This is a genomic window from Streptomyces sp. NPDC048361, assembly GCF_040651795.1.
GTDB lineage: Bacteria > Actinomycetota > Actinomycetes > Streptomycetales > Streptomycetaceae > Streptomyces.
Genome location: NZ_JBEZKW010000026.1, coordinates 1 through 97166 on the forward strand (window position 1 = coordinate 1; position 97166 = coordinate 97166).

Annotated in this window: 78 protein-coding genes; 26 read left to right on the forward strand and 52 right to left on the reverse strand. The window is 71.2% G+C overall.

Annotation, left to right across the window (positions count from 1 at the left end; genetic code table 11):
- Positions 1-295: 295 nt before the first annotated feature.
- The 3 genes from AB0D31_RS16925 to thyX form a co-directional block, all read right to left on the reverse strand.
- On the reverse strand, positions 296-1981 hold the full coding sequence (locus AB0D31_RS16925) for a ribonuclease J (RefSeq protein ID WP_362723081.1): 1686 nt from the start codon (positions 1979-1981) through the stop codon (positions 296-298).
- A gap of 126 nt (positions 1982-2107) precedes the next feature.
- Entirely contained in the window at positions 2108-3007 is a 900-nt protein-coding gene (gene dapA, locus AB0D31_RS16930) for a 4-hydroxy-tetrahydrodipicolinate synthase (RefSeq protein WP_362723084.1), read from the reverse strand.
- Positions 3008-3229: 222 nt separating this feature from the next.
- Positions 3230-3970 carry an FAD-dependent thymidylate synthase gene (gene thyX / locus AB0D31_RS16935; protein ID WP_362723087.1) on the reverse strand — a complete coding sequence of 247 codons (741 nt, stop codon included), beginning with the start codon at positions 3968-3970 and terminating at the stop codon, positions 3230-3232.
- 199 nt (positions 3971-4169) lie between these two features.
- Between thyX and AB0D31_RS16940 the strand changes: the two genes are divergently transcribed.
- Together AB0D31_RS16940 and AB0D31_RS16945 are read left to right on the forward strand one after the other, a co-directional pair.
- Positions 4170-4409 carry a hypothetical protein gene (locus tag AB0D31_RS16940; RefSeq protein ID WP_362723090.1) on the forward strand — a complete coding sequence of 80 codons (240 nt, stop codon included), beginning with the start codon at positions 4170-4172 and terminating at the stop codon, positions 4407-4409.
- A 136-nt stretch (positions 4410-4545) separates the two neighbouring features.
- A complete protein-coding gene (locus AB0D31_RS16945) occupies positions 4546-5106 on the forward strand; it encodes a hypothetical protein (RefSeq protein ID WP_362723093.1) in 561 nt (186 codons plus the stop codon).
- 94 nt (positions 5107-5200) lie between these two features.
- Here AB0D31_RS16945 and AB0D31_RS16950 read toward each other — a convergent pair whose 3' ends face one another.
- The 6 genes from AB0D31_RS16950 to eccD all read right to left on the reverse strand — a co-directional run bounded on the left by AB0D31_RS16950 (position 5201) and on the right by eccD (position 12387).
- Positions 5201-5653, reverse strand: a complete 453-nt coding sequence (locus tag AB0D31_RS16950; protein WP_362723096.1) for a hypothetical protein — start codon at positions 5651-5653, stop codon at positions 5201-5203.
- Positions 5654-5670: 17 nt separating this feature from the next.
- Positions 5671-6423, reverse strand: coding sequence for a 4-hydroxy-tetrahydrodipicolinate reductase (dapB, locus tag AB0D31_RS16955; RefSeq protein WP_362723098.1), 753 nt, complete (start codon positions 6421-6423; stop codon positions 5671-5673).
- Between the two features lie 47 nt (positions 6424-6470).
- Positions 6471-7850 carry a pitrilysin family protein gene (locus AB0D31_RS16960; protein ID WP_362723101.1) on the reverse strand — a complete coding sequence of 460 codons (1380 nt, stop codon included), beginning with the start codon at positions 7848-7850 and terminating at the stop codon, positions 6471-6473.
- A complete protein-coding gene (locus AB0D31_RS16965) occupies positions 7847-10066 on the reverse strand; it encodes a polyribonucleotide nucleotidyltransferase (protein ID WP_362723276.1) in 2220 nt (739 codons plus the stop codon). Before AB0D31_RS16965 ends, AB0D31_RS16960 begins: the two co-directional genes overlap by 4 nt.
- A gap of 324 nt (positions 10067-10390) precedes the next feature.
- The gene (gene rpsO, locus AB0D31_RS16970) at positions 10391-10681 is read right to left on the reverse strand and encodes a 30S ribosomal protein S15 (RefSeq protein WP_267056737.1); all 291 of its coding nucleotides are present in this window, start codon (positions 10679-10681) and stop codon (positions 10391-10393) included.
- A gap of 206 nt (positions 10682-10887) precedes the next feature.
- Positions 10888-12387 carry a type VII secretion integral membrane protein EccD gene (gene eccD, locus AB0D31_RS16975; protein WP_362723104.1) on the reverse strand — a complete coding sequence of 500 codons (1500 nt, stop codon included), beginning with the start codon at positions 12385-12387 and terminating at the stop codon, positions 10888-10890.
- 239 nt (positions 12388-12626) lie between these two features.
- Here eccD and eccCa point away from each other — a divergent pair, with 239 nt between their 5' ends.
- The 5 genes from eccCa to AB0D31_RS17000 all read left to right on the forward strand — a co-directional run bounded on the left by eccCa (position 12627) and on the right by AB0D31_RS17000 (position 20709).
- Positions 12627-16601 carry a type VII secretion protein EccCa gene (gene eccCa / locus AB0D31_RS16980; protein WP_362723107.1) on the forward strand — a complete coding sequence of 1325 codons (3975 nt, stop codon included), beginning with the start codon at positions 12627-12629 and terminating at the stop codon, positions 16599-16601.
- 200 nt (positions 16602-16801) lie between these two features.
- Positions 16802-17248: a hypothetical protein gene (locus AB0D31_RS16985; RefSeq protein ID WP_362723110.1), complete on the forward strand. Its 447-nt coding sequence runs from the start codon at positions 16802-16804 to the stop codon at positions 17246-17248.
- A complete protein-coding gene (locus AB0D31_RS16990; RefSeq protein ID WP_362723113.1) occupies positions 17248-19545 on the forward strand; it encodes a DUF6571 family protein in 2298 nt (765 codons plus the stop codon). Before AB0D31_RS16985 ends, AB0D31_RS16990 begins: the two co-directional genes overlap by 1 nt.
- Before the next feature lie 359 nt (positions 19546-19904).
- On the forward strand, positions 19905-20264 hold the full coding sequence (locus tag AB0D31_RS16995) for a hypothetical protein (RefSeq protein WP_362723116.1): 360 nt from the start codon (positions 19905-19907) through the stop codon (positions 20262-20264).
- Positions 20265-20406: 142 nt separating this feature from the next.
- Entirely contained in the window at positions 20407-20709 is a 303-nt protein-coding gene (locus AB0D31_RS17000; protein ID WP_362723118.1) for a DUF397 domain-containing protein, read from the forward strand.
- Positions 20710-20800: 91 nt separating this feature from the next.
- On the opposite strand, the gene AB0D31_RS17005 is transcribed toward AB0D31_RS17000, so the two are convergent.
- The 7 genes from AB0D31_RS17005 to eccB all read right to left on the reverse strand — a co-directional run bounded on the left by AB0D31_RS17005 (position 20801) and on the right by eccB (position 28171).
- The gene (locus tag AB0D31_RS17005; protein ID WP_362723121.1) at positions 20801-21103 is read right to left on the reverse strand and encodes a WXG100 family type VII secretion target; all 303 of its coding nucleotides are present in this window, start codon (positions 21101-21103) and stop codon (positions 20801-20803) included.
- Between the two features lie 89 nt (positions 21104-21192).
- The gene (locus tag AB0D31_RS17010; RefSeq protein ID WP_362723124.1) at positions 21193-21558 is read right to left on the reverse strand and encodes a WXG100 family type VII secretion target; all 366 of its coding nucleotides are present in this window, start codon (positions 21556-21558) and stop codon (positions 21193-21195) included.
- 96 nt (positions 21559-21654) lie between these two features.
- Positions 21655-22740, reverse strand: coding sequence for a S8 family serine peptidase (locus AB0D31_RS17015; RefSeq protein ID WP_362723127.1), 1086 nt, complete (start codon positions 22738-22740; stop codon positions 21655-21657).
- A gap of 198 nt (positions 22741-22938) precedes the next feature.
- Positions 22939-24648: a hypothetical protein gene (locus AB0D31_RS17020; protein WP_362723128.1), complete on the reverse strand. Its 1710-nt coding sequence runs from the start codon at positions 24646-24648 to the stop codon at positions 22939-22941.
- Between the two features lie 2 nt (positions 24649-24650).
- Entirely contained in the window at positions 24651-25079 is a 429-nt protein-coding gene (locus AB0D31_RS17025) for a hypothetical protein (protein ID WP_362723131.1), read from the reverse strand.
- A gap of 309 nt (positions 25080-25388) precedes the next feature.
- On the reverse strand, positions 25389-26630 hold the full coding sequence (gene mycP / locus AB0D31_RS17030; protein WP_362723134.1) for a type VII secretion-associated serine protease mycosin: 1242 nt from the start codon (positions 26628-26630) through the stop codon (positions 25389-25391).
- 14 nt (positions 26631-26644) lie between these two features.
- The gene (eccB, locus tag AB0D31_RS17035; RefSeq protein WP_362723136.1) at positions 26645-28171 is read right to left on the reverse strand and encodes a type VII secretion protein EccB; all 1527 of its coding nucleotides are present in this window, start codon (positions 28169-28171) and stop codon (positions 26645-26647) included.
- A 181-nt stretch (positions 28172-28352) separates the two neighbouring features.
- Between eccB and eccE the strand changes: the two genes are divergently transcribed.
- The 8 genes from eccE (at position 28353) to AB0D31_RS17075 (ending at position 40783) form a co-directional block, all read left to right on the forward strand.
- Complete coding sequence (gene eccE / locus AB0D31_RS17040; RefSeq protein ID WP_362723139.1) at positions 28353-29714, forward strand: type VII secretion protein EccE; 1362 nt, start codon at positions 28353-28355, stop codon at positions 29712-29714.
- A complete protein-coding gene (locus AB0D31_RS17045; protein WP_362723141.1) occupies positions 29714-30448 on the forward strand; it encodes a hypothetical protein in 735 nt (244 codons plus the stop codon). Before eccE ends, AB0D31_RS17045 begins: the two co-directional genes overlap by 1 nt.
- 394 nt (positions 30449-30842) lie before the next feature.
- Complete coding sequence (locus AB0D31_RS17050) at positions 30843-34571, forward strand: SCO5717 family growth-regulating ATPase (protein ID WP_362723144.1); 3729 nt, start codon at positions 30843-30845, stop codon at positions 34569-34571.
- A 189-nt stretch (positions 34572-34760) separates the two neighbouring features.
- Entirely contained in the window at positions 34761-36602 is a 1842-nt protein-coding gene (locus tag AB0D31_RS17055) for an ABC transporter substrate-binding protein (RefSeq protein WP_362723146.1), read from the forward strand.
- Between the two features lie 3 nt (positions 36603-36605).
- Entirely contained in the window at positions 36606-37673 is a 1068-nt protein-coding gene (locus AB0D31_RS17060) for an ABC transporter permease (RefSeq protein ID WP_362723148.1), read from the forward strand.
- Between the two features lie 144 nt (positions 37674-37817).
- Positions 37818-38726 carry an ABC transporter permease gene (locus AB0D31_RS17065; RefSeq protein ID WP_362723278.1) on the forward strand — a complete coding sequence of 303 codons (909 nt, stop codon included), beginning with the start codon at positions 37818-37820 and terminating at the stop codon, positions 38724-38726.
- On the forward strand, positions 38723-39691 hold the full coding sequence (locus tag AB0D31_RS17070) for an ABC transporter ATP-binding protein (RefSeq protein ID WP_362723151.1): 969 nt from the start codon (positions 38723-38725) through the stop codon (positions 39689-39691). The genes AB0D31_RS17065 and AB0D31_RS17070 overlap by 4 nt, the downstream gene beginning before the upstream one ends.
- A 99-nt stretch (positions 39692-39790) precedes the next feature.
- On the forward strand, positions 39791-40783 hold the full coding sequence (locus AB0D31_RS17075) for an ABC transporter ATP-binding protein (RefSeq protein WP_362723153.1): 993 nt from the start codon (positions 39791-39793) through the stop codon (positions 40781-40783).
- Here AB0D31_RS17075 and AB0D31_RS17080 read toward each other — a convergent pair.
- The 14 genes from AB0D31_RS17080 to rimP all read right to left on the reverse strand — a co-directional run bounded on the left by AB0D31_RS17080 (position 40770) and on the right by rimP (position 56022).
- Entirely contained in the window at positions 40770-41285 is a 516-nt protein-coding gene (locus AB0D31_RS17080; protein ID WP_362723156.1) for a hypothetical protein, read from the reverse strand. The two genes, AB0D31_RS17075 and AB0D31_RS17080, sit on opposite strands and share 14 nt — an antisense overlap.
- A complete protein-coding gene (locus tag AB0D31_RS17085) occupies positions 41263-42570 on the reverse strand; it encodes a WXG100 family type VII secretion target (protein WP_362723158.1) in 1308 nt (435 codons plus the stop codon). The genes AB0D31_RS17080 and AB0D31_RS17085 overlap by 23 nt, the downstream gene beginning before the upstream one ends.
- Positions 42567-42869, reverse strand: a complete 303-nt coding sequence (locus tag AB0D31_RS17090; RefSeq protein WP_362723161.1) for a DUF6317 family protein — start codon at positions 42867-42869, stop codon at positions 42567-42569. Before AB0D31_RS17090 ends, AB0D31_RS17085 begins: the two co-directional genes overlap by 4 nt.
- Entirely contained in the window at positions 42866-43261 is a 396-nt protein-coding gene (locus AB0D31_RS17095) for an SAV_915 family protein (protein WP_362723164.1), read from the reverse strand. Before AB0D31_RS17095 ends, AB0D31_RS17090 begins: the two co-directional genes overlap by 4 nt.
- 221 nt (positions 43262-43482) lie before the next feature.
- Positions 43483-43980, reverse strand: coding sequence for a GNAT family N-acetyltransferase (locus tag AB0D31_RS17100; protein WP_362723167.1), 498 nt, complete (start codon positions 43978-43980; stop codon positions 43483-43485).
- 58 nt (positions 43981-44038) lie between these two features.
- A complete protein-coding gene (locus AB0D31_RS17105) occupies positions 44039-45001 on the reverse strand; it encodes a bifunctional riboflavin kinase/FAD synthetase (protein WP_362723170.1) in 963 nt (320 codons plus the stop codon).
- Positions 45002-45045: 44 nt separating this feature from the next.
- Positions 45046-48630 (reverse strand): serine protease, encoded by a 3585-nt coding sequence (locus AB0D31_RS17110; RefSeq protein ID WP_362723172.1) that lies wholly within the window; start codon positions 48628-48630, stop codon positions 45046-45048.
- Positions 48631-48919: 289 nt separating this feature from the next.
- A complete protein-coding gene (gene truB / locus AB0D31_RS17115) occupies positions 48920-49825 on the reverse strand; it encodes a tRNA pseudouridine(55) synthase TruB (protein ID WP_362723175.1) in 906 nt (301 codons plus the stop codon).
- Positions 49822-50265, reverse strand: coding sequence for a 30S ribosome-binding factor RbfA (gene rbfA, locus AB0D31_RS17120; protein WP_362723178.1), 444 nt, complete (start codon positions 50263-50265; stop codon positions 49822-49824). Before rbfA ends, truB begins: the two co-directional genes overlap by 4 nt.
- A gap of 33 nt (positions 50266-50298) precedes the next feature.
- Positions 50299-50592, reverse strand: coding sequence for a DUF503 domain-containing protein (locus AB0D31_RS17125; protein ID WP_362723181.1), 294 nt, complete (start codon positions 50590-50592; stop codon positions 50299-50301).
- A 154-nt stretch (positions 50593-50746) separates the two neighbouring features.
- Positions 50747-53905 (reverse strand): translation initiation factor IF-2, encoded by a 3159-nt coding sequence (infB, locus tag AB0D31_RS17130; RefSeq protein WP_362723183.1) that lies wholly within the window; start codon positions 53903-53905, stop codon positions 50747-50749.
- A gap of 148 nt (positions 53906-54053) precedes the next feature.
- Positions 54054-54332 carry a YlxR family protein gene (locus AB0D31_RS17135; RefSeq protein WP_362723186.1) on the reverse strand — a complete coding sequence of 93 codons (279 nt, stop codon included), beginning with the start codon at positions 54330-54332 and terminating at the stop codon, positions 54054-54056.
- A gap of 125 nt (positions 54333-54457) precedes the next feature.
- Positions 54458-55447, reverse strand: coding sequence for a transcription termination factor NusA (gene nusA, locus AB0D31_RS17140; RefSeq protein ID WP_362723189.1), 990 nt, complete (start codon positions 55445-55447; stop codon positions 54458-54460).
- Positions 55448-55449: 2 nt separating this feature from the next.
- Positions 55450-56022, reverse strand: a complete 573-nt coding sequence (rimP, locus tag AB0D31_RS17145) for a ribosome maturation factor RimP (protein WP_362723192.1) — start codon at positions 56020-56022, stop codon at positions 55450-55452.
- A 196-nt stretch (positions 56023-56218) separates the two neighbouring features.
- On the opposite strand from rimP, the gene AB0D31_RS17150 reads away from it, so the two are divergent.
- From AB0D31_RS17150 to AB0D31_RS17160, 3 genes are read left to right on the forward strand one after another with little or no spacing between them, the layout of a single operon-like run.
- Complete coding sequence (locus AB0D31_RS17150) at positions 56219-56740, forward strand: hypothetical protein (protein WP_362723195.1); 522 nt, start codon at positions 56219-56221, stop codon at positions 56738-56740.
- Positions 56740-57186 carry a ferritin-like domain-containing protein gene (locus tag AB0D31_RS17155; protein WP_362723198.1) on the forward strand — a complete coding sequence of 149 codons (447 nt, stop codon included), beginning with the start codon at positions 56740-56742 and terminating at the stop codon, positions 57184-57186. The genes AB0D31_RS17150 and AB0D31_RS17155 overlap by 1 nt, the downstream gene beginning before the upstream one ends.
- Positions 57187-57246: 60 nt before the next feature.
- The gene (locus tag AB0D31_RS17160) at positions 57247-58149 is read left to right on the forward strand and encodes an aminoglycoside phosphotransferase family protein (RefSeq protein ID WP_362723201.1); all 903 of its coding nucleotides are present in this window, start codon (positions 57247-57249) and stop codon (positions 58147-58149) included.
- A gap of 355 nt (positions 58150-58504) precedes the next feature.
- Here AB0D31_RS17160 and AB0D31_RS17165 read toward each other — a convergent pair whose 3' ends face one another.
- The 10 genes from AB0D31_RS17165 to AB0D31_RS17210 form a co-directional block, all read right to left on the reverse strand.
- On the reverse strand, positions 58505-60205 hold the full coding sequence (locus AB0D31_RS17165) for a proline--tRNA ligase (protein WP_362723204.1): 1701 nt from the start codon (positions 60203-60205) through the stop codon (positions 58505-58507).
- 73 nt (positions 60206-60278) lie between these two features.
- Positions 60279-60836 (reverse strand): GNAT family N-acetyltransferase, encoded by a 558-nt coding sequence (locus AB0D31_RS17170; protein WP_362723206.1) that lies wholly within the window; start codon positions 60834-60836, stop codon positions 60279-60281.
- A 29-nt stretch (positions 60837-60865) separates the two neighbouring features.
- The gene (locus tag AB0D31_RS17175) at positions 60866-61711 is read right to left on the reverse strand and encodes a GNAT family N-acetyltransferase (protein ID WP_362723209.1); all 846 of its coding nucleotides are present in this window, start codon (positions 61709-61711) and stop codon (positions 60866-60868) included.
- A 469-nt stretch (positions 61712-62180) separates the two neighbouring features.
- Positions 62181-63338 (reverse strand): flavodoxin-dependent (E)-4-hydroxy-3-methylbut-2-enyl-diphosphate synthase, encoded by a 1158-nt coding sequence (gene ispG / locus AB0D31_RS17180; RefSeq protein WP_328308959.1) that lies wholly within the window; start codon positions 63336-63338, stop codon positions 62181-62183.
- A gap of 163 nt (positions 63339-63501) precedes the next feature.
- The gene (locus AB0D31_RS17185) at positions 63502-64803 is read right to left on the reverse strand and encodes a site-2 protease family protein (RefSeq protein ID WP_362723213.1); all 1302 of its coding nucleotides are present in this window, start codon (positions 64801-64803) and stop codon (positions 63502-63504) included.
- A complete protein-coding gene (dxr, locus tag AB0D31_RS17190) occupies positions 64800-66050 on the reverse strand; it encodes a 1-deoxy-D-xylulose-5-phosphate reductoisomerase (protein WP_362723216.1) in 1251 nt (416 codons plus the stop codon). The genes AB0D31_RS17185 and dxr overlap by 4 nt, the downstream gene beginning before the upstream one ends.
- Before the next feature lie 224 nt (positions 66051-66274).
- Positions 66275-68200, reverse strand: coding sequence for an acyl-CoA dehydrogenase family protein (locus AB0D31_RS17195; protein WP_362723219.1), 1926 nt, complete (start codon positions 68198-68200; stop codon positions 66275-66277).
- A 182-nt stretch (positions 68201-68382) separates the two neighbouring features.
- A complete protein-coding gene (locus tag AB0D31_RS17200; protein WP_362723221.1) occupies positions 68383-69831 on the reverse strand; it encodes an aldehyde dehydrogenase family protein in 1449 nt (482 codons plus the stop codon).
- 377 nt (positions 69832-70208) lie between these two features.
- The gene (locus AB0D31_RS17205) at positions 70209-71759 is read right to left on the reverse strand and encodes a PucR family transcriptional regulator (protein ID WP_362723223.1); all 1551 of its coding nucleotides are present in this window, start codon (positions 71757-71759) and stop codon (positions 70209-70211) included.
- A gap of 128 nt (positions 71760-71887) precedes the next feature.
- Positions 71888-74236, reverse strand: coding sequence for an ATP/GTP-binding protein (locus tag AB0D31_RS17210; protein ID WP_362723225.1), 2349 nt, complete (start codon positions 74234-74236; stop codon positions 71888-71890).
- Between the two features lie 278 nt (positions 74237-74514).
- On the opposite strand from AB0D31_RS17210, the gene gabT reads away from it, so the two are divergent.
- Together gabT and AB0D31_RS17220 are read left to right on the forward strand one after the other, a co-directional pair.
- Positions 74515-75849: a 4-aminobutyrate--2-oxoglutarate transaminase gene (gene gabT, locus AB0D31_RS17215; RefSeq protein ID WP_362723228.1), complete on the forward strand. Its 1335-nt coding sequence runs from the start codon at positions 74515-74517 to the stop codon at positions 75847-75849.
- A 113-nt stretch (positions 75850-75962) separates the two neighbouring features.
- Entirely contained in the window at positions 75963-76760 is a 798-nt protein-coding gene (locus tag AB0D31_RS17220) for a phosphatase PAP2 family protein (protein WP_362723231.1), read from the forward strand.
- Here the strand turns inward: AB0D31_RS17220 and AB0D31_RS17225 are convergent.
- The 8 genes from AB0D31_RS17225 to AB0D31_RS17260 form a co-directional block, all read right to left on the reverse strand.
- Positions 76711-78531, reverse strand: a complete 1821-nt coding sequence (locus tag AB0D31_RS17225) for a glycoside hydrolase family 18 protein (RefSeq protein ID WP_362723234.1) — start codon at positions 78529-78531, stop codon at positions 76711-76713. The genes AB0D31_RS17220 and AB0D31_RS17225 overlap by 50 nt on opposite strands.
- Positions 78532-78640: 109 nt before the next feature.
- The gene (locus AB0D31_RS17230; protein WP_362723236.1) at positions 78641-79219 is read right to left on the reverse strand and encodes a hypothetical protein; all 579 of its coding nucleotides are present in this window, start codon (positions 79217-79219) and stop codon (positions 78641-78643) included.
- Between the two features lie 180 nt (positions 79220-79399).
- Positions 79400-80821, reverse strand: coding sequence for an FAD-dependent oxidoreductase (locus tag AB0D31_RS17235; RefSeq protein WP_362723239.1), 1422 nt, complete (start codon positions 80819-80821; stop codon positions 79400-79402).
- Between the two features lie 31 nt (positions 80822-80852).
- Entirely contained in the window at positions 80853-81656 is an 804-nt protein-coding gene (locus AB0D31_RS17240) for an ABC transporter permease (RefSeq protein WP_362723281.1), read from the reverse strand.
- An 8-nt stretch (positions 81657-81664) separates the two neighbouring features.
- The gene (locus tag AB0D31_RS17245) at positions 81665-82591 is read right to left on the reverse strand and encodes an ABC transporter permease (RefSeq protein ID WP_362723242.1); all 927 of its coding nucleotides are present in this window, start codon (positions 82589-82591) and stop codon (positions 81665-81667) included.
- Complete coding sequence (locus tag AB0D31_RS17250; RefSeq protein WP_362723244.1) at positions 82588-83739, reverse strand: ABC transporter ATP-binding protein; 1152 nt, start codon at positions 83737-83739, stop codon at positions 82588-82590. Before AB0D31_RS17250 ends, AB0D31_RS17245 begins: the two co-directional genes overlap by 4 nt.
- Positions 83740-83942: 203 nt before the next feature.
- Positions 83943-85232, reverse strand: a complete 1290-nt coding sequence (locus AB0D31_RS17255) for a spermidine/putrescine ABC transporter substrate-binding protein (RefSeq protein WP_362723247.1) — start codon at positions 85230-85232, stop codon at positions 83943-83945.
- A gap of 49 nt (positions 85233-85281) precedes the next feature.
- On the reverse strand, positions 85282-86805 hold the full coding sequence (locus tag AB0D31_RS17260; RefSeq protein ID WP_362723249.1) for a gamma-aminobutyraldehyde dehydrogenase: 1524 nt from the start codon (positions 86803-86805) through the stop codon (positions 85282-85284).
- A gap of 181 nt (positions 86806-86986) precedes the next feature.
- Here AB0D31_RS17260 and AB0D31_RS17265 point away from each other — a divergent pair, with 181 nt between their 5' ends.
- A complete protein-coding gene (locus AB0D31_RS17265; protein WP_362723251.1) occupies positions 86987-87580 on the forward strand; it encodes an NADAR family protein in 594 nt (197 codons plus the stop codon).
- 441 nt (positions 87581-88021) lie between these two features.
- On the opposite strand, the gene AB0D31_RS17270 is transcribed toward AB0D31_RS17265, so the two are convergent.
- Entirely contained in the window at positions 88022-88792 is a 771-nt protein-coding gene (locus AB0D31_RS17270) for a DUF4190 domain-containing protein (protein ID WP_362723254.1), read from the reverse strand.
- A 140-nt stretch (positions 88793-88932) separates the two neighbouring features.
- On the opposite strand from AB0D31_RS17270, the gene AB0D31_RS17275 reads away from it, so the two are divergent.
- Together AB0D31_RS17275 and AB0D31_RS17280 are read left to right on the forward strand one after the other, a co-directional pair.
- Complete coding sequence (locus AB0D31_RS17275) at positions 88933-89964, forward strand: adenosine deaminase (protein WP_362723256.1); 1032 nt, start codon at positions 88933-88935, stop codon at positions 89962-89964.
- A 67-nt stretch (positions 89965-90031) separates the two neighbouring features.
- A complete protein-coding gene (locus AB0D31_RS17280) occupies positions 90032-90718 on the forward strand; it encodes a glycerophosphodiester phosphodiesterase (RefSeq protein WP_362723284.1) in 687 nt (228 codons plus the stop codon).
- A 10-nt stretch (positions 90719-90728) separates the two neighbouring features.
- On the opposite strand, the gene AB0D31_RS17285 is transcribed toward AB0D31_RS17280, so the two are convergent.
- A complete protein-coding gene (locus tag AB0D31_RS17285) occupies positions 90729-91289 on the reverse strand; it encodes a hypothetical protein (protein ID WP_362723259.1) in 561 nt (186 codons plus the stop codon).
- 114 nt (positions 91290-91403) lie between these two features.
- Here AB0D31_RS17285 and AB0D31_RS17290 point away from each other — a divergent pair, with 114 nt between their 5' ends.
- Entirely contained in the window at positions 91404-92087 is a 684-nt protein-coding gene (locus AB0D31_RS17290) for a 2-phosphosulfolactate phosphatase (protein WP_362723262.1), read from the forward strand.
- Between the two features lie 47 nt (positions 92088-92134).
- On the opposite strand, the gene AB0D31_RS17295 is transcribed toward AB0D31_RS17290, so the two are convergent.
- Together AB0D31_RS17295 and AB0D31_RS17300 are read right to left on the reverse strand one after the other, a co-directional pair.
- Positions 92135-93331, reverse strand: a complete 1197-nt coding sequence (locus AB0D31_RS17295) for a spermidine/putrescine ABC transporter substrate-binding protein (protein WP_362723264.1) — start codon at positions 93329-93331, stop codon at positions 92135-92137.
- 216 nt (positions 93332-93547) lie between these two features.
- Positions 93548-94987 (reverse strand): gamma-aminobutyraldehyde dehydrogenase, encoded by a 1440-nt coding sequence (locus AB0D31_RS17300; RefSeq protein ID WP_362723267.1) that lies wholly within the window; start codon positions 94985-94987, stop codon positions 93548-93550.
- Between the two features lie 180 nt (positions 94988-95167).
- Here AB0D31_RS17300 and AB0D31_RS17305 point away from each other — a divergent pair, with 180 nt between their 5' ends.
- Entirely contained in the window at positions 95168-95713 is a 546-nt protein-coding gene (locus tag AB0D31_RS17305) for an Lrp/AsnC family transcriptional regulator (protein ID WP_362723270.1), read from the forward strand.
- Positions 95698-97077 (forward strand): aspartate aminotransferase family protein, encoded by a 1380-nt coding sequence (locus AB0D31_RS17310; RefSeq protein WP_362723273.1) that lies wholly within the window; start codon positions 95698-95700, stop codon positions 97075-97077. Before AB0D31_RS17305 ends, AB0D31_RS17310 begins: the two co-directional genes overlap by 16 nt.
- The last annotated feature ends 89 nt before the right edge of the window (positions 97078-97166 follow it).

Here is a 97166-nt window from a genome sequence, read left to right on the forward strand (position 1 = left end):
GGGCTTTCCTCCGGGCGCTTCCCTTCGGTATTTCGTGTTTCCGACTCTATCAGACTCTTTCGTGTCCGATTCCCCGTCGAATTGGGGTTCGCCTTGAGTTCTTCGCTTTCGCGTTTTCCCTTTCGGCGGGCCCGACTTTATCAGAGATTCTGAAGCCGGATTTCCGTCCCCGTCGTGAAGTCCTCTGCGGTGCTTGACCGTAGCGGGTTCCCCGTGGGCGGAGACATAAACCTACTGGAGCGGGGCGCCCCGATGCAAATCGAGGTGCCCCGCTCCGGACCTGCTGTCGCGACGGTCAGACCTCGACGACCACGGGGAGGATCATCGGACGCCTGCGGTAGGTGTCCGAGACCCACTTGCCGACCGAGCGGCGGATCAGCTGCTGGAGCTGGTGGGGCTCGACGACGCCGTCCTGGGCGGACCGGTTGAACGCTTCCTCGATCTTCGAGACCACCGGTCCGAACGCCGAGTCCTCGATGCCGGAACCGCGGGCCTGGATGTGCGGACCACTGGTGATCTTGCCGCTGGTGGAGTCCACCACCACGTACACCGAGATGATGCCCTCGTCGCCGAGGATGCGGCGGTCCTTGAGCGAGGACTCGGTGACGTCGCCGACCGAGAGGCCGTCGACGTAGACGTAGCCGGCCTGGACCTTGCCGACGATCCGCGCGGTGCCGTCGACCAGGTCGACGACCACGCCGTCCTCGGCGATGACGATGTGGTTCTTCGGAACGCCGGTGAGGGCTCCGAGCTCCGCGTTCGCCCGCAGGTGACGCCATTCGCCGTGGACCGGCATCAGGTTCTTCGGCTTGCAGATGTTGTAGAAGTACAGCAGCTCGCCGGCCGAGGCGTGGCCCGAGACGTGCACCTTGGCGTTGCCCTTGTGGACGACGTTGGCGCCCCAGCGGGTCAGGCCGTTGATGACGCGGTAGACCGCGTTCTCGTTGCCGGGGATGAGCGACGACGCCAGGATCACGGTGTCGCCCTGGACGATCCGGATCTGGTGGTCGCGGTTGGCCATGCGGGACAGTGCGGCCATCGGCTCGCCCTGCGAACCCGTGCAGACCAGGACGACCTCGTCGTCCGGCAGGTCGTCGAGGGTCTTGACGTCGACGACGAGGCCGGCCGGCACCTTCAGGTAACCGAGGTCGCGTGCGATGCCCATGTTGCGGACCATCGAGCGGCCGACGAAGGCGACTCTGCGGCCGTACTCGTGGGCGGCGTCCAGGATCTGCTGGATGCGGTGGACGTGGCTGGCGAAGCTCGCCACGATGATCCGCTTGTCGGCGTTGGCGAAGACGGTGCGCAGGACGTTGGAGATGTCCCGCTCCGGCGGCACGAAGCCGGGAACCTCGGCGTTCGTCGAGTCCGAGAGGAGGAGGTCGATGCCCTCCTCGCTCAGTCGCGCGAACGCGTGGAGGTCGGTGAGCCGGCCGTCCAGCGGCAGCTGGTCCATCTTGAAGTCGCCAGTGGCGACGGCCATGCCCGCGGGGGTGCGGATGGCGACCGCAAGGGCGTCCGGGATGGAGTGGTTGACCGCGATGAACTCGCAGTCGAAGGGGCCCAGGCGCTCTCGGTCGCCTTCGACGACCTCCAGCGTGTAGGGGCGGATGCGGTGCTCCTGGAGCTTGGCCTCGATCAGCGCGAGGGTCAGCTTGGAGCCGATCAGCGGGATGTCCGGCTTCTCGCGAAGCAGGTAGGGCACGCCGCCGATGTGGTCTTCGTGGCCGTGCGTCAGGACGATGCCCTCGATGTCGTCGAGGCGGTCCCTGATCGAGCTGAAGTCCGGAAGGATCAGATCGATGCCGGGCTGCTCCTCTTCGGGGAAGAGGACGCCGCAGTCGACGATGAGCAGGCGGCCGTTGAACTCGAAGACCGTCATGTTCCGGCCGATTTCGCCGAGACCGCCGAGCGGTGTGACGCGCAGGCCGTTCTTGGGAAGCTTCGGCGGGGTGCCGAGTTCGGGATGCGGATGACTCAAAAGACTCTCCTCACCACACGCGCCACGTACCTGAGGGCACGTGGCGCGTATGTCATTCGTGCACTTGCTGTTGTGTAGGGTTTTTCGCGCTTTTGTGCGGCGCGTATTCAGTTGTGAAGTCTGTGGTTAGAGCTGTACCCCGCCGGCTGCGAGATCGAGCGCCAGCTGGCTTGATTCTTCCGGCGTGAGCTCGACCATGGGAAGCCGGAGCGGTCCGGCGGGCAGCCCCTTGAGGGCCAGGGCCGCCTTGGTGGTCATGACGCCCTGGGTGCGGAACATGCCCGTGTAGACGGGGAGCAGCCGCTGGTGGATCTCGGTGGCCTTGGCGACGTCGCCGGCCAGGTACGCCTGGAGCAGTGCGCGCAGCTCGGGGGTGACCAGGTGCCCGACGACGGAGACGAAGCCGCAGGCGCCGACCGAGAGCAGGGGCAGGTTGAGCATGTCGTCGCCGGAGTACCAGGCGAGGCCGGAGCGGGCGATGGCCCAGCTGGCGCGGCCGAGGTCGCCCTTGGCGTCCTTGTTGGCGACGATCCTGGGGTGCTCGGCGAGCCGGACGAGGGTCTCGGTGTCGATGGGGACGCCGCTGCGGCCGGGGATGTCGTAGAGCATCACAGGGAGCTCGGTGGCGTCGGCGATGGCCGAGAAGTGCCGGAGCAGGCCCTCTTGGGAGGGCTTGTTGTAGTACGGGGTCACCGCGAGCAGGCCGTGTGCGCCGGAGCGTTCGGCCGTACGGGCGAGGTCGAGGGTGTGGCGGGTGTCGTTGGTTCCGATTCCGGCCACGACGTGGGCCCGGTCGCCGACGGCTTCCAGTACGGCCCGTACGAGCTGGTCTTTCTCCGCGTCGCTGGTGGTCGGGGACTCGCCGGTGGTGCCGTTGACGATGAGTCCGTCGTTGCCTGCGTCGACCAGGTGGGCGGCCAGTCGCTGGGCGCCGTCGAGGTCGAGTGCGCCGTCCGCCGTGAAGGGCGTGATCATGGCGGTGAGGACCCGCCCGAAGGGGGTCTGCGGAGTGGAGATCGGAGCCATGGGTAACACGCTACTCGTTGCTCAGGGCGGGGTCCCCCCTCGGGGGCAGGTGGCTGAGGGAGCCCGGCACTGCCTGCTCGGGGGTTCAAGCAGTGCCGGGTCCGTTTGATCAGCCTAGATGAACTTCACGAAACGCCGCAATACGGACACTTTGCGCGGCGTATCCGCACATCTGTGCCGGTATGGGTCCTCGCTCGTCGTGGCCTGTCGTGGGCGGGGTGGTTACGGGGCCACCCGGCCGTTGGCGTTGAAGGCCGCGTGGGTGAGCGGCATCAGCCGGGCCCACTCCCGCTCCATCTTCTCGCCGACCATCTCGATCTCCCGCTGCGGGAAGGACGGCACCTTCGCCAGCTCGTGCTGGGTGCGCAGGCCGAGGAAGTGCATCAGCGAGCGCGCGTTGCACGTCGCGTACATCGAGGAGAAGAGGCCGACCGGGAGCGTGGCGCGGGCGACTTCGCGGGCGACGCCGGCCGCCAGCATCTCCTGGTACGCCTCGTAGGAGCGCCGGTAGGAGTCCTCCATGACGCGGGCGGTCAGCTCCTGCTGCTCCGCCGAGCCGTCGACGAACTCGTACTTGCCGGGGCGGCCCTGCTGGACCAGCTTGCGGTCGGTGCCCGGGATGTAGAAGACCGGCTGGAGCTCCCTGTACCGGCCCGATTCCTCGTTGTAGGACCAGCCGACGCGGTGGCGCATGAACTCGCGGAAGACGAAGATCGGGGCGCTGATGAAGAACGTCATCGAGTTGTGCTCGAAGGGGCTGCCGTGCCGGTCCCGCATCAGGTAGTTGATGAGGCCCTTGGAGCGCTCGGGGTCCTTCTGGAGCTCTTCGAGGGACTGCTCGCCGGCCGTCGAGACCCGGGCCGCCCACAGCACGTCCGAGTCGGACGCCGCGTGCTTCACCAGATCTACGGTGACATCGCTGCGGAAGCTGGGCTTGAGGTCAGGGGCGGGGGTGTCGGTCACCGGCGGGTCCTTCCAATTGCGTCGCTCGGGCGGCGCCCACTCTACGGGCCGGCACTGACAACTCCGTCCCTGACGGTTCGTCATCACATTCTTCGGCCAATTCGGGGAATTCGGGCACCAATCGGCACTGCCGTGCGTCTGTACCAGTAGGCAGCAACCAGTTCGACAGCCCCTCGAGTTTCCCAGGAGATGTGCCCCCATGTTCCGCCGGCGTGAGCCCGTTCCGTTCGCATTCGTCGCCGAGGCCGACCGCTACCGCAGCAACGTCGAGCCGCCGCCGCGCCAGCGCGCGAGCGCAGGTCAGCTCCTTGGCAGGACCCTCGTCGGCCTGACCGTCATAGCCGGGCTCACCGGTGGGCTGCTCTTCGGGCTGCCGGCGATGGAGAGCCCTCAGTCCCCCGGGCACAGTCAGCAGTCGGAGGCCTCGCAGGGGCGCTGACCGGCGCCCGACCGGCGCTGACCGGGCTCAACGCGCCGACGCGCGCCCGGACCCCCGGAGGTGGCCGCACGGAGACCTGCTGGGTAGCCTCACCCCGCACAGCCCAATCGAGCGTGCTTGTGAGTGAGGATCAGTCGTGCCCCTGCCCTTCCTGACGGCCGACCGCGCAGTCGACGCACCCGGTGAGTACTCCGACGAGGTCGCGCTGCCCTTCGACGACCGCGATCGCTGGCGGCGGCCCTACCGGCCGGGCCCGTGGCGGGTCGCCGCCGGAGCCATGCTGCTGCTGCTCGCCTCGTTCGTGCTGTTCGCCGCCGTGATCATCGCCGCCGCCAGGGAACCGGCGGGGGCGCTCGCCGTTCTCGGCGTCGCCGTTCTCGTGATCGCGTCGTCGCTGCGGCTGCTGCGGGTCGGGGTGTGGGTCAGCGAGGCCGGGCTGCGCCGGGTCGCCTTCTTCTCCACCACTACGGTGGCGTGGCCGCGGATCGGCGCCGTGCACACCGTTCAGCAGCCGGTGCGCTGGCTTGGTCTTCCGCGGACCGTCCAGGGCCAGGCCCTGATCGCCGAGCGGCCCGGCGCCGAGCCGCTCGCGCCTCTGCTCACCGACCACAACGCGGACTTCCTGGGACGCGGCGAGGCCTTCGACCGGGCCGCGGACCTGGTGGAGGCATGGGCCGACGAGTACCGGCGCGGCTGACCGCGGGCCGCTGAACCCCAGCCGGGCCCGGCCCCTGGGGCCTCTCGGGTGGACCGGGCCGGGCTCGCGGGGTCTGGCCCGACCAGAAGAAAACCTAGACCTCGGCCGGTTTCCTGTCGTGCAGCGCGATCGCGCGCTGCATCGCCTTGCGGGCCCGGGGGGTGTCGCGGGCGTCCTGGTAGGCGACGGCGAGGCGGAACCAGCAGCGCCAGTCGTCGGGCGCGTCCTCCGTCTCGGCCTTGCGCCGGGCGAAGACGGCGTCGGCGGAGTCCCGGTCGATGCGGCCGCCCGACGTGCGGACCAACTCGTCGACGGGCAGGCCGCCTTCGGCTTCGAGGACGACGGCCAGCTTGTTGGCCTTGGTCACGAAGCGGGTGTTGGCCCACAGGAACCAGATGCCGACGAGCGGCAGGATCAGTACGGCCACGCCCAGCGTGACGGTGATCCAGGTGCCCTCTTCGAGGAGCCACACGCCACGGCTGCCGGCCAGGACGAAGTAGAAGACCAGGACGGCGGCCGTGATGACATAGGTGATTTTCGCGCGCATGAGGCCGACGGTGCCGCTCAGTTGAGGTCGAGGAAGTGTTCCAGGCCGAAGGTGAGGCCCGGGGTGGTCACCACGCGGCGGGCGCCGAGCAGGATGCCCGGCATGAAGCTGCTGTGGTGGAGGGAGTCGTGGCGCACGGTGAGGGTCTCGCCCTCCGCGCCGAGCAGTACTTCCTGGTGGGCCAGAAGGCCGCGCAGGCGTACCGCGTGCACGGGGACGCCGTCCACGTCGGCGCCGCGGGCGCCGTCGAGCGCCGTGGTGGTGGCGTCCGGCGCGGGGCCGACCCCGGCTTCGGCGCGGGCCGCCGCGATGAGCTGGGCGGTGCGCGTGGCGGTGCCGGAGGGGGCGTCGACCTTGTTGGGGTGGTGCAGCTCGATGACCTCGACCGACTCGAAGTAGGGCGCCGCGAGCTGGGCGAACTTCATGGTCAGGACGGCGCCGATGGAGAAGTTCGGCGCGATGAGCACACCGGTGGACGGGGAACCGTCCAGCCAGGTGTTCAGCCGCGCGAGGCGGTCCTCGGTCCAGCCCGTGGTGCCGACGACGGCGTGGATTCCGTGGCGTACACAGAACTCCAGGTTGTCCATCACCGAGGCGGGGGTGGTCAGTTCGACGGCGACCTGGGCGCCGCTCCCCGCGAGCGTCTCCAGGTCGTCGCCGCGGCCGAGGGCCGCGACCAGTTCCATGTCCTCGGCGGCCTGAACGGCCCGTACCGCTTCGGAGCCGATCCGGCCCTTGGCACCGAGGACCGCCACGCGCAGCTTGCTCATTCGCTTGCTTCCTTCAGGGGTGCGCGACCGGGGTCACGCGACAGGGGTTAGGCGACCGCTTCGTGGAGGCGGTCGGCCTGCTTGTCCTTCAGCGGGCCGATGACGGACAGCGAGGGACGCTGACCCAGGACATCACGGGCCACCGCGCGGATGTCGTCCGGGGTGACTTCGGCTATCCGGGCCAGCATGTCGTCGACCGACATCTGCTCGCCCCAGCACAGTTCGCTCTTGCCGATGCGGTTCATCAGCGCCCCGGTGTCTTCGAGGCCGAGGACGGTGGAGCCGGAGAGCTGGCCGACAGCGCGGGCGATCTCGTCGTCCGGGAGTCCTTCGTTCGCGACGCGGTCGAGTTCGTCGCGGCAGATCTTCAGGACGTCGTGGACCTGGCTCGGGCGGCAGCCCGCGTACACGCCGAACAGTCCGCAGTCGGCGAAGCCCGAGGTGTAGGAGTACACGCTGTAGGCCAGGCCGCGCTTCTCGCGGACTTCCTGGAAGAGCCGGGACGACATGCCGCCGCCGAGCGCCGTGTTGAGGACGCCGAGCGCCCAGCGGCGCTCGTCGGTGCGGGCGAGGCCCGGCATGCCGAGGACGACGTGGGCCTGTTCCGTGCGGCGGTTCAGGTGCTCCAGGCGGCCGGCGGCCTTCAGGGTGCGGGAGCCGCTGCGCGGGGCGAGGGGGACGGCGTCCGTACGGGACAGCGCGCCGGCCTTCTCGAAGGCCTTGCGGACCTGGCGTACGACGGTGGCGTGGTCGACGTTTCCGGCGGCCGCCACGACCAGGTGGCGCGGATCGTAGTGCTTCTTGTAGAAGCGCGAGATCTGCGCCTGGGTGAGCGCGTTGATGGTGTCGACGGTGCCGAGGACGGGGCGGCCGAGGGGGGTGTCACCGAGCATGGTGTGCGCGAACAGGTCGTGCACGCAGTCGCCCGGGTCGTCCTCGGTCATCGCGATCTCTTCGAGGATGACGCCGCGTTCGGCGTCGATGTCCTCGGCGAGGATCAGCGAGTCGGTGAGCATGTCGCACACGACGTCGATCGCCAGCGGCAGATCGGTGTCGAGGACCCGCGCGTAGTAGCAGGTGTACTCCTTCGCCGTGAAGGCGTTCATCTCGCCGCCGACCGCGTCCAGGGCGGAGGAGATGTCGAGGGCGCTGCGCTTGCGGGTGCCCTTGAAGAGGAGGTGTTCGAGGTAGTGGGTGGCCCCGTTCAACGTCGGCGTCTCGTCACGCGAACCCACCTGGACCCAGATGCCGAAGGTCGCCGACCGTACGGAGGGGAGGGTTTCGGTGACGACCCGCAGGCCGCCGGGGAGGGTCGTACGGCGGACGGTGCCGATGCCGCCCTGACCCTTCAGAAGCGTTTGGGTACGGGCGACGGCCCGCCCCTCCGAAGAGGGGCGGGCCGTCGTCGCGGAACTACGGGACGTCACTTGGCCGCGTCGTCCTTGTCAGCCTCGTCGGCCGTCTCGCCCTCGATCACGGGGACCAGGGAAAGCTTGCCGCGGGAGTCGATCTCGGCGATCTCGACCTGGACCTTGGCGCCCACGCCGAGCACGTCCTCGACGTTCTCGACGCGCTTGCCGCCGGCGAGCTTACGGATCTGCGAGATGTGCAGCAGACCGTCCTTGCCGGGCATCAGGGACACGAACGCACCGAAGGTGGTGGTCTTGACGACCGTACCCAGGTAGCGCTCGCCGACCTCGGGCATCGTCGGGTTGGCGATCGAGTTGATCGTGGCGCGGGCGGCCTCGGCCTGCGAGCCGACCTGGGCACCGATGTAGATGGTGCCGTCGTCCTCGATCGTGATCTCGGCGCCGGTGTCCTCCTGGATCTGGTTGATCATCTTGCCCTTGGGGCCGATGACCTCGCCGATCTTGTCCACGGGGATCTTGACGGTGATGATCCGCGGGGCGTTGGGGGACATCTCGTCCGGCGTGTCGATCGCTTCCATCATCACGTCGAGGATGTGGAGGCGGGCGTCGCGGGCCTGCTTGAGGGCGGCAGCCAGGACGGAGGCCGGGATGCCGTCGAGCTTGGTGTCGAGCTGGAGCGCGGTGACGAACTCCTTGGTGCCGGCGACCTTGAAGTCCATGTCACCGAACGCGTCCTCGGCACCGAGGATGTCGGTGAGGGCGACGTAGTGCGTCTTGCCGTCGATCTCCTGCGAGATCAGGCCCATGGCGATACCGGCGACGGGGGCCTTGAGCGGCACACCGGCGTTCAGGAGCGACATGGTGGAGGCGCAGACCGAGCCCATGGACGTCGAGCCGTTGGAGCCGAGGGCCTCGGACACCTGACGGATCGCGTAGGGGAACTCCTCGCGCGTCGGAAGGACCGGCACGATGGCGCGCTCGGCGAGCGCGCCGTGGCCGATCTCGCGGCGCTTGGGCGAGCCCACGCGGCCGGTCTCGCCGACCGAGTACGGCGGGAAGTTGTAGTTGTGCATGTAGCGCTTGCGGGTCACCGGGGAGAGGGTGTCCAGCTGCTGCTCCATGCGGAGCATGTTGAGGGTGGTGACGCCCAGGATCTGGGTCTCGCCACGCTCGAACAGCGCCGAGCCGTGCACGCGCGGGATGGCCTCGACCTCGGCGGCGAGCGTACGGATGTCCGTGATGCCGCGGCCGTCGATGCGGACCTTGTCCTTGATGACGCGCTCGCGGACCAGCTTCTTGGTCAGCGCGCGGTACGCGGCGGAGATCTCCTTCTCGCGGCCTTCGAACTGCGGGAGCAGCTTGTCGGCGGCGATCTCCTTGACGCGGTCCAGCTCGGCCTCGCGGTCCTGCTTGCCGGCGATGGTGAGCGCCTGCGCGAGCTCGCCCTTGACCGCGGCGGTGAGCGCCTCCAGGACGTCGTCCTGGTAGTCGAGGAAGACGGGGAACTCACCGGTCGGCTTCGCGGCCTTGGCGGCGAGGTCGGCCTGGGCCTTGCAGAGGACCTTGATGAAGGGCTTCGCGGCGTCCAGACCGGAGGCGACGACCTCTTCGGTGGGCGCCTCGGCGCCGCCCTTGACGAGCTGGATGGTCTTCTCGGTGGCCTCGGCCTCGACCATCATGATCGCGACGTCGCCGTCCTCGAGGGCGCGACCGGCGACGACCATGTCGAAGACGGCGTCCTCGAGCTCGGTGTGCGTCGGGAAGGCGACCCACTGGCCGTTGATCAGTGCGACGCGGACGCCGCCGATCGGGCCGGAGAAGGGCAGGCCGGCCAGCTGGGTGGACGCGGACGCGGCGTTGATCGCGACGACGTCGTACAGGTGGTCGGGGTTGAGCGCCATGATCGTCGCGACGACCTGGATCTCGTTGCGCAGGCCCTTCTTGAAGGACGGACGCAGCGGGCGGTCGATGAGGCGGCAGGTGAGGATCGCGTCCTCGGAGGGCCGGCCCTCGCGGCGGAAGAAGGAGCCGGGGATCTTGCCGGCCGCGTACTGCCGCTCCTCGACGTCCACCGTGAGGGGGAAGAAGTCGAGCTGGTCCTTGGGCTTCTTGGACGCGGTGGTCGCCGAGAGGACCATGGTGTCGTCGTCCAGGTACGCCACGGCGGAGCCGGCGGCCTGCTTGGCGAGGCGGCCCGTCTCGAAGCGGATGGTGCGGGTGCCGAAGGAACCGTTGTCGATGACGGCCTCGGCGTAGTGGGTCTCGTTCTCCACTAGTGTCTTCTCCATTTGCTTGGCTGCATTGTCGTCTTTTCGTCCCCCTGCCCGTGTGGCTCGGGGACGGTGGTCGACGGCGGAGAAGCGCTCCTGGGGGCGGGCCGGTCTTCGATCGAAGCGCCCGGGGTGCCTTGCGGTCCGGGGGCCACTACCGAGGACCGGCGGCGGAGGAGGGCTTCTGCTCGCTCGTCGCGGTGAAGCGTCTTCGGTGCTGCTTGTTCTGTTGTGCGTACCCAGACTACTGAGCGTTCGGCACGTCGCGCATGTACAGCAAAGGGAGCGGCCCCCTAATAGGTGGGAACCGCTCCCTCGACAGCATGCTTACTTGGCGCCACCGGCCGCACCGCGGCGGATGCCCAGGCGGTCGACCAGCGCACGGAAGCGCTGGATGTCCTTCTTGGCCAGGTACTGCAGAAGGCGACGGCGCTGGCCGACGAGGATCAGCAGGCCACGACGGGAGTGGTGGTCGTGCTTGTGCGTCTTGAGGTGCTCCGTCAGGTCGGAGATGCGGCGCGAGAGCATGGCGACCTGGACCTCGGGGGAGCCGGTGTCGCCCTCCTTCTGGCCGAACTCGGACATGATCTGCTTCTTCGTAGCGGCGTCGAGCGGCACGCTTACTCCTCAGTATGGTTCGATGCGCCCACGAGTGCCCCAGGTCTTGATCTCTGGGGAGCTTCCGTGACTCGCGGGCGAGGGTCCGATGAGCGCAGCTTCCAGATGCTCCGGAAACGCGTACACAAACGGCCGTCACACAGCGTACCAGCACCCCGGGTGGTGGTTGACCCGAGGCCGGTGCGGGGTGGGGGCGGCGGCGCCGGTCAGCTGGTCAGGGCGCGGGCCCGGGCGTACACGTCGAAGACGGCCAGGGTCAGCGGCAGCAGGGTGAGCAGGACGAAGCCTTCGGCGATCTCCAGGAAGCGGCCCCAGAACGGGGTGACGCCGCGGTTCGGCACGATCAGCGCGATGGCGGTGACCAGCGCCGCGGCGGCGGCGATCGCGGCGACCAGCCACAGCGTGTGGATGTCGAGGCCCGCGGTGTCGCCCTTGAGCGCGTCCTGCATGAGGTCGCGCGGCGCGTTGACGCACAGGCCGAGGCCGAGCAGGACCAGGGCGCCGAGGCCGGCGGCGAGGGTGGCGGCGACCTGCGCGGTGTAGCGGAAGAGGTGGGCGCGCATCAGCAGGGCGATGCCGGTGGCCAGGGCGAGCAGCCGGCCCCAGGTGTCGTCGCTGAAGCCGAGGACCGCGGCGCCCGTGACGGCGAGGACGGCACAGCCGCCGACGAGGCCGACGAGCAGTTCGTGGCCGCGCCGGGCCTGGGCCGCGATGCGCTCGGCGTCGACGGGCTGCGCTGCGGCGTCGTCGTCGGCGTCGCGCTGGGAGCCGTGGGGTGCGTCGAAGCCGATGGGCAGCCGGGCGAAGCGCATGGAGAGCCCGGGCAGGAAGGCGAGCGCGCCGACGGCGAGCTGGGCGGCGACCGCGGCGGTCTCGGTGGGCGTCATGTCGGTGAGGATCGCCGCGAACACGACGAGCGCGCCGACCGCGGAGGCGAGGACGAACGCGACGAAGGGCCCGTCGCCGCGGGGCGAGAGCAGGGTGAGGACGAGCGACGCGATGAGGACGGCGGCACAGGCGAGCAGCATCTGGAGCCGGCCGATGCCGTGGTGCGCGGTGAGCGGCAGGAGCCCGGAGCCGGCCACGGCGATGTTGGGCAGCGAGCCGAGGCCGAGGGCGACGGCGGAGAGCTGGTCGTCGTAGATGCGGGCGCGGACGGCGGCGAGCGTGAGCAGGAGCACGCCGGCGACGGCGGCGAGGATGCCGGGCAACCCGTGCATGTCGTGGAGCGGGTCGCCGCTCCAGGCCGCGAAGGCGAGCAGCGCGGGCAGGACCCCGCCGGCGATGAGTCCGGCGGCGCGGGTCAGGTCGCTGTTCCACAGGGTGCGGTCCCGGGTGACCGCTGAGGCGACCGCCTCGGAGACGTCGTCGAAGACCGCGGGGGGCAGCGATTGGGAGAACGGGCGCAGGGTGAGCAGTTCGCCGTCGAGGATCGACTGGGCGGCGAACGAGCGGGCGCTGTCGAGGACGGTGCCGTCGCGGCGTACGAGGGAGTAGCCGACGGGAGCGCCTTCGGCGGGGCTCTGCTGGGCGAGCCGCAGGATCTCCGGGTAGATGTCGGCGACGGGGATGTCGTCGGGCAGGGCCACGTCGATGCGGCCGTCCGGCGCGACGATCGTGACCCGGCAGAAGCCGAGTCCCGTCCCGGTCGCCTGGGCCGGCCGGTTCGGCTCGGCGGCCGTCGTCGCGGTGGTCGTCGTGCTCACCCTCGGCTCCCCCTGCTGTCGTGTGCGCTTGCGTTTGCGATGCGTACGCTCCCCCGACCCCGGGCCCCCGGTGTCAATTGCCCGGTTTGGCCGCTCGGTTCGCGGGTGCTGTCGCCCCGGACGGCACCCTATCGCCAGCCGGTCACATCGGATGTCAGTAGGATCCCGGAGCGGTCGGCGTTCGCCGGACACGGGGCGGCGAGCTGAACTTCTACGACTGCCAAGGGAATTGGTGCGTTGTGAGTCACATCATCGTCAAGCGGCCGCCACGGGCGCTGCCTTCCGAGGTGCCGACGGAGGAGGTCGTCCTCCAGTCTCCGCCGGAGCTGCCACGCGGACAGCAGGAGGGTGCGCTGATGCAACTCCTGCCCATGCTGGGCATGGGGGGCTCCGTGGTGTTCTTCTTCATGCCGAACAGCCAGCCGTTCATGAAGATCATGGGCGTGGTGATGGTGGCCTCGACGGTGGCGATGTCGGTGGCGATGATCATCCGCTACCGCAAGGGTTCGCAGGGACAGCTGGCGGACATGCGCCGCGACTATCTGCGCTATCTCGGCCAGACGCGGCGTGCGGCGGCGCAGGCCGCGCACAAGCAGCGGGACGCGCAGTACTACCTGCATCCCTCGCCGGAGCAGCTGTGGGCGCTGGTCGCCGAGGGCAGCCGGGTGTGGGAGCGCCGGGCGGGCGACGAGGACTTCGGGCAGGTCCGCGTGGGGCTGGGGCCGCAGACGCTGGCGACCGCGCTCGTACCGCCGCAGACCGCGCCGGTCGACCAGTTGGAGCCGCTGACGGCGGGCGCCATGCAGCGGTTCCTGGCCACGCATCAGACGGTCGAGGACCTGCCGATGGCGGTGTCGCTGCGCGCCTTCTACCACATGACGGTCAGTGGGGAGGCGCAGACGGTACGCGCCTCGGCCCGCGCCCTGACCGCCTCGCTCGCCGCGCTGCACTCCCCCGAGGATCTGGTGATCGCGGTCGCCGCTTCGGCGTCGGCGTCGGCGCACTGGGAGTGGACGAAGTGGCTTCCGCACACCCAGGCGCCGGCTCTGACCGACGGTGCGGGCAGCAGGCGGCTGATCAGCCGCAGCGCCGCCGAACTCGAAGAACTCCTCGCGGCCCGCCTCACCGGCCGGCCCCGCTTCCACCCGGAGGGCGCGCCGCTGCCGGAGCAGCCGCACATCGTCGTCGTCCTCGACGGGGTGTCGCCTCCTCCGATGTCGGTGCTCGCCTCGGCGGAGGGCCTGCAGGGCGTCACCGTCGTCGAGGTCGTCCCCGGTGAGCTCACCGGCGCCCGTGGCGATCTGGCCGTCGTCGTGCACCCGCGCACCCTGCGTCTGGAGTCAGGCCACGGCCTCGTATACGAAGGAACCCCCGACCTGCTGTCGTACGAGTCGGCCGACGCGCTGGCCCGTCAGCTGGCCCCGCTGCGCATGGCGTCCGGTGGCGACGACGACGAACCGCTCCTCGCCAACCTGGAGTTCACCGATCTGCTGAACCTGGGCGACGCGGACTCGGTGGACACCGCTCGCACCTGGCGGCCGCGCTCGGCGTCGGAGCGGCTGCGGGTGCCCATCGGTGTGGGTGAGGACGGGCGGCCTGTCATGCTCGACCTGAAGGAGGCCGCGCAGGACGGCATGGGCCCGCACGGTCTGTGCGTCGGCGCGACCGGTTCCGGCAAGTCGGAGCTGCTGCGCACGCTGGTTCTCGGCCTCGCGGTGACGCACTCCTCGGAGACCCTCAACTTCGTCCTCGCCGACTTCAAGGGCGGTGCGACCTTCGCCGGCATGGCGCAGATGCCGCATGTCGCGGCGGTCATCACCAACCTCGCCGACGACCTCACTCTCGTCGACCGCATGGGCGACTCCATCCGCGGCGAGCTCAACCGCCGCCAGGAGATGCTGCGCGACGCCGGCAACTACGCCAACATCCACGACTACGAGCGGGCCCGGGTCGCCGGCGCCCCGCTCCAGCCGGTGCCGTCGCTGGTCCTCGTCATCGACGAGTTCAGTGAACTGCTCACCGCCAAGCCCGACTTCATCGAGATGTTCGTGCAGATCGGCCGCATCGGCCGCTCGCTCGGCGTCCATCTGCTGCTCGCGTCGCAGCGGCTGGAGGAGGGCAGGCTGCGTGGCCTGGAGACGTATCTCTCCTACCGGATCGGTCTGCGTACCTTCTCGGCCGCCGAGTCGCGCGCCGCGCTCGGTGTCCCCGACGCCTACCACCTGCCGAGCGTGCCCGGCTCCGGCTATCTGAAGTTCGGCACCGACGAGATGACCCGCTTCAAGGCGGCGTACGTCTCCGGTGTGTACCGCACGGGCGCGGACCGCTCCGCCGCGCTCGGCGGCCCGGTGCCCGTGGACCGGCGTCCGGTGCTGTTCACCGCCGCCGAAGTGCCGGTGACGTACGCGCCGCCGACCGTGCCGGGGCCGCGCGGCGAGAGCGGGCCGCGCACCGACGACGCGCTCGCCGACACCGTGCTCGACGTCATCGTGCGCCGCCTCGAAGCGCGCGGGCCGGCCGCCCACCAGGTGTGGCTGCCGCCGCTGGACAGCCCGCCGGCGCTCGACTCGCTGCTGCCGGGCCTGGCTCCCGTGCCGGGGCGCGGACTGACCCAGCCCGGCTACGAGGGCGCGGGGCGTCTGGTGGTGCCGGTCGGCCTGGTCGACAAGCCGTTCGAGCAGCGCCGCGACCCGCTGTGGTGCGACTTCTCGGGCGCGGCCGGTCATCTGCAGATCCTGGGCGGACCGCAGTCGGGCAAGTCGACGCTGGTGCGGACCCTGATCGCGTCGTTCGCCCTCACCCACACGCCGCAGGAAGTGCAGTTCTACGGGCTCGACTTCGGTGGCGGCGGCATGTCCGCGGTCGCCGGGCTCCCGCACGTCGGCGGCGTCGCCTCCCGCCTCGACCCCGAGCGGGTGCGGCGCACGGTGGCCGAGGTGTACGGCGTGCTGACCCGCCGCGAGGAGTACTTCCGCTCCGCCGGCATCGCCTCGATCGCCGACTTCCGCTCCCGGCGGGCCCGCGGCACCATCTCGCTCACCGACCAGCCGTGGGGCGATGTGTTCCTCGTCATCGACGGCTGGGGCAACTTCCGTACCGAGTACGAGGGCCTGGAGCAGGTCGTCCTGGACATCGCGGCCCGCGGCCTCGGCTACGGCGTCCACCTGGTGGTGACGGCGTCGCGTTCCATGGAGGTCAGGGCCAACCTCAAGGACCACCTGGTGAACCGGCTCGAACTGCGGCTCGGTGACACCATGGACTCCGAGTTCGACCGCAAGGTCGCGGCCAACGTGCCCATGGGGGTGCCGGGCCGCGGCCAGTCCCCGCAGAAGATGCACTTCATGGCGGCGGTGCCGCGCATCGACGGCCTCCAGTCCGACACCGACATCGCCGAGGCGACGCGCGCACTGGCCACCGAGGTCACCCGGCACTGGACCGCCCCGGGCGCGCCCGCGGTGCGCCTCCTGCCGCGCGAACTGCCCGCGGCGCAGCTGCCGCCCGGTCACGCATCGCCGGAGCGCGGCATCGCGTTCGCGCTCGACGAGAACAACCTGGAGCCGGTGTTCGTCGACTTCGAGCAGGACCCGTTCTTCCTCGTTTTCGGCGAGGGCGAGTCCGGCAAGTCGAACCTGCTGCGCCTCCTGATCACCCAGCTCACGCGGCGGTACGAGGGGGACGCGTGCAAGCTGTTCGTGGTGGACAACCGGCGCGCCCTGCTCGATGTGACGCCGCCGTCCCACCTGGCCGAGTACATCCCCATGTCGAACGCCATGGACCACCACATGGACGCCCTGGCCGACCTGATGCGGCGCCGCGCGCCCAGCGCGGACGTGACCGCGCAGCAGTTGCGCGACCGCAGTTGGTGGCGCGGGCCCACGGTGTACGTCGTCGTCGACGACTACGACCTGGTGTCGACGTCCAGCGGCAACCCGCTGGGCAAGCTCACCGAGCTGCTGCCGTTCGCGCGTGACGTGGGGGTCCGCTTCATCATCGCCCGCTCCACGGCGGGCGCGGGCCGCGCCGCTTACGAGCCGTTCATCCAGCGCATGAAGGAGCTGGGCGCGCAGGGCGTGGTCCTGGCCGGTGACCCCGGCGAGGGTGACATCCTCTCGGGCGTCCGCCCCCGCCCGATGCCGACGGGCCGCGGCACCTTCGTCTCCCGCAAGCGGGGCAAGCCGCTGGTGCAGACGGGGCTGATGGAGGACGGGAGCTGACCGGGCCCCCAGAGGCCGACGGGAGCTCACCGTCCGATCGGACGGTGAGCCGGGATCCGCGTGACGTGAAGGAGTGGATCTCGGCCAAGTGCCCAGCATGTGGTCCAACTCACTTGGTATAACGGCGCCTTGTCGAATGAAGCCCACGCCTGCCCTGGAGAGAACCCGGGGCGGGCGTGGCTCGCGGGGAGGCAGTGCGCATGTCCTGGGACGAGTGGGAGCAGCTCAAGAAGGAGTCCGCGGGCCGGGGTTCGACGGCGATGCGGCTCAACCAGCTGCCGGCGGATCCGGGTGGCCCGTCCGGCGGGCAGGGTGACCTGCGCGTCGACCAGAAGGACCTGGCGGCCGTCGGCGACTCCGCGTTCCGGCTCCGCCAGGACCTGAGCCGGTTCGGCGACCATGCCCGCGTCGCGTCCATGGCCGCCGCCTCCGGGCTCACCACCCAGGGGTTCGCGCTCGGCAAGGCTCTGGATCACGTCGCGGGGCACTGGGTCGACCAGGTCCAGAGCCTGCTGGATGCCTGCGCCCACATCTCCAACCACCTCGACTACACCAAGGGCGCCCATGCGGGCGACGAGTTCCACATCTACGGAACCGTCAGCAGCATCGCCGACCTCGACAAGGGATTCGACGAGGGGGCCCACTGATGCATCTCGACACGCTGCGTTTCGCGAACTTCGCCCAGCTCGACGCCGCCATCACCGACTGGGAACAGATGGCGAGCGGGCTCGCACAGGTGCATGCCACCGCCCACCAGGACCTCAAGGCCAAGGCGGACAAGGCGAACTGGGTCGGAACCAACGCCACGGTGACGCGCGAGTTCATCGACAAGACCGCCGGAGAGTTCGACGACGCCCACACCGAGGCGAACACGATCGCCCGGATCCTGGCCGACACCCGCGGTGAACTCAAGGGCTACCAACGCCAGTTGCTGGGGGCCATCGACCGCGGCCTGAAGAACAACCTGACCGTGCTGGACCTCGGCAACGGCTCGTTCACCGTCACCATGAACATCCACCCCGATTGTGCGGGCCGGGGCACCACCGTTCCCGACCACAGCCAGCACGATGTGGACGCCCTGCGTGACGAGGTGCAGCGCATCCTGAGCCAGGCCACGGAGAGCGACACCACCGCCGCCGAGGCGCTCGGGCTCATCGTCGACCAGGCCAAGTACGGCTTCTCCGGCGCCGATTACGCCGACCGGGACTCCGCAGCCAAGGCGGTCAAGGCCGCGAAGACGGCGGCAGCCCTCATGAAGAAGGACCCCCACAAGGTCACGACGACCGAACTCAACGAGCTCAACGCCACTTTGAGTCAATTCCAGCACGATCCGATCTTCGCCGAGCAACTGGCGACGTCCGTCGGCCCGAAGGGGGTGCTCACCTTCTATGCCGGGATCGCGGACCCGTACCTCGCGGGCTACGACCCCCAGCGCGCCGAGGCGGCCAAGCAGTTCCAGAAGAACCTCGGTGTCACCCTGGGCACCGCCACGCTGTCCGACAGTACGAGGATGGGCGCGTGGGAGGACGGGATGGTGAAGCTCGGCTCCGAGCCACTGGGCATCGACGACGCGTCCAACCCCCGCGGCTTCGCCGTGATGAGCAACCTCATGCGGTTCGGCGACTACGACGACCGGTTCCTCAACGCCTACGGCGACAAGCTTCTGGCCTTCGACAAGGAGAACAACGTCAAGGGCAGAAGCCCGTGGATCAACAACTGGAACCAGGCGGACCTCAACTTCTGGGGCGACGAGGACCGCGGCCGTGACCCGATGACCGGCTTCCTGGAGGCACTCGGCCACAACCCGGAGGCCTCGACACAGTTCTTCGCGCAGCCCGAGGACTCGGGCGACACGGTGGACAACGACTCCGAGGTCAACGACCACCTGGCGTACCTCACCAAGGACCGCGTCTGGCTCCCGGACGGCCCGGCCATGGGCGACGCCCCCAAGGAGGTCGCGGGCCGCGACGCGCTGGGGCACGCGCTGGAGGCGGCGACGACGGGGTACGCGTACGACGCGACGGCCCCCGTGGGCAAGGACCACGGCACGGTCGTGGGCCTCGCGGACCGCCGCACGGCGGCGACGGCCGGGGTCATGGAACAGATCGCCTACCTGTACGGCGGCGAGGACGGCCCGAAGATGCTGCACGACCAGCCCGAACTCGCGGACAGCCTGGGCAAGATGGGCTCCGCGTACATCGACGACCTCGACTACGCGGCGTCGGGCCTCGGCGACCACGCGAGGGACGCGACGACCTTTCCCGGCCGCTATCCGGGACGTGCGGACTTCGGGAATCAGGGCGCCATCGGTTTCCTGAGCGTTTTGGGGCAGAACGAGACGTCGCATGGGTTGGTGACGGCAGGGCAGCACTTGTACACGCTGAGCACCTTGGACGCGTATGCGCCCACCAGCGATGCGAACTACATCCACGGACAGCACGCTCTTCGCGCGGAGGCAGAAGTGCGCGGAATCCTGGACCACTCGCACGTACAGCAGGCAACGAGCGACTACAAGGACGACACCGAGCAACTCAACAAGTCCAACGGCAGGACGGCGGAGTGGGGCAAATTCGCCGTGGGAGCCGCAGTCGGCGGCGGTGTCGCCATGATCCCGCTTCCCGGCACGACGGTCGCGGGCATCGCCATCGCCCCGGTCGTCTCGGACCTCACCGGCGAAGCACTGAACACGTTCATCGGCCAGGAGACGGACAAGGCCATGGACAAGGACGAGGCAGATCCCACGGAGCAGTCGCAGATGACGAGCAAGGAATTCTTCGATAAAGGTTCCGGCGAGTTGGGTGCCACCTACGACCACTACCTGGCCGGCCATGCCGCATATGCACAGAAAGCATATGCGGACGGTTCTGTGGCTGATATCAAAAACGCCTACACCACGGGAGCGACTGAGGACGACCTTCGCGGCCGTGCACCCTACAAGGACTGATCACCATCAACGACGATTCCGTGCGGGGCCCCGTCTCCACTGGCGGGGCCGGCTGGACGGCACTCACCGTAGCGCTCGCCTTCACGGTGTTCGGCTGCTCGGACAGCCCTGATCCCAAGCCGGAAGGCTCCCCCGCAAGCGCACTCTGTGCCGGGACTCTGGACGCGGCCGCAGCTGACGCGCTACGCCGGCTCACCGGGATGGAAAGATTCGAGGAGTTGACCGGAACAAATGATGAGGGGAGGCCGCGGAGCTTCTCCCTGACGTGGACGGCGGCACACCTCCACAACAGGGCAACGCAGTTGGGAGAGTGTGAGATCTGGGAAGCCGGAAGCAACGGCGCCGCCATGCTCGTATCCATGGATTTCGGCGCCAGCCCCAGCGTTCCGACCCGCAAGGAATTCGAAGCTCTGCACAGGGATCGCACGAATTCCACCGATAATGCTTCACCGACGACATTCATCCCTGTTGGAGCGTCCGCCTACACCGAAGGCAGCACTTACACAACCCTCTACTTCAAATGCCATGCCCAGGGGGGAGATGGCGAGACGCAGTTCGTGAGGGCGTCCATGATCAGCCCGCAGCGCCTCAAGGGCAACTCACAGATCAAGGACCGCGTGACGATCCTCAACTCCGTCTCGCGGCGCCTCGCCGAAGAGCTCGGCTGCGCGGCCGACGCCAGCCTCCCCGCGACCGTCCCCGACCCCGAACCGACCTGACGCACCCCCACACCCGGAACCCGATCTCGTGATTCTCTCCGCCTCTCCACCCCCGCCCCGACCTGCCAAGTAGGCTGATCGGACGGCCGGTTGGCAGGTGGCCCGTCGCACTGTCGCTACGTCTGGAAGGAATCGCTCCGTCATGGCTGAGGAACAGGACACGGAACTGCGGGAGCGCAAGGAGCGCGAGAAGAACGAGCTGTACGCGCTCGACATCTCCGGGGCCGAATGGCACAGCGCTCCCGGGACGTCCGAGGACGAGGAGCGGGTCGAGATCGCGTATCTGCCGGCCGGTGCCGTGGCGATGCGGTCCTCCGTGGACCCCGGCACGGTGCTGCGGTACACCGAGGCGGAGTGGCAGGCGTTCGTCCTGGGGGCGCGGGACGGGGAGTTCGACCTGGAGCCGTCCGTACGCAACGGGGGGCTCGAAGCGCCGGCGGAGTAGCGGACGCCTTGCGACGCATACACACGCCGAACGGGGTGGGCGCCTCCCGCACGCGCCCACCCCGTTCCGGTCCTGCAGGCCGTGCTCCGGCTCAGTGGAAGTGGCTGGCCGCCTTGCGGTCGCCTGCCCGGTAGGCCGGGCCGGCGCCGTCGACGGCCTTCGCGATCTGGTCCAGTGACGTCTTGATGCTCTGAGCCCTGATGTCCCAGTCGTTCTGCGTCTTGGCGTAGGCCTCGTGGGCCTCGCCGTGCCAGTCCGCCGAGGCGGTCTTTACGAGGGCCTTCAGCTCTTCGAGGTTCCTCTCGAGTTCACCGGCCTGCTTCCTGATGGCGGTAGCCGCATCGTGGAGGCTGCTGTATGTCACTCCGAGGACATCGCCGCTGTAGTCACTCATGACTTCCCCTGACCTTTCGTGTGTTCCTGGTGAATGGAGCCGGTGGCGGCTGCCCGGTGCTCCGGACCGGGCAGGATCCGGCCTGCGGGCTAGTAGGCGCTGAGGTTCGAGGTCATCGCGGCCGTGTCTGCCTTGTCACCGCTGTAGCCGTCCACGACATCGACGCCCATGAGGGCTTGGTGGACCTCGTGGTCGATGTCGCCCTTGCCGGTGCGTGTCGCCTTCATGGCTTCCAGGAAGCGCAGCAGGTCGTTGCCGATCCCGACCATGTTGTCGTTGATTGAGGTCTGCTTGCGGTTGAAGGCACCGGCGCCAATGCCGTCCCAGGCGCCTTCGAGGCTGTCGATGACGGCTTGCAGGCTCTTGAACTGACCCTTCACAGCCTCGAACTTACGCACAACCTCCCTTTCGAGAATGAGCATCTGACTGTCTGATACCTGCTGGTCCTTCGCCATGTGCGGGTTCCCTTCGGGATCGGATGGTTCTCATGGAAATGGTCGGAGCTGTGGTCTTGGGGCCGTGGTCGTTGCTGTGGCCGTGTCGTTGTCCGGCTAGGCGCCGCGCCGCCGGTTGCGGATCGCGGCGAACACGCCGCCCCCGACTGCGATGAGCCCGGCGACGACCCCGCCGACGACCCACGGGGTGTTCCCGCCCCCGTCGTCGGCCTGTTCCTTGCCCCGGGCGACGGGCTCGCCCTTCGGCGGCGCCGAGGAACTGGGCACGGCGGGAGTGGCGGGGGCGGCGCTGCTTCCCCCCTGCTCGGGCGCGACGGGGTCGACGTCGGCGGGGCCGGGGTCGATGTCCGGCTTCTCCAGCACCAGGCGGGGCCGGATGAGGCCGTAACCGAGGTATTTGCTGGGCGTGTTCTTGTCCCAGGACCGCCCGGCAGTGTCGATCATCGTCCGCAGAACCTGGTCGGCGGTCCAGGAGGGGTGAGCGGACCAGATGAGGGCGGCGGAGGCGGAGGCGATGGCAGTACCCGCACTGGTGCCGCCCGAGTTGCAGTACTGCTGGAACGTGGCGTCGCACCATCCGGGAACGTCCAGGCCCGGGGACGCCAGGTCGACGAACGCACCCGACTGCGAGTACTTCGCCACCGCGCCGTTCTTGTCCGCTGCCGCCACACCTACGACTCCGCGAGAGGCGGCCGGATAGGTGACGAGGGCGTCATGCTTCTCCTCGTCATTACCGGCACCCGCAATCAGCAACTTGCCTTTGGATACGGCGAATTCGACCGCATCCTCCGTGGCCTGGTCCCTCACCGGCGAGGCGAACGACATGTTGATGATCTTGGCGTCCGACTCGGCAGCGGCCCGGATGGCCGCGGCCGGCTGCTGAGTCAGCTTTCGTTCGGCAGGGTCCTTCAGCGTGGAGAGGACGACCCGGAGCGGGATGATCTTCGCCCCTGGGGCCAGTCCTTTGATGCCTCCGCCTTGGCCGGTGCCCGCGATCAACTCGGCCATGGTCGTGCCATGCCCGTCGTAATCCTTGGTCGCTCCGTACCGAGCCGCAAGCGGCACCTCCTGATCAAGCACCTGTCCCTTCAGGGAGGACGTCTCGGCGTTGACCCCGCTGTCCACCACGGCAACTTTGACGCCACTGCCGGTGCTCGTCTTCCACATCTCCGACGCCTGCATGGAATCGAGGTACCACTGCTTGGGGGCAACAGCGTCAGCGACGGCATACGGCGCCAGGCCGACGGACGCAACTGCCGAAAACCCAAGGGCCACACCGGCCGAAGCCGCCCGTCTCCATGCCTGGGCACCGGTCATGGACGTGAGCCTGCCCAGTCGACTGAGTGCTGCCTTCATGTGTGCTGTGTTCCTCGCCTGCGCCTAGTTGATCACTGGTGGTACGTGCCCCGGCCGGTCCGGCAACGGAGACTCTTCATCCTCAACCAGGTGGCCAGGACTCTGTGCACCCTCCCCCTCTTCGCCCTTGGCTTCGTCACCGGACCTCCGCACGAGCCCGGCACCGCCGTTGGTGAAGCCATTGCGGGCCGCCTGAGCCTTCGACACCCTGCCCTGTGGCGTGCCAACGACTCCATCGCTGCCCCCCGCCGGGCGTCGATTGCTCGGCGCCTTGCTCGATGCGGTGCGGTCCTGCGCTCCGATGGCCCCGCGCTGACCGGGGCGTGACGCCGACTGCGCCGAAGACGCGGGTTGCCCGCCACCGACGACCGAGGATCTCGGCGCGCGTGGCCCCTGCGAGCCGTTGGTCATGCCGCTCGGGCGTCCACCGGAAATCCCCTGTCCGCGTCCCCCCGACGAACCTACCCGGCCCGCACTCGTATCGGCCGGCCGAGGGGTCCCACCTGTTACCCCCTGCGCCGTCGGCGTCCGTCCTGGAGCAGCGACTCCCTTGGGCCCGACTTGCCCAGGCCCGCCGGTACGCCCTGTGACACTCGAGACGCCCCGTTCCGTGCCGCTGGCCGAACCGGCTGCCGCCCGTGGTCCGGCAAAGGTGTCGCTCATCCTTTCCGGGGCCTTGCTGCCACCCCTCGCGAGCGGCGCCCATACGGCGCTGAGAGGCGGCGGCATGGGGCTACCGCCGGGACCGGTGACGCTGGTGGGCACAGTCGGAAGTGGAACCGTGGGCTGGCTCGTAGCCGACAGCGCAGGCCCCGCACTGTTCAGGTCGGTATGTACGACCCGATCGGGGGACAGCTCCTGCGGGAGCATGAGATCGCCCGGGTGGTGGCCCTGTGCAGTCGCTGCTTCCGAAAGGGAGCGCGCCGGAGTGACGCCCGCCGATGAGCTCCGGCTCGGGGTCGCTGAATCGACCGTGTAGGGGTGCGTTCCTGTCCGGTCCGCGCGGCCGCGGCCCGGGCTGACGGGGCCAAAACCGGGCTCCGGCTGCGGCACCCCCACCGCCGGCATCGGCTGAAACACAGGCGGCTGCTGCGCCGCCAGCGTCTGTTCCGAGACGGAATAGAACGACGACAGGCGGTTCATCTGGTTGATCGCCTCCTGGCGATCTTTCTCCGCCTTCACCGCCGCCTCGTACTCCGCGTTCCCCGCCACCCTCTTCTCCGCCGGCAGCTCCGTCGCCTTCACCGGCTCGGCGCGGTGGTCCCTGGGCGGCATCGCCTGGCGGACGGAGGCGAGGCCCATGCCCGCCGCGCTGATCTGGACCCCGGCCGTGCTCGCGAAGTCGCCCAGGTTCCTGGCGTGGCCGGCGAGGGCCTTGCCCCAGTCGCGGAAGGCGTTGCCTGCCTGGCCTTCCCAGGCGACGCGGGCGATGTCCTTGTCGAGGGTTCCGGCCGCTTCCTCGATCGCCTTGTGCGCGGCGAACAGCGCGTCCCCGGCGCTGGTGAGGTGCTCCGGATTGGCGTTCTCCACCAGGTCGATCATGTCGTTGAGCCGGTGGCCCTCGAAGTCGGTCGTGCCGAAGAAGCGGACCGGCCCTCCGAAGGGGAACATGCCGGACAGCGCCTGCGACGCCTCCGTGGTCATGTCGGTGACGCCCACCTGCTGGGTGACGCGCTGCTCCTCCGTGAGCGGCGGGGTCTGGGGCGAGGGGGCCCCCGGCTTGTTGTCGGTCATCGTCACCACCCCGTCCCGGAGGTCTTGTCGTCGGTGCGCTTCGCGTCCGGATGGCCGGACTTCGCGCGCTGCGCCGCGTCCGCGTCGTAGTCGATCTTGGTTTGGATCGCCCAGAACCGCTGTCGCGTCTCCTCGTCGAGGTTGTCGAACCCGACGTCCGCCCCGTGCACGGCGATGCCCATCGCCTCGATCTGGAGGCCCAGGGACTGCGAAAGGGAGGTGAGATGCTCGTGGACGCGGTGGTACTGGGTGTAGAGGCCGTCCGCCTCGGGGAACGCCGCGCCCCCCGCGCTGAAGGACGCGCGTGGGATCTGGTGGGACGCGAGCTTCGTGGAGCTGCCGTGCGACTCCTCGAAGGTGGTGAGCACCGTGTCCACCCGGCCCTTGAAGGTCTTCAGCGCCTCCAGGCCGCGGCTGAGGTCAGCCGTCATGGCCACCGCCCTCGCCCGTGCCCGCAGGACGCCTTCCCATGACACTCCTCCCCGTACGCGATTCCCGCTCGTCCTCGTGCGATCCGGCCGACCCGACCGGAAGGTGATCGTCACTCATCATCGACCCCGTTTAACACACCGCAGTCACTCTAACCATCGTCCGCACCTCGCCCAACAGGGATTTACCAGCCGCGAGTTGGCCCCGGGGTGCCTAGCCCGTCATGTCGCTCGGCCCACTCGGCCCACTCGGGTTCGCTCAGTTCACCCAAAGCTATGAACACCTGGCCCGCGGCGCATGAGTACGGCTACTCAGTTCCTTTCCGCCATCCGCCGGCTCCGGCGTCTCGCGTCTCTGATCGCCACCGCGGCGCCGCTGAGCACCGCCGCCGCTACCGCCGCGCCCGTCGCCACGTACATGGCGAGGCGTTGCGTGCGCTGTTCGTCGGTCTCGCCGAGGTGGAGGGCCGCGGGGGTGGGGGCGCGGGCGGGGGTGACGCCCTCGTGGGCGACCGGGGCTTCCAGAGGGTGGTCGTCCTCGGTGAGGGCGCGGACCGGGTCGACGACGCCCCAGCCGACCAGGCGGTCGTGGCCCGCCACCGAGCGTTCCGCGGTCTGCTGGATCTGCGTGACGATCTCGCGCTGGGTCCACTTGGGGTGCTTGGCCTTGATGAGCGCCGCCACTCCCGCGACGTACGGGGCCGAGAAGCTCGTACCGCTGTCGGCGCAGTGGCCGCCGCCGGGCACCGTGGAGACCATGTCGACGCCGGGCGCGGCCACGCCCACGAACGCGCCGGACTGCGAGAAGGCGGCCCGTTCGTTGTTGCGGTCGGACGCGGCGACCGCGAGGACGCCGGGGAAGGACGCCGGGTAGGTCTGCTTGACGTTGCCGCCGAGGCCGTCGTTGCCGGCCGATGCGACCACCACGATCTGCTGGGCCAGCGCCGCCTCCACCGCCTGTCGGAGGGTGCCCGCCGGTTCCACCGCTTTCGCCGTGTCCTGGGAGATGTTGATGACGTTGGCGCCGGCGCCGATGGCGTAGCGGATGGCGTCGGCCAGGGTGTCCGCCGTGCCGTGGCCGTCCGCGTCGTTCTGCTGGATGGGGATGATCGTGGCGTCGGGGGCCAGGCCCACGAAGCCGGTGCCCTTGGCAGGACGGGCGGCGATGATCCCGGCGACCTTCGTGCCGTGTCCGACGGTGTCCGTCGTGCCGTTCTCGGCGCCGCGCGGCAGCGGACGGTTGTCGGGGTCCTTGAGGTCCTTGGGCAGGAAGTTCTTGCCCTGGGCGGCGTCGACGGCCCCGGTCAGCTGGGGGTTCTTGGTGTCGACGCCCGTGTCGATGACGGCGACCTTCACGCCCTTGCCGGTCGACTGGTGCCAGAGCTCGTCCAGGAGTACGCGCTGGAGCGCCCAGGGGCGGCCCGCGTACGGCTTGGAGGGGAAGGAGCACTGGTCCCCGCCGCCGTCGTCGGCGGGGGCGGCGGCCGCGGGCGGGGCCAGCACGGTCAGGGTCGCCGCGGCGGACAGGGCAAGGGACTTGAGGACGTACGCCATGGTCGTGCCGCCCCTCACGAGCCCTGGGGCTGGCGGGCCGCCCCGGTGGACAGGCGGGGTCCGGTCGGCAGGTACGTGGACCAGCTCATGGGGATGGGGGCCGGCTCGGACTTGGCGTAGCCGAGCCTGGTCTGGGCCTGCTGGGCCTCCTGGTCGAGCTGTTTGCGCTGGTCGGCGGTGAGGCCGGCGCCCGAGTCGCCGTCGGCGCTGTCGCTGTTGGACTGCATGGCGTAGCGCAGGCCCGTGTCCGTCACCAGGAAGACGCCGCCCGCCGCGGTCTGGGCGCCCTGGACCTGGCGGAAGAGCTGGCCGGAGCCGGGCGTCACGTAGGCGCTGCTGGAGCCGGTGGGCAGGGGCGCGGGGAAGTCGGTGCCCGCCCAGGTGCTCATGGTGGTGGCGCCGCTGTCCTTGTCGACGTCGCGCAGCACGTTGCACACGGTGTTGCGGCTGCCGCTCGCGGTGCCCGCGTCGTTGACGGCGACCGGCGCCTGGCGCGGCCAGTGCTTCCCGGCCCCGAACTCCGTGGTCTCCGGCGTGAACTGGGAGGCGTTGGTCTCCGCGGCCCGGCCGGTCTTCATGAGGCTGCCGAGCGCCCTGCTGTTGAGGAGCAGCTTTGCCGTGAAGTCGGAGACCGGTGCGACCGTGCCCCGCTGCACGAGGTAGTACTGGCTGCCCGCGCCGTTGGGGGCGCGCAGCACCATGCCGATCCTGTCGGCGTCGGGGGTGAGCGTGCCGGGCACTCCGGCGGGGTCGCCGATCTTCCCCTCGACCTTGGGGAAGGCGATCGGGTCACCCGAACGAAGGGTCTCCAGCCACTCCTTGGACACGCGCTCGGGCTGCCGGCCGGAGCCGACCAGGGCGCGCAGCAGGAGCTCGTCGGAGCCCACCGGGTACTTGGTGCCCTGCGCGTCCACGACGTAGCGGGTCTTGTCCTCGGCTCCCACGACGTACATGAGCTGGCCGCCGGTCAGCCGTTCGGTCCCGTCGGTGCGGTTCTTGTCGCGGTCGGCGAAGACGAACGCGGCTTTCTGGATGGCGCGTCCGCCGTCGCCGGGACGCTCGCACACCGCCCAGCGCTTGGCGGATCCGGCCTCCTGCGGGGAGGGCAGCCGGTCGGGGGCGTAGGGGATGCCGAGGGTGGCGCCGCGGGTCAGGGAGCCCTTGTCGAGTACGGACTCGTCGACCTTGACGACCTCGCCCTTGTCGGGGTCGAGCAGGAGCTTGGCGGACGCCATGTTGAGGACGGGGTGCAGTTCCTTCTTGCCGTCGGTGGTCAGCACCACGTACCGGGTGGTCGACTTGCTCGCGATGATCACCTTCTCGCCGGGGGTGTCCCAGCCGGGCGGCGCGGTGGGTTTGAACATCCCCCACGCGCCGAAGGCGGCGAGCAGCACCACCGCCGCGATGGTGCCCGGCAGCACGGCGCGCAGTGGGCGCGGCGCCCCCTCCTCCGAGCCCGTCGGCGAGGGCTGGATGAATGACGCGAGCGTACGACGCTTCGCGAAGGTGTACGCGTTGAGCTCGTCCCGCCGTGATGCCATGAGTGTCCGCGTTCTCCATCGTCCCCGTGCGGAGCAGCGGGAGTGCGTCCCCCGCCCTGCGTTGTCAGACCGGCGACCTACTATGCCTGTTACGTGATCGTACGCCTGGGGCGGGTAGGGTGAGCGGGTCCTCAAGGGCCCCGTCGCCCAAGGGCTTTCGAGGGGTTCGGGGGGTTCAAGGATGGTTTCACCGACAGGGACTCGGCCGCGCTCGCGCGAGCGCTCCGGTGCGCCGGGCGGTACGGGTGCGCGGCCCGCGGGGCGTGCGGAGCCGTCCCCCGCGGCGGTCCGACAACCGCCGTCCGTGGCCGCCGGGCCGGTGACACCCCGCCTCAAATCCCGTTCCGGACGCTTTGGTTCGTTTCGTCTGCAACAACTGATCCTGATCGAATCGGCCGTGGCGCTGCTGTTCGCGGCGTGGGTCGCGGGCCCGATGGCGCTGGTGCCCGCGGGCGTCGTCGCGGTGGCCCTCGTGCTGCTCGCGGTGGTACGCCTGCGGGGGCGCTCACTGCCCGAACGGCTGGGCACCGCCTGGGCGCTGCGCCGGCGCCGGCGAGGGGCGGGCGCCACCGTGGTGCCGCCGGGCACCCTGCCGGGGCTCGCGCCGGCCGTGGAGTGCGATCCGACGCTGCGCACCTACAGCCATGGCGACCGGGACCAGCGGCCGATCGGGATGATCGGTGACGGCGGGTTCCTCACGGTGGTCCTCCAGGTCGAGTCGGACGCGACGGCGCTGCGGGCCGACCGCGCCCAACGCCCGCTCCCGCTGGCGCTGGTGCGCGACGCGCTGGACGTGGACGGCATCCGTCTCGAATCGGCACAGATCGTGCTGCACACCCAGCCGGCGCCGGCGCTGCGGCTGCCCCAGCAGTCGGTGGCGGTCACCAACTACGCGCCGCTGCACGCCCAGACCGCGTCGCCGGCGATCCGCATCACCTGGATCGCCCTGAAACTCAACCCCGAGCTGTGCCCGGAGGCGGTGGGCGCGCGGGGCGGCGGCATCGAGGGCGCGCAGAAGTGCGCGGCGCGCACCGCGCTCCACCTGGCGAGCCGGCTGACCGGCGCCGGTCTGCACACCACGGTGCTGACCGAGGAGGAGCTCGCGGACGCGGTGGCCACGTCGGCGTGCGCCAATCCGCTGGTCACCGCGCAGGCGGGGCGCACGGAGACGCCGCAGCGACGCACCGAGGAGTCGAGCCGGTCCTGGCGCTGCGACAACCGCCGGCACACCACGTACTGGGTGCGGCGCTGGCCGAGGATCGACGCGGCCTCGGGGACCGGCGGGCTGCCGCAGTTGGCCGCTCTCCTGACGGGGATTCCCGCGCTCGCGACCACCTTCAGTCTCACCATCGCGCGGACGAGTGCCCAGGAGGCCACCCTCACCGGCCACGTCAGGGTCACCGGCCGCAGCGAGGCCGAACTGGCGGCGGCCCGGCAGGCGTTGACACGCACCGCGCGCGAGGCGCGGGCCGGGCTTGTGCCGCTCGACCACGAGCAGCTGCCCGGCATGCTCGCCACGCTCCCCTTCGGAGGCGCCCGCTGATGGCCACCACGACTTCGGCCGCGAGTCCGCGCCCCGGGCTGCGCACCGGCTTCGGCCTCATCGGCCCGCGCCACCGCCGGCACGCCCTGTCCATCGAGCAGTTGGACGCCCTGGCGCTGCCCATCGGTGACGACGGCGTGGTCGTCGGTGTGGACACCGAGGGCCGGCCCGCGGTGCTCGGCGTGAGCAGGCCGACCGCGTACGACATCGTGTTCATCGGCGGACTGTGGACCGCGCAGGTGCTCGCGCTGCGCGCCGCGGCGACCGGCATACGGGTCGCGGTCGAGACCGGCCGCCCCCAGGCCTGGGCCCAGCTGGTGCACGCGATCGCCAGCCAGAGCGGCATGACGGTGCACGAGGTGGGCCGGGTGCCCCCGCTCGGCGCGTCGGCGGGTGAGCCGGTGCTCGTGGTGCGGGACTGCGGGATGCGTCCGCCACGCGGGCGCGTGGTGTCGGCGCCCTGGCAGGCGGTGCTCACCCTGCTCCCCTATGTGAGCCCAGTCGCACCCCGGCTGGTCCGCCAGGCCCGCCTCGTCGGTGTGCAGCGGGTCTCGCCGGACGAGGCCGCCCAGCTGAGCCGCATCATGAACCTGCCGCGCACCGAACAGGAGACGCTCTCGACGCTCGCGGACGGCGTCACCCTCTGGTGCAACGACCGTGACCGCTCCTTCACCATGACGCAGGCCACCGACACCGAGACCGGATTGTTGGGGAACGCCCGACGGGTCGACTGACGCGGGGCGCGGCGCGGGAGTTGACCCGTTCCGTCGCTTTCGTCCCCCACCCGCCGCCCCGGTCCGGCCACTTCGGCGTGGCCCGTGAGGCGGGGGTGACGAAGGGGACAGGGGCTGGGGGCGGCCGGGCCTGCCGTCGCGCTATTGACGACGATTAGGGTGGGACGGACCGGGGGCAGGGACCCCACGGCGAGAGTGTGTCGTCCGTACGGTTCCGAACGGTTCCGTACGTCCGAGGATGTCGCGGCGCTCGCGGTGGGCGGTGCGGACGACCGCGTACGATTCCGCGCCGATCGCACGGGCGCATCGCACGGGCGTGGCACCACCCTCCGCCCGTACCAGCCCATGGGACCTCACGACCTCCACCCGGTCACAGGCGAACGAAAGGAAACCGGTGAACAGCGACCAGGACCAGTTCCGCACCGGCGGGAACGCGCGCGACGAGAATCGGTCCGACGCCGATCCCGAGACCACGGGTGAGTTCACCATCGACATCGACTACACCCCGCCCGCCTGGTACACCCAGGGCGCGCAGGACACCCCGTCCCCGGCTCCGGCCGCGGGTCCCGATGAGCGGGCCGGCGCCCCGGGGGCCCCGCTGCCGCCGCCCGCCGGTGCGCCTTTGGACGTGCCCGGGCTTCCGCAGTCCGGCGGTTTCCAGCCGAGCTGGAGCCCGGCGCCGCCGCCGGGCCCTGCGCCCATGGCGTCGGCCACCCCGCCGCCGCCCGCCTTCCCCGGGCCGGTGCAGCCGGGGCCGGTCCACCCGGCGCGCACGTCCGCGCCCGCGCCGGCACCCACGTCCGTGCCCTCCCCCGACGCCCACCGTCCCGTGGACGAGGGCCAGGCCTTCGGCGGCGGCGACATCGAGAGCGGCGCCACGATGCGCTTCTCCCCCTCCGCCCTGAAGCGGGAGTTCGAGCAGCTCGAAGCGGCCGCCGCGGCGGCGCGGGGCGAATCCGCCCCCGCGTCCCACACTGACGGCCCGTCAGCAGTGGTTCCCAGCCGCCCCGCGCCCGAGTCCCCTTCGCCGCAGGGCCCGACCTCGGCGGCCGACTCCGGCAACACGGCGGACCATGCGGTGGCGGGAGAGCACCCGGGTGAGCAGTACGCCTGGGCGCCCGACGCGGCCGCGCCCTCGACCACGGCGCCCCCCGCGAACGAGCCGCGCGCCACGGACACGACGGACACCACAGCCCAGGCCGACACTGCAGACACGGCCGACACGACGGGCTCGGCTTACACAGCCGACACCGCGGGCTCGGCGGGCTCGGCGGGCTCGGCGGGCTCGGCCGGCTCGGCGGACTCCGGGAAGCCGGCGGAGTCGACCGGTCCCGATGCCGCCTCCGACGCGTCCGACGCGTCCGACGCGTCCGACGACGCATCCGACGACGCCTTCGCCGGACGCCTCGACGGTACGTCCGCCGTGTCGACCGACGCCGGTGAGGCACCCGGGACGCCCCTGGCTCCCGAGGCGGCCGAAGCCGAGGCACCGGCCGGCGGGCGGGAGTCCGGCCCCGGCCAGGACGCCGCGCCGACCGACAGCGCGCCCGCTCCCGCCGCCGCGACCGGCGGCGCCCCCTCCGGTTTCGCCACGGACGCCGCGTCCGCCGATGCCCCCGCCGATACCGCCGACGGCCCGGCTCCTGACGCCGGGACCACGGACGCCGCCCCGGCCGGCCCGGCTCCTCTCACGGGCGCTGCGCCCGTTCCGCACGACGCCGTGCCCGCTCCGCAGGACGCGGCACCCATCGCCGACGCCGTGCCCCTGTCCGACGCCCAGCCGATCGCGGACGCCGTGCCCGTCGCCGACGCCGTGCCGGGGGGCGCCGCCGCGCCGGAGCCTCAGGACGCGCCGCCCGCCCCGGCCGGCCAGCCGTGGGCAGCGAGTCCTCAGGCGCAGCCCGGACTTCCGCCGCTGCCGCCCGCGTTCCAGCCCGCCGCGCCCACCCCGGCGCCGCAGTGGCCGGGTCAGGCGCAGCCGCAGCCCGCCCCCTCGGGCGCCGTCCCGGATCAGGGGGCCCCGGCACCGGCGTGGCCGCAGCAGCAGCCGAACGGATACGGCTTCCCGCAGCAGAACGCGTACCCGCCGGGCGACCCCAACTCCCAAGCGGCGCAAGGCGGTTACGGCTTCCCGCACCCGAATGCCGCCCCGCCGGCCACCCCGCCCGCCGGGCCCGCCCCGGCTGCTCCTCAGGGCGGCTACGGCTTCCCCCGGCAAGGAGGAGCCCCCGACGCGCCGGCCCAGCAGGGTGGCTACGGCTTCCCGCACCAGGGAGCCGCTCCCGGGCCCGGCCCCTCGGCCGACCCCCGGTTCCCCGCACCGGCCGGCACACCCGACTCCCCTGCTCAGCAAGGCGGTTACGGCTTCCCGCAGCAGGCTCAGGGCGCCCAGGGCGAGGGCGTACCGCAGCAGGCCCAGCAGCCCCAGCCCGTCGATCCCCGGGCCGGGGCCGCATGGCCGTCGCCGGTGACGCACGACCAGCGTGAGCGGTCCATGCCCGGCGCCCCGCTCGGATACACGGCGGCCGTCGAGCTCTCCTCGGACCGGCTGCTGCGCAACAACAAGCCGAAGCCGAAGAGCAGCCGCGGTCCGGCCGCCGGTGCTTCGCGCTTCAAGTTCGGTGCCAAGAAGGAGGAGGCCGAGCGGCAGCAGAAGCTCAACCTCATCCGCACGCCGGTGCTCTCCTGCTACCGGATCGCGGTGATCTCCCTCAAGGGCGGCGTCGGCAAGACGACCACGACGACGGCGCTCGGCGCGACGCTGGCCACCGAGCGGCAGGACAAGATCCTGGCGATCGACGCCAACCCGGACGCCGGCACGCTCGGCCGCCGGGTGCGCCGCGAGACCGGGGCCACCATCCGCGACCTCGTCCAGGCGATCCCGTACCTCAACTCGTACATGGACATCCGCCGCTTCACCTCGCAGGCGCCCTCCGGCCTGGAGATCATCGCCAACGACGTGGACCCGGCGGTGTCCACGACGTTCAACGACGAGGACTACCGGCGTGCGATAGACGTCCTGGGCAAGCAGTATCCGATCATTCTCACCGACTCGGGTACGGGTCTGCTCTACTCCGCCATGCGTGGCGTTCTCGACCTCGCCGACCAGTTGATCATCATCTCGACGCCGTCCGTGGACGGTGCGTCCAGCGCCTCCACCACGCTGGACTGGCTCTCGGCGCACGGCTACGCCGACCTCGTGCAGCGTTCGCTCACCGTCATCTCCGGGGTCCGCGAGACCGGCAAGATGATCAAGGTGGACGACATCGTGCAGCACTTCCAGACGCGCTGCCGCGGTGTGGTCGTGGTGCCGTTCGACGAGCACCTCGCGGCCGGCGCCGAGGTGGACCTCGACATGATGCGGCCCAAGACCCGGGAGGCGTACTTCAACCTCTCGGCGCTGGTGGCGGAGGACTTCGTACGGGCCCAGCAGCAGCAGGGGCTGTGGACGGGCGACGGCAACAACCAGCCCCCGCGCGTCGCGCCGCCCATGCCAGGCGGTCAGGGCGCCCCGGGCCAGCCCTATCCGGACCAGGCGCAGCCGTACCCGGGCCAGCCGCAGCCGGGCCAGCCGTACCCCGGTCAGCCGCAGGCACAGCCGCAGCCCTACCCCGCGCAGGGGCAACCGGCGCCGGGCCGGCCGTTCCCCCACCAGGCTCAGCCGCAGCCGGGCCAGCCGTTCCCGAACCAGGGCGGGCCCCAGCCGGGCCAGCCGTACGGGGCGCGGCCCGGACAGCCCGCCCCGGGGCAGCCGTTCCCCAGCCAGCCGCAGCCGCAGCCCGGTCAGCCGTTCCCCCACCAGGGGCAGTTCCAGCCGAGCGGGCCGCAGCCGGGCGGGCCCGGCGCGCACCAGCCGATGCCGGGCACACCCGGCGCACCCGGCGCACCCGGCGCACCCGGGCAGCCCTACCCCGGACAGCCGTATGCGGCCCAGCCCGGGCAGCCCGGCCAGCCCTACCCCGGCGCCCCGCTGCCGCCCCCCGGATGGCAGCAGCCGCAGCCGCCCGCGGGTGAAGGCGCCCCCGGCGAACCCGAGTCGCAGGGGTCCGTGCCTCCGCCGGGTTGGCCGGGGCAGGACGGCGGGGGCCACGCCCCGCAGCCGCCGTCAGCGCCGCAGCAGTAGGGCGCCGCAGGGTTGAACCCAATGGACCAATGGGGGCCCACACCGTTCGAACGGTGTGGGCCCTTCGGTGTTTCCGCAGACCAAATGGCCTGCCCATGGCCCGCCACGCATCGTTGACACGTCTAGACCACGCTGGTAGACCTTCGCCCACGCCCGCCGCCACCTCCGGATGACGCGAGGTCACCGTCCATGGCACGAACACTCCTGACGCGCGGGACTCTCCGCCCGTCGCGGCCCCGCGCCGCCACCGCCGCGGCCGCCCTCGCGCTCACCGCGGCGGTCCTCCTCCCCGCCCAGGGCTCGGCGGCCGACGACGCCAAGGGCGGGCGGAAGGTGCTCACGGTCGCCGTCTCGCAGAGCGTCGACTCGCTGAGTCCCTTTCTCGCCCAGCGGGTGATCAGCACCAGCGTGCACCGCCTGATGTACCCGTACCTCACGGACTACGACCCGAAGGACGGTCACGCGATCGCGGGGCTCGCCACCGCGTGGCAGGTCTCGCCGTCCAAACTCACCTGGACGTACACCATTCGGGGGAACTGGCGGTGGTCGGACGGCCGGCCGGTCACCGCTCGGGACGCGGCCTGGACCTTCAACAAGATGATGAGCGACAAGGGCGCGGCGACCGCCGCCGGCAGCTTCGTCGCCAACTTCGACAAGGTCACCGCGCCCGGCCCGGCGACACTCGTCATCGCACTCAAGCGGCCTCAGGCGACGATGACGGCGCTCGACGTGCCGATCGTGCCCGAGCACATGTGGAACAAGGTCCGCGACTTCACCACGTACAACAACGACCGGCACTTCCCCGTCGTCGGGGCGGGGCCGTTCGTGCTGAGCGACTACAAGGTCGACCGGTACATCAAGCTGAGGCCGGACAAGAGCTTCTGGCGGGGCGCGCCCAAGTTCGACGAGCTGGTCTTCAAGTACTACAAGGACAATGACGCAGCGGTCGCGGCGCTCCGCAAGGGCGAGGTGTCCTTCGTCTCCAACTTGACGCCCGCGCAAGCGAGTTCACTGAAGTCGGCGCCGCACATCAAGGTCAATGACGCGCCCGGCCGGCGCTTCCTCGCGCTCGCCACCAATCCCGGTGCGCGGTCCGGGGACGGGCAGCGGTTCGGCGACGGCAACCCGGCGCTGCTCGATGTGCGGGTGCGCAGGGCGCTGTTCGCGGCCGTGGACCGGAGGATGCTCGTCGACAAGGTGTTCCAGGGGCACGCCGTCGAGGGCCAGGGCTACATCCCGCCCCGGTTCGCCGACTACTTCTGGACACCGTCCGCCGCCCAGAAGACGTCCTACGATCCGGCGAAGGCGGCCGCGCTGCTCGATGAGGCGGGGTACCGCGAGGGCGCCGACGGGCGGCGGACCGGCGAGGACGGCAAGCCGCTCGCTCTGCGGTTGCTCTGTCACGCCGTCGACCCCAACGACAAGGCCATCGGCAAGTACCTCCAGGAGTGGTGGGGCAAGCTCGGTGTCGGCCTGACGGTCGACTGCGTCGACAACGTCACCGACCCCTGGGCGGCCGGCGAGTACGACTTGGCCCTCGACGGCTACTCGGTGAGCCCCGACCCGGACTATGTGCTGTCCATCCACACCTGCGCCGCACTGCCCGCCAACCCGAAGGTGAGCGGCCGTACGGACGACTTCGTCTGCGACCGGCGGTTCGACGAGCTGTATGCGGAGCAGTTGGCGGAGTACGACACCGCCAAGCGGGCGGACCTGGTCAAACGGATGGAGTCACGGCTGTACGACACCGGGTACATCAACGTCATGGCGTACCCCAACGCGGTCGAGGCGTACCGCACCGACCAGATCGCGTCGATCACGACGATGCCCGAGGCCGCGGGCAACCTCTACGGTCAGGACGGCTACTGGAGCTGGTGGTCGGCGGTGCCCGGGCCGGCCGCGGGCGCCGAGCGGCACGGCGGGGCTTCGGCGGGGCTCGTCCTCGGCATCGTCGCGGGCGCCGTCGTCCTGGCCGGGATCGGCTCGTTCCTGCTGCTGCGCCGCCGGGCCGGCGCCGACGACCGTGAGTAGCCGATGACGACCGCGGGTTCGGCCGAGACACCCGCCGCGGTCGTCGAGGCGCGCACGGGCCCACGGGGTCGCCGCTTCGCGGCGGCGGGCCCGCTGCTCGGGTATCTGCGGTATGTGGGCGGCAAGCTGGCCGGGGCGGTGATCTCGCTGTTCGCCGTCCTCGTGACGAGTTTCTTCCTGTTCCGCATCGTGCCCGGCGACCCGGTCCGCACCATGACCCATGGGCGACAGGTGTCCGCGGAGCAACTGGCCGCGTTGCGAAGCCAGTTCGGGCTCGATCTGCCGCTGTGGCGGCAGTTCACGGAGTACTGCGGCCGGGCGCTCGTGGGCGATCTGGGCACCTCGTACCAGTTCCACGCCCCGGTCGGCTCGCTCATCGCCGAGAAACTGCCGGCGACTCTGCTTCTGACGGGGACGGCCGTCGTCCTGTACTCGGCGCTCGGCATCTGGCTCGGCACCCGCTCGGCCTGGCGCAGCGGCGGGCTCGGGGACCGGTTCCACACGGGGCTCGCGCTGACGCTGTGGTCGGTGCCGTCGTTCTGGCTCGGGCTGCTCCTCATCATCACGTTCTCGGTGGGCGCGGGCCCCGTCCCCGGCCTGTTCCCGACCGGGGGCATGGAGTCCGGCGACACGAGCGGCCTCGCCCACGTCCTGGACGTCGCCCATCACCTGGTGCTTCCGGTGGTCACGCTGGTGGCGGTGCAGTACGCGCAGACTCTGCTGGTCATGCGGTCCTCGCTCCTGGACGAGATGGGCGGCGACTACCTGACGACGGCCCGCGCGAAGGGCCTGCGCGACGACGCGGTGCGCCGCCACCACGCAGTGCCCAACGCGCTGCTGCCCACGGTCACCATGCTCTTCATCAACCTGGGCCATGTGGCGGCCGGTTCGATCCTGGTGGAGACGGTGTTCTCCTGGCCGGGGCTCGGCAGCCTCTTCTACCAGGCCCTGAGCGTTCCCGATCTGCCTCTGGTGCAGGGCCTGTTCATGGTGTTCGCGGGCGCGATGATCGTGATGAACCTGCTGGCCGACCTGATCTACCCGCTGCTCGACCCAAGGGTGGGCCGATGACGACCGATGCGAGGGGAGCCGATGACGACCGATGCGAGGGTGGGCTCTTGACGTGTGCTGCAAGGGTGGGCTCATGACGTGCTGCAAGCGTGGGCTCATGACGTCGGCCTCGTCCGCGCCGCCGCCCGGGCCGGGGGTGGCCCGGTGACCGCGAGCGCCGCCCCCGGCACGGCGGGCTCCCTCGCCTGGGCGCGCCGCCGCGACTCCGTGGCCCGTTTCTGGCGCGCCTACCGTACGCACCGGGCCGGCCTGTACGGCCTGGCGGGCCTCACCGTCATCGTCCTGGTCGCACTCACGGCGCCGCTGACCGTCGGCGACGACATCCAGAGCGTGACCACCGCGCCCGGCGGCGCCCTGGAGTCGCCGAGCGGTCAATTCCCGCTCGGCACCGACCAGTTCGGGCGCTCGCTGCTCGGCCTGCTGGTCTGGGGCGCCCGGGTCTCGCTCGCGGTGGGGCTGCTCGCGGCCGCTCTCAGCGTGGCGATCGGCACCCTGGCCGGGGTGGTCGCCGGCCACTACGGCGGCTGGCCGTCGACGGTCCTGATGCGGATCACCGACTGGTTCCTCGTGATGCCGACGCTGGTGCTCGCAATTGTGCTCGCCACCGTTCTGTCGCACAGCGTGTGGACGGTGGTCCTGGCGATCGGTGTGACGTCGTGGCCGACGACGGCCCGGCTGGTACGGGCGCAGACCATCGCCGTCGAGTCGCGCCCGTACATCGAACGGGCCCGCGCGCTCGGCGGCGGCCACCGTCACGTCATGAGCCGTCATGTGCTGCCGAACGTGATGCCGCTGGTCCTCGCGCAGACCACACTCGGCATCTCCAACGCCATCCTCACCGAGGCGACCCTCGCCTTCCTGGGGCTGGGCGATCCGACGGTGGTGTCGTGGGGCGGGATGCTCCAGGACGCCCGTGAGGCGGGCGCGGTCTCCTCCGGCCACTGGTGGTACCTGGCGCCGCCCGGCATCGCGATCGCCCTGGTGGCGCTGGCGTTCACGCTGTGCGGCCGGGCCGTCGAAGCGGTCCTCAACCCGAAGCCGGGGGTGCGATGAGCCTGCTGGAGATCAAGGACCTGCACGTCACGTACGCCGACGGTGCGGCGGCGGTGCGCGGGGTCGACCTGACGATCGGGCCCGGCCGCAAGCTCGGCATCGCGGGCGAGTCGGGGTGCGGGAAGTCGACGCTCGCGATGGCGGTGCTGCGGCTGCTTCCCTCGTCGGCGAGGGTGACGGGCTCGGTGCTTCTCGACGGCGAGGACGTCCTTTCCATGCGGTGGGGGCGGCTGCGGGCGGTTCGCTGGGCGGGCGCGTCCATCGTCTTCCAGGGGGCGATGCACTCGCTCAACGCGGTGCACCGCGTGGGCGACCAGATCGCCGAGCCGATCGTGCTGCACGGTCTCGCGTCGCCGGCCGGGGCCCGCGAGGGGGTCACCGGGCTGCTCGAACAGGTGGGCCTGCCGGCCGCCCGCGCAAGCGCCCATCCGCACGAACTGTCCGGCGGCCAGCGCCAGCGCGTGATGATCGCGATGGCCCTTGCGTGCGCCCCCGACCTGATCGTCGCGGACGAGCCGACGACGGCGCTCGACGTGATGATCCAGGCGCAGATCCTGCGGCTGATCGAGCGGCTCGTGGCCGAGCAGGGCATCAGCCTGCTCATGATCAGCCACGATCTGGCCGTCCTCGCCGACACCTGCGACCGGCTCGCGGTGATGTACGCGGGGCGCGTAGTCGAGGAGGGTCCGGCGCGGGCGGTCTACCGAGCGGCCCGGCACCCCTACGGCCGGGCCCTGTCCGCGGCCTTCCCGCGCATCGGCGACCCCGCGTCGCGCCGCGCGCCCCGCGGCCTTCCCGGCGATCCGCCCGACCCGTCCGCACTCCCTCCGGGGTGCACCTTCCACCCGCGCTGCCCGGTCTCGACCGACGCCTGCGCCGTGGCCGACCAGGAACTGCGCGCCGCGGGCCCGGACCACCGGGCGGCCTGTGTCCACGCCGGGCCCTGGCCGGGGAGCACCGCATGACGCCGAGAAGCACCGTATGACGGCGAGAAGCACCGCATGTGACATCCAAGGAGCACCGCATGACGCCGAGGGGCACCCTGTGACGCCGAGGAGCACCGTATGACCACCGTGCCCGCCCCGCTCCTCAGCGCCGCGGGACTGCACGTCACCTTCCCCGGGCGGCGTGGCGCCGCGCCGGCCCGGGCGGTCGACGGCGTCGAACTCACCGTCGGCGCGGGCGAGATCGTCGCCCTGGTCGGCGAGTCGGGGTGCGGCAAGACGACGCTCGCGCGCACCCTGCTCGGCCTGGTCGCCCCGACGGCAGGCGGCGTCAGCTTCGACGGCGCCCCGCTGGACCACCATCCGCGCGCCCTCAAGGCGTACCGCAGACGGGTCCAGCTGGTCCTCCAGGACCCGAGCGGGTCGCTCAACCCCCGGCACACGGTGTACGACGCGGTCGCCGAGGGCCTGCGTATCCACGGATCCCCGCGCGACGAGCGGGAGTTGGTGGCCGAGGCGCTGTCACGGGCGGGTCTGCGCCCACCCGAGCGGTTCTTCCTGCGCTACCCGCACGAGCTGTCGGGGGGTCAGCGCCAGCGGGTGGTAGTCGCGGGCGCGCTCGTCCTGAAGCCCGAACTGATCGTCGCGGACGAGCCGGTGGCCTCGCTCGACGCGTCGGTACGCGGCGAGATCCTGGCCCTGCTGCTGCGCCTGCGGGACGAGCTGGGCCTCTCCGCACTGGTGGTGACCCACGATCTCGGCCTGGCCTGGAACATCGCGGACCGGGTGGCGGTGATGTACCTGGGCCGCATCGTGGAGACAGGCCCGGTCGAGCACGTCCTGACGCGCCCTCAACACCCTTATACACAAGCCTTGTTGTCGGTGCTGCCGGAATCCCCGGGCGACCCGGTGGTCCTCACCGGCGAGGCTCCCGACCCGTCCCGCGTCCCCGACGGCTGCCGCTTCCATGCCCGCTGCCCGGTCCTGGCCTCGGGCGAGGCCGACCGCAAGGGCGTGGCGGAACGCTGCCGCACGGAGGACCTCCCGGTCCTGGCGGGCGGCACGGCGGCCCAGGTGGCGTGCCATTGGGCGGGGGCGGTCAGGGCCGGTTGAGGGCGTTGCGGGCGCCGACTTCGGAGGGGAGTTCGCGCACCCAGCTGACCCCGCAGAGCATGCCGATCCACCAGGCCACGCACGGCGGGAAGAGGGGGGCGAAGAACAACAGCCGCCCGCCGCGCCTGCCAAAGTCCGGGTTCGCGCTGCCCCGCCCCGACCGCCTCTGACGCCGCAGGACCCAGGCCCGCTCCGGGGTGGGCGGGTCGGCGAGTTTCGCCCGGACGATGCGCTGGCCCGTGATCCAGCCCCGGACCAGAAAGACCAGGCCCAGCACGCCCATGGCGATGTTGACCGCCCGGTGCCAGCCGGTCGGCAACCCCGATTCGACGCCCCGCCACATCGCCACTGGGATCAGCCCGAACAGGCTGGCCAGGACGATCTGCAGCCCCACCGCCGCGACGCGGCGGAACCAGTAGCCCACGCCGCGCCGATACCAGGAGGTGCCCAGGAGGGGGATTTTCGCGGGGGCCGCGCTGTCAGAGGAGGCTCGTGAAGCCATGCCACGCCTTCTTTGCTCCGTCACCCACGTCGCTGCCGAGCCGCTTGAGGTCGCCCCAGGTGTTGGAGCCGACGTTCTTCGTGCCCTGCCAGACCCCGCCGACCACTCCGTGGTCGTGAATGTCCTCGCTCCAGTGCTCGTGGAATGCCTCGTCGGCCAGATCGGTCACACCGATGACGACGAAACCACCCACCCCCGCGACCAGAGCGACCGGCACCGTGACCTCCGAGGTCGCCACGAGAGCCATCACAGCAGCTCCGGCGCCGAGCCCACCCAGAGCCGCCCCTCCGTCGACCACCACGGAGTGCGTCCACGACCACCCCTTGTCATGGTCGTCCTTGGCTTCGAGGAGCCCGCAGACGCTTGCCGCCGCGACGTCCACCACCGGGATCTCTCTCAGGAACTCCGGAACGCTCTCCAGGCTCCTGCCCACCCGCAGCGTCTCGGCCACGTCCGCGATCTTGGTGTTCAGGGCGTGGTCGTAGGGCAGCTTCGAACTGCCGTGCTCGCCACGGGCGATGTCCGTCTCCAGACTGTCGAGCTTGCTCAACGCGTCCTTGTACGCGACGCGGGCCCCGGCGTCGTCCGGGAGGGCCTTGCCCTGCCTCTGCCACGCCTTGCGTTCGGCGCGCAGATCCTTCTTGGCGTCGTCGGCTTCCTTCTTGGCGTCGTCCAGCAGCTTGGTCGCGTCAAGGCCCGCCTTCCGCGTCCGCTCCGAGTCATAGGCGTAAAGCCCCCGCAGATAGTCCGCGATGGTGACCTTGTCACCGGGTGAGACCGCCGCGGTGTCTTCCGCGTACAGCTTCTGCAGCGCCTCCGCCGCGTCCAGGCGGGCCTGCTGGGCGGTGTGCAGGATTTCGTCGCGTACGGTCCCGTAGTCGGTGAGGGCCTTGATCGCCTTCTGCTCGCCCGCGTCCGGGTGCGTGCTGGTCATCAACTGGCCCGGCACGCCCATGGGTTGGATCGGCGCTCCGGCCCGCACCGCGACGTCCTCCGCGTTCTGCAAAGCGGCCTCCGCCGTGCCGAGGTGGTCCGCGAGGTCGGTGAGGATCTCGCCGGTCGCCTGGACCAGTTCGGCGAAACCGCCCGCCGTCATGGCGTCCTCGGTCCACTTGGCGCGGAACGACTCGGCCGCCTCGCCCTGCCACGCGGTGTCCTTCGCGAGCTCTTCGACACTCCCGCCCAGCGGCTTCACGATGGATTCCAGATCGGTCTTTGCCTTCTTGTAGGCCTCCCCCATGGTGCGCAGCGCACCGATGTCGCCGCCGACCCAGCTGTCCGTCATGTGCGGTCCTTCATCAGGTCGTCGAACAGGCCGTGCACGTCGATGTCGTGGCGCTGCATCGAGTCGTGCGCGTACCGCAGTTTGTCGCTGCGGTCGTCGAGGCGGTCCGACAGCTTTTCGTGCAGGCCGGCGATGAGGTCGGCCATCGACTTGATCGCCGCGTCGCAGCCGGCGTCACCGGAACCGGCGACCGCCGGGGTCACGTTCTGGTGCATCGTGCGATAGTCCTGGGCCGCCTTGTGGAAGGTGCCCGCCATCGCGTTCAGGTCCGCGAGGACCAGCTTCAGGTCGACACTCATGCCCGGGTCTCCTCGCCGCCGTACGCCCGCTCCAGGTCCTCGACGCGCCATCTGCGGCCGCCGGCGCCGACCGCCGGGTCGAGTCGCACCTTGGGGAGCTTGGCCTGACGCATCGCCTCGGTGAACGGGCCGAGCGGGACGGCGACCCAGGGCTGAGCCGGGCCGAGGGCTTCGACGAGGCCACGCAGGCTGGTGAAGGCGACCGGGACGGGCGGGCCCGAGGAGCCTGCCAGGAGTTCGTAGTCCACGCAGGGCGCGGCTCCGCCGCCGGGGTAGCGCGGATGGGCCGGGACGAACACCGGGGTGTGGTACGGCGGTACGCCTTGCTGTGCGCTCTGCGCCGGCGCGTCGCCGATCAGGGCGAGGAGGCGGGAAACGGGCTGGTCGCCCACGCTGTTCCCCCTTGTGAGGTGGGTTGAATCGCGGTTCAACCTACGCGCGGGTTCTGAGCCCCCTACGCCAGAAACCGCCCAAACCTGGCGCCTATGCAGAAGGGATGCCAGGACTTGGACGGTTTCGGATCAGTGATTGACCGGGACTTGACCGGTTGGCTCCGCCGGGCGACGCCGCAGCCGGTCAGGACCCGCCCGTTGACCGGGGCTGAATGGGGAGATCAGACAGCGGCCAGGCTCTTCGCCATGACCCGCTCCCTGCCCACCCCATCGGGCAGCAGATCGCCGGGCTCACCCGTGTCCGTGAAACCGTGCCGCTCATACAGCGCGGTCGCCTTGTGGTTGTCCGGCATGACGGACAACCGCAGCGTCGTGGCACCGCGCTCCACCGCCCATCGCTCGACCGCCTGGATCAGGTGGTCACCCACGCCTTTGCCCCGGGCCGTGGGGTCGACCCACATCGAGATCAACTCCACAGCCTCCGCTCCCTCGCCCGGCACCCCGCTGGTTATGCCCACCGGAAGGCCGTCGAGAAGCGCGATGAGATCGTGCGCGCCAGGAATCGACAGCCGGGCCCGCCAGCGTTCCTCTCGGTCGCCGGAGCCCTGCCACTGGGCCAGCGTCGATCCGAACGCGTAGGGCGCTTCAGCCAGCGCGGCCAGTCGCACCTCTCGCCAACAAGGCCAGTCGTCCTGTTTCACAGTGCGGAGTTCAAGCATGATCCAGACCCTGCCCTCCCGCCGGGGCGGGCCGCAAGTCGATTACTACTGGCCGCTCCTACTGGCCGCGCTCGGCCTCGTACGCCTCGATCAGTTCCGTGGACCGCTTCACGTCGTTGCCGATCGCTTCGAGGAGGTCCTCGATGGAGTCGAACTTGGCCATGCCGCGCACATAGGCGAGGAAGTCGACGGCGACGTGCAGGCCGTACAGGTCGAGGCCGACGCGGTCGATGGCGTACGCCTCCACCGTGCGCTCGGTGCCGTCGAACTGGGGGTTGGTGCCGACCGAGATCGCGGCGGGCATCCGCTCGTTGTCCGCAGTGAGCCAGCCCGCGTAGACGCCGTCGGCGGGGATCGCGGTGTGCGGCAGGGTCTCGACATTGGCCGTGGGGTAGCCGAGTTCGCGGCCGCGCTGGGCACCGCGTACGACGACGCCCTCGACGCGGTGCGGGCGGCCGAGGATCTCGGCGGCGCCCTCGATGTCGCCCTCGGTGACCAGACGGCGGGTCAGGGTGGAGGAGAACGGCTCGCCGCCGCCGGCCTCGCCGCGCACCCGCAGATCGATGACCTCGACCTCGTAGTCGTGGCCGCGGCCGAGTTCGGCGAGGACCTCGACGTTGCCCGCGGCCTTGTGGCCGAAGCGGAAGTTGGGGCCCTCCACGACGAGTTTGGCGTGCAACTTGTCGACGAGCACCTTCACCACGAAGTCGGCGGCGGAGAGCTTCGAGAACTCACTGGTGAAGGGGAGGATGAGAATCGCGTCGACACCGAGGTCCGCCATGAGCTCCGCACGCCGGTGGTGCGGGGCGAGCAGCGGCGGGTGGCTGCCGGGGCGTACGACCTCGCTGGGGTGCGGGTCGAAGGTGACCACGACGGACGGCACGCCCAGGGCGCGGGCGCGCTCCACGGCCCGCCCGATGATCAGCTGGTGTCCGCGGTGCACCCCGTCGTAGGAGCCGATGGTGACGACGCTGCGTCCCCAGTCCTGGGGGATGTCCTCCAAGCCACGCCAGCGCTGCACTGTGACCGCTCCTCGAACCCGTGTACGTCGTTGACCCTTACGCGTTATGCAGGTCTAAGACTGCCATGCCCGGCGCCCCGGGAACGCATCGGCATGGGAGTGCCCAGCGACTCCACGGCGCGGCGGGCGCCGGGGCCGACCACCGGGGCCCATTCGTGGGGAGCCTGGAGCAGCCATCCGGCGACCTGCGCGGCGAAGCCGGGCACCTCCTCGCACAGCTCGACGAGCCTCCTGTCGAAGGTCGCCGCACCCTCGGGCGTACGGGCGAAGAGGAGCCCGGTGCGGTGCACGAGGTCGTGGGTGCGCGCCTCGGCCCGCTGCTCCGAGCCGTGTGCGGCAGCGTGCAGCAGGGCCTCCACGACGGCCAGGTCCCGCGCGGCGTACCGCTCGAACGCGAGGAGCACGTCGAGCAGCTCGGCGCGCAGCGGCCGGGAGGCCCGGGCGCCGGGCGCGGCGAGGACGGGGGCGAGCGCGCACCGCACCTCGGGGTGGCCGCTGCCCCGCAGCAGGCTGGTCACCATCGGGAAGAGCACCGCGCGGGCCGCGGGACCGCAGGCCAGGCGCCGGTCCACGAAGGCCGCGATCTGCCCGGCCGCCTCGGGGTGGTGCTCGGCGTGTTCCTGGACGAGGGCGGCGGCGCGGCGGGCCAACGCCGGAGTGTCGACCTCGGCGAGCGCCGCGAGAAGGCCGGCGGTGCCGGCGCCGGCCGTGCGCAGTCGCGCCTGGAAGGCGGCGAGGACGGGCTCGGGGTGGGTGGGGAGGGCCGCGGCCAGGGCGGCGGCGGTGAGTGCGGGGTCGTTCGCTGCGTAGCGGGTGAGCGCCCGGTCGAGGTGGCGGTCGCGGGTGCGGGGGTCGCGGATCAGGAGGTCGAGTGCCGCGCCGTGCAGCGGGGTGTCCTCGCGGCGGGCGAGGAGGGCGAGGGCGGCGTAGCGCAGCAGGTCGCGGTCGGCCGCGGTGCGCACCCGCGGGGCGACCCGGGGCCCGTGGGCGGCGGCCGCGGCGCGTCTCTCGGGCCGCTCGTCGTGGGCCCAGCGGTCCACGGCGCGGCACAGCGCCGACGGTTCGTCCTCGGCGAGCTGCGCGAGGAGTTCCTCGGCGCAGGCGTGTCCGGTGGCGACGAGCGCTTCGGTGAGGTCGTCGACGGCGAGGGTGCGGCGCGTGTACAGGAGGGCCTGCGCGGCCCGGGCGACGGTGGGCCGCACGGGCGCCCCTTCGGGCACGGGCAGCGGCCGTTCGTCGGTGAACCAGCGGCACAGCAGCGGCTGTACGGTGGTCGGGTCCGCCGCGAGCCGGCGGTCGACGGCGTCCAGGTACCGCTCCCAGCCGGGCGTGGCGCCGGGCACCCCGTCGGCGGGCACCAGACGGCGCAGCAGGTCGAACCGGTCGGCCTCGCCGAGGCCCAGCCGCAGCCAGAACCAGGGCCCGAACTCCCCGAGCGGGCCCAGGTGTGCGGGCCCTCCCTCCCCCACCGAGCGGCGGCTGACCCGGTCCGCGAGCAGCCGCAGCACCTCCTGGTAGGGCCGTACGTCGGGAACGCGCAGCAGTGTTTCGGTGAGCAGGCGCACCGCCCACCACTGGGCGTCGGCGACACGGTCGCCCCCAAAGCCGGCCGCCGGTGTCCGGTCGAGTACGTCGACCAACTCCGTGAGTCGCAGGGCGAGTTGAGTGGATCCCTGTTCGCTCGCGAGCAGCAGCAGGGCTTCGAGTACGGGGCCGACGCGGTGCCGGGGCACCGGCAGGGAGCGGGCGGCGGGGGCGGGACCGGACCCCGGCGGGGGCGGCACATGGCCCGGCGGGACGGCGCTGACGGCGGGGCGCGAGGGGAGCCGCACGGTGCTCCGCCGGGGCTCCTGGTCGCTTCCGTCGTACCAGCGGTGCACCAGGGCGTACAGCGCGGCGTCGAGGTCGAGGTGGGCCGCCTGCACCCAGTCGGCGAACTCCTCGTGGGCGAACCGGTAGCCGGAGCCGGCCGGCACGATCAGCCCCTCGGTGAGCACCGCGGACGCCGCCCCCGTACGCCACGGGAAGATCTCCTCGAACGACTCCCGGTCGAGCTCGCCCTGGCCGGGGCCGAGGCAGCGCCGGGCCGCTTCGTGCACCTGTCCGGCCACCCGGGCCGCGAGGCGCCGCACCGCGTTTCCGCGCACCGGCGGACGGGCGGAGGCCGCGACGCGTACCGCGATCCGCAGGCACATCAGGTCGAGGTGGGCGGCGAAGACCTCCTCACGGTCGGGCCTGCCCTCGACGCCGTCGGGGAGCGCGGCCCGCACCTCGGCGAGCAGCCGCAGCGTCAGCGGGTGCCGGGCGTCGCGCTCGGCGAGTGCGCCCTCGGGGATGGCGTAGCGCTCCCGGGCCCGCTCCGCTTCCTCGTGGTCGAGGTCGCCGATGCGGACGGCGTCCGGCAGGCGGGGCTGCGGGGCCTCGTGCAGGGCGCCCCGCGGGTAGTGCGCGCCGGCCTGTTCCCAGTGTTCGGGCCGGCAGGCGACGACCATGCGCGCCCCGGCCGCACCGAGCCATTCGACGGTCGCCGTGGTCCAGGCGTCGAGCCGGTGGGCGAGCACCGGCGGCATCTCCTCCGGCGAGTCGAGCAGGACGACCAGCGGCCGCCCGGCGTCGAGGGCGAGCCGCGCCACCCGGTCGGGGGTGGCCGCTCCCTGCCCGGGCGCCGTGGGGGCGGCGACGATCCGCGCCGCCTGGTGCAGGGCGCGGGTGACGGCGTCGGCCACCGAGGTGTCGTCGGCCCGCAGGTCCGCGCCGCGCAGCCACAGCGTCGGCGCGGGTTCGGCGCCGCGGGCCCGGCGGGCGGCGAGCGCGGTGAGTTGGGTGGTGCGGCCGGTCCCGGGGTCGCCGACGAGGCCGAGCACCAGGGCCTCGCCCGCACAGAACGCCGCGAACTCGCTCAGCGTGGCGGGCCGTTCCACCGGGTCCTGCCAGGCGCTGGGGCCGCCCACGGATCCCACGGAGATGGCGGCGAGCTGGAGCGCCCCGGCCAGGTTGAGATCGGGGCCGTAGGCGGGGACGGTGGCGGCGTTGCGCCGCAGCAGTGCGGCGAGCGGTCCGTGCGCGGCGCGCAGCGGCACGGCGAAGCCGGAGGCGGGGTGTGCCGCGTGCAGCGCGGTCCCCACCACCCCGAGGACGGCTCCGGTCACCGGGTCGACGACGGGGCCCCCGCTGGCTTCGCCGCCGAGCCGCATCGCCTCGCTGCCGGCGGTGCCGATCGCCAACTCCAGTACGCCGCACAGGAGATGGAAACGGTCGGTGGCGGTGTAGGTGACGGCGGAGGTGCCGAGGACGCGTGCCTCGCGCCAGCCGTGGGCGGCGACCCGCACATAGGTGCCCGCGCCGGTGTCGGCGCGCGGGGAGATGGGCAGCGGCCGCACCCCGAGCCCGTCGGTGCGGACGAGGGCGAGGCCCGCCTCGGGCAGCGGGGTGAGATCGTCGGCCTCGGCGAGCCAGGTCCGCTCGCCGGGCGCGTGCAGGACGACGCGGCTCAGCCCGTCGACGGCCTCGTGGCTGGTGACGACGGTCCCTTGGTCGTCGGCGACGAACCCTGTTCCCCGGGTGCGCCCCGCCAGATCGCAGATCCGTACAAGCGTCTCCCCCTCCTCGCCGCCAGCCCCGCGTCCCATGTCCGAAACGGTAGTTCTGGGGTGATCCGCCCGAGAAGGTCTCCGAGGGAAAGCGCCCCATGTGCTCCTGCGGTTCACTCCGAGCGCCCGCTCGAAGGGGTGAATCCCGCAGGTCCGGCGGATAGACCCCTGACGAGGGGGATCGTGGAGCGGGCCGGCCGCCCGCTCCACGGTGGGCGCGCGGACCACGGCCCGGCGCCCCGCCGCGGATCACGGCCGGGCGTCCTCGGCGGCGCGCCCTGGTCGCCTCCCCGGCGGGCCGTCCCGATGACCCGCCCCGGCGGCCCGCTCAGCCGAAGACGGCGAGGCTCTTGGCCTTGCCCTTCTGGTTCTCGACCAGCGCGAGGAACGCGCCCCCGGGTCCGAAAACGCCGACCGGCTTGCCCGCCTCGTACTCGTCGGGCATCTCCAGGCGTACGCCGTTGAGCAGCAGCCCGCCGCGCCGCTGGTCGACGTCCCAGCGCGCGAAGGCGGCGGCCGCGGCATCGGCGACCGGCATCACGGTGAGGTCCTCCTGGAGCTGGTCCAGGGTGCGGGCGGCGTCGATGCCGTAGGGGCCGACGCGGGTGCGGCGCAGCGCCGTGAGGTGGCCGCCGACACCGAGCGAGGCCCCGAGGTCGCGGGCGAGCGCGCGGATGTAGGTGCCCGAGGAGCAGACGACGGAGACGACCAGGTCGACGACGGCCGTGCCGTCCTCGGCGACGGCCTCGCGGACGTCGTAGACGCGGAAGGAAGAGACGGTCACCGGGCGGGCCGGAATCTCGAACTCCTCGCCGCCGCGCACCCGCGCGTACGACCGCTTGCCGTCGATCTTGATCGCGGAGACCTTCGACGGCACCTGCATGATGGCGCCGGTCAGCTCGGCGACCCCGGCGTCGATGCCCTCGCGGGTCACCTTCGAGGCGTCGGTGGACGAGATGATCTCGCCCTCGGCGTCGTCGGTGACGGTGTCCTGGCCGAGCCGGATCGTACCGAGGTACTCCTTCTCGGTCAGGGCGAGGTGGCCGAGGAGCTTGGTGGCGCGCTCAACGCCGAGGACGAGCACGCCGGTCGCCATCGGGTCGAGGGTGCCGGCGTGGCCGACGCGGCGGGTCCTGGCGATGCCGCGCATCTTGGCCACGACGTCGTGCGAAGTGAAGCCCGACGGCTTGTCGACAATGACCAGGCCGTCGGGCGTCTTTGCTGCGGTGCTCATTCGGTGGCGTCGTCCTCGTCGCCGGGCTTCTTGTACGGGTCGGCGTCACCGGCGAACTGGGCGCCCGAGGACACCTCGCGCACCGCGGCGTCGGAGGCCCGCGCCTTGTCGAGGAGGTTCTCGATGGTCTTGGCGTTCTCGGGGAGCGCGTCCGCGATGAACGTCAGGGTGGGCGTGAACTTCGTTCCGGCGGCGGCCCCGACCGCGGAGCGCAGGATGCCCTTGGCGCTCTGCAGGCCGGCCGCGGCGGCGGCCCGGTCCTCGTCGTCCCCGTACACCGTGTAGAAGACCGTGGCCTCCCGCAGGTCGCCGGTGACCCGGGTGTCCGTGATGGTGACGTGTGTTCCGAGGCGCGGGTCCTTGACGCCACGCAGCAGCTTCTCGGCCACCACCTCTCGGATGAGGTCCGCCAGCTTCTTCGCCCGCGCGTTGTCGGCCACTGGTCCTTCTCCTTCTCAAGCCTTGCTCGGTGTTCAGTCTTCGTCGCCGTGGAGCCTGCGTCTCACCGAGAGCAGCTCCACCTCGGGCCGGCCGGCGACAAGCCGCTCGCACCGGTCGAGTACGTCCGTCAGGTGCCCGGTGTCCCCGGACACCACCGCCAGGCCGATCTCGGCCCTGCGGTGCAGCTCCTGGTCGCCCACCTCCGCCGCGCTCACCGCGTACTTGCGCTGGAGCTCGGCCACGATCGGCCGGACGACGGAGCGTTTCTCCTTCAGCGACCGTACGTCGCCGAGGAGCAGATCGAAGGACAGCGTCCCCACATACATGGATGTCCGGATGTCCCGCCGGTACGGGTTAGAGGACCCCGCCAAAGCCTTGGCGGAGACATCAGAACCGTACCGGAACGGCCGGGGCCGATCGACGGAAATAATCTTCCCGCCGATCGGCCCCGACTGCTGAGGTACGGGTCAGCCTCGCGGACTAGCCGCGCGGCTTCTCGCGCATCTCGTACGTCGCGATGACGTCGTCGATCTTGATGTCGTTGAAGTTGCCGAGGTTGATACCGCCCTCGAACCCTTCGCGGATCTCGGTGACGTCGTCCTTGAAGCGACGCAGGCCCGAGATGTTGAGGCTCTCCGCGATGACCTTGCCGTCACGGAGCAGGCGCGCCTTGGTGTTGCGCTTGACCTCGCCCGACCGGACCAGGACACCGGCGATGTTGCCCAGCTTGGACGAGCGGAAGACCTCGCGGATCTCCGCCGTGCCGAGCTCGACCTCTTCGTACTCCGGCTTGAGCATGCCCTTGAGGGCCGCTTCGATCTCTTCGATCGCCTGGTAGATGACCGAGTAGTACCGGACGTCGACGCCTTCGCGGTCCGCCATCTGGGCCGCGCGGCCCGCAGCGCGGACGTTGAAGCCGATGACGATCGCGTCGGAACCGGTCGCCAGGTTGATGTCGGACTCGGTGACCGCACCCACACCGCGGTGCAGGACACGGATGTCGACCTCGTCGCCGACGTCGAGCTGGAGCAGCGAGGACTCGAGGGCCTCCACCGAACCGGACGCGTCGCCCTTGATGATGAGGTTGAGTTCCTGCACCAGACCGGCCTTGAGGGCCTCGTCCAGGTTCTCCAGGGAGAACCGCACACCCTTGCGGGCGAAGCGGACGTTGCGCTCACGGGCGGCACGCTTCTCGGCGATCTGACGGGCCGTACGGTCCTCGTCGACCACCAGGAAGTTGTCGCCGGCGCCCGGGACGTTGGTGAGACCGAGGACGAGGACCGGGGTCGAGGGACCCGCCTCTTCCACGTTCTCGCCCTTGTCGTCGAGCATGGCGCGCACCCGGCCGTAGGCGTCGCCCACGACCATCGTGTCGCCGACCCGCAGCGTGCCGCGCTGGACCAGGACGGTCGCGACGGCGCCGCGGCCCTTGTCCAGGTGGGACTCGATCGCGATGCCCTGCGCGTCCTGCTCCGGGTTGGCCCGCAGGTCGAGCGAGGCGTCGGCGGTGAGGACGACGGCCTCCAGGAGGGACTCGATGTTGAGGCCCTGCTTGGCGGAGATGTCGACGAACATCGTGTCGCCGCCGTACTCCTCGGCCACCAGACCGAACTCGGTGAGCTGACCGCGCACCTTGGTCGGGTCCGCGCCCTCGACGTCGATCTTGTTGACCGCGACCACGATCGGCACGTCGGCCGCCTTGGCGTGGTTCAGCGCCTCGATCGTCTGGGGCATCACACCGTCGTTCGCCGCCACCACGAGGATCGCGATGTCGGTGGACTTGGCACCACGGGCACGCATGGCGGTGAACGCCTCGTGACCCGGGGTGTCGATGAAGGTGATGCGGCGGTCCTCGCCGTTGACCTCGGTGGCGACCTGGTACGCACCGATGTGCTGCGTGATGCCGCCGGCCTCGCCCGCGATGACGTTCGTCTTGCGGATCGCGTCCAGAAGGCGGGTCTTACCGTGGTCGACGTGACCCATGACGGTCACGACCGGCGGACGCGCGACGAGGGACTCCTCGCCACCTTCGTCCTCACCGAACTCGATGTCGAAGGACTCGAGCAGCTCGCGGTCCTCCTCCTCGGGGCTGACGATCTCGAGGATGAAGTTCATCTCGTCCGCGAGCAGCTTCAGCGTCTCGTCCGAGACGGACTGCGTGGCGGTGACCATCTCGCCGAGGTTCATCATCACGCCGACGAGCGACGCCGGGTTGGCGCCGATCTTCTCGGCGAAGTCGGTCAGCGAAGCACCGCGCGACAGGCGGACGGACTGTCCGTTGCCGCGGGGCAGCATGACGCCGCCCACCGACGGGGCCTGCATGGCCTCGTACTCCTGGCGCCTCTGACGCTTCGACTTGCGACCACGACGGGCGGGCCCGCCGGGACGGCCGAAGGCACCCTGCGTGCCGCCACGGGCACCCGGGCCACCGGGACGGCCCTGGAATCCGGGACGACCGCCGAAGCCGCCGCCACCACCGGGAGCGCCGCCACCCGGACGGGGGCCGCCGAAGCCGCCGCCGCCACCGGGACGACCGCCGCCACCGGGACCGGCCGGACGGCCGGCGAAGCCGCCGCCGCCACCGGGACGACCGGCACCGCCGCCGCCACCCGGACGGCCACCGGGGCCACCGGGTCCACGGCCACCGGGGCCGCCACCGGGACGCGGGGCCGCGGCGGGACGCTGCGGCATCATGCCGGGGTTGGGACGGTTACCACCCGGGGCACCGCCCGGGCGAGGGGCGCCGCCCTGCGGACGGGGCATGCCGCCCGGGCTCGGACGGCCCGCACCCTGACCCTGCGGACGCGGAGCGCCGCCGGGGCCGCCCTGCGGACGCGGGGCGCCACCGGGGGCACCGGCGCCGCCGCCGGGACGGGGTGCGCCGCCGCCGGGACGGGGCGCCTGCGGGCGCGCCATTCCGGTGGAGCCACCCGAGGTGAAGGGGTTGTTGCCGGGACGCGGACCGGCCGGACGGGCACCGCCCGGACGGGGTGCGCCCTGACCCGCGGGGCGGGCCGGACGGTCGCCACCACGGCCACCGTCGCGCTGGCCGCCATCGCGCTGGCCACCGTCACGCTGACCGCCGGCCGGAGCCGGACGGGACGCGGCGGGACGCGGGCCGGGGGTGGCGCCTGCGGGACGCGGGGCCTGGGAGGGCGCCGCGGGCTGGGCCGGAGCCGGAGCCGAGAACTCGGCGGCGGGCACCGGGGTGACCGGGGCCGGCTTGGCCGGTGCGGGCTTCGGACCCGGGCGGGGGCCCGAGGCGGCCGGAGCCGGAGAAGCCGGAGTAGAGGGGGTGCTGCTCGCCGGGGCCGGGGTGACCGGCGCGGCGGGGGCCGTGGGCGCGGCGGGGGCCGGCTTGGGGGCCGGGGCGCCGGGCTTCGGAGCAGCGGGACGTGCCGCGGCGGGCGCCGCGGGCTTGGCAGGCGCGGCCTTGCGGGGCGCGCCGGGCTTGGCAGCGGACTTGCCGGCGTTGCCGCCGGGCCCCTGCAGTGCGTCAGTCAACTTGCGTACAACCGGCGCCTCGATCGTCGAGGACGCCGAACGGACGAATTCACCGAGTTCTTGGAGCTTGGCCATGACGACCTTGCTCTCCACCCCGAACTCCTTGGCGAGTTCGTATACCCGGACCTTAGCCACTTCGCTCCTTTTAGGTCCGGGTTACCGCCGGACCGTCGCTACTTCATGGGCGTACTCATCGCGTACTCATCGAGTGCTCATCGCAATCTCGACCTACTTCCAACTCGCGAGGTACCTGACCGCACGGGATTCCGTGCCGTACTTCTTCTTACGTTGCCGCCTGCTCGACGTAGTGCCGCATGTCCGCGGTGTCGAGCGCTTCCTTGACCTTGAAGGCCCTGGAGAACGCCCGGCGGCGGACCGCCTGGTCGAGACAGACCGAGGCGGGGTGGATGTACGCACCCCGGCCGGGCAGCGTACCGCGAGGATCGGGGGCGCAAGCACCCTCGATCGCCACGATGCGCAGCAGATCGCTCTTGGCCGCTCGCTCCCGGCAACCCACGCAGGTTCGCTCAGGGCAGGCGCGGGCATGCGTCCGGCCAGACACGTTTAGTCTACCTCCCCGTAGCGACCTCACCCCTTGGGGGCAAAAATCGAACGGTTGTTGTCCAGAAAGCTTCACCCTGCCCCGTCGAACCGGGGCAGGGCCACTTTTTATTCCCGCCCGACCGGTCAGTCCTCGTCCGGCTGCTCGGTGTCCGGGCGGATGTCGATGCGCCAGCCGGTCAGCCGCGCGGCGAGGCGGGCGTTCTGGCCCTCCTTGCCGATGGCGAGCGAGAGCTGGTAGTCCGGCACGGTCACCCGGGCGGAGCGGGCCGCGAGGTCCACGACCTCGACCTTGGAGACCCGGGCCGGAGAGAGCGCGTGGGCCACCATCTCGGCCGGGTCGTCCGACCAGTCCACGATGTCGATCTTCTCACCGTGAAGTTCGGCCATCACATTGCGGACCCGGCCGCCCATCGGGCCGATGCAGGCGCCCTTGGCGTTGAGGCCGCTGCGCGTGGAGCGCACCGCGATCTTCGTACGGTGACCGGCCTCGCGGGCGATCGCGGAGATCTCGACCGAACCGTCGGCGATCTCCGGGACCTCGAGCGCGAACAGCTTCTTGACGAGGTTCGGGTGGGTCCGCGACAGCGTCACGGACGGACCGCGCACGCCCTTCGCCACCCGCACGACGTACGTGCGAAGGCGCAGCCCGTGCGTGTACTCCTCGCCCGGCACCTGCTCCTGCACCGGCAGCATGGCCTCCATCTTGCCGATGTCGACCAGGACGTTCTTGGGGTCCTTGCCCTGCTGGACGACGCCGGTGATGACGTCGCCCTCACGCCCGGCGAACTCACCGAAGGTGATGTCGTCCTCGGCGTCGCGCAGGCGCTGCAGGATGACCTGCTTGGCGGTGCTCGCCGCGATCCGGCCGAAGTCGGAGGGGGTGTCGTCGAACTCCTTGGCCTCCTGACCCTCTTCGAGATCGGCCGGGTCTTCCTTCGCCCACACCGTGACATGACCGTTCTCACGGTCGAGCTTCACGCGCGCACGCCGGAAGCTGCCCTCGGTGCGGTGGTAGGCGATGAGGAGCGCCGACTCGATCGCCTCGACCAGCAGGTCGAAGGAGATCTCCTTCTCCCGGACCAGGCCCCGCAGGGCACTCATGTCGATGTCCACGGCTACGCCTCCTCTTCGTTGTCGTTGTCGATGTGACGTTCGATGTCACTGTCGTCAGAGATGTCGTTCTCGCTGTCTGCCGCGATCTCGTTCTTTCCGTCCTTGCGGTTGAACTCGATCTCGACCCGCGCCTTGGCGATCTCGGCGAAGCCGATCCGGCGGGCGGTGGGCTTGCGCCCCTTCACACCCGGGATCTCGGCGTCGATGCCGTCGTCGTCGGCCTTGAGGATGCGCGCGACCAGCTCGTCGCCGCTGTGCAGCTGGAGCCGGGCGAGGCGCCCGGTGGCCCGCAGGTAGTGCCGGAGTTCGGTGAGGGGGCGCTCGGCGCCGGGAGACGTCACTTCGAGGACGTACTCGTCCTCGCCCATGGCGTCGCTCTCGTCGAGCAGTTCGGAGACGGCCCGGCTCACTTCGGCGCAGGTGTCGAGCTCCACGCCCTCGTCGGAGTCGACCACGATCCGCAGCACGCGCCGGCGGCCTGCCCGGGCCACCTCGATCTCTTCGAGGTCCAGATCCTTCGCGCTGACGAGCGGTTCAACGAGACCGCGCAGCCTGTCGCTCTGGGTCGTGCTCATCCGGGTGACTCCTCGGCCGCGTCTGCTGTTGTGGGGGATCGTCGTCGCGCACGGTGGCCGCCCTCGGACCGCCGCCGTCAGATCAAAGGGTATCCGGTCCGGAAGGGTGTTGCCGTCCACGGCCCCGGGCCCGCGGGTACGCTCGCCTGCGGTGATCACTCGGTCACCGGCGGACCGGCGGCGCAAGGAGTGACACGTGGGGCACCCGGGGACCACACGACGGCGCGTGCTGGCCGTGACGGGAGTGGCAACGGCGGGCCTGCTGGCCGGCTGCTCGCAGGGCCCGTCCGAGAGCGGCGCCGCCGGGGCCCGCGAGGCGGCGGCCCGCGCGGAGACGGCGCTGCGGGCCAGCACCTCCGCCGCCAGCCGGGCGCTGGTCGCCCAGTACGACGCGGTGCTCGCGATGCACCCGGCGCTGCGGACCCGGCTCGCGCCGCTGCGCGACCAGAGCGCCCAGCACGTCACGGCGCTGGAGCCGGCGCCGCCCTCCCCCTCCGCCTCGCACCCGGCCACCCCTTCGCCCTCGGCCCCGAACACGGTGTCGACGGTCCCCGCCGACGCCGACGACGCCGTCAAAGAGCTCGCGGACGCCGAACGCCGCACCTCCGACGCCCAGTTGACGGCGCTCGCCACCGCGCCGCCGGAGCTCGCCCGGCTGCTCGCCTCGGTTTCGGCGTCCGGCGCCGGCCACGCCTATCTCCTCACCGGTGGTGCCTGATGGCCGAGCCCCTCGACGCGGCGCAGGCCGCGCTGGCCGCCGAGCACGCGGCCGTGTACGGGTACGGGGTGCTCGGCGGCCGGCTCTCCGGCGCCCGCGCCACCGAGGCCCACGACGCCGTGACCGCGCACCGCTCCCGCCGCGATTCACTGGCCCGTACGGTGCGTGACCTGGGCGGATCGCCGGTGGCCGCGGCCGCGGCGTACGCGCTGCCGTTCGCGGTGCCCGACGCGGCCACGGCGCTGCGGCTCGCCGCCGACCTGGAGGACCGGGTCGCGGGCGCCTACTCCGACCTCGTCCGCTCCGCCGAGGGCGCGCTGCGCCGGGACGCGGCCGCGGCCCTGCGGGAGGCCGCGGTACGGGCCGTGCGCTGGCGGGGCGGGAGCGTAGCCTTTCCTGGGCTCGCGGAACGACCGAGCGCGCCGGTCCCGCCGGCCAGTACCTGAGTTCCACCGGCGAGTACCCGAGTTCCACCAGCCAGTACCTGAGCAAGGGGCAATACACGTATGGCTTTCGAACCGCCTGAGCGGCTGGTACGCGCGCTCGGCGAGACGTACGGGGACGAGCTGGCCGGGCCCTGGCTCGGCCGGCTGCCGGAGCTGGCGGCGGACGCGGCCGCGCGGCGCGGGCTCGCCGTCGACCGGGTGCAGGCCCCCGGCGGCCGCTCCAGCCTGGTCGCCCTCGTACACCGCCCGGACGGCGCCCCCGCCGCCCTCAAGGTCGCCCCCGCCTTCGCCCGCCCCGACCTGGAACGCGCGGCTCTCGCGCACTGGAACGGCTGGGGCGCGGCCCAGCTCCTCGACGACGACGACGGTGACGACGACGCGCTCCTCGTGGAGCGGCTGCACCCCGAGGTGTCGCTGCGCTCGCTGCCCGAGGCGAAGGCGCTCCTGGAGGCGGCCGGGACGGTACGCCGGCTGTGGGTCGAGCCGCCCGGGGGCCACGCCTTCGAGACGGTGGCCGAGCGCACGGAGCGCCAGAGCGTGCCGATGCGGGCGCCACAGGACCCCGAACTGGCCCCGCTCGTCGCGGCGGCGCTGACGGCGCGCGACGAACTCGCCGCCTCCACACCGGAGTTGCTGCTTCTGCACGGCAACTTCCGCCAGAGCAAGGTGCTTTCGGGCGAGCGGGTGCCGTGGCTGACAGTCGGGCCCGAGCCGCTGGTGGGTGAGCGGGCCTACGATCTGGCGCGGTTGGTACGGGACCGGGTGGAGGACCTGATCGCGGCGCCGAGCGGGGCGTCCGCGGCCCGCCGCCGGGTCGGCAAACTGGCCGACTCCCTGGACGTGGACCCGGCACGGCTGCACGGGTGGACGCTGTTCCGCGCGGTGGAGTCGGGCCTGCGGGCGCGCGCGGCGGGCCGCCACCAGGATGCCGAACTCCTCCTGGAATTCGCCACCTGGCTCTGACACCGCCCTAGGCAGGTAGCCGGACGGGCTCAGGATCTGCATGCCGGGCGGCGCCGAGCAGCTGAGGGGCGCGGGGAACTGCGCGACCAGCCACGCACGGCCCGCAGCCGGGGTCCCTGGGGCTCCGCCCCAGACCCCGTTTCGGGCCTGAAGGGCCCTCGTCCTCAAACGCCGGACAGGCTGAGGATGCCCACGCTGGGCATACCGCCAAGGACAACCCACCCAGGGGCGCGGGGAACTGTGCGAGACGCGACCACGGCCCGCACATCAAAGCGGGGTAACGGGGCTCCGCCCCGGACCCCGGGCGGGCCGCCCTGCCAAGGGCAAGGCGGCCCGGGACCCGGTCAACGCGCCGTCAGGCGCTGAGGCGTGCGATCGCCTCGGCCAGCGGCAGCTCCTCGCGCTCGCCACTGCGACGGTCCTTCAGCTCGAAGACGCCCTCGGCGACCCGCCGCCCCGCGACGAGGATCTGCGGCACACCGATCAGCTCCGCGTCCGTGAACTTGACGCCGGGCGAGACGCCCGCCCGGTCGTCGACCAGGACCCGAAGCCCCGCCGCCCGCAGCTGCTCCGCCGCGTCGAGCGCCGCCTCGATCTGCGCCGCCTTGCCCGCCGCGACGACGTGCACGTCGGCCGGGGCGATCTCGGCGGGCCAGCACAGCCCCTTGTCGTCCGCCGTCTGCTCGGCGAGGGCCGCCACTGCGCGGGAGACGCCGATGCCGTACGAGCCCATGGTGACCCGTACCGGCTTGCCCTCCTTGCCGAGAACGTCGAGCTGGAAGGTGTCGGCGTACTTGCGGCCCAGCTGGAAGATGTGGCCGATCTCGATCGCGCGGTCGAGGGTGAGCCCGGCGCCGCAGGACGGGCAGGGGTCGCCCTCTTCGACGACGACCACGTCGAGGTAGTCGTCGACCTCGAAGTCGCGGCCCGCGACGACGTTCTTCGCGTGCGCGTCCGCCTTGTTCGCCCCGGTGATCCACGCCGTGCCGGGCGCGACGCGCGGGTCGGCGATGTAGCGGACCTTCTCCAGGCCCTGCGGGCCGACGTAGCCGCGTACGAGGTCGGGGCGGCCCTCGAAGTCCTCGGCCGTCACGAGCTCCACGACGGCCGGCGCGAGGTGCTCGCCGAGCTTGCCGAGGTCCACCTCGCGGTCACCGGGCACGCCGACGGCGACGATCTCGCCGTCCACCTTGACCAGGAGGTTCTTCAGGGTGGCGGAAGCCGGGACGCCGAGGTGCGCGGCGAGGGACTCGATGGTGGGGGTGTCGGGGGTGGCCAGCTCCTCGACGGGGCCGTGCGCGGAGCCGTCGACGGGGGTGGCAACGAACGTCACGGCCTCGGTGTTGGCGGCGTAGTCGCACGCCGGGCAGTCCACGAAGGTGTCCTCACCGGCGGCGGCCGGCGCCAGGAACTCCTCGGAGGCCGAGCCGCCCATCGCGCCGGAGACGGCGGAGACGATCCGGTAGTCGAGCCCGAGGCGCGCGAAGATCTTCTGGTAGGCGGCGCGGTGCAGGGCGTACGACTCGGCGAGGCCCTCGTCGGTGGTGTCGAAGGAGTACGAGTCCTTCATCTGGAACTCGCGGCCGCGCAGCACGCCGGAGCGGGGGCGGGCCTCGTCGCGGTACTTGGTCTGGATCTGGTAGAGCATCACCGGCAGGTCCTTGTAGGACGTGCACTGGTCCTTGACCGTCTGCGTGAAGATCTCTTCGTGGGTCGGGCCGAGCAGGTACTCGCCGCCCTTGCGGTCCTTGAGGCGGAACAGCAGGTCGCCGTACTCCTCCCAGCGCCCGCTCGCCTGGTACGCGTCCTTGGGCAGCAGCGCCGGCAGCAGGACCTCCTGCGCGCCGATGGCGTCCATCTCCTCGCGTACGACGGTGGAGATGTTGTCCAGGACCTTCTTGCCGAGCGGCAGCCAGGTCCAGATGCCGGCGGCGTTGCGGCGCACGTATCCGGCGCGGACGAGAAGCTTGTGGCTGAGCGTCTCGGCGTCCGCCGGGTCGTCGCGCAATGTCTTGGCCATCAGACGGGACATGCGCTGAACCTGGGCGGCTGCCATGGATTTCTCTCCTGTACGTGCACGGGGTGATGCCTGGAGGTTAGCCGGGCGGCCCGAGTGCGCGGAAATCCGTTTACGTCGTGGGCTCCCTGCGCAGCAGCGGAAGGGGCGCGCCCATCACGGCGTACGGCCGTGCCGCGCTCGGGAACTGGACCCGGCAGGCCAGGTCGGCGTAGCCGAGCGAGCGGTACAGGGCACGGGCGGGGCTCTCCGTGTCGATGGCGGAAAGGATCGAGCGGGGCTCGGTTGCGGTGGCGGTGATGGTGGTGATGAGCTCCCGGCCGACGCCCCGGCCCTGGAACCCGGGGTGGACGTGCAGCTCGGTGATCACGAACGCGTCGTCGAGCCACCCGTCGGCGCCGTTGTTGCGCAGGTACGGCTCGACGACGGTGGACCACCAGTGGGTGCGGTCGTTGGGCATCCCGTACACGAAGCCCACCAGGCGCCCGTCGGCCGTGGTGGCGCCGAACGCCCTGGCCCCCGGGTAGGTGAGGTGGCGCAGCACGATGTGGCGGCGTACCGCGACCTCGTCGGCGCCGAGGCCGAAGGCGACGGCCTGCACGGCGAGCGCCTCGTCCACGCGGGCCACGAGGTCGAGGGGCCCTACGGTCACGTCGGAGTCAGGAGCCATGGGCGCACCCTAACCTCACAACAGCTGCCTCAGAACAGCACGCTCATGAACGCCCCGGTCTCACGGAAACCGACCCGGCGGTAGCAGGCGCGGGCGGGGGCGTTGAAGTCGTTCACGTAGAGGCTGACGAGCGGGGCGATGTCCGCGAGGGCGTACCGCAGGACGGCCGCCATGCCGGTGGCGGAGAGGCCCCTGCCGCGCTGTTCGGGGGCGACCCAGACGCCTTGGATCTGGCAGGCCTGGTTGGTGGCGGCGCCGATCTCGGCCTTGAAGACGACCTTGCCGTCCTCGATACGGGCGAACGAGCGCCCCGAGCCGACGAGTTCGGCGACGCGGGCCTGGTAGAGCAGGCCGCCGTCGCCGGCGAGCGGGGAGACGCCGACCTCCTCCGTGAACATGGCGACACAGGCCGGCATGATCACGTCCATCTCGTCCTTGCGGATGCGGCGGACGTAGGGGTCGGGCTCGATGTCGTCGGGCATCCGCTCGGTGACCATGAGCGGCTGGTGCGGGCGTACGTCGCGGGCGGGGCCCCAGTGGGGTTCGAGCAGCCGCCACAGCTCGGCGGTGGGCTCGGCGGGGCCGACGATCGAGGAGCAGCGGCGTCCGGTGCGGCGGGCGCGGTCGGCGAAGGAACGTACCGCCTCAGGGGTGGCGCAGATCGGTACGAGGTTGGCGCCGGAGTAGCACAGCGAGCGGAGCCTGCCGTCGGCGTACCAGCCCCACATCTCGCCGCCGAGCCGCCAGGGGTCGAGGCCGGCGATCTGTACGCGCGAGGTCACGAAGGCGTTGGCGACCGGGTCGCTCTCCAGGATGGCGAGCGCCGCGCCGAGGTCGCCGGGTTCGAGGACCCGGGTGGTGGTCTGCGTCAACACGAGGGGGCCTCACGGTACGGTCTGCTGATCTCCGCACTGTACCCGCCACCCCCACCTCCACGCCCTGGGGCTCCGCCCGCTCGGCACGGGGTGCCCTACAGGGGCGCGGGACTGTGTCTGCTGCGCGGCTCCGCCGCGGTGGACGCGGGCGGGGCCTGCGGACCCCGGGTGCCCTACAGGGGCGCGGCGAACTGCGCGGGTGACCCAACACGGTCCGCAGACGAGAGCCGGGCCCCTGGGGTTCCGCCCCAGACCCCGGAGGAGGCCCCACCCCGCCCCTTCCCGAAACCCTCCGGGGGCGGGAAAGGGGCTGAGGTACAGACTCCTGGGGCTCCGCCCCAGACCCCGTTCGCGCCTTAAGAGCGCTCGTCCTCAAACGCCGGACAGGCTGGAGTTGCCGCCCGGCATCGAGTAGTTCAGGGGCGCGGGGAACTGCGCGACCAGCCGAATCCGGGCCCGCGGGAGGGGATCAGCCCGCTACCGACACCTGCGGCTCGCCGGAGGCAATCCCGTCCTTCTCCATCTGCTCCGCGATCTTCATCGCCTCATCGATCAACGTCTCCACGATCTTCGACTCCGGCACCGTCTTGATCACCTCGCCCTTGACGAAGATCTGCCCCTTGCCATTGCCCGAGGCGACGCCGAGATCCGCCTCGCGGGCCTCGCCGGGGCCGTTCACGACGCAGCCCATGACGGCGACCCGCAGCGGAACCTCCATGCCTTCGAGGCCCGCCGTGACCTCCTCGGCCAGCTTGTACACGTCGACCTGGGCGCGCCCGCAGGACGGGCAGGAGACGATCTCCAGGCGGCGCTGGCGCAGGTTGAGCGACTCCAGGATCTGGATGCCGACCTTGATCTCCTCCGCCGGCGGGGCCGAGAGCGAGACGCGGATGGTGTCGCCGATGCCCTCCGCGAGCAGCGCGCCGAACGCCACGGCCGACTTGATCGTGCCCTGGAAGGCCGGCCCGGCCTCCGTCACACCGAGGTGCAGCGGGTAGTCGCACTGCGCGGCGAGCTGCCGGTAGGCGTTGACCATGACGACCGGGTCGTTGTGCTTGACCGAGATCTTGATGTCGCGGAAGCCGTGCTCCTCGAAGAGCGAGGCCTCCCACAGCGCCGACTCCACCAGCGCCTCGGGCGTCGCCTTGCCGTACTTCTTCAGCAGGCGCGCGTCGAGCGAACCGGCGTTGACACCGATACGGATCGGGGTGCCCGCGTCCTTCGCCGCCAGGGCGATCTCGCGCACCTTGTCGTCGAACTGCTTGATGTTGCCCGGGTTCACGCGCACCGCCGCGCATCCCGCGTCGATCGCCGCGAAGACGTACTTCGGCTGGAAGTGGATGTCGGCGATCACCGGGATCTGCGACTTCCGGGCGATCGTGGCCAGCGCGTCCGCGTCGTCCTGCGTGGGGCAGGCGACCCGCACGATCTGGCAGCCGGACGCCGTCAGTTCGGCGATCTGCTGCAGCGTCGCACCGATGTCGGACGTACGCGTCGTGGTCATCGACTGGACCGAGACCGGCGCGTCACCGCCGACCGCCACCGTGCCAACCTGGATCTGACGGCTCTTGCGACGCTCGGCGAGCCTGGTCGGCACATCCGGCATTCCCAGTGAAATCGCAGTCATCTGCTGTGCAACCCCAAGGTGTGGATCATGGTCCCGAGATCGGCGGGCTCCAGCCTTCGAGGTTACGTCACCCGGAGGGTCCCGGGTGCACGGTGCCCCCGGAGTTCACGCGAAGGTGCGCCCCCCGGCACGAGGGCGGCCAGGTGGCCGCCCCCTCGCGCCGTCAGGTGAGCTTCACCGGATTCACCACGTCCGCGACGAGGACGAGCAGGGTGAAGCAGATGAAGATCCCGGCCACCACGTACGCCACCGGCATCAGCTTCGCCACGTCGAACGCACCCGGGTCGGGCCGCTTGAGGACGCGCGCCACGGTGCGGCGCAGCGACTCCCACAGGGCGCCGGCGATGTGACCGCCGTCCAGGGGCAGCAGCGGCAGCATGTTGAACAGGAACAGCGACAGGTTGAAGCCGGCGAGCAGGAACAGGAACGTCGCGACGATGTTCTGCGTCGGGGCGTCCAGGTTGAGCACCTCGCCGCTGAGGCGGGCCGCGCCGACCACACCGACCGGTGAGTCGGCCTTGCGCTCGCCGCCGTCGAAGGCCGCGTTCCACAGGTCGGGGATCTTGCCGGGCAGCGCGACGATGGAGTGCACGCCGTTCTCCACCATGTCGCCCATGCGGTTCACGGACTCGCCGAAGGTGAGCGGCTTGATCTCCGTCTTGGGCGAGAAGCCGAGGTAGCCGGCCGGGACGTACTGGTCGGGGACGGCCTGGCCGTCCGCGTCCTTCTTGAGGACCATGTTCTTTTCGAGCGTGGGGTGCAGGGTGACCTGCTGGCCGGCGCGCTCCACGGTGACGGTGGCCGGGCCGATCGTCTCGCGGATGCGGTCGGAGAGGTCGGACCAGTTCTGCACGGGCTTGCCGTCGAAGGCGACGATCTTGTCGCCGACCTTCAGGCCGGCGGCCTCGGCGGGTGAGACCTTGTCGCCCGCCTTGCAGGTGTCCCGGTGCTCGCTCTGCGCGATCACGCACTTCTGGACGCCGGCGACCTGGGTCGTCTCGGCGGCCATGCCGAAGCCCATGAGCACGCTGAGGAAGATCGCGACCGCGAGGATCAGGTTCATGAACGGGCCGGCGAACATGACGATGACGCGCTTCCAGGGCTTGCGCGTGTAGAAGAGCCGGTCCTCGTCGCCGGGCTGGAGCTCCTCGAAGGCCGCGGCCCGGGCGTCCTCGATCATGCCGCGGAACGGCGAGGTCGACCGCGCCTCGATGCGGCCGTCGGCGCCGGGCGGGAACATGCCGATCATGCGGATGTAGCCGCCGGCGGGGACCGCCTTGATGCCGTACTCCGTGTCGCCCTTCTTGCGCGACCAGATGGTGGGGCCGAAGCCGACCATGTACTGGGGCACGCGGATGCCGAAGAGCTTGGCCGTGGAGAGGTGGCCGAGCTCGTGCCAGGCGATGGAGATGAGCAGCCCGACGGCGAAGAGCACTATGCCGAGGACCGTCAACAGGATCGTCATGCGCGTGCCTCCGCTGTCGCCTTCACCGCGAGTTCGCGGGCCCGGGCGCGTGCCCAGGTCTCCGCTTCCAGGACGTCCGAGACCGTGAGGGAAGTTCCCGCCCGCGGCGTGCCGTGTTCGGTGACGACCTCCGTCACCGTCTCCATGATCCCGTTGAACGGGAGCCGCCCGGCGAGGAACGCCTCCACGCACTCCTCGTTCGCGGCATTGAACACCGCCGGAGCCGTCCCGCCCAGTTCCCCCACGCGCCGGGCGAGTCCCACCGAGGGGAAGGCGTCGGTGTCGAGCGGGTAGAACTGCCAGGTCGAGGCCTTGGTCCAGTCGAAGGCGGGCGCGGCGTCCGGGACCCGCTCGGGCCAGCCGAGCCCGATGGCGATCGGCCCGCGCATGTCGGGCGGGGTGGCCTGGGCCAGCGTGGACCCGTCGGTGAACTCCACCATCGAGTGGACGTAGGACTGGGGGTGGACGACGACCTCGATGCGCGAGAAGGGGATGTCGTAGAGCAGGTGGGCTTCGATCACTTCCAGGCCCTTGTTGACCAGGGTCGCCGAGTTGACGGTGATGACCGGTCCCATCGCCCAGGTGGGATGGGTGAGCGCGTCGGTGGGGGTGACGTCGGCGAGCTCGTCCTTGGTGCGGCCGCGGAAGGGCCCGCCGGACGCGGTGACGACGAGCTTGCGTACGTCGGAGCGCTTGCCTGCGGCCAGGGCTTGGAAGAGCGCGGCGTGCTCGGAGTCGACGGGGATGATCTGGCCGGGTCCGGCGAGCGCCTTGACGAGGGGGCCGCCGACGATCAGCGACTCCTTGTTGGCGAGCGCGAGGGTGCGGCCCGCCGAGAGCGCGGCCAGCGTCGGGGCGAGCCCGATGGAGCCCGTGATGCCGTTGAGGACGGTGTGGCAGGGGGACGCGGCGAGTTCGGTGGCCGCGTCGGGGCCGGCCAGGATCTCGGGGAGCGGCTCGCCGCCGTACTGCGCCGCCAGCGCCTCGCGCAGCGCGGGCACGGCCTCCTCGCGCGCCACCGCGACGGCGCGGACCGAGAGCCGCCGGGCCTGCTCGGCCAGGAGCCCGACCCGGCCGCCGGCCGCGGAGAGCGCGGTCACGCGGAAGCGGTCGGGGTTGCGCAGGACCAGGTCGATGGCCTGGGTTCCGATGGACCCGGTGGATCCGAGGACCACCACATCGCGTCGGCCTTCGGCCGGATCGAAGGCGATGTGGGGGTCGGCGAGGGGGGCTGGGCTGTCGCTCATGCCCCCATTGTTGCCGCATCGGCTGTGCGCCCGGACAGCGCTCCTGTCAATAAGACCGGGATGAGTGTGCGCGGGTGGTCCGGGATGAGTGTGCGCGGGGCGCCCGGCGCAGTGTGCGCGGGGCGCCCGGCGCAGGCGCGTCCGCGGCCGGAGCGCCGGAGCGCCGGAGCGCCGGAGCGCCGGAGCGGAACGAGCCGCTCCGGCACCCTCGCTCCCGTACCCGATCAGCGAATCGGGCGGTGGACGTTGTCCCGCCGGGCCGGTCCCGGGGTGGCGTCCGCGATCCACGGGCCGTCGCCGGACGGGTCGATGACGCCCTGCTCCAGCCAGGTGTACGCGCCGGCGAGCACCTCGTCGACGACCTTGCGGTCGAGGTCGTCGGTGTTGCTCCACAGTCGGGTGAAGAGTTCCTCGACACGGATGCGGGACTGGCGGCAGAAGGTGTCGGCCAGTTGGACCGCCTCGCGGCCGTTCTCACCGGCGGCCCGCAGGTGCTCGGCCCGTACGCAGGCCGCGCTCATCGCGAACAGTTCGGCGCCGATGTCGACGATCCGGCCGAGGAAGCCCTGCTTGGTCTCCATCCGGCCCTGCCAGCGCGACATTGCGTAGAACGTGGAGCGGGCGAGCTTGCGGGCGGCGCGCTCGGCGTAGCGGAGGTGCTGGGCCAGTGGCCCGAACTCGCTGTAGGAGTTGGGCAGTTGTCCCGGCCCCGCGACCAGTTTGGGCAGCCACTTCGCGTAGAACCCGGCCGCGTTCGCGCCCGCCTTCGCCTTGTCCTGGAGCGTCTTGTCGGGGTCGATGAGGTCGCCGGCGACCGACAGGTGGGCGTCGACCGCCTCGCGGGCGATCAGCAGGTGCATGATCTCGGTGGAGCCCTCGAAGATCCGGTTGATGCGCATGTCGCGGAGCATCTGCTCGGCGGGGACGGCCCGCTCGCCGCGCGCTTCGAGGGAGTCCGCGGTCTCGAAGCCGCGGCCGCCGCGGATCTGGACCAGCTCGTCCGTCATCAACCAGCCCATCTCGGAGCCGTACAGCTTGGCGAGGGCGGCCTCGATGCGGATGTCGTTGCGGTCCTCGTCGGCCATCTGCGCCGACAGGTCCGTCATGGCCTCCAGGGCGAAGGTGGTGGCGGCGATGAACGAGATCTTCGCGCCGACCGCCTCGTGCCGGGCGACCGGACGGCCCCACTGTTCGCGTACGCCCGCCCATTCGCGGGCGATTTTCAGACACCACTTGCCACTCCCGACACACATCGCGGGCAGCGAGAGCCGGCCCGTGTTGAGGGTGGTCAGGGCGATCTTGAGACCGGAGCCCTCGGGACCGATCCGGTTGGCCGCCGGGACGCGCACCTGGTGGAAGCGGGTGACGCCGTTCTCGATGCCGCGCAGGCCCATGAAGACGTTGCGGTTCTCGACGGTGACACCCGGCGAGTCCGCCTCCACCACGAAGGCGGTGATGCCGCCCTTGTGGCCCTCGGACTTCGGCACCCGGGCCATCACGACGAGCAGGTCGGCCACGACCCCGTTGGTGGTCCACAGCTTCACGCCGTCCAGGACGTACGTGTCGTCGCCGTCGGGTACCGCGGCGGTGGCGAGCCGGGCCGGGTCGGAGCCCACGTCGGGCTCGGTGAGCAGGAAGGCCGAGATGTCGGTACGGGCACACCGGGGCAGGAAGGTGTCCTTCTGCTCCTGGGTGCCGAACAGCTTCAGCGGCTGGGGCACGCCGATCGACTGGTGCGCGGAGAGCAGCGCGCCGATCGCGGGGCTCGCCGAACCGGCGAGGGTGAGCGCCTTGTTGTAGTAGACCTGGGTGAGCCCCTGGCCGCCGTACTTCGTATCGATCTTCATGCCGAGCGCGCCGAGCTCCTTGAGCCCGTTGACGACGTCGTCGGGGATCTGCGACTCGCGCTCGATGAGCCGGCCGTCGACGCGGGTCTCGCAGAAGTCGCGCATCTTGGCGAGGAAGGCCTCGCCGCGCTCCACGGCCTCGGGGGCGGGCTGGGGATGAGGGTGGATCAGATCGAGGCGCAGCCGGCCGAGGAAGAGTTCCTTCGCGAAGCTGGGCTTGCGCCAGTCCTGCTCGCGTGCGGCCTCGGCGACCTGGCGCGCCTCGCGCTCGGAGACCTTGGGCGTGTGCTGTGGTGCGGTCATAGAGGGGTTCTCCTCGCCGCGGGCTGACGGGTGCGGGCGGCTGCCCGTTACCGGGTGGTGCTACCCGTCCGTATGTACCCGATTCCCGGGAGTTGGACCACCCTCGCTGCTGCCCGGGCGTACGACGGCGGCCGGAACCCCCGCACAGTGGGTTCCGGCCGCCGGTCTCGTGGCGCCTTCGGCTACAGGGCGAGGCCCGTCAGGACGAGGACGCGCTCGTAGGTGTAGTCGTCCATGGCGTAGCGGACGCCCTCACGGCCGACGCCGGAGGCCTTGGCGCCGCCGTACGGCATCTGGTCGGCGCGGTAGGACGGCACGTCGCCGATGATCACGCCGCCGACCTCGAGGGCACGGTGGGCGCGGAAGGCGGTCTGCACGTCGTGCGTGAACACCCCTGCCTGGAGGCCGTACTTGGAGGCGTTGACCGCGGCGAACGCCTCGGCCTCGCCGTCCACCTTCTGCACGGTCAGGACGGGTCCGAAGACCTCTTCGCAGGCGAGCGTGGTGGCGTCCGGGAGCTCGGTGAGCACGGTAGGCGCGTAAGAGGCGCCGTCGCGCTTGCCGCCGGCGAGGAGCTTGGCTCCGGCCGCGACGGCCTCGTCGACCCAGGACTCCACGCGCCGGGCGGCGTCCTCGCTGACCAGCGGGCCGACGTCGGTGGCGGAGTCGGACGGGTCGCCGGTGACCTGCGCCTCGACCGCGGCGACGATCTTCGGGAGCAGCCGGTCGTACACGGCGGCGTCCGCGATCACGCGCTGGACGGAGATGCAGGACTGGCCGCCCTGGTAGTTGGAGAAGGTGGCGATGCGGGTCGCCGCCCAGTCCAGGTCCTCCTCCGAGGCCCAGTCGGCGAGGACGACGGCCGCGCCGTTGCCGCCGAGCTCCAGGGTGCAGTGCTTGCGCGGCACCGAGTCCATGATCGCGTAGCCGACCTTGTCGGAGCCGGTGAAGGAGATGACCGGGAGGCGGTCGTCCTGGACCAGGGCCGGCATCTTGTCGTTGGCGACCGGCAGGATGCTCCACGAGCCGGCGGGCAGCTCGGTCTCGGCGAGCAGCTCGCCGAGGATGAGCCCCGAGAGCGGGGTGGCGGGGGCGGGCTTGAGCACGATGGGGGCGCCGACCGCGATGGCCGGCGCGACCTTGTGGGCGCACAGGTTGAGCGGGAAGTTGAAGGGCGCGATGCCGAGGACGACGCCCTTGGGGAAGCGGCGGGTCAGGGCGAGACGGCCCACGCCGCCGCCGTCGGTGTCCAGGCGCTGGGCCTCGCCGCCGTTGAAGCGGCGGGCCTCCTCCGCGGCGAAGCGGAACACCGACACCGCACGGCCGACCTCGCCGCGGGCCCACTTGATCGGCTTGCCGTTCTCGGCGGAGATCAGCTGGGCGATCTCCTCGGTGCGCTCGGCGAGGCGCTTGGAGACGTGGTCGAGGGCGGCGGCCCTGACGTGCGCCGGGGTCGCCGCGAACTCCTCCACGACGGCGTGCGCGGCGGCCACGGCCTCCTCGACCTGGCGGTCGGTGGGCACACTGACGGAGGCGACGAGCCGGCCGTCCCAGGGCGAGGTGACATCGAAGCTGTCGTCGCCGGTGGCCTCGCGGCCGGCGAGCCAGAAGGGGGCGTGGGTAGAAGTCATGCGTTCACGGTAGGGCGCGGTGGGGAGCTGTGCGTTTGTCCGAGGTGGAGTGGTACGCCGCGAACGTACGCCGCTTTGTCAGCCCCGCCCGGCCCGGCCCACCGGTGACCACCCCGACCGGCCCGACCCGCCGTGACACATCCCGGCGCGCGAACGAGCCATGCCGGGCGGTGCCCCGGTCTGCACAGTTCCCCGCGCCCCCAGGAACACCGGTCATCTGCGGACCGTGCCCGCGTCTCGCGCAGTTCCCCGCGCCCCTGGCGGGATCGGTGCCGGGCGGCATGCGCATCTTCAGCGGGTGGGCAGACCTCCGGGGTCTGGGGCGGAGCCCCAGGTGGCCGTACCCACAAGTGGCCGCACGGGCAGCAAACCCGGGGTCACGCCTCCGGCGACGCCGTCGCCTTCAGAGCGAGCCACAGCTCCATGCGGACATCGGGATCGTCCAGGGACCGCCCCAGGATCTCCTCGACCCGCCGCATCCGGTAACGGAGCGTATGCCGATGCACACCCAGGTCCGCGGCGGCCGCATCCCACTGCCCGTGCCGCGAGAGCCAAGCCCGCAGCGAGGCGACCAGATCCCCGCGCCCCGTAGCGTCGTGCTCGTACAGCGCCCGCAACATCCCGTCCGCGAACGCCCGCACCGCGTCGTCCGCGAGGAGGGGCAGGACCGATCCGGCCACCAGCTCCTCGTGCTCGACGAGCGGCTTGCCCCGCCGCCGGGCGACCGACAGCGCCTGCTCGGCCTGCTTGTACGCGGAGGCCGCCGCTATGGGCCCGGCCGGGGCGGAGAGGCCGATGACGAGTTCCTCGCCCTCGGCGCCCTCGTGGGCGAGGCAGGCCGCGACCGCATCGCCCCCGTCGGCCGCGAGCACCACGAGCCGCGCGGCCTCCGGCACCACCAGGACCGCTTCGCCGCAGCGGGCCGCGGCCGACTCCATGGTGTCGGCGAGCGCGCCGAGCCCGCCGGGCTCGCCCTCGCCCGCGAGTTCGGCGATGACCAGCCGGAACGGCGCGTCCAGGAGCCCGCCGTACAGGTCGCCGGCGACCGCGCGGGCGTGGTCCTGCTGGCCGGAGAGGAGCATCCGCAGCACCGCCGCGCCGAGCCGCTGCTCAGCGGCCTGGAGCGAGCGTGAGCGTTCGGTGGTGAGGGTGAGCAGGGCGACCGCGGAGTGCACCGCGTACCGCTCGGCCGTGCCAAGGGGAGCCCCCGTACCGACGGCGAGTGCGCCGCGCACCCGGCGCCCGGTGCCGAGCGACTGGAGCTCGACGCGGTCGCCGGAGGCGTCGTCGGTGCCGCCGACCACCGCGCTGGCCGGGGCCGCGCGCTCGCGCAGCCGGGCGACGTCGGCGGTGAGCCGGGCGGCGCGGCGCGCGGCCCACTCGGGAGCGGCGGCCACCACGTCGCCGGAGGTGTCGTACAGGGCGGCCCAGCCGTCGACGTGGGCGGCGAGCTTGGCGATGAGGACGGCGGGGCCGTCGGCGAGCGCGGCCCGGGTCAACTCGCGCTGTGCCTCGAACCCGGCGGTCACCGCGCGGTACTGCTCGGCCGAGATCGCCGCGGAGACCGCCTTGGAAATGGCGAGGAACGGGGTGCGCCGGGGTACTTCGAGGAGCGGGAGCCCCTCCTCGCGGGCGGCCACGAGCAGCGCGTCCGGCACGCTCTCGTAGTTGACACCGATCGCGAAGCCGAGCCCGACCACACCGGCCCTGGCCAGTCGGCGCACATAGCGGCGCATCGCCTGGGGGTCGTCGGCGGCCAGCGTCATCGCGGTGGTGAGCAGCAGCTCGCCGCCCTCCATGTACGGGACGGGGTCGGCGAGTTCGCTGACGTGGGCCCAGCGCACCGGGCGGTCCAGGTGGTCCTCCCCCGCGCGCACGGTGAGCTTGAGCGCCGAGTGCTGGAGGAGCGAGGCGAGCGTGGGCGGCATGGGACCGGGTTACCTTCGGCAGTCGATTGCTACGTCCCGTATGAACGGAGTATCTCCATTTTGCCAGCTCGGCCAGGTTCCGCGACGCCCTTCGGCCACGGAACCCGTCCGTCCGCGCTGGACGGGGCTCACCCCCGCAGATCCACGAGGAGCGGCGGCGCGTGCTCGCCCGTGACGGTGGTCAGCGAGAGCACGGCGTGTCCGGCGGGCACCTGGTGGGCGAGCTCGGACGCCGACCAGCGTTCCCGTTCGACCTTGCGTACGGTCACGGCGTCGGTGGTGACCGCCTTGCCGGTGACGAGTTTGCGCAGCGCGTGGATGGCCCGCGTGAGGGGCTGATCGGCGAAGACGGTGTGCTTGGCGACCTCGGTGGTCTCCACCCACTCGGTGCCCCAGGCCTGCGCGAAGAGCCGCCCGTCCCAGGTGGTGACCCCGGAGAACGCCATGTGGCAGCCGACCGCGCCGAGCAGCGAGGTGTGCAGGTGTTCCGGTACGTCACCGAGCGCCCGCAGGGTGAGCAGCACCCCGGCGTTGCAGTTCCGCAGCCGCTGGAGGGCCCGTACGGATTCGGCGGTGACGGCGTGGGTGGCGTCGTCGAGGGCGAGGAAGGCGAAGAGCGAGCGGTCCCTGCGGGCGGTCGTCCCGGCGGTGAACTGGGCGAGGACCAGCCGGGTCAGCAGGTGCGCCGCTTCCGGGTGGGCGCGTTCGGGTACGTCGATGCGGACCCGCAGCGGGTGTTCGAGGGCGCGCAGCGAGAACGGCCGGGTCTCGCCGGTGGTGTCGAAGAATCCCTCGAAGGCCGGGCGGTCGAGCACCGCGACCCGGGCGGCGAGAGCCAGTCCGGGGTCACCCGGGGTGCCCAACTGCCGTGCGCGAGCGTCGAGTTCGCGCAGGTAGGCGCGGTGCGCCTCCGAGTCGAGCCGGGCCCGGAGTTCCGCCAGGGCACCGGGCGAGCCGTCGAGGAGTTCACGCAGGACGGGCACGGAGGGGAAGCGGCCGTGGGCCGCGCGGTAGGGGCCGAGCAGCTGGGCGAGGACGGTCGTGGCGCGCCGCGCGTCGACCTCGGTGAGGTCGCCGGCGAAGGCCTCGGCGAGCAGGGCCGCGGCCTCGTCGGGGTCGGGGGTGCCGCCGTACAGGTCGAGGTCGTACGCGGACTCGGGGTCGCCGGGCTTGATCACCACGTCGTATCCGTCGTCGGCGCCGAGCGGGGTGCCGGCCGCGCAGACCGCGACGACGGCGGCCTTCCCGGCGAGCGCCTGGAGCGCGAGCGACTCCACGACGGGCCGCACCAGGTGCCGGGTCTTGCCCGAGCCGAACGGGCCGATCGCGATCAGTGACGAGCCGAGCGCGGCCGGCTCGACTGCGGCGCCGGCGCCCCTGCGGGTGACCGGGGTGCGTTCGGTGTCGGGGTAGCGGCCGATCCGTACCTGCGAGGTGAGCAGGTCGTGGGTGGCCGCGCGGGCGGGCAGGTCGCGGTCGCCCGAGGGGTGCAGACAGGCCCGCGCGCCCTGGCCGGCGACGGCGTCGGTGAACGCGCCGAGCCGGGAGGGGTCGGCCTTCACGGTCGTCCAGGCCCGTCGGATGCGTACGCAGTCGACGTCGTTCATCCGCCCGGCCCGTTCCTCGGCCACCAGCCGGTCGGCGACGGCGACCAAGCCGGCGTCGCGCAGCTGGGGCCAGTCGGCGGGGGACGTGGCTGGGGCCGTGGAGGGTGCGGCGGGAACGGGTGCCGCGGCACCGGGCTTGCGCCGACCCAGCTGCCCCAGCCAGTCACCGGATTTGGCGAAGGGCCACAGCACTGCACCCCCGACCACCACGTACAGGGCGTAGTTGACGAAGGTGGCCAGCCCGCGGTCTCCGTCACCGGTGGTCCAGGACAGCGGGACCAGGCTCCAGATGGTGAAGAAGAACGGGAAGAGGTTTGTCCCTATCACCAGCCACACCGCCGCCGCCCCCGCGAGACCGGTGCGCAGGGTCCGCTCGGGCTGTGGGCAGTCGACGGCGTACCGCCGGAATACCTCCAGCCAGTTGCCCATCCGCCCGAAAGCGAACATCAGCAGCGCCGCGAACAGGCTGTTGTAAACCTGGATCGCCGTCTGCGCCTGCGGCGGCCGCGGGTAGGTCCACCACTCGGCCGGTGTGAACAGTTCGAGCAGCAACCGGCTGTGCGGGATGTAGCCGTTGGTCCACAGCGACCAGACCAAGATGGCCGCCAGCAGGGCCACCAGCGCGCCTACCAGCAACGCCCGGTCCGGCACCCGGTCCGGGTCCGCGTCCGGGCGCGGCTTGTGGCCGAAGCGCCACAGGCCCGGCTCGGCGGGCGCGCGCGGGGTGCGCAGCCAGTCGCCGAGGGAGGCCGCGGCCGTGGGCGCCTCGGCGGGCCGCGGCGGGAGCGCCGGGCGTGGGGGCGGCCCGGCGGGGCGCGGGACCCAACCCGAACGGGTGCCGCGTGCGTCGTACGTGCCTTCGGTGTCCATCGACCCCTTGCCCCCTGACCAGCCAGGTCCGTTCCGAGCGGTGCGAACGCTCAATCTAGTGGCAGCGCACCGGGGTTCGCCGCTGCCGCGCACCGTGCGCCCGCCGCGTGCCCGGCCCCGGTGGTGCGCCCGCCGGGGGCGGGCAACTGTCCGCCGAGGACAAGGGACACACCCCCACCACTACCGAACGGCGCATGCCAGGGTCCCCCGGTCCGCCCTAGCCTGCCCATAAAGCCGAGAAAGCCGTCCAAAATCCCGAGCATCTCCAGGAGCCCCTCATGAGCGCGATCCCGCAGGAGCGCCGCGTCGTCACCGCCATCCCCGGCCCGAAGTCGCAGGAGCTTCAGGCCCGCCGTCTCGCGGCCGTCGCCGCGGGTGTGGGCTCCACGCTGCCCGTCTTCACCGCGCGCGCGGGCGGCGGCATCATCGAGGACGTCGACGGCAACCGTCTGATCGACTTCGGTTCCGGCATCGCGGTGACCTCGGTCGGCGCCTCCGCCGAGGCCGTGGTGCGCCGGGCCACCGCGCAGCTCGCCGACTTCACGCACACCTGCTTCATGGTCACGCCGTACGAGGGCTACGTGGCCGTCGCCGAGCAGCTCGCCGAGCTGACCCCGGGCGACCACGCCAAGAAGTCCGCGCTGTTCAACTCGGGCGCCGAGGCCGTCGAGAACGCCGTCAAGATCGCCCGTGCGTACACCAAGCGCCAGGCCGTCGTCGTCTTCGACCACGGTTACCACGGCCGCACCAACCTGACGATGGCGCTGACGAGCAAGAACATGCCGTACAAGAACGGCTTCGGCCCGTTCGCGCCCGAGGTCTACCGCGTGCCGGTGGCGTACGGCTACCGCTGGCTGACCGGCCCGGAGAACGCGGGTGCCGAGGCGTCCGCGCAGGCCATCGACATGATCAACAAGCAGATCGGCGCGGACAACGTCGCCGCGATCATCATCGAGCCGGTGCTCGGCGAGGGCGGCTTCATCGAGCCGGCCAAGGGCTTCCTGCCCGCGATCAGCCAGTTCGCCAAGGACAACGGCATCGTCTTCGTGGCCGACGAGATCCAGTCCGGCTTCTGCCGCACCGGCCAGTGGTTCGCCTGTGAGGACGAGGGCATCGTCCCGGACCTCATCACCACCGCCAAGGGCATCGCGGGCGGTATGCCGCTCGCCGCGGTGACGGGCCGCGCCGAGATCATGGACTCCGCCCACGCGGGCGGCCTCGGCGGCACCTACGGCGGCAACCCGGTGGCGTGCGCCGCCGCGCTCGGCGCGATCGAGACGATGAAGGAGCTCGACCTCAACGGCAAGGCCAAGCGCATCGAGGAGGTCATGAAGGCCCGCCTGGCCACCATGGCCGAGAAGTACGACATCATCGGCGACATCCGCGGCCGCGGCGCCATGATCGCCATCGAGCTGGTCAAGGACCGCGCCTCGAAGACCCCGAACCCGGAGGCCGCCGGCGCGCTCGCCAAGGCCTGCCACGCGGAGGGCCTCCTGGTCCTGACCTGCGGCACCTACGGAAATGTCCTGCGTTTCCTGCCGCCGCTCGTCATCGGCGAGGACCTGCTCAACGAGGGTCTCGACATCATCGAGCAGGCGTTCACCGGCGTCTGATCCGAACACGCGGCAGAAGCGCTCGCACCGCCTGTGAAGAAGGTGTGGGGGGGCGATGGCGGGATGGAGTTCCCGCTGTCGGACCCCCGCCGACTGCCGTACGGTTCCTGCAGATGAGAGAAACACCCCGCCCGCAGGGGACTGCGGGCGATCCCAGGGCGCAGCATCCCCAGCCTTGCCCTGGTCGTGCCCTCGCGCACACCACTGGAGCCTCCGGCTCCGGAACTCCTCACCGATCGGACGACCGACCGCCCCACACCCCCCGGGGCGAGCGGGACACCGGTCAAGGCGGCCGCCCCGGAACCTCCCCCCCTGTTCCGGGGCGGCCGGCTTTCCTCTTCGCCACACTGCTGGCCGTGTTCGCGGTCATCACCTGGCAGGTCGTCTCGGACGGCCCACTGCGCCGTCTGGACGAGCGCGTCGACCCCTCCCTCACCGGCCACGGCCCGTCCTGGTTCGCCGAGGCCCTCTCCGACCTCGGCAGCATGCCGGTCGCCCTGCCGGTCCTCGTCTGCGCGATCGGCTACGCCCTGTGGCGCGGCCTGCGCCGGCAGGCCCTGATCGCCGCCGCCACGTTGGCGCTTGTGCCGCTGCTCGTGGTGCCGCTGAAGGAGTGGACCGCGCGCCCCGGCCCGTTCGACCCGGCCACCGGCTACTACCCCTCGGGCCATACGGCGACGGCGATGGTGGCCTACGGCGGGGCGGCCCTGCTGCTCGCCCCCTTCGTGCGCCGCAGGTGGGTGATGCCCGCCGCCGCGGGGGCGCTGACAGCGGCGACGGGCATCGGTCTCGTCCTGCACGGCTACCACTGGCCCCTCGATGTGCTGGCCAGTGTCTGCCTGTGCGGGGCGCTCCTGGTGGTCAGCTCCACCGGTATGCGTCGTAGTTCTTGGAGAACTCCGCCCCGTTGAACCGGTCCCAGTTGATGGACCAGGTCATCAGGCCGCGCAGCCCCGGCCAGCTGCCGTGCGTCTGGTACGCGCCGCAGTTGGCCTTCTTCGTCAGGCAGTCCAGGGTCTTGGTGACCTCGGCGGGGCTGGTCCAGCCGTTGCCCGCCTGGGTGGAGGCCGGCAGGCCGATGGCGACCTGGTCGGGCCGGAGCGCGGGGAACATCTTGGCGGTGTCGCCGGCGACCGGGAAGCCGGTGAGCAGCATGTCCGTCATGGCGATGTGGAAGTCCGAGCCGCCCATCGAGTGGTACTGGTTGTCGAGCCCCATGATCGAGCCCGAGTTGTAGTCCTGGACGTGCAGCAGGGTGAGCGAGTCGCGCAGCGCGTAGATGACCGGCAGGTAGGCGCCGCAGCGCGGGTCCTGTCCGCCCCAGGGCCCCGAACCGTAGTACTGGTAACCCATCTGCACGAAGAACGTCTCCGGCGCCATCGTCAGGACGAACTTCGATCCGTACTTGGCCTTCAGCGTCTTGAGGGCGTCAATGAGGTTGACGATGACGGGAGTTGTGGGGCTCCTGAAGTCGGTGTCGCCGGTGTTCAGGGAGAGCGAGTGGCCTTCGAAGTCGACGTCGAGGCCGTCGAGACCGTAGTCGTCGATGATCTTCGAGACGGAGGCGACGAAGGTGTCGCGGGCGGCGGTCGTGGTGAGCTGGACCTGGCCGTTCTGGCCGCCGATGGAGATCAGCACCTTCTTGCCCGCGGCCTGCTTGGCCTTGATGGCCGCCTTGAAGTCGGCGGCCGACTCGACCGTCGGGCACTCACTGACCGGGCACAGGTTGAAGCGGATGTCGCCCGAGGTCGGTGAGGTGGGCTCGCCGAACGCGAGGTCGATGATGTTCCAGTCGTCGGGAACGTCCGCCATCCGCGTGTAGCCGGCGCCGTTGGCGAACGAGGCGTGCAGATAGCCGACGAGGGCGTGGCCGGAGGGCGGCGGGGTGGTGCCGCCGCCACTGGTGGTGCTCGCGGCGACCGCGGTGGACTTCGGGGACTCCCCCGCGCTGTTGGTGGCGGTGACCTGGAAGCTGTACGAGGTGGAGGCGGCCAGACCTGTCACGGTGGCCGAAGTGCCGCTCGCCGAGGCCACTTTGGCGCCGTCGCGGTAGACGGTGTAGCCGGTGGCGCCGGCGACCGGGGACCAGCTCAGGCCGATGCTGGAGGAGGTGGCGCCGGAGGCCGCGAGCCCGGTGGGGGCGGCCGGTATCTGAACGGGGGCGCCGCCGGGCCCGATCAGGCTCACGTCGTCGGCGGTGTAGGCGGGGGTGCCGTACCAGCCGTGCGTGTAGACGGTCACCGATGTGGTGCTCGCGCCGGTCTTGAACGTGGTCGTCAGCTGCTGCCAGGAGGACGCGGACTGGGTCCAGGTCGACACATCGGTGGTGCCGGTGCCGGACGCCCCGAGGTAGACATAGCTGCCCTGCACCCAACTGCTCAATGTGTACGTGGAGTTGGGCTGGACCGCCACGCTCTGGGCGCACTGCGCGTTGTCGCTGCCGGCCGGGGTGGCCTTCAGCGCGTGACTGCCGCCGTGCACGGGCGAGGAGACGACGGCGCCGCTGCCCGAGGTGCAGCTCCAGCCGTCGAGTCCGGATTCGAAGCCCCCGTTGCGCATGAGGTCGGTGTCGGCGGCGTGCGCGGACGGCACGGCGGCGACGAGCCCGGCCGCGGCGAGGGCCGCCGCCGTCAGGGTGCCGAGGAGCGATGACCGTGCGGTCTGATGTCTGGTGCGGTCCACAACTGCCTCCGGGCAAGGGGGTATTGAGACACGAAGTGCGCACAACATGGTCCAGACCAATCGCCTTGTCAAGGGTTCCGGCAGCGAACCGCCCCGGCGGGGCCCCTGATCAGTCCCCCTTGCCCCGCTTGTCGCCGTCGCGTGCGATGTGAGCGTCACGGCGTGCGACAGGGGCGGCGTCGCGATCAACAGGGGCGCCCTCGCGTGAGATGTGAGCGTCGCGGCGTGCGACAGGGGCACCCTCGCGTGCGATGTGGGCCGCGGCCTCGTGCATCGCCAGCTCCAGGACGGCGGGGTCGGTCAGCGTGCCCGAGCCGTCGGGCGCCACGACCCAGTGCACCCCGCCGGTCGCGCGGCCGGGGTAGGGGACGACGATCCAGCTGCCGCGCCCGGCGCCCCGCACCCCTGTGCCGAGCCAGCGCGCGGCGGTGCCGGGCGGCACGAAGAAGCCCAGGCGCGCCTCCCCCAGGTCGGCCAGGACCGGGCCCGGCCGGTCCACCAGCCGGGTCAGCACGTCGAGCGCGCCGCGCCCGAGCCCGCCGGGCAGGATCAGTACGTCCCAGCGCCGGCCCGCCGGCAGAAGCGCGACCCCCAACGGGTTGCGCTCCCACTCCCACCGGCAGGCGTCGGGATCCGGCGCCACCGACGCCAGCCATTCCACCGCGCTCTTTGCCCCCGAGGCAGTCATTGCCGTCCTCCGTTCCGAGGCTCGTCCACCGGGCGCAGGGGTCTGCGTCCACCAGGGAGAGCGGCTTCGGCACGGGCTATGACGCGACTTCGGCCACCAATCGGTAGTGAACTGGATCACACGGTGAGGCATAGGGGTGCGCCCCCGGCGTGACCGGGGGCGCACCTTCGCCGAACGGGCTCAGCTGTCGAAACCGAGTCCCACCCGGTCCATCGCCTTCAGCCACAGATTGCGCCGGCCGCCGTTCTCGTCGGCCCGGGCCAGCGACCACTTGGTGATGCCGATGCCCGCCCAGGCCACCGGCTCCGGCGGGAACGGCAGCGGCTTGGTGCGCACCATGTCGAGCTCGGTGCGCTCGGTGGGCTCCCCCGCGAGGAGGTCGAGCATCACATCGGCGCCGAAGCGGGTCGCGCCGACGCCGAGCCCGGTGTATCCGGCGGCGTACGCCACCCGGCCGCCGTGGGCGGTGCCGAAGAACGCCGAGAAGCGCGAACAGGTGTCGATCGCGCCGCCCCAGGCGTGGCTGAACCGCACCCCCTCCAGCTGCGGGAAGCAAGTGAAGAACTGCTGGGCGAGCTTGGCGTAGGTCTCGGGCCGGTCGTCGTACTCGCTGCGCACCTTCTTGCCGTACTGGTAGATCGCGTCGTAACCGCCCCACAGGATGCGGTTGTCGGCGGAGAGACGGAAGTAATGGAACTGGTTGGCCGCGTCCCCGAGTCCCTGACGGCGCTGCCAGCCGATGGCGGCGAGCTGGTCCGAGGTGAGCGGCTCGGTCATCAGCGCGTAGTCGTACACCGGGACCGTGTATGGGCGCAGCCGCTTGACCAGCGAGGGGAACACATTGGTGCCGAGCGCCACATGCTCCGCGCGGATCTTGCCGTACGGGGTGCGCACCCCCATGCCGGTGCCGACCCGGGTCAGCGTGAGACCCGGGGTGTGCTCGTAGATCCGTACGCCGAGATCGAGACAGGCGCGCTTGAGGCCCCAGGCGAGCTTGGCGGGGTGGAGCATGGCGACGCCGTCGCGGTCCCAGAGCCCGCCGAGGAAGGTCGGCGAGTCGACCTCGGCGCGCAGCTGGTCCTCGTCGAGGAGTTCGAGCCCGCCGAAGCCGAGCTTGGTCGCCTCCTGGTACATCTCGTGCAGCTCTTCGAGCTGGTGGGGTTCGGTGGCGACGTCGATCTCGCCGGTGCGCTCGAAGTCGCAGTCGATGCCGTAGCGGGCCACGGCCGCCCCGATCGCGTCGAGGTTGGCCGCGCCCAGCTCTTCGAGCCTGGCCAGTTCGTCGGGCCAGCGGGCCAGGCCGTTGCCCAGGCCGTGGGTGAGGGAGGCCGCGCAGAAGCCGCCGTTGCGGCCGGAGGCGGCCCAGCCGATCTCCTTGCCCTCGATGAGGACGACGTCGCGGCCGGGCTCGCGCTCCTTGGCGATGAGGGCGGTCCACAGTCCGCTGTAGCCGCCGCCGATGACGAGCAGGTCGCACCGCTCGTCGCCGGTGAGGGCGGGCCGCGCCTCGGGGCGGCCGGGGTCCTCCAGCCAGAAGGGGACGGGCTGCGCGCCCGCCAGGGACTGCCGTGCTGCACTCTTCATGGCTCGGGTCACGGCCATGATTTCCAACTCCCTCAGGAACTGCGTACGGTTACGCTTTCGCGCTGTTCTTGCGCCGGTTCGCAATGAATTGTCCGGCGGTGACCACCAGGACGGCGATGATGAACATGGCCGTCCCGATGACGTTGATCTGCACGGGCGTGCCGCGCTGTGCGGAGCCCCACACGAACATGGGGAAGGTCACGGTGGAGCCCGCGTTGAAGTTGGTGATGATGAAGTCGTCGAAGGAGAGCGCGAAAGCGAGCAGCGCGCCGGCCGCGATGCCGGGTGAGGCGATCGGCAGCGTGACCCGCAGGAAGGTCTGGACGGGGCCCGCGTAGAGGTCGCGTGCGGCTTCTTCGAGCCTCGGGTCCATGGACATCACGCGCGCCTTGACGGCGGTGACGACGAAGCTGAGGCAGAACATGATGTGGGCGATGAGGATGGTCCAGAAGCCGAGCTGCGCGCCCATGTTGAGGAAGAGCGTGAGCAGCGACGCCGCCATGACGACCTCGGGCATCGCCATCGGCAGGAAGATCAGCGAGTTGATCGCGCCGCGCGCCCGGAAGCGGTAGCGGACCAGGGCGAACGCGATCATCGTGCCGAGCACGGTCGAGCCGATCGTCGCCCAGAGGGCGATCTGGAGCGAGAGCGAGAGCGAGCCGCACATGTCGGCGACCCCGCAGGGGTCCTTCCAGGCGTCGGTGGAGAACCGTGTCCAGGAGTAGTTGAAGCGCCCGTTCGGCTTGTTGAACGAGAACACCATCACGACGACGTTGGGCAGGATCAGATACGCGAGCGTCGCGAGGCCCGCGATGACCACGAGGTTGCGGCGCAGCCACTTGATGACCGGCATGAGACTCATCAGACCAGGTCCTCCGTCCCGGATCGGCGGATGTAGACGGTGACCATGATCAGCACGATCGCCATCAGGATGAAGGAGAGGGCGGCGGCCGTCGGATAGTCCAGGACGCGCAGGAACTGCGACTGGATGACGTTGCCGACCATCTTCTGGTCGGTGGAGCCCAGCAGTTCGGCGTTGACGTAGTCGCCGCTCGCGGGGATGAAGGTGAGCAGGGTGCCGGAGACGACGCCGGGCATCGACAGCGGGAAGGTCACCTTGCGGAAGGTGGTGGCCGGGGTGGCGTACAGGTCGCCGGCGGCTTCGTGCAGGCGGGAGTCGATCCGCTCGAGCGAGGTGTAGAGCGGCAGGATCATGAATGGCAGGAAGTTGTAGGTGAGTCCGCACACCACGGCCATCGGGGTGGCGAGCACACGGCTGCCGTCGGTCCACCCCAGCCAGCTGGTGACGTCGAGGACGTGCAGCGTGGAGAGCGCGTGCACCACGGGCCCGCCGTCGGCCAGGATCGTCTTCCACGCCAGGGTGCGGATCAGGAAGCTGGTGAAGAACGGCGCGATGACCAGGACGAGGACCAGATTGCGCCAGCGGCCCGCCTTGAAGGCGATCAGGTAGGCCAGCGGGTAGCCGAGCAGCAGGCACAGCAGGGTCGCGGTTCCCGCGTAGAGCAGGGAGCGGATGAACTGCGGGTAGTACTCCTTGAAGGCGTCCCAGTACGTCTGGAAGTGCCAGGTGACCTGGAAGCCCTTCTCAAGTGAGCCCGTCTGTACGGAGGTTGACGCCTGGTACACCATCGGCAGCGCGAAGAACACGATCAGCCAGAGGATGCCGGGCAGCAGCAGCCAGTAGGGCACGAGCCGCTTGCGCGCGGATGCCCTGCGCACGGGGAGCTCGTCGCTCGGCGCCGGGGGCGCCTCGGCCAGGGCGCTCACGCGGCGTCCTCGACCTTCTCCACGCCCGCGTCGATCGCCTGGGCCGCGTCGAGACCGAAGGTGTGCGCCGGGTTCCAGTGCAGGACCACCTCGGCGCCCGGGACCAGCCGCGAATCGCGCTCGATGTTCTGCTCGTACACGGCGAGGCCTTTGCCGGCCGGGGAGTCGACGAGGTACTGGGTGGAGACACCGATGAAGGAGGAGTCGGCGATGCGGCCGGTGACGCGGTTGCGGCCCTCGGCGATCGCGCCCTCGTCGTCGCGGTGGGCGAGCGAGATCTTCTCGGGGCGTACGCCGACGAGGAGCTTGCCGCCGTTGCTTGCGGGAGCCGAACATCGTCCGCCGGGCAGCCGCAGCTTGGCGCCGCCTACGCTGACCACGAGGTCCTCGCCGCTCGACTCGACGATCTCCGCCTCGATGAGGTTGGAGGTGCCGAGGAAGTTCGCGACGAAGGTGGTGTTGGGGTTCTCGTACAGCTCCGCGGGCGCGCCGAGCTGTTCGACGCGGCCGCCGTTCATCACCGCGACGGTGTCGGCCATCGTCATGGCCTCCTCCTGGTCGTGGGTGACGTGGACGAAGGTGATGCCGACCTCGGTCTGGATGCGCTTGAGTTCCAGCTGCATCTGACGGCGCAGCTTGAGGTCGAGGGCGCCGAGCGGCTCATCGAGGAGGAGCACCTGGGGGTGGTTGATGAGCGCGCGGGCGACCGCGACGCGCTGCTGCTGGCCGCCGGAGAGCTGGTGCGGCTTGCGCCGGGCGAAGTCGCCGAGCTGGACGAGCTCCAGCATGTCGTCGACCTGCTTCTTCACCGACTTGATGCCCCGGCGGCGCAGCCCGAAGGCGATGTTCTCGGTGACGTCCAGGTGCGGGAAGAGGGCGTACGACTGGAAGACGGTGTTCACCGGCCGCTTGTACGGCGGCAGGTCGGTGACGTCCTTGTCGCCGAGGAAGACCGTGCCGGTGGTGGGTTCCTCCAGGCCGGCGATCATGCGCAGGGTGGTGGTCTTGCCGCAGCCGGACGCGCCGAGCAGCGCGAAGAACGAGCCCTGCGGAACGGTCAGTTCGAGCGGGTGCACGGCGGTGAAGGAACCGTACGTCTTACTGATCCCGGTGAGGCGAACGTCGCCGCCGGCGGTGCTGTCAGTCATGGGTGGGATCCCAGGGGGTCGAGAGGAAAGGGGGTGTAGTTCACAGGGAGCTGAGCCGAGAGCTTTCAGGGGCGCGGGGCGGTGACATCGTGCGGCTCCGCCGCGATGGGGGTCCCCCTGTTCGAGTGGAGCCGAGAACTTGGGGGGGGGAGCGACCAGCCACAGCGGACCCGCACCCGAAGGCGGCGCACACCCGCGGAGCGTTACGCTCCGATGAGCCGCGAGAACTTCTGCTCGTACGCCGTCTCCTCGGCCTCGCTGAGCGAGCGGAAGGAGTGGGACTTCGCGCTCATCGCCTTGTCCGGCAGGATCAGTTCGTTCTGCGCGAGCGAGGGGTCGATCTTGGCGAGGTCGTCGCGGACCCCGTCGACCGGGCACTGGTAGTTGATGAACGCGGCGAGCTTGGCGGCCACGGGAAGCTCGTAGTAGTAGTCGATGAGTTTCTCGGCGTTGCTCTGGTGGCGGGCCTTCGCCGGGATGAGCAGGTTGTCGCTGGAGGTCATGTAACCGGCGGCGGGAATGGCGTACTTGATGTCCGGGTTGTCGGCGCGCAGCTGGGTCACGTCGCCGCCCCAGGCCACACAGGCCGCGAGGTCGCCCTTGACCAGGTCGCCGGTGTAGTCGTTGCCGGTGAAGCGGCGGATCTGCTTGGTGTCGACGCCCTTCTGGAGCCGGTTGATCGCGGCGTCGAAGTCGGCGTCGGTGAAGTTCGCGGGGTCCTTGCCGAGGTCGAGCAGGGTCATGCCGATGGAGTCGCGCATCTCGGAGAGGAAGCCGACGCGGCCCTTGAGGCTGGGGTCGTCCAGGAGCTGGGTGATCGAGTCGACCTTCTTGCCGCCGGTCGCCTTGGCGTTGTAGGCGATGACGGTGGGGATGCCGGTCCAGGGGTAGGAGTAGGCGCGGCCCGGGTCCCAGTCGGGTGAGCGGAACTGCGGCGCGAGGTTGGCGTAGGCGTGCGGCAGGTGCGCGGGGTCGAGCTCCTGCGCCCAGCCGAGCCGGATGAGCCGGGCGGCGAGCCAGTCGGTGAGGACCATGAGGTCGCGGCCGGTGTCCTGACCGCCGGCGAGCTGCGGCTTGATCTTGCCGAAGAACTCGACGTTGTCGTTGATGTCCTCGGTGTACTTGACCTGGATTCCGGTGCGGCGGGTGAACTCGTCCAGCGTCGGATGGTGCTTCTTGTCGTCGCTGATGTCCATGTACTGCGTCCAGTTGGAGAAGTTGACCTCCTTCTCCTGGGCGGAGTGGTCGGCGTTGGACGGTCCGGAGCCGTTCTCCTTCGTGGCGGCGGGGATGCCGCAGGCGCTCAGGGCGGCGAGGCCGCCGATGGTGAGCGCGCCGACGCCCGATGCGCGCAGCAGGGAACGGCGGGTGAGGGCGCCCCGGCCGTTGGTCAGGCTGCGCCGGACGGCGGCCAGCTGGGCGGTGGAGAAGGGGGCCCTCCCTGCGCGAAGCGGGTCGGGAGCGTGGGGGAGGTCGGACTCGTACTGCTCCATGCGCGGTGTGCCCTTTCGGGTGGGTTCGGTGGCCTCGCGGGCCCCTCGGCTATCGGTCCCCGAAGATCGTGCGGTGCCAGTCCTTCCTGGCAACCGCTGTGTTGTCGTACATCACGTGCTTGACCTGCGTGTACTCCTCGAAGGAATACGCCGACATGTCCTTTCCGCTGCCGCTCGCCTTGTAGCCGCCGTGCGGCATCTCGCTGATGATCGGAATGTGGTCGTTGATCCAGACGCAGCCCGCCTTGATCTCGCGGGTGGCCCGGCCGGTGCGGTAGACGTCGCGGCTCCAGGCGGAGGCGGCGAGTCCGTAGGGGGTGTCGTTGGCGAGGGCGATGCCCTCGTCGTCGGTGACGAAGGGCAGCACGACGAGGACCGGGCCGAAGATCTCGGCCTGGACGGCCTCGCTGTCCTGCGGGGCGTCGGCGATGAGGGTGGGCGGGTAGTAGGCGCCGTCACCCTTGGGGGTCTCGCCGCCGGTCACGATCCGTGCGTAGCCGCGGGCGCGCTCGACGAAGGCGGCGACGCGGTCGCGGTGCACATGCGAGATGAGCGGGCCGAGGTCGGTGTCCGCGCCGAACGGGTCGCCGAGGCGGACGCTTCGCATGAGGGCCGCGACCTGCTCGACGAAGGCGTCGTAGAGGGGGCGCTGTACGTAGGCGCGGGTCGCGGCGGTGCAGTCCTGGCCGGAGTTGATGAGCGAACCGGCGACGGCGCCGTGCACGGCGGCCTCCAGGTCGGCGTCGTCGAACACCACGAAGGGGGCTTTGCCGCCGAGTTCGAGGTGGACGCGCTTGACGGTGCGGGTGGCGATCTCCGCGACACGCTTGCCGACGCCGGTGGAGCCGGTGAAGGAGGTCATCACGACGTCCGGGTGGCCGACGAGGTGTTCGCCCGCCTCCTGGCCGGCGCCGCTGACGATGTTGATCACTCCGTCCGGGATCCCGGCCTCCTTGGCGGCCTCGGCGAAGAGGAGCGAGGTCAGCGGGGTGATCTCGGCGGGCTTGAGGACGATGGTGTTGCCCGCGGCGATCGCCGGGAGGATCTTCCAGGCGGCCATCTGGAGCGGATAGTTCCAGGGGGCGATGGAGCCGACGACACCGATGGGTTCGCGGCGTACGTAGGAGGTGTGGTCGCCGGAGTACTCGCCGGCCGATGTGCCCTGGAAGTGGCGGGCCGCGCCCGCGAAGAACGCGGCGTTGTCGACCGTGCCGGGGACGTCGAACTCGCGGGTCAGCTTGAGGGGCTTGCCGCACTGGAGGGACTCGGCCTGCGCGAACTCCTCTGCGCGCTCGGCGAGCACCTCGGCGAACCGGTGCAGGGCGGCGGAGCGCTCACCGGGGGTGGCGCCGGCCCAGCCGGGGAAGGCCTCCTTCGCGGCGGCCACGGCGGCGTCGACGTCGGCGGGCCCCGCCAGCTCGTACGTGTACACCGTCTCCCCCGTCGCCGGGTCGACGACCGCCTGGCGCCGTCCGGAGGTGCCGGGGCACAGCCGCCCGCCGATGTACTGGGCGCCGGCCGCGAAGCGGTCCTGCGCGGGGAAGCGATTGCCGTTGCCGTTGTCGGTGTCCATGTCGCCCACGTTCTTCGTAGCTTCAGCTCGATTTGAGTGACGATCCTGGCAGAGTGACATCTGGCCAACAAGTGATTCCGTTGTTGCCTTTTGGTTACGCGACGGAATCTGTCGACCAAGTGTCGCGTCGCGGAGGTATTGGCCCGACGGGTTGTCAGTGGCGCGTGCCAGACTCGCGTGCATGAGGGAGACCACGGGGGCGATCACAGGGGAAGTGACAGCGGACCGCGCACCGCTCGACGCGCTGATCGCGCAGGTCAAGAATGGTGAGCGGATCAAGTTTCTGCACTTCTGGGGCCATGCGCCGCGGCGCGACGGGGCGCTGGGTCCGAACTGTTTCAGCCAGTGGTGGCCGTCGCGCTTCGTGGTCGACGATGTCGCGTACGCGACGGCGGAGCACTGGATGATGGCGTCGAAGGCGCGGCTGTTCGGCGACGCGGAGGGCGAGCGCGCCGCGCTCACGACGGCCGGTCCGGCGCTGGCGAAGAAGGCCGGGCGCCTGGTGCGGGGCTTCGACGACGAGGTGTGGCAGCGCGAGCGCTACGCGATAGTGCTGGCCGGCTGTCTGCACAAGTTCGGCCAGGACGAGGCGTTGCGGGCGTACCTGCTCGCGACCGGTGACCGGGTGCTGGTGGAGGCGAGCCCCCTGGACCGCATCTGGGGCATCGGCCTGGCTGCGGACGCGCCGGAGGCGGAGGATCCCGCGCGGTGGCGTGGCCTGAACCTGCTGGGCTTCGCCCTGACCGAAACGAGGGCGCGCCTGCGCGCGGCCTGAAATCCCCCCACCCCTGGACGCCGGCCGGGCTGACTATGCCCATGCGGCCCGGCGCCGGGTAGTTGGCCGAGTAGTCAGGGGCGCGGGGAACTGCGCGACGAGCCCCAACCGGCCCGCACTCGAAGGCCGGGCCCCTGGGGCTCTGCCCCAGACCCCGTTCGCGCCTGAAAGGCGCTCGTCCTCAAACGCCGGACGGGCCGAGGTTGCCGATGCGGCCCGGCGCCGAGTCCCTTTTTAGGGGCGCGGGGAACTGCGCGAGCAGCCACGCACGGTCCGCGGCCGACCGTCGGCGCCGCAAAAACGGAACCGCGGCGGCGAGAGCCAATACGGGCTCCCTCCGCCACGGCAGGGGCGCGGGATGACACTCAGCCGCCGCTCAGGCACCAAGCCTCAACGACCCGGCACCGGCACCCGGCACCCGGCACCCGGCACCCGCAAACGTCACCGCCCCGAAGAAGCGCCCAGCGTCAACGCACTGTCCCAGTAGTCGTACTCGCTGTGGGACGAGGACGGCGCATTGGCCACGAACACGATCAGCAGGACCAGGATGACGAGCCCGAGCACGGTGCCGACGATGCCCATGACGAAGCCCGCCTGGGCCTGCCCCCGGTTGTTGGCCTCACCGCGGGCGACCTTGCCCTTGCCGAGAATGCCGAAGATCAGGGCCAGCACGCCGAGCACGATGCCGGATATGCCCCAGGTGCAGAGCATCGTCGCGCAGGCGATGATGCCGAGCACCATCGCGGCTGTGCCGAGTCCGTTCTGCGGAGCGGCCGCTCCGGTCCAGCCGGCGTAGCCGTAGGCGGACTGCTGACTGGGATAGCCGGGGTAGCCACCGTCCTGGCCGGGATAGCCGGGGTAGCCGCCGTCCTGGCCGGGCTGACCGGGGTACCCCTGGTAACCGGCGTCCTGGCCCGGCTGCTGACCGTAGGCGGGGTAGCCGTAACTGCCGGGCGCCGCCTGCGGGGCGGGAGGCGGCGTCGGGGCGCCGAAGCCGGGGTTCTGCTGCCCGGGCGCGCCCGGGAAGGGCGCGGAGCCCGGGGCAGACCCAGGGGCGTCGGCGGGCGGCGTGGGCATCGAGACGACGGTCGGCTGGTTGTGCACCGGCGGCGTGTCCACCGGCGGCTTGTCCAGCGGGACCTTGCGTTCCGGCGGCGCCCAGGGGTCCCGTGGCCCCTGGCCTCCCGGCGGCTGCTGGGTGTTCTCTGACATGGGCCTCCCCCATCGTGGTTCCGTCATGCTACGGCCCGGGTCATGGGCCGATCCGCCCGGCCTACCATGATCCCCGACCGGCGAAGGCCCTACGACGCCGACCACGCGAGCACCCTCGCGGCAGACCCTGGAGGACCCTCATGACCGATCTGCATCCCTTCATCGCGGGGCTGCCCAAGGCCGAGCTCCACGTGCACCACGTCGGCTCCGCCTCACCGCGCATCGTGGCCGAACTCGCCGCCCGGCACGCCGACTCGAAGGTTCCCACCGACCCCGAGGCACTCGCCGACTACTTCACCTTCACGGACTTCGCACACTTCATCGAGGTCTATCTCTCGGTCGTCGACCTGATCCGCACCCCGGAGGATGTGCGCCTTCTCACGTACGAAGTGGCCCGTGACATGGCCCGGCAGAACATCCGGTACGCCGAGCTGACCATCACGCCGTTCTCCTCGACCCGCAGGGGCATCGACGAGCGCGCGTTCATGGACGCGATCGAGGACGCCCGCCGGGCCGCGGAGGCCGAGTTCGGTACGGTCCTGCGCTGGTGTTTCGACATTCCCGGCGAGGCGGGACTCGAGGCCGCCGCCGAGACGGCCCGGCTCGCCACGCAGGACGGGGTGCGCCCCGAGGGCCTGGTCTCCTTCGGCCTTGGCGGCCCCGAAATCGGGGTGCCGCGCCCGCAGTTCAAGCCCTACTTCGACCGGGCCATCGCCGCCGGTCTCCACTCCGTACCGCACTCGGGCGAGTCCACCGGCCCGCAGTCGATCTGGGACGCGCTGATCGAGTTGCGCGCCGAGCGCATCGGCCACGGCACGAGCGCCACCCAGGACCCGGCGCTCCTCAAGCATCTGGCCGAGCACCGGATCGCCCTGGAGGTCTGCCCGACCTCCAACCTGGCGACGCGGGTGGTGGCGAACCTGGATGAGCACCCGGTCAAGGAGATGGTGGCGGCCGGCCTCCTGGTCACTGTGAACAGCGACGACCCGCCGATGTTCGGCAGTGACCTCAACAACGAGTACGCGGTCGCCGCCCGCCTCCTGGACTTGGACGAGCGGGGCCTGGCGGGCCTCGCCAAGAACGCCGTCGAGGCGTCGTTCCTCGACCCGGCGGGCAAGACGAAGCTCGCCGCGGAGATCGACGACTACACCACGAAGTGGCTCGCCGGCTGAACCGCCCGGGCCGCGTTCCGGCTGGCCGCCCCGGCCGCCGGTCAGCACAATGAACCCCATGCGCACCATGGAACGCACCGTGACGGCCGTGGCCCACCGCGGCGACCCGTACCGCGTCCGCGAGAACACGCTGCCCTCCATCGCCTCGGCCCTGGAGCGGGGCGCCGACGCGGTCGAGATCGATGTCCGTACGACACGGGACGGCGTGCCCGTGCTGCTGCACGACGACACGCTGAAGCGGCTCTGGGGCGTCGACCGCCCGGTGGCCGCGCTGCCGTACGAGGAGGTGCGCGCGGTGACCGGCGGCGGGGTGCCTACGCTGCGCCAGGCGTTGATGGCGGTCGGCGCGCACCGGGTGCTGATCGATCTGCCGGGCGCGACGGAGGAGTCGGTGCGCAAGGTGGTGGGCACGGTGCGCGAGTGCGGGGCGGGCGAGCGGGTGTACTACTGCGCGGGCCCGGTCACCCTGGTGCGGGTCCGCGCCGCCGACCCGTCCGCCGAGATCGCCCTGACCTGGACGAAGCCCGCCCCGCCGCGCCCCGCCCTGATCGACGCGGTGAAGCCGCGCTGGCTCAACTGCCGCTTCGGCCTGGTCGATCGGAACCTCGTGGACCGCGTCCACCGGGACGGCATGCTGATCGCGGCCTGGACCGCCGACACCCGCCGCACCCAGCGCCGCTTGGTCGAGTACGGCGTGGACGCGATCACCACCAACCGCCTGGAGGCACTGCGCGGTGTCCTGTCAGGCAGCTGACGTAGTCCTGTCAGGCACCTGACGTAACTGACGGCGCCGGGCCGCCTCCTACGGGCACGACGCCCGCCGCCGAGACTCCCGCCATCCCCTCCAGCGCCTTGATCTTGCGCCGCACCACATACAGCGGGATCACCCCGAACACCCCGAAGGACATGTCGATCACCGACCACCAGAAGGGGATCCCGCGCACGGGTCCGCAGATCAGCGCGAGCGGCATGACGCCCGCGCAGGCGATCATCCCGAACTCGACGACCCAGACGTTGCGTACGGGGTCCCGCACGACGCCGTAGAAGGCGACGGCGATGACGAGATGGGCGAAGGCCAGCCAGTCCGTTCCGTACAGCAGGAACGGATAGTCGTGGTCGGCGGAGTCGAGCCCGGCCCGCACCTTGTCGATCCAGACGGCCGGCCCCGGCAGCCACTCCCCCAGCGGGGTGTCGCGCAACAGGGACTGGGTCCAGCGCACTTCGTGCACCAGCGGAAACGCCGTCAGCCCGCTCAACACCAGACAGACGACGAACACGACCACCCACACGCGTATACGCCTCAGCAGGGCGCTTCGCTCGCTCATGATCGCAGCGTACGCCTAGGTTGAACATGTTCAAAACGAGGCTTCGACCGCCTCCCTCGGCACGGTCGACGACATACCCGGGGCTTGGGCGAGGTGTGCACGATCATGATCCGCATGGATTCTCGTTTCCTCGGCATACCCGAGCTGTCCGAAGCCCCGTCCGTGGCGGTCGTGGTCGACGTCATGCGTGCCTTCACGGTGGCTGCCCATGCGTTCGGCCAGGGGGCGGAGAAGATCGTGCTCGCCGAATCGCTGGACGGCGCGCGCAGGCTCAAGGCCCGTCACCCCGACTGGGTGGCGCTCAAGGACGGGGCGCCCACGCCCGGCTTCGACGCCGTCAACTCCCCGGGCCTCCTGCGCTCCGTCGATCTCGCCGGACGGACCGTGGTGCAGAAGACCACGGCGGGCACGGTCGGTGCCCTCGCCGTCAAGGAGGCCTCGCTGGTGCTGTGCGCCGGCTTCGTGGTGGCGGAGGCGACGGCCCGGTTCCTGCGGGCCCGCGCCTGCGACAGCGTCACGTACGTGGTCACCGGCGAGGACGGCCGGGCCGACGAGGACTTGGCCTGCGCCCAGTACATCGCCCGCAGGGCAGAGGCGGCCGGCACGGACCCCGGCGACTTCCTCGGCCGCGCCGCCTCGTCGCGCGCGGCGGCGGAACTGGCCGCCGGGGTACGTCAGGGGGCCCACCCCGATGACGTCGCCCTCTGCCTCGAACTCGACCGGTTCCCCTTTGCCATGGTGGCGGCCTGGGAGGACTCGCTCATGATCCTGCGCCCGAGTGCCGCATACCAGCCGTAGGTACGGCCCCGAGCCTCGCCCCCACGGCCCGCCCCTGCAACCAGGCCCTACAGCCCCACGATCTCGTTCCACCGCTTGGCGAATTCCACCCGCTCCTCGGACGTGATGTCCCGTGCGATCGCGAGGCGGGAGCGCATCGCTTTGTCCGGGAAGATCAGGGGGTTTTCGGCGAGTTCGGCCTCGTCCTTGTCCTTGGAGGAGGCCAGGACCTCGCGGGCGGCGGGGACCGGGCAGACGTAGTTGACCGATGCGGCCAGTTCGGCGGCGACCTCGGGGTCGTAGTAGTAGTCGACCAGGGCCTCCGCGTTCGCCTTGTGGCGGGCCAGGTTGGGGATCATCATCGACTCCGCCCACAGCTCCGCGCCCTCCTCGGGCACCACGAACTCGATGTCGGGGTTGTCCGCCTGGAGCTGGAACACGTCGCCGCTGTAGGCCTGGCAGGCAAGGACGTCGCCCTTGTTGAGGTCGCTGGTGTAGTCGTTGCCGGTGAAGCGCCGGATCTGCCCGCTCGCGACCTGCTTCTCCACCTGGTCGCACATGCGGTGGAAGTCGGCGGCCGTCCACTTGGTGATGTCGACGCCATTGCCCTGCATGAGGAGGGCGAAGGACTCGTCGAGGCCGGAGAAGAGCGTGACCTTGCCGGCCAGGCGCGGGTCCCACAAGTCGCTCACGTGCTTGAGCTCACGGCCCAGCTTCTTCTTGTTGTAGGCGATGCCGGTGATCCCCGACTGCCACGGGACGCTGTGCAGGCGCCCGTTGTCGAAGGCCGGGGTGCGCAGCTGGGGGTCGAGGTACTTCGCGACGTTGGGCTGCTTGGCGCGGTCCATCTCCTGCACCCAGCCCAGCCGCACGAAACGGGCCGCCATCCAGTCGCTGATGACCATGAGGTCGCGGCCGGTCTCCTGGTGGTTCATCAGGGCCGGGCTGATCTTCCCGAAGAACTCGTCGTTGTCGTTGATCTCCTCCGTGTACGTGACGGAGATCCCGGTGCTTTTGGTGAACGCCTCCAGGGTGGGCCGCTTGGAGGGGTTGTCGTCATCGACGTCGATGTAGAGCGGCCAGTTGGCGAAGGTCAGCGACTTGTCGTCCGCCGAGCGGTCGCGTCCGGCCCGGTCGCCCGGTGCGACGTACGCCGCGGGGACCCCGCAGCCGGCCAGCGCGGCCAGCGCGGCGCCGCCGCCGAGGGCGCGCAGGAGGCTGCGGCGGGAGGGGTTGCTGCTTGCGCGGTGCGCGGTCGGTGGCATTCCCGCAGGATGCCCGGCCCGCCCAGCGGGTTCAATGGACGCTGCGTACAGCCCTGCGCCCCAGGCCAGACACCCTGTCGGGCACATCGGGGGCGGCCCGGGGGCGTAAGGCAGGCAAAAGGGGCGGGGGATCAACTCCCCCGCCCCTTCAAGCCGTTCGGGCCCGCCCCAGCCGGTTGGCGTGGCTCAGCCGCGGCCCAAGCCGGTCCGCCCGGCTCAGCCCTCGATCGACGTCATCACGTGCTTGATGCGCGTGTAGTCCTCGAAGCCGTACGCCGAGAGGTCCTTGCCGTAGCCGGACTTCTTGAACCCGCCGTGCGGCATCTCGGCGACGAGCGGGATGTGGGTGTTGATCCACACGCAGCCGAAGTCGAGGTTCTTGGACATGCGCATGGCGCGGGCGTGGTCCTTGGTCCACACCGAGGAGGCCAGGGCGAACTCCACGCCGTTGGCGTACTCCAGGGCCTGCGCCTCGTCGGTGAAGGACTGGACGGTGATGACCGGCCCGAACACCTCGTTCTGGATGATCTCGTCGTCCTGCTTGAGGCCGGAGACGACGGTCGGGGCGTAGAAGTAGCCCTGGTCGCCGACGCGGTGGCCGCCGGCCTCGACCTTGGCGTGCGCGGGCAGGCGCTCGATGAAGCCGCTGACCTGCTTGAGCTGGTTGGCGTTGTTGAGCGGGCCGTACAGCACGTCCTCGTCGTCGGGCTGCCCGGTCTTGGTGTCGGCGGCGGCCTTGGCGAGCGCGGTCACGAACTCGTCGTGGATCGACTCGTGCACCAGCACGCGGGTGGCGGCGGTGCAGTCCTGGCCGGCGTTGAAGTAGCCCGCGACCGCGATGTCCTCGACGGCCTTGGCGAGGTCGGCGTCCTCGAAGACGACGACCGGCGCCTTGCCGCCCAGCTCCAGGTGGACGCGCTTGACGTCCTTGGACGCGGACTCGGCGACCTGCATGCCGGCGCGTACGGAACCGGTGATGGAGGCCATCGCCGGCGTCCGGTGCTCGACCATCGCGCGGCCGGTGTCACGGTCGCCGCAGACGACGTTGAAGACGCCCTTGGGGACGATCGCGCCGATGATCTCGGCGATCAGGACGGTCGACGCGGGGGTGGTGTCCGACGGCTTGAGGACGACGGTGTTGCCCGCGGCGAGCGCCGGGGCGAACTTCCACACGGCCATCATCATCGGGTAGTTCCACGGCGCGACCTGCGCGCAGACGCCGACCGGTTCGCGGCGCACGATCGAGGTCAGACCCTCCATGTACTCGCCGGCGCTGCGGCCTTCGAGCAGCCGGGCCGCGCCCGCGAAGAAGCGGATCTGGTCCACCATCGGCGGGACTTCTTCGGTGCGGGTGAGTCCGAGCGGCTTGCCGGTGTTCTCCGACTCGGCGGCGATCAGCTCCTCGGCGCGCTCCTCGAAGGCGTCCGCGATCTTCAGCAGGACGCGCTGGCGCTCGGCCGGCGTGCTGTCGCGCCAGGCGGGGAACGCCGCGGCGGCGGCCGCCATGGCGGCGTCGACGTCCTCCTGGCCGGAGAGCGGGGATGTCGCGTAGGCCTGGCCGGTGGCGGGGTTGACCACCTCGATGGTCCGCCCGTCGGCGGCATCGCGGAACTCCCCGTCGATGTAGTTGCGCAAACGACGCAGTTCGGTGGTCACTTCGCTGGCCTCCCGGTCCGATGTCCGATGGATGAGACAACCCACCCTAGTCGGTGAAGCGACGCTTTCGACAGACCCGACGCCCCTGAACTTCGGATTCAGTTCCCTGGAGGTCACAGAACAACGAATTTCATCGCTTTGGGGTTGCGGGACGGACCGGGTCGGGTGCACAGTGGCTCCGTGGCCAGCCGAAGCACAGACCCCAGGATCGGGAACGGATCTTCCTCCCGGCTCCCGACCCCCGCCCCGCAGGGAGACGCCGCGCGTCGCTCCAACGGGACGTCGATCGATGCCGTCTCCCTGGCGATCATCGAGCAGCTCCAGGAAGACGGGCGCCGCCCGTACGCCGCGATCGGCAAGGCCGTGGGCCTGTCGGAAGCGGCCGTGCGCCAGCGCGTCCAGAAGCTGCTCGACCAGGGTGTGATGCAGATCGTCGCCGTCACCGACCCCCTCACCGTGGGGTTCCGGCGTCAGGCGATGGTCGGCATCCGCGTCGAGGGAGACCTCGACCCGGTGGCGGAGGCCCTGACGGCCATGGCCGAGTGCGAGTACGTGGTGATGACCGCGGGCTCCTTCGACCTGATGGTGGAGGTCGTCTGCGAGGACGACGACCACCTTCTCGAAGTGATCAACAAGAGGATCCGCGCCCTCCCCGGCGTGCGGTCCACCGAGAGCTTCGTCTATCTCAAGCTGAAGAAGCAGACCTATATGTGGGGAACCCGATAGCCGTGAGCAAGGACCTCAGCCAGACCGCCTACGACCACCTGTGGATGCACTTCACCCGCATGTCGTCGTACGAGAACGCGCCCGTTCCCACCATCGTCCGTGGCGAAGGCACCTACATCTTCGACGACAAGGGCAAGAAGTACCTGGACGGCCTGTCGGGCCTGTTCGTCGTCAACGCCGGCCACGGCCGTCACGAGCTCGCCGAGACCGCCTACAAGCAGGCGAAGGAGCTGGCCTTCTTCCCGGTGTGGTCCTACGCCCACCCCAAGGCCGTCGAGCTCGCCGAGCGCCTCGCCAACTACGCGCCGGGCGACCTCAACAAGGTCTTCTTCACCACGGGTGGCGGCGAGGCCGTCGAGACCGCGTGGAAGCTGGCGAAGCAGTACCACAAGCTCACCGGCAACCACACCAAGTACAAGGTCATCTCGCGTGCGGTCGCCTACCACGGCACCCCGCAGGGCGCCCTGTCCATCACCGGTCTGCCCGCTCTGAAGGCACCCTTCGAGCCGCTGGTCCCCGGCGCGCACAAGGTGCCCAACACCAACATCTACCGCGCCTCGATCCACGCCGACGACCCGGTGGCCTTCGGCCGCTGGGCCGCCGACCAGATCGAGCAGGAGATCCTCTTCGAGGGCCCCGAGACCGTCGCCGCCGTCTTCCTGGAGCCGGTGCAGAACGCGGGCGGCTGCTTCCCGCCGCCGCCCGGGTACTTCCAGCGGGTGCGCGAGATCTGCGACAAGTACGACGTGCTGCTCGTCTCCGACGAGGTCATCTGCGCCTTCGGCCGCCTCGGCACGATGTTCGCCTGTGACAAGTTCGACTACGTACCGGACATGATCACCTGCGCCAAGGGCATGACGTCGGGCTACTCCCCGATCGGCGCCTGCATCATCTCCGACAAGCTCGCCGAGCCGTTCTACAAGGGCGACAACACCTTCCTGCACGGCTACACCTTCGGCGGCCACCCGGTCTCCGCCGCGGTGGGCCTCGCCAACCTCGACATCTTCGAGAAGGAAGGCCTCAACCAGCACGTGCTCGACAACGAGGGCGCCTTCTTCGACACCCTCAAGAAGCTGCACGACCTGCCGATCGTCGGTGACGTCCGCGGCAACGGCTTCTTCTACGGCATCGAGCTGGTGAAGGACAAGGTCACCAAGGAGTCGTTCAACGACGAGGAGACCGAGCGCGTCCTGTACGGGTTCCTCTCCAAGGCGCTGTACGACAACGGCCTGTACTGCCGGGCCGACGACCGCGGCGACCCGGTCGTCCAGCTCGCGCCGCCGCTCATCTCCGACCAGTCGACCTTCGACGAGATCGAGGGCATCCTGCGCGAGGTCCTCACGGAGGCCTGGACGAAGCTCTGACCGTCCCCGCCGAACGCGTCCCCACCGACGCGTTCGGCGGCGGGACCCCCCGCCCCGCCGCGCCCCTCCAGATCGGGAGAGCGTCGGGG

Coding starts and splice junctions, on each gene's coding strand:
- dapA (WP_362723084.1), bottom strand. CDS start 3,007: ATGGCTCCGATCTCCACTCCGCAGACCCCCTTCGGGCGGGTCCTCACC.
- AB0D31_RS16940 (WP_362723090.1), top strand. CDS start 4,170: ATGTTCCGCCGGCGTGAGCCCGTTCCGTTCGCATTCGTCGCCGAGGCC.
- AB0D31_RS16950 (WP_362723096.1), bottom strand. CDS start 5,653: ATGCGCGCGAAAATCACCTATGTCATCACGGCCGCCGTCCTGGTCTTC.
- dapB (WP_362723098.1), bottom strand. CDS start 6,423: ATGAGCAAGCTGCGCGTGGCGGTCCTCGGTGCCAAGGGCCGGATCGGC.
- AB0D31_RS16985 (WP_362723110.1), top strand. CDS start 16,802: ATGTCCTGGGACGAGTGGGAGCAGCTCAAGAAGGAGTCCGCGGGCCGG.
- AB0D31_RS16990 (WP_362723113.1), top strand. CDS start 17,248: ATGCATCTCGACACGCTGCGTTTCGCGAACTTCGCCCAGCTCGACGCC.
- AB0D31_RS16995 (WP_362723116.1), top strand. CDS start 19,905: ATGGATTTCGGCGCCAGCCCCAGCGTTCCGACCCGCAAGGAATTCGAA.
- AB0D31_RS17000 (WP_362723118.1), top strand. CDS start 20,407: ATGGCTGAGGAACAGGACACGGAACTGCGGGAGCGCAAGGAGCGCGAG.
- AB0D31_RS17005 (WP_362723121.1), bottom strand. CDS start 21,103: ATGAGTGACTACAGCGGCGATGTCCTCGGAGTGACATACAGCAGCCTC.
- AB0D31_RS17010 (WP_362723124.1), bottom strand. CDS start 21,558: ATGGCGAAGGACCAGCAGGTATCAGACAGTCAGATGCTCATTCTCGAA.
- AB0D31_RS17015 (WP_362723127.1), bottom strand. CDS start 22,740: ATGCAGGCGTCGGAGATGTGGAAGACGAGCACCGGCAGTGGCGTCAAA.
- AB0D31_RS17020 (WP_362723128.1), bottom strand. CDS start 24,648: ATGACCGACAACAAGCCGGGGGCCCCCTCGCCCCAGACCCCGCCGCTC.
- AB0D31_RS17025 (WP_362723131.1), bottom strand. CDS start 25,079: ATGACGGCTGACCTCAGCCGCGGCCTGGAGGCGCTGAAGACCTTCAAG.
- mycP (WP_362723134.1), bottom strand. CDS start 26,630: ATGGCGTACGTCCTCAAGTCCCTTGCCCTGTCCGCCGCGGCGACCCTG.
- eccB (WP_362723136.1), bottom strand. CDS start 28,171: ATGGCATCACGGCGGGACGAGCTCAACGCGTACACCTTCGCGAAGCGT.
- eccE (WP_362723139.1), top strand. CDS start 28,353: ATGGTTTCACCGACAGGGACTCGGCCGCGCTCGCGCGAGCGCTCCGGT.
- AB0D31_RS17045 (WP_362723141.1), top strand. CDS start 29,714: ATGGCCACCACGACTTCGGCCGCGAGTCCGCGCCCCGGGCTGCGCACC.
- AB0D31_RS17055 (WP_362723146.1), top strand. CDS start 34,761: ATGGCACGAACACTCCTGACGCGCGGGACTCTCCGCCCGTCGCGGCCC.
- AB0D31_RS17060 (WP_362723148.1), top strand. CDS start 36,606: ATGACGACCGCGGGTTCGGCCGAGACACCCGCCGCGGTCGTCGAGGCG.
- AB0D31_RS17070 (WP_362723151.1), top strand. CDS start 38,723: ATGAGCCTGCTGGAGATCAAGGACCTGCACGTCACGTACGCCGACGGT.
- AB0D31_RS17075 (WP_362723153.1), top strand. CDS start 39,791: ATGACCACCGTGCCCGCCCCGCTCCTCAGCGCCGCGGGACTGCACGTC.
- AB0D31_RS17080 (WP_362723156.1), bottom strand. CDS start 41,285: ATGGCTTCACGAGCCTCCTCTGACAGCGCGGCCCCCGCGAAAATCCCC.
- AB0D31_RS17085 (WP_362723158.1), bottom strand. CDS start 42,570: ATGACGGACAGCTGGGTCGGCGGCGACATCGGTGCGCTGCGCACCATG.
- AB0D31_RS17090 (WP_362723161.1), bottom strand. CDS start 42,869: ATGAGTGTCGACCTGAAGCTGGTCCTCGCGGACCTGAACGCGATGGCG.
- AB0D31_RS17100 (WP_362723167.1), bottom strand. CDS start 43,980: ATGCTTGAACTCCGCACTGTGAAACAGGACGACTGGCCTTGTTGGCGA.
- AB0D31_RS17110 (WP_362723172.1), bottom strand. CDS start 48,630: ATGGGACGCGGGGCTGGCGGCGAGGAGGGGGAGACGCTTGTACGGATC.
- truB (WP_362723175.1), bottom strand. CDS start 49,825: ATGAGCACCGCAGCAAAGACGCCCGACGGCCTGGTCATTGTCGACAAG.
- AB0D31_RS17125 (WP_362723181.1), bottom strand. CDS start 50,592: ATGTATGTGGGGACGCTGTCCTTCGATCTGCTCCTCGGCGACGTACGG.
- rimP (WP_362723192.1), bottom strand. CDS start 56,022: ATGAGCACGACCCAGAGCGACAGGCTGCGCGGTCTCGTTGAACCGCTC.
- AB0D31_RS17155 (WP_362723198.1), top strand. CDS start 56,740: ATGGCCGAGCCCCTCGACGCGGCGCAGGCCGCGCTGGCCGCCGAGCAC.
- AB0D31_RS17160 (WP_362723201.1), top strand. CDS start 57,247: ATGGCTTTCGAACCGCCTGAGCGGCTGGTACGCGCGCTCGGCGAGACG.
- AB0D31_RS17165 (WP_362723204.1), bottom strand. CDS start 60,205: ATGGCAGCCGCCCAGGTTCAGCGCATGTCCCGTCTGATGGCCAAGACA.
- AB0D31_RS17170 (WP_362723206.1), bottom strand. CDS start 60,836: ATGGCTCCTGACTCCGACGTGACCGTAGGGCCCCTCGACCTCGTGGCC.
- ispG (WP_328308959.1), bottom strand. CDS start 63,338: ATGACTGCGATTTCACTGGGAATGCCGGATGTGCCGACCAGGCTCGCC.
- AB0D31_RS17185 (WP_362723213.1), bottom strand. CDS start 64,803: ATGACGATCCTGTTGACGGTCCTCGGCATAGTGCTCTTCGCCGTCGGG.
- dxr (WP_362723216.1), bottom strand. CDS start 66,050: ATGAGCGACAGCCCAGCCCCCCTCGCCGACCCCCACATCGCCTTCGAT.
- AB0D31_RS17195 (WP_362723219.1), bottom strand. CDS start 68,200: ATGACCGCACCACAGCACACGCCCAAGGTCTCCGAGCGCGAGGCGCGC.
- AB0D31_RS17200 (WP_362723221.1), bottom strand. CDS start 69,831: ATGACTTCTACCCACGCCCCCTTCTGGCTCGCCGGCCGCGAGGCCACC.
- AB0D31_RS17205 (WP_362723223.1), bottom strand. CDS start 71,759: ATGCCGCCCACGCTCGCCTCGCTCCTCCAGCACTCGGCGCTCAAGCTC.
- AB0D31_RS17210 (WP_362723225.1), bottom strand. CDS start 74,236: ATGGACACCGAAGGCACGTACGACGCACGCGGCACCCGTTCGGGTTGG.
- gabT (WP_362723228.1), top strand. CDS start 74,515: ATGAGCGCGATCCCGCAGGAGCGCCGCGTCGTCACCGCCATCCCCGGC.
- AB0D31_RS17220 (WP_362723231.1), top strand. CDS start 75,963: ATGAGAGAAACACCCCGCCCGCAGGGGACTGCGGGCGATCCCAGGGCG.
- AB0D31_RS17230 (WP_362723236.1), bottom strand. CDS start 79,219: ATGACTGCCTCGGGGGCAAAGAGCGCGGTGGAATGGCTGGCGTCGGTG.
- AB0D31_RS17235 (WP_362723239.1), bottom strand. CDS start 80,821: ATGGCCGTGACCCGAGCCATGAAGAGTGCAGCACGGCAGTCCCTGGCG.
- AB0D31_RS17240 (WP_362723281.1), bottom strand. CDS start 81,656: ATGCCGGTCATCAAGTGGCTGCGCCGCAACCTCGTGGTCATCGCGGGC.
- AB0D31_RS17250 (WP_362723244.1), bottom strand. CDS start 83,739: ATGACTGACAGCACCGCCGGCGGCGACGTTCGCCTCACCGGGATCAGT.
- AB0D31_RS17255 (WP_362723247.1), bottom strand. CDS start 85,232: ATGGAGCAGTACGAGTCCGACCTCCCCCACGCTCCCGACCCGCTTCGC.
- AB0D31_RS17260 (WP_362723249.1), bottom strand. CDS start 86,805: ATGGACACCGACAACGGCAACGGCAATCGCTTCCCCGCGCAGGACCGC.
- AB0D31_RS17265 (WP_362723251.1), top strand. CDS start 86,987: ATGAGGGAGACCACGGGGGCGATCACAGGGGAAGTGACAGCGGACCGC.
- AB0D31_RS17270 (WP_362723254.1), bottom strand. CDS start 88,792: ATGTCAGAGAACACCCAGCAGCCGCCGGGAGGCCAGGGGCCACGGGAC.
- AB0D31_RS17275 (WP_362723256.1), top strand. CDS start 88,933: ATGACCGATCTGCATCCCTTCATCGCGGGGCTGCCCAAGGCCGAGCTC.
- AB0D31_RS17280 (WP_362723284.1), top strand. CDS start 90,032: ATGGAACGCACCGTGACGGCCGTGGCCCACCGCGGCGACCCGTACCGC.
- AB0D31_RS17285 (WP_362723259.1), bottom strand. CDS start 91,289: ATGAGCGAGCGAAGCGCCCTGCTGAGGCGTATACGCGTGTGGGTGGTC.
- AB0D31_RS17290 (WP_362723262.1), top strand. CDS start 91,404: ATGGATTCTCGTTTCCTCGGCATACCCGAGCTGTCCGAAGCCCCGTCC.
- AB0D31_RS17295 (WP_362723264.1), bottom strand. CDS start 93,331: ATGCCACCGACCGCGCACCGCGCAAGCAGCAACCCCTCCCGCCGCAGC.